This is a genomic window from Streptomyces humidus (assembly GCF_014649655.1).
Taxonomy (GTDB): domain Bacteria; phylum Actinomycetota; class Actinomycetes; order Streptomycetales; family Streptomycetaceae; genus Streptomyces; species Streptomyces humidus.
Genome location: NZ_BMTL01000012.1, coordinates 1 through 114,718 on the forward strand (window position 1 = coordinate 1; position 114,718 = coordinate 114,718).

General features: G+C 73.4%; 95 protein-coding genes and 2 pseudogenes (1 of these 97 cut by a window edge). 52 read left to right on the forward strand and 45 right to left on the reverse strand.

Annotated elements, in window-relative coordinates; all coding sequences use genetic code 11:
• Positions 1–143: 143 nt before the first annotated feature.
• Entirely contained in the window at positions 144–713 is a 570-nt protein-coding gene (locus tag IE239_RS15785; RefSeq protein WP_190149950.1) for a hypothetical protein, read from the reverse strand.
• Positions 714–1,006: 293 nt separating this feature from the next.
• On the opposite strand from IE239_RS15785, the gene IE239_RS15790 reads away from it, so the two are divergent.
• Positions 1,007–2,035: a PLL family lectin gene (locus IE239_RS15790; RefSeq protein ID WP_190149951.1), complete on the forward strand. Its 1,029-nt coding sequence runs from the start codon at positions 1,007–1,009 to the stop codon at positions 2,033–2,035.
• Positions 2,036–2,077: 42 nt separating this feature from the next.
• Here IE239_RS15790 and IE239_RS15795 read toward each other — a convergent pair whose 3' ends face one another.
• Both IE239_RS15795 and murQ read right to left on the reverse strand, forming a co-directional pair.
• A complete protein-coding gene (locus IE239_RS15795) occupies positions 2,078–3,586 on the reverse strand; it encodes a PTS transporter subunit EIIC (RefSeq protein ID WP_373308105.1) in 1,509 nt (502 codons plus the stop codon).
• Positions 3,587–3,602: 16 nt separating this feature from the next.
• A complete protein-coding gene (gene murQ / locus IE239_RS15800; protein ID WP_190149952.1) occupies positions 3,603–4,538 on the reverse strand; it encodes an N-acetylmuramic acid 6-phosphate etherase in 936 nt (311 codons plus the stop codon).
• A gap of 283 nt (positions 4,539–4,821) precedes the next feature.
• On the opposite strand from murQ, the gene IE239_RS15805 reads away from it, so the two are divergent.
• A complete protein-coding gene (locus IE239_RS15805; RefSeq protein WP_190149953.1) occupies positions 4,822–5,262 on the forward strand; it encodes a DUF8819 family protein in 441 nt (146 codons plus the stop codon).
• Between the two features lie 7 nt (positions 5,263–5,269).
• Positions 5,270–5,578, forward strand: a complete 309-nt coding sequence (locus IE239_RS15810) for a DUF4031 domain-containing protein (RefSeq protein ID WP_190149954.1) — start codon at positions 5,270–5,272, stop codon at positions 5,576–5,578.
• Here IE239_RS15810 and IE239_RS15815 read toward each other — a convergent pair.
• From IE239_RS15815 to IE239_RS15825, 3 genes and pseudogenes are all read right to left on the reverse strand, one after another.
• Positions 5,568–6,449: a hypothetical protein gene (locus tag IE239_RS15815; protein WP_190149955.1), complete on the reverse strand. Its 882-nt coding sequence runs from the start codon at positions 6,447–6,449 to the stop codon at positions 5,568–5,570. The genes IE239_RS15810 and IE239_RS15815 overlap by 11 nt on opposite strands.
• A 113-nt stretch (positions 6,450–6,562) precedes the next feature.
• A pseudogene (locus IE239_RS15820) lies at positions 6,563–7,057 on the reverse strand (GNAT family N-acetyltransferase); the annotation flags it as partial.
• 89 nt (positions 7,058–7,146) lie between these two features.
• Positions 7,147–7,791, reverse strand: a complete 645-nt coding sequence (locus tag IE239_RS15825) for an HD domain-containing protein (RefSeq protein WP_190149957.1) — start codon at positions 7,789–7,791, stop codon at positions 7,147–7,149.
• Positions 7,792–7,879: 88 nt separating this feature from the next.
• On the opposite strand from IE239_RS15825, the gene IE239_RS15830 reads away from it, so the two are divergent.
• Complete coding sequence (locus IE239_RS15830) at positions 7,880–8,590, forward strand: copper homeostasis protein CutC (protein WP_190150117.1); 711 nt, start codon at positions 7,880–7,882, stop codon at positions 8,588–8,590.
• A 49-nt stretch (positions 8,591–8,639) separates the two neighbouring features.
• On the opposite strand, the gene IE239_RS15835 is transcribed toward IE239_RS15830, so the two are convergent.
• Complete coding sequence (locus tag IE239_RS15835) at positions 8,640–10,718, reverse strand: HelD family protein (RefSeq protein WP_190150118.1); 2,079 nt, start codon at positions 10,716–10,718, stop codon at positions 8,640–8,642.
• Between the two features lie 489 nt (positions 10,719–11,207).
• Here IE239_RS15835 and IE239_RS15840 point away from each other — a divergent pair, with 489 nt between their 5' ends.
• Positions 11,208–11,387, forward strand: coding sequence for a hypothetical protein (locus tag IE239_RS15840; protein ID WP_190149958.1), 180 nt, complete (start codon positions 11,208–11,210; stop codon positions 11,385–11,387).
• A 166-nt stretch (positions 11,388–11,553) separates the two neighbouring features.
• Here the strand turns inward: IE239_RS15840 and IE239_RS15845 are convergent, their stop codons facing one another.
• On the reverse strand, positions 11,554–13,200 hold the full coding sequence (locus IE239_RS15845) for a DNA repair helicase XPB (protein ID WP_190149959.1): 1,647 nt from the start codon (positions 13,198–13,200) through the stop codon (positions 11,554–11,556).
• A 185-nt stretch (positions 13,201–13,385) separates the two neighbouring features.
• Between IE239_RS15845 and IE239_RS15850 the strand changes: the two genes are divergently transcribed.
• The gene (locus IE239_RS15850) at positions 13,386–13,940 is read left to right on the forward strand and encodes a hypothetical protein (protein WP_190149960.1); all 555 of its coding nucleotides are present in this window, start codon (positions 13,386–13,388) and stop codon (positions 13,938–13,940) included.
• Between the two features lie 65 nt (positions 13,941–14,005).
• Here IE239_RS15850 and IE239_RS15855 read toward each other — a convergent pair whose 3' ends face one another.
• A complete protein-coding gene (locus tag IE239_RS15855; protein WP_190149961.1) occupies positions 14,006–16,693 on the reverse strand; it encodes a helicase-associated domain-containing protein in 2,688 nt (895 codons plus the stop codon).
• A 181-nt stretch (positions 16,694–16,874) separates the two neighbouring features.
• On the opposite strand from IE239_RS15855, the gene IE239_RS15860 reads away from it, so the two are divergent.
• Both IE239_RS15860 and IE239_RS15865 read left to right on the forward strand, forming a co-directional pair.
• The gene (locus IE239_RS15860; protein ID WP_190149962.1) at positions 16,875–17,894 is read left to right on the forward strand and encodes a hypothetical protein; all 1,020 of its coding nucleotides are present in this window, start codon (positions 16,875–16,877) and stop codon (positions 17,892–17,894) included.
• 99 nt (positions 17,895–17,993) lie between these two features.
• Positions 17,994–18,611, forward strand: a complete 618-nt coding sequence (locus tag IE239_RS15865) for an HAD family hydrolase (RefSeq protein ID WP_190149963.1) — start codon at positions 17,994–17,996, stop codon at positions 18,609–18,611.
• Here IE239_RS15865 and IE239_RS15870 read toward each other — a convergent pair.
• Positions 18,599–18,856 carry a hypothetical protein gene (locus IE239_RS15870; protein ID WP_190149964.1) on the reverse strand — a complete coding sequence of 86 codons (258 nt, stop codon included), beginning with the start codon at positions 18,854–18,856 and terminating at the stop codon, positions 18,599–18,601. The genes IE239_RS15865 and IE239_RS15870 overlap by 13 nt on opposite strands.
• Positions 18,857–19,320: 464 nt before the next feature.
• Between IE239_RS15870 and IE239_RS43110 the strand changes: the two genes are divergently transcribed.
• The gene (locus tag IE239_RS43110; protein ID WP_190149965.1) at positions 19,321–19,704 is read left to right on the forward strand and encodes a cold-shock protein; all 384 of its coding nucleotides are present in this window, start codon (positions 19,321–19,323) and stop codon (positions 19,702–19,704) included.
• Positions 19,705–19,806: 102 nt separating this feature from the next.
• On the opposite strand, the gene IE239_RS15880 is transcribed toward IE239_RS43110, so the two are convergent.
• From IE239_RS15880 to IE239_RS15895, 4 genes are all read right to left on the reverse strand, one after another.
• Positions 19,807–20,661, reverse strand: a complete 855-nt coding sequence (locus IE239_RS15880; RefSeq protein WP_190149966.1) for a 1,4-dihydroxy-6-naphtoate synthase — start codon at positions 20,659–20,661, stop codon at positions 19,807–19,809.
• Positions 20,648–21,418 (reverse strand): futalosine hydrolase, encoded by a 771-nt coding sequence (locus IE239_RS15885; RefSeq protein WP_190149967.1) that lies wholly within the window; start codon positions 21,416–21,418, stop codon positions 20,648–20,650. The genes IE239_RS15880 and IE239_RS15885 overlap by 14 nt, the downstream gene beginning before the upstream one ends.
• Positions 21,388–21,900 carry a DUF2771 domain-containing protein gene (locus IE239_RS15890; RefSeq protein ID WP_190149968.1) on the reverse strand — a complete coding sequence of 171 codons (513 nt, stop codon included), beginning with the start codon at positions 21,898–21,900 and terminating at the stop codon, positions 21,388–21,390. Before IE239_RS15890 ends, IE239_RS15885 begins: the two co-directional genes overlap by 31 nt.
• 61 nt (positions 21,901–21,961) lie before the next feature.
• The gene (locus IE239_RS15895; RefSeq protein WP_190149969.1) at positions 21,962–23,395 is read right to left on the reverse strand and encodes an MFS transporter; all 1,434 of its coding nucleotides are present in this window, start codon (positions 23,393–23,395) and stop codon (positions 21,962–21,964) included.
• A gap of 511 nt (positions 23,396–23,906) precedes the next feature.
• Between IE239_RS15895 and IE239_RS15900 the strand changes: the two genes are divergently transcribed.
• Both IE239_RS15900 and IE239_RS15905 read left to right on the forward strand, forming a co-directional pair.
• On the forward strand, positions 23,907–24,869 hold the full coding sequence (locus IE239_RS15900) for a DUF3027 domain-containing protein (protein WP_190149970.1): 963 nt from the start codon (positions 23,907–23,909) through the stop codon (positions 24,867–24,869).
• Positions 24,870–25,226: 357 nt separating this feature from the next.
• Positions 25,227–28,460 (forward strand): sacsin N-terminal ATP-binding-like domain-containing protein, encoded by a 3,234-nt coding sequence (locus IE239_RS15905; protein ID WP_190149971.1) that lies wholly within the window; start codon positions 25,227–25,229, stop codon positions 28,458–28,460.
• A 109-nt stretch (positions 28,461–28,569) separates the two neighbouring features.
• Here IE239_RS15905 and IE239_RS15910 read toward each other — a convergent pair whose 3' ends face one another.
• Together IE239_RS15910 and IE239_RS15915 are read right to left on the reverse strand one after the other, a co-directional pair.
• Positions 28,570–28,959 (reverse strand): hypothetical protein, encoded by a 390-nt coding sequence (locus IE239_RS15910; protein WP_190149972.1) that lies wholly within the window; start codon positions 28,957–28,959, stop codon positions 28,570–28,572.
• A 241-nt stretch (positions 28,960–29,200) separates the two neighbouring features.
• A complete protein-coding gene (locus tag IE239_RS15915) occupies positions 29,201–29,530 on the reverse strand; it encodes a hypothetical protein (protein WP_190149973.1) in 330 nt (109 codons plus the stop codon).
• A gap of 363 nt (positions 29,531–29,893) precedes the next feature.
• Here IE239_RS15915 and IE239_RS15920 point away from each other — a divergent pair, with 363 nt between their 5' ends.
• Positions 29,894–30,823, forward strand: coding sequence for a hypothetical protein (locus IE239_RS15920; protein ID WP_190149974.1), 930 nt, complete (start codon positions 29,894–29,896; stop codon positions 30,821–30,823).
• Between the two features lie 9 nt (positions 30,824–30,832).
• Here IE239_RS15920 and IE239_RS15925 read toward each other — a convergent pair whose 3' ends face one another.
• On the reverse strand, positions 30,833–32,227 hold the full coding sequence (locus IE239_RS15925) for a M1 family metallopeptidase (RefSeq protein WP_229878111.1): 1,395 nt from the start codon (positions 32,225–32,227) through the stop codon (positions 30,833–30,835).
• A 235-nt stretch (positions 32,228–32,462) separates the two neighbouring features.
• Here IE239_RS15925 and IE239_RS15930 point away from each other — a divergent pair, with 235 nt between their 5' ends.
• Complete coding sequence (locus IE239_RS15930) at positions 32,463–33,263, forward strand: hypothetical protein (RefSeq protein WP_190149976.1); 801 nt, start codon at positions 32,463–32,465, stop codon at positions 33,261–33,263.
• A gap of 53 nt (positions 33,264–33,316) precedes the next feature.
• Here the strand turns inward: IE239_RS15930 and IE239_RS15935 are convergent, their stop codons facing one another.
• A complete protein-coding gene (locus tag IE239_RS15935; protein WP_190149977.1) occupies positions 33,317–35,707 on the reverse strand; it encodes an HAD-IC family P-type ATPase in 2,391 nt (796 codons plus the stop codon).
• Positions 35,708–35,873: 166 nt separating this feature from the next.
• The gene (locus IE239_RS15940) at positions 35,874–36,155 is read right to left on the reverse strand and encodes a DUF2530 domain-containing protein (protein ID WP_190149978.1); all 282 of its coding nucleotides are present in this window, start codon (positions 36,153–36,155) and stop codon (positions 35,874–35,876) included.
• Positions 36,156–36,273: 118 nt separating this feature from the next.
• Here IE239_RS15940 and IE239_RS15945 point away from each other — a divergent pair, with 118 nt between their 5' ends.
• Positions 36,274–37,725 carry an NCS2 family permease gene (locus IE239_RS15945; protein ID WP_190149979.1) on the forward strand — a complete coding sequence of 484 codons (1,452 nt, stop codon included), beginning with the start codon at positions 36,274–36,276 and terminating at the stop codon, positions 37,723–37,725.
• A gap of 62 nt (positions 37,726–37,787) precedes the next feature.
• Here IE239_RS15945 and IE239_RS15950 read toward each other — a convergent pair whose 3' ends face one another.
• Positions 37,788–37,970 carry a ribbon-helix-helix protein, CopG family gene (locus IE239_RS15950; protein WP_190149980.1) on the reverse strand — a complete coding sequence of 61 codons (183 nt, stop codon included), beginning with the start codon at positions 37,968–37,970 and terminating at the stop codon, positions 37,788–37,790.
• Between the two features lie 150 nt (positions 37,971–38,120).
• Here IE239_RS15950 and IE239_RS15955 point away from each other — a divergent pair, with 150 nt between their 5' ends.
• The 3 genes from IE239_RS15955 to thpR all read left to right on the forward strand — a co-directional run bounded on the left by IE239_RS15955 (position 38,121) and on the right by thpR (position 40,646).
• Positions 38,121–38,558 carry a MarR family winged helix-turn-helix transcriptional regulator gene (locus tag IE239_RS15955; RefSeq protein WP_190149981.1) on the forward strand — a complete coding sequence of 146 codons (438 nt, stop codon included), beginning with the start codon at positions 38,121–38,123 and terminating at the stop codon, positions 38,556–38,558.
• A 24-nt stretch (positions 38,559–38,582) separates the two neighbouring features.
• The gene (locus IE239_RS15960; RefSeq protein ID WP_190149982.1) at positions 38,583–39,941 is read left to right on the forward strand and encodes an MFS transporter; all 1,359 of its coding nucleotides are present in this window, start codon (positions 38,583–38,585) and stop codon (positions 39,939–39,941) included.
• Positions 39,942–40,073: 132 nt separating this feature from the next.
• Positions 40,074–40,646 (forward strand): RNA 2',3'-cyclic phosphodiesterase, encoded by a 573-nt coding sequence (gene thpR / locus IE239_RS15965; RefSeq protein WP_190149983.1) that lies wholly within the window; start codon positions 40,074–40,076, stop codon positions 40,644–40,646.
• A gap of 220 nt (positions 40,647–40,866) precedes the next feature.
• Here thpR and IE239_RS15970 read toward each other — a convergent pair whose 3' ends face one another.
• The 3 genes from IE239_RS15970 to IE239_RS15980 form a co-directional block, all read right to left on the reverse strand.
• Entirely contained in the window at positions 40,867–41,859 is a 993-nt protein-coding gene (locus IE239_RS15970) for an aldo/keto reductase (protein ID WP_190149984.1), read from the reverse strand.
• Positions 41,860–41,918: 59 nt separating this feature from the next.
• The gene (locus IE239_RS15975; RefSeq protein WP_190149985.1) at positions 41,919–42,506 is read right to left on the reverse strand and encodes a Uma2 family endonuclease; all 588 of its coding nucleotides are present in this window, start codon (positions 42,504–42,506) and stop codon (positions 41,919–41,921) included.
• A gap of 120 nt (positions 42,507–42,626) precedes the next feature.
• The gene (locus IE239_RS15980) at positions 42,627–43,301 is read right to left on the reverse strand and encodes an SGNH/GDSL hydrolase family protein (RefSeq protein ID WP_190149986.1); all 675 of its coding nucleotides are present in this window, start codon (positions 43,299–43,301) and stop codon (positions 42,627–42,629) included.
• 101 nt (positions 43,302–43,402) lie between these two features.
• On the opposite strand from IE239_RS15980, the gene IE239_RS15985 reads away from it, so the two are divergent.
• A complete protein-coding gene (locus tag IE239_RS15985; RefSeq protein ID WP_190149987.1) occupies positions 43,403–44,419 on the forward strand; it encodes a TolB-like translocation protein in 1,017 nt (338 codons plus the stop codon).
• A gap of 150 nt (positions 44,420–44,569) precedes the next feature.
• Positions 44,570–46,117: a cellulase family glycosylhydrolase gene (locus IE239_RS15990; protein ID WP_190149988.1), complete on the forward strand. Its 1,548-nt coding sequence runs from the start codon at positions 44,570–44,572 to the stop codon at positions 46,115–46,117.
• Positions 46,118–46,365: 248 nt separating this feature from the next.
• Here IE239_RS15990 and serC read toward each other — a convergent pair whose 3' ends face one another.
• Positions 46,366–47,484 carry a phosphoserine transaminase gene (serC, locus tag IE239_RS15995; protein WP_190149989.1) on the reverse strand — a complete coding sequence of 373 codons (1,119 nt, stop codon included), beginning with the start codon at positions 47,482–47,484 and terminating at the stop codon, positions 46,366–46,368.
• Between the two features lie 216 nt (positions 47,485–47,700).
• Here serC and IE239_RS16000 point away from each other — a divergent pair, with 216 nt between their 5' ends.
• From IE239_RS16000 to IE239_RS16045, 10 genes are all read left to right on the forward strand, one after another.
• Entirely contained in the window at positions 47,701–50,853 is a 3,153-nt protein-coding gene (locus IE239_RS16000) for an FAD-binding and (Fe-S)-binding domain-containing protein (RefSeq protein WP_229878112.1), read from the forward strand.
• Positions 50,854–51,010: 157 nt separating this feature from the next.
• Positions 51,011–51,970 carry an EamA family transporter gene (locus IE239_RS16005; protein WP_190149990.1) on the forward strand — a complete coding sequence of 320 codons (960 nt, stop codon included), beginning with the start codon at positions 51,011–51,013 and terminating at the stop codon, positions 51,968–51,970.
• Between the two features lie 436 nt (positions 51,971–52,406).
• Positions 52,407–53,201, forward strand: a complete 795-nt coding sequence (locus IE239_RS16010) for a TIGR03084 family metal-binding protein (RefSeq protein WP_190149991.1) — start codon at positions 52,407–52,409, stop codon at positions 53,199–53,201.
• On the forward strand, positions 53,198–54,898 hold the full coding sequence (locus tag IE239_RS16015; protein ID WP_190149992.1) for an acyclic terpene utilization AtuA family protein: 1,701 nt from the start codon (positions 53,198–53,200) through the stop codon (positions 54,896–54,898). The genes IE239_RS16010 and IE239_RS16015 overlap by 4 nt, the downstream gene beginning before the upstream one ends.
• Complete coding sequence (locus IE239_RS16020; RefSeq protein ID WP_373308106.1) at positions 54,853–56,493, forward strand: acyl-CoA carboxylase subunit beta; 1,641 nt, start codon at positions 54,853–54,855, stop codon at positions 56,491–56,493. The genes IE239_RS16015 and IE239_RS16020 overlap by 46 nt, the downstream gene beginning before the upstream one ends.
• 5 nt (positions 56,494–56,498) lie before the next feature.
• Entirely contained in the window at positions 56,499–58,355 is a 1,857-nt protein-coding gene (locus IE239_RS16025) for an acetyl/propionyl/methylcrotonyl-CoA carboxylase subunit alpha (RefSeq protein WP_190149994.1), read from the forward strand.
• 86 nt (positions 58,356–58,441) lie between these two features.
• Positions 58,442–59,584: an acyl-CoA dehydrogenase family protein gene (locus IE239_RS16030; protein WP_190149995.1), complete on the forward strand. Its 1,143-nt coding sequence runs from the start codon at positions 58,442–58,444 to the stop codon at positions 59,582–59,584.
• Between the two features lie 29 nt (positions 59,585–59,613).
• Positions 59,614–61,182: a 4-coumarate--CoA ligase family protein gene (locus tag IE239_RS16035; RefSeq protein WP_190149996.1), complete on the forward strand. Its 1,569-nt coding sequence runs from the start codon at positions 59,614–59,616 to the stop codon at positions 61,180–61,182.
• Positions 61,179–61,928, forward strand: a complete 750-nt coding sequence (locus IE239_RS16040) for an enoyl-CoA hydratase family protein (protein WP_190149997.1) — start codon at positions 61,179–61,181, stop codon at positions 61,926–61,928. The genes IE239_RS16035 and IE239_RS16040 overlap by 4 nt, the downstream gene beginning before the upstream one ends.
• A complete protein-coding gene (locus IE239_RS16045; protein ID WP_190149998.1) occupies positions 61,916–62,524 on the forward strand; it encodes a TetR/AcrR family transcriptional regulator in 609 nt (202 codons plus the stop codon). The genes IE239_RS16040 and IE239_RS16045 overlap by 13 nt, the downstream gene beginning before the upstream one ends.
• A gap of 344 nt (positions 62,525–62,868) precedes the next feature.
• Here the strand turns inward: IE239_RS16045 and pdxH are convergent, their stop codons facing one another.
• Positions 62,869–63,567 carry a pyridoxamine 5'-phosphate oxidase gene (gene pdxH / locus IE239_RS16050; RefSeq protein ID WP_190149999.1) on the reverse strand — a complete coding sequence of 233 codons (699 nt, stop codon included), beginning with the start codon at positions 63,565–63,567 and terminating at the stop codon, positions 62,869–62,871.
• Between the two features lie 261 nt (positions 63,568–63,828).
• On the opposite strand from pdxH, the gene IE239_RS16055 reads away from it, so the two are divergent.
• Positions 63,829–64,929, forward strand: a complete 1,101-nt coding sequence (locus IE239_RS16055) for a citrate synthase 2 (RefSeq protein WP_190150000.1) — start codon at positions 63,829–63,831, stop codon at positions 64,927–64,929.
• A 24-nt stretch (positions 64,930–64,953) separates the two neighbouring features.
• Here the strand turns inward: IE239_RS16055 and IE239_RS16060 are convergent, their stop codons facing one another.
• Entirely contained in the window at positions 64,954–65,991 is a 1,038-nt protein-coding gene (locus IE239_RS16060; protein WP_190150001.1) for an isopenicillin N synthase family dioxygenase, read from the reverse strand.
• Between the two features lie 971 nt (positions 65,992–66,962).
• Between IE239_RS16060 and IE239_RS16065 the strand changes: the two genes are divergently transcribed.
• Positions 66,963–68,417: a PAS domain-containing protein gene (locus tag IE239_RS16065; RefSeq protein ID WP_190150002.1), complete on the forward strand. Its 1,455-nt coding sequence runs from the start codon at positions 66,963–66,965 to the stop codon at positions 68,415–68,417.
• A 74-nt stretch (positions 68,418–68,491) separates the two neighbouring features.
• Here the strand turns inward: IE239_RS16065 and IE239_RS16070 are convergent, their stop codons facing one another.
• Positions 68,492–69,247, reverse strand: a complete 756-nt coding sequence (locus IE239_RS16070) for an SIS domain-containing protein (RefSeq protein ID WP_190150003.1) — start codon at positions 69,245–69,247, stop codon at positions 68,492–68,494.
• Between the two features lie 284 nt (positions 69,248–69,531).
• Between IE239_RS16070 and IE239_RS16075 the strand changes: the two genes are divergently transcribed.
• Together IE239_RS16075 and IE239_RS16080 are read left to right on the forward strand one after the other, a co-directional pair.
• Positions 69,532–70,224, forward strand: a complete 693-nt coding sequence (locus IE239_RS16075) for an iron-dependent transcriptional repressor DtxR (RefSeq protein WP_190150004.1) — start codon at positions 69,532–69,534, stop codon at positions 70,222–70,224.
• A 494-nt stretch (positions 70,225–70,718) separates the two neighbouring features.
• Positions 70,719–71,624 (forward strand): alpha/beta fold hydrolase, encoded by a 906-nt coding sequence (locus IE239_RS16080; RefSeq protein WP_190150005.1) that lies wholly within the window; start codon positions 70,719–70,721, stop codon positions 71,622–71,624.
• 263 nt (positions 71,625–71,887) lie between these two features.
• On the opposite strand, the gene IE239_RS16085 is transcribed toward IE239_RS16080, so the two are convergent.
• The 3 genes from IE239_RS16085 to IE239_RS16095 are packed head-to-tail and all read right to left on the reverse strand — an operon-like array spanning position 71,888 to position 74,980.
• The gene (locus tag IE239_RS16085) at positions 71,888–73,519 is read right to left on the reverse strand and encodes a transporter (RefSeq protein WP_373308107.1); all 1,632 of its coding nucleotides are present in this window, start codon (positions 73,517–73,519) and stop codon (positions 71,888–71,890) included.
• Positions 73,516–74,283, reverse strand: a complete 768-nt coding sequence (locus tag IE239_RS16090; protein WP_190150006.1) for an ABC transporter ATP-binding protein — start codon at positions 74,281–74,283, stop codon at positions 73,516–73,518. Before IE239_RS16090 ends, IE239_RS16085 begins: the two co-directional genes overlap by 4 nt.
• Before the next feature lie 34 nt (positions 74,284–74,317).
• A complete protein-coding gene (locus IE239_RS16095; protein ID WP_190150120.1) occupies positions 74,318–74,980 on the reverse strand; it encodes a bifunctional DNA primase/polymerase in 663 nt (220 codons plus the stop codon).
• Positions 74,981–75,356: 376 nt separating this feature from the next.
• Between IE239_RS16095 and IE239_RS16100 the strand changes: the two genes are divergently transcribed.
• Both IE239_RS16100 and IE239_RS16105 read left to right on the forward strand, forming a co-directional pair.
• Entirely contained in the window at positions 75,357–76,742 is a 1,386-nt protein-coding gene (locus tag IE239_RS16100) for an NsdA family TPR-like regulatory protein (protein WP_190150007.1), read from the forward strand.
• 210 nt (positions 76,743–76,952) lie between these two features.
• Positions 76,953–78,830: a hypothetical protein gene (locus IE239_RS16105; protein WP_190150008.1), complete on the forward strand. Its 1,878-nt coding sequence runs from the start codon at positions 76,953–76,955 to the stop codon at positions 78,828–78,830.
• Positions 78,831–79,022: 192 nt separating this feature from the next.
• On the opposite strand, the gene IE239_RS16110 is transcribed toward IE239_RS16105, so the two are convergent.
• Positions 79,023–80,384, reverse strand: coding sequence for an ABC transporter substrate-binding protein (locus tag IE239_RS16110; protein WP_190150009.1), 1,362 nt, complete (start codon positions 80,382–80,384; stop codon positions 79,023–79,025).
• Positions 80,385–80,502: 118 nt separating this feature from the next.
• Between IE239_RS16110 and IE239_RS16115 the strand changes: the two genes are divergently transcribed.
• Positions 80,503–81,003 (forward strand): SCO4402 family protein, encoded by a 501-nt coding sequence (locus IE239_RS16115; protein WP_190150010.1) that lies wholly within the window; start codon positions 80,503–80,505, stop codon positions 81,001–81,003.
• Positions 81,004–81,188: 185 nt separating this feature from the next.
• On the forward strand, positions 81,189–82,070 hold the full coding sequence (gene purU, locus IE239_RS16120) for a formyltetrahydrofolate deformylase (protein ID WP_190150011.1): 882 nt from the start codon (positions 81,189–81,191) through the stop codon (positions 82,068–82,070).
• A gap of 148 nt (positions 82,071–82,218) precedes the next feature.
• Here the strand turns inward: purU and IE239_RS16125 are convergent, their stop codons facing one another.
• Together IE239_RS16125 and IE239_RS16130 are read right to left on the reverse strand one after the other, a co-directional pair.
• Positions 82,219–83,691 carry an anti-sigma factor family protein gene (locus IE239_RS16125; protein WP_190150121.1) on the reverse strand — a complete coding sequence of 491 codons (1,473 nt, stop codon included), beginning with the start codon at positions 83,689–83,691 and terminating at the stop codon, positions 82,219–82,221.
• A 158-nt stretch (positions 83,692–83,849) separates the two neighbouring features.
• Positions 83,850–84,441: pseudogene (locus IE239_RS16130) on the reverse strand (RNA polymerase sigma factor).
• Between the two features lie 354 nt (positions 84,442–84,795).
• Between IE239_RS16130 and IE239_RS16135 the strand changes: the two are divergent.
• Positions 84,796–85,176 carry an STAS domain-containing protein gene (locus IE239_RS16135; protein WP_190150012.1) on the forward strand — a complete coding sequence of 127 codons (381 nt, stop codon included), beginning with the start codon at positions 84,796–84,798 and terminating at the stop codon, positions 85,174–85,176.
• Positions 85,177–85,441: 265 nt separating this feature from the next.
• Positions 85,442–85,954, forward strand: coding sequence for an EF-hand domain-containing protein (locus tag IE239_RS16140; RefSeq protein WP_190150013.1), 513 nt, complete (start codon positions 85,442–85,444; stop codon positions 85,952–85,954).
• Here IE239_RS16140 and IE239_RS16145 read toward each other — a convergent pair.
• Positions 85,933–87,492, reverse strand: a complete 1,560-nt coding sequence (locus tag IE239_RS16145; protein ID WP_190150014.1) for a class I adenylate-forming enzyme family protein — start codon at positions 87,490–87,492, stop codon at positions 85,933–85,935. The genes IE239_RS16140 and IE239_RS16145 overlap by 22 nt on opposite strands.
• A 179-nt stretch (positions 87,493–87,671) precedes the next feature.
• On the opposite strand from IE239_RS16145, the gene IE239_RS16150 reads away from it, so the two are divergent.
• The 4 genes from IE239_RS16150 (at position 87,672) to IE239_RS16165 (ending at position 91,994) form a co-directional block, all read left to right on the forward strand.
• Positions 87,672–88,868 (forward strand): amidohydrolase family protein, encoded by a 1,197-nt coding sequence (locus IE239_RS16150; RefSeq protein ID WP_190150015.1) that lies wholly within the window; start codon positions 87,672–87,674, stop codon positions 88,866–88,868.
• A 37-nt stretch (positions 88,869–88,905) separates the two neighbouring features.
• Positions 88,906–90,042 carry an acyl-CoA dehydrogenase family protein gene (locus IE239_RS16155; RefSeq protein WP_190150016.1) on the forward strand — a complete coding sequence of 379 codons (1,137 nt, stop codon included), beginning with the start codon at positions 88,906–88,908 and terminating at the stop codon, positions 90,040–90,042.
• A 10-nt stretch (positions 90,043–90,052) separates the two neighbouring features.
• Complete coding sequence (locus IE239_RS16160; protein WP_190150017.1) at positions 90,053–90,949, forward strand: acyl-CoA dehydrogenase family protein; 897 nt, start codon at positions 90,053–90,055, stop codon at positions 90,947–90,949.
• Positions 90,950–91,481: 532 nt separating this feature from the next.
• On the forward strand, positions 91,482–91,994 hold the full coding sequence (locus tag IE239_RS16165; RefSeq protein WP_190150122.1) for an ATP-binding protein: 513 nt from the start codon (positions 91,482–91,484) through the stop codon (positions 91,992–91,994).
• Between the two features lie 579 nt (positions 91,995–92,573).
• Here IE239_RS16165 and IE239_RS16170 read toward each other — a convergent pair.
• Positions 92,574–93,500, reverse strand: a complete 927-nt coding sequence (locus IE239_RS16170) for a cyclase family protein (RefSeq protein ID WP_190150018.1) — start codon at positions 93,498–93,500, stop codon at positions 92,574–92,576.
• 102 nt (positions 93,501–93,602) lie between these two features.
• Between IE239_RS16170 and IE239_RS16175 the strand changes: the two genes are divergently transcribed.
• The 3 genes from IE239_RS16175 (at position 93,603) to IE239_RS16185 (ending at position 96,856) form a co-directional block, all read left to right on the forward strand.
• Entirely contained in the window at positions 93,603–94,517 is a 915-nt protein-coding gene (locus IE239_RS16175) for an SDR family NAD(P)-dependent oxidoreductase (RefSeq protein ID WP_190150019.1), read from the forward strand.
• A 121-nt stretch (positions 94,518–94,638) separates the two neighbouring features.
• Positions 94,639–95,787, forward strand: a complete 1,149-nt coding sequence (locus tag IE239_RS16180; RefSeq protein ID WP_190150020.1) for an acyl-CoA dehydrogenase family protein — start codon at positions 94,639–94,641, stop codon at positions 95,785–95,787.
• Between the two features lie 19 nt (positions 95,788–95,806).
• Entirely contained in the window at positions 95,807–96,856 is a 1,050-nt protein-coding gene (locus IE239_RS16185; protein ID WP_190150021.1) for a Zn-dependent alcohol dehydrogenase, read from the forward strand.
• Positions 96,857–98,132: 1,276 nt separating this feature from the next.
• On the opposite strand, the gene IE239_RS16195 is transcribed toward IE239_RS16185, so the two are convergent.
• A complete protein-coding gene (locus tag IE239_RS16195) occupies positions 98,133–99,248 on the reverse strand; it encodes a GlxA family transcriptional regulator (protein ID WP_229878113.1) in 1,116 nt (371 codons plus the stop codon).
• Positions 99,249–99,319: 71 nt separating this feature from the next.
• Between IE239_RS16195 and IE239_RS16200 the strand changes: the two genes are divergently transcribed.
• On the forward strand, positions 99,320–100,645 hold the full coding sequence (locus tag IE239_RS16200) for an MFS transporter (RefSeq protein ID WP_190150023.1): 1,326 nt from the start codon (positions 99,320–99,322) through the stop codon (positions 100,643–100,645).
• A gap of 253 nt (positions 100,646–100,898) precedes the next feature.
• Positions 100,899–102,428, forward strand: coding sequence for a multicopper oxidase family protein (locus IE239_RS16205; protein ID WP_190150024.1), 1,530 nt, complete (start codon positions 100,899–100,901; stop codon positions 102,426–102,428).
• Between the two features lie 87 nt (positions 102,429–102,515).
• Here IE239_RS16205 and IE239_RS16210 read toward each other — a convergent pair whose 3' ends face one another.
• From IE239_RS16210 to IE239_RS16230, 5 genes are all read right to left on the reverse strand, one after another.
• Positions 102,516–103,094: a flavin reductase family protein gene (locus tag IE239_RS16210; protein ID WP_190150123.1), complete on the reverse strand. Its 579-nt coding sequence runs from the start codon at positions 103,092–103,094 to the stop codon at positions 102,516–102,518.
• A gap of 66 nt (positions 103,095–103,160) precedes the next feature.
• Complete coding sequence (locus IE239_RS16215) at positions 103,161–103,958, reverse strand: enoyl-CoA hydratase/isomerase family protein (protein ID WP_190150025.1); 798 nt, start codon at positions 103,956–103,958, stop codon at positions 103,161–103,163.
• Between the two features lie 31 nt (positions 103,959–103,989).
• Complete coding sequence (locus IE239_RS16220) at positions 103,990–106,215, reverse strand: acetate--CoA ligase family protein (RefSeq protein WP_190150026.1); 2,226 nt, start codon at positions 106,213–106,215, stop codon at positions 103,990–103,992.
• A gap of 314 nt (positions 106,216–106,529) precedes the next feature.
• Positions 106,530–108,044, reverse strand: a complete 1,515-nt coding sequence (locus tag IE239_RS16225; protein WP_373308108.1) for a flavin monoamine oxidase family protein — start codon at positions 108,042–108,044, stop codon at positions 106,530–106,532.
• Between the two features lie 429 nt (positions 108,045–108,473).
• Complete coding sequence (locus tag IE239_RS16230) at positions 108,474–109,664, reverse strand: flavin-containing monooxygenase (RefSeq protein WP_190150027.1); 1,191 nt, start codon at positions 109,662–109,664, stop codon at positions 108,474–108,476.
• 331 nt (positions 109,665–109,995) lie between these two features.
• Between IE239_RS16230 and IE239_RS16235 the strand changes: the two genes are divergently transcribed.
• The 4 genes from IE239_RS16235 to IE239_RS16250 are packed head-to-tail and all read left to right on the forward strand — an operon-like array spanning position 109,996 to position 112,686.
• Positions 109,996–110,442, forward strand: coding sequence for a DoxX family membrane protein (locus IE239_RS16235; protein WP_190150028.1), 447 nt, complete (start codon positions 109,996–109,998; stop codon positions 110,440–110,442).
• Positions 110,442–110,879 carry a Zn-ribbon domain-containing OB-fold protein gene (locus IE239_RS16240; protein ID WP_190150029.1) on the forward strand — a complete coding sequence of 146 codons (438 nt, stop codon included), beginning with the start codon at positions 110,442–110,444 and terminating at the stop codon, positions 110,877–110,879. The genes IE239_RS16235 and IE239_RS16240 overlap by 1 nt, the downstream gene beginning before the upstream one ends.
• 4 nt (positions 110,880–110,883) lie before the next feature.
• Positions 110,884–111,489 (forward strand): GNAT family N-acetyltransferase, encoded by a 606-nt coding sequence (locus tag IE239_RS16245; RefSeq protein ID WP_190150030.1) that lies wholly within the window; start codon positions 110,884–110,886, stop codon positions 111,487–111,489.
• 51 nt (positions 111,490–111,540) lie between these two features.
• Positions 111,541–112,686, forward strand: a complete 1,146-nt coding sequence (locus IE239_RS16250; protein WP_190150031.1) for a GNAT family N-acetyltransferase — start codon at positions 111,541–111,543, stop codon at positions 112,684–112,686.
• Here IE239_RS16250 and IE239_RS16255 read toward each other — a convergent pair.
• The 4 genes from IE239_RS16255 to IE239_RS16270 form a co-directional block, all read right to left on the reverse strand.
• Positions 112,608–112,907, reverse strand: coding sequence for a hypothetical protein (locus tag IE239_RS16255; protein ID WP_190150032.1), 300 nt, complete (start codon positions 112,905–112,907; stop codon positions 112,608–112,610). The two genes, IE239_RS16250 and IE239_RS16255, sit on opposite strands and share 79 nt — an antisense overlap.
• Before the next feature lie 27 nt (positions 112,908–112,934).
• On the reverse strand, positions 112,935–113,753 hold the full coding sequence (locus tag IE239_RS16260) for a TNT domain-containing protein (protein WP_190150033.1): 819 nt from the start codon (positions 113,751–113,753) through the stop codon (positions 112,935–112,937).
• 177 nt (positions 113,754–113,930) lie between these two features.
• Positions 113,931–114,620, reverse strand: a complete 690-nt coding sequence (locus IE239_RS16265) for a pyridoxine/pyridoxamine 5'-phosphate oxidase (protein ID WP_190150034.1) — start codon at positions 114,618–114,620, stop codon at positions 113,931–113,933.
• A gap of 15 nt (positions 114,621–114,635) precedes the next feature.
• Positions 114,636–114,718, reverse strand: partial view of an expansin EXLX1 family cellulose-binding protein gene (locus tag IE239_RS16270; protein ID WP_190150035.1) — the final stretch only. It continues 931 nt past the right edge of the window; 83 of the gene's 1,014 nt are visible here — the last part of the coding sequence; its start codon lies off the right edge, out of view; the stop codon is at positions 114,636–114,638.

The window sequence follows — 114,718 nt, forward strand, 5'->3', positions numbered from 1 at the left end:
ATCTTCGCCGAAGTCATCCGCCCGCCACCAGCACGAGCATCCCGAACCCTACGCACACCAGGCCCGTGACCAGCAATTTCACGATGCACAGTGCTCAATGGCCCCACACCCGCCCAACCCGGCGAAGGTATGCGGTCAGAGCACTAGAGATTGCCCAGCGGCTCGATGTCGACCTTCACCGGCGTGCCCCAGATGCGCAGGACCTCGTAGTCGGTGAACTCGTGGACGAGACGGTAGGCCATCGCGGGGCGGGAGCCACGGCGCAGCGCGGCGATGTACAGCTCGGCCTCGCGGCGGTCCCGCCGGGGCGTCCCGCACAGCTGCCACTCCTGGCCGCTCCACAGCTCCGCCAGCCAGCGCTGCTGGGGCTGCGGGCGGTCGGCGCGGGCGCCGTACCGGGAAGGGGCGGGGGCGGTGGACGGCCCCTGCGGCGCGGGTCCGTTGAACTCGGCGCGGCGGGCGGTCCGGCGGCGTGTCTCGCACAGCAGGCACAGGTCATGGGCGGCCTTGTCGACCGGACCGTTCGGATGCTCGGCGCAGCGAGTGGCCGGCGCGGTGCCGACGACGCTGTCGTCCAGCAGCTCCAGGGCCCGCCGCAGATCGGCCTTGACCTCGTGCAGCTTGGCGTCGGGCGTGTCGGCGGTCAGGGCCTCGCCGTGCTCCCCGAGCAGTCGGAGGGCACGACCGAGAGCGGTGAGCTGGGCGTGGTTCATGGCACCCAGCGTAGGGCGGCCCGGCCGTACGCGGTCCCTCGCCGTCAGGACGCGGGCGGCGGCAGCCCACCTCGCTGCACGTTCTCAGAACACAACCGGTGCACGCACGCGCAAGTCCGGTGGGTGCCTCGTCCCTAGAGTGCTCCGGGCCCGGGCGGCTGATTCCGGCCGGCGGGCGGCAGCCCGGTCCACGGACCGCCGCGCTGCGCCGACGAGGACGAGAGGGACAGATGATGAGGTCAAGAGGTTTACGGAGCAGGCGAATCGGACGTGGTCTCCTGCCGCGCGCGTGGGTGGCCCTGCTGGCCGGGCTGGCGCTGCTGCTCGGCGTGTCGGCCGGACCCGCCGCGGCCACCGAGGGGTCGTGGATCAACGAGGGCGGTGACGCCAGGTCGCCCGACGCGCTGTCCGCGCAGTGGTTCCACGGAGATCTCTACGAGGTGGCGCGCGGGAACGACAACCAGATCTGGTGGCGGTACCGCAACGGCGCGTGGCAGGTGATGCCGGGGGGCGCCCGCACGTATCACCGTCCCGAGGTCGTCTCGCTGTTCAACATCGGGACCGGCGGCCTGCAGGACTCCCGCCTGGTCGTCTTCCACGTCGGCACCGACGGCGTGGTCTACTACAGCATCCTCCGCGGCGCGGCAGGCAACCTGTGGTCGGACTGGGACAACGTCCCGGGCAATTTCCGCACCACTACCGGCATCACCACGGCGAGCGGCATCAACAACGTCGTGCTCTACACGGTGCGCGACCAACAGGTGTACGTGCAGAACATGGAGCTGTGGAACGGCGCGCCGTCGTTCCCGCTGGACGACTGGGGCACGCAGCACTCCCCGCGGGTGCACGGCATGGTGAGCAGCGTGTCCTCGTATTCCATCAACATCAGTACGAACATCATGAACTTCGAGGTCGCACGGGGGCTGAACGACCACGTCTACGTCTCCCGTTCGCGCACCGACATGAACAGCGTGCGGAACGCGTCCTTCACCGAACTGCCCGGCGGCGGCGAGTGCGAGTCCGTCGCGGTCGGCCGCGCGGGCCCCGCCTCTCCCACGACCAATACCAACGACCCCGGCTACCAGGCGCAGCAGAACCTCGCCATCGGCTGCATCAGCCCCAACGACCACGAACTCTGGGTCAACCGCTCCACCGACGGCGGCCAGAACTTCACGGGCTGGTCCCGCGCCAGCACCGGGGCCGCGGCCACCGCCTCGCCCGAGATCCACGGCGCCCCCGGCGGGGAGGTCTTCGCCGTCCTGTCCTGGGGCGGGAACACCCCCTTCAAGCAGGGCATGATCGTCATGAAGCGGATCATCTGACCCGCACGCACCACGACGTCGGAGTGCCGGCAGCGCCGGATCTCAGGAGCGGTGCGGGTCGCGGACCGGGGTCGCGGCCGCGGCCGCCGCCGCGACCCCGCCGAAGGCGTAGGTCGCGGCGAACCCGACGGCGTACCCCGTCAGCAGCCCGCCCGCGTAGATCGCCGCCGTCTCGCCCGGCCCCCGGTTGCCCGCCAGCAGCGGGAACAGCGCCCAGCCGGACGGCCCGATCGCGGTGGCCCCGACCCGGTCGCCGAGCATCGCGAAGAACCCGACGAAGGCCCCGCCGGCCGCCCCGCCCGCGCACGCGGTGAGGAAGGGGCGGCCGAGCGGCAGCGACACCCCGTAGATCAAGGGCTCGCCGACGCCCAGCAGTCCGGCCGGCAGCGCTGATCTGATCGTCGTGCGCAGGGACGCGTCGTGGCGCAGCCGGACGTACACCGCCAGCGCCGCGCCGACCTGGCCCGCGCCCGCCATCGCCAGGACCGGCAGCAGCACCGTGTAGCCCTGCTGTTCGATGAGGGTGGCGTGGACGGGGATGAGCGCCTGGTGCAGGCCGAGCATCACCAGGGGCAGGAAGAGGCCGCCGAGCACGAGGCCCGCGAACGCGCCCGTCGTCGCCAGCAGCCAGTTCGCCGCCGTGCCGATGGCCGACGACACCGCGCCGGCCGCGTACATCAGGCCGTACAGGGTGCCGAGGCCCGCGACCAGGACCGTCAGGGCCGGGGTGAGGAGGACGTCCAGCGCGTCCGGGAACCGGCCGCGGCACCGCTTCTCCACGTACGTGGCCAGCAGCGCGGCCGCCAGCGCGCCGAGGACCCCGCCCTGGCCGGGGGCGAGGTGCACCCCGAACGCCGTCACCTTCGCGACGCCCGGGTGGACGACGATCGCCGCGACCGCGCCCCCCAGGATCGGTGTCCCGCCGAACTCCTTCGCCGTGTTGAGGCCGACGAAGACGGCGATCAGCGCCATGAAGCCGGAGGCGACGGCGGTCAGGGCGGGCGTGAGGCCCGGCAGCCACCCCGCGTTGAGCAGGAGACCGTTGACGCCGGCGAGGATCCCGCAGCCGACCAGGGCGGGGATCAGCGGGACGAAGACGCCGGCGAGGCGGCGCAGGGCGTTCTTCAGCCCGCTCGCGCCGCTCGCCCCGGCCCGCCGGGCCTGCCGCGACGCGGCCCCGCGGGCGCCGAGGACGTCCGCGAGGGAGGCGGTCCCGGCGGCGGGGGAGGAAGCGCCCGAGCCGTCGATGGAGCCGGGTGCGCCGGAGGGGGAGGCGGGTGCACGGGCGGGGGAGGCGGAGGCGGTCAGCTTCTCGAAGTCGGCCGTCACCCGGGTGACCGCGCCCGGCCCCAGGACCACCTGGCACGAGCCGTCCGCGACGACCAGCCCGAGCACCCCGGGCAGCGCGCGCAGCGCCTCCTCGTCCGCCCGGGACGCATCGGCGAGGCCGAGGCGCAGCCGGGTCATGCAGCAGGCGACCGAGGTGACGTTCGCGGGGCCGCCGACCAGGGACAGGATCGCGGCGGCTGTGGAGGAGGAGTCGATGCGCACCCGTCGAGCGTGCGGCTCAGCCGCCCGCGGCGGCGAGCGCGGCGCGCAGATGTCCCCCGGACTCCTCCAGAAGGCGGGCGGCCGTGGGCCCGTCCACGCCGGCCAGCACGACCAGGATCGCGTTCTTCACCTCGCCGTCGGCGGCCGCGAGGGCCGCCTCGACCGTGCCGTCCGCCGCGCCGGTCGCCAGGGCGACGATCCGCCGGGAGCGGGCGCGCAGCTTGTCGTTGGAGGCGCGGACGTCGACCATCAGGTTCCCGAACGTCTTGCCCAGCCGGATCATCGTGACCGTCGAGATCATGTTCAGCACCAGCTTCTGCGCCGTGCCCGCCTTCAGCCGGGTGGAGCCGGTGAGCAGTTCGGGGCCCACGACCACCTCGATGCCGTGGTCGGCGGCCGCGGCCAGCGCACTGCCCGGGTTGCAGGCCAGTCCGACGGTCAGAGCGCCCCGGGAACGCGCGTACGCCACGGCCCCGACGGCGTACGGGGTGCGGCCGGAGGCGGAGACCCCGATCACGGTGTCGTCGGGTGTGAGGGAGAGGGCGGCGAGGTCCGCCTCGGCGAGTTCCCGCGAGTCCTCGGCGCCCTCGACGGAGGTCACCACGGCCGGCGGCCCGCCGGCGATCACCCCGACGACCTGGCCGGGGGCGGTGCCGAAGGTCGGCGGGCACTCGGAGGCGTCGAGCACGCCGAGCCGCCCGGCGGTCCCGGCGCCGGCGTAGACCAGCCGTCCGCCGCGCGCCATCCGATCGGCCACGGCGTCGATGACGGCGGCGATCGCGGGCAGCTGCGCCGCCACGGCGGCGGGCACGCCCGCGTCTTCGGCGTTCATGAGACGGGCGATGTCCAGGGTGGGCAGTCGGTCGATCTCGGAGAGGTCGGGCCGGAACGCCTCGGTGGTCAGCGTTTCGAGCGCGGCGCGCAGTTCCTGGGGGTCCGGGCTGGAGGTCATCGGGACGGGCTCATTTCCGGTGCGGGGGGGCGTCTGACGTCGGGGCGCGGGGCGGCGCGCCGCGCGGCCCGTCCGCCCGTTCTGCCGCGCGGACGGGACCGCGCGGCCGGGGTCCGTGACCCCGGGCCGCACGGGCGCCCCTACGGTCTACCCGTGCCGACGGGCCGACGCCTCGTACGACGCGGCCGGCAGTCGGCTGTACCGCGGAGGTCACCCCGGTGCGGGTGCTCCGAGGAACGCCTCTTCCCGCCGGGTACCGGTCGGGAGTGCGCACAATGGGGGAATGGACGATCCCGTCAATCCCCTTGACCCCGTCAATCCCGTCAGCCCTGTCCCCCCTGTCGATCCCGTCAATCCCCTGGAGCGGACGCTGCACGCGGCGCGCGCCCGGGTCCTCGCCGATCTGGCCTCGGGCGAGGTCGCCGCGGCGGACGTCGTGTCGATGGTCGAGGACTCCGTGGTGCAGCGGCGCTGGTGGGTCGAGCAGTGGCCCGAGGGCGCGGAGTACGTCGCGGGACTGGTGGCCCAGGACGTGCAGGACGCCCTGCTGGAGAGCCACGGCCGCTGGCCGCTGTGCCCGGTCTGCGGCTCCGGCGACCCGCACGCCCTCGACGTCGAGCCCGAACTCGGCCCGGACCCGCACTGGGTGTGCCACAAGGCGGGCGTGAAGGTCGCGCCCGTGGGCTCGCTGGGAGCGGCCACGGGAGGCGCGTCGACCTCGTGAGCGGCTCATGACCGTCTACATCGACCCGCCGGACTGGCCGGGGCACGGTCGGATGTGGTCCCACCTCGTCAGCGACCTCTCGTACGCCGAACTCCACGCTTTCGCGGACCGGTCGGGCGTCCCGAGGGGCGCCTTCGAGCGCGATCTCCCCCACTCTCGACCTCGCTCGAGCGGGGGGACCCCCATCGACATCCCCTCGCACCGGTACGCCGGGCTGGTCGCGGCCGGCGCTGTCGAGGTGAGCAGCCGGGAGGTGGTGCGGCTGCTGACGGCGGCCGGTCTGCGCCGGCGCAAGGGCGGCGGCGTCAGCGGGTGAACACCGGCTCCATCGTGTGCCACCAGGCGACGAGCGCCGCCCGGTCGGCGCCGCTGATCTGGACGAGCGCGGGCCGGTCGTAGTAGCTGCACAGGAAGACGTACTGGCCGGTGTCCGACAGGAAGCAGACCACGTCGCCCGCGGAGTTCCCGGTGTTGTTCTCCCGCCAGGTGCCGTAGACGCCGGTCTGGGCGTCGCAGTTGCCCGGCTGGAGCCGTCCTGCGTAGGACTGGAAGACGACGTCGCGGTCGTACTTGGTGTCGTACATGACGACGCCGGCCTTGCCGACGCCGGGCACGCCGTAGGCGTCCACCGTGGTGACCGTGCAGAACAGGGCGGCCTCCGCACCCTGCCACTGGGCGTGCGAGCAGCTCTCGCGCGACCACTGGTCGGCGTTGAGCGAGTCGCGCAGCTCGTGCTCGGCGGCGCTCAGGCCGTCTGCCTCACCGGTCCCACCCGATCCGCCTGTCCCGCCGGATCCACCCGCCCCGCCCGATCCGCCTGTCCCGCCCGCGTCGCTTTCGGCGTCGTCGGGGGAGGCGGCGCCGTCGGGCGTCCCACCGGAGTCGGAGATCGCGGTGGCCCCGGAGGCCGAATCCGTCGGCGCGGGGGAGCTGCGGGAAGGTCCAGGATCCGGACCGGGCCCGGGTCCGGTGCTCCAGCTGGAGCCGGAACCCGTGCCGCCGTCCGTCGTGCCTCCGCCTCGGCCGCCGTGGGACGACTGGTACAGCCCCACCAGGGCGAGCAGCGTGCTGACGACCACCCCGATGACGGCCCACCGCACGCTCTGCCGGGCCAGCCGGTGGGCGTCCGGGTCCGGCCGCGGGGGAAGGGGCGGCTCCGGTGGCGTGGACGGGTCGCTGCTGCTCATGACGTTCCCCCGTTTCCCCCGGCGCACGTGACCGGCGCGAGGCGCGGCCATGCCGGAATTATCCGAAGAGTGAGCCGGGCGGCGGGAGGCGAAGCGACGAAGATCGGCCCCGGCTACGTCAGGTGCGGTCGGCCGCGCAGCTCATACGCGTACTCGCCCTCGCCTTCGCCGACCTGGACGAACCCGGCCCGTTCGAGCACGGCCCGGGAAGGGGCGTTGGCGTGTTCTACGACCGCGAACAGGCGTCGTACGTCGTCGCGCGCGAGGGCCCAGCCGGCCAGCGCGCGCAACGCCTCGGTGGCGTAGCCCTGTCCTCGGGCGGCCTCGACGAGGTCGTAGCCGATCTCCGTGCGGCCGTCGTCGTCGGGAGCGGCGTGGAAACCCATGCTGCCGACGGCCAGACCGTCCGTCCGGCGGACGAGGACGTAGAGGCCGAACTCCGGCCGGTGCACCCCGTTCGCGTACGCCCTCGCCGTCATCCCGGCAGCCTCCCGGGTCCCCTCGAACGGTTCGCCGCCGAGCCAGGCGAAGCCCCCGCCGCCGCCCGCCCGCAGCCCGGCCGCCGCGGAGGGGGAGACCCCTTCGAGAGTGAGCCGTCCGGCGGGGATGCGCGCCGCGGGCGGGCGCGGTGCGGGTGTGTGCGCGGCCGGTGTGTCCGGGCCGGGCGGGCGCGGTGCGGGTGTGTGCGGGGTGGCGGTCACGAGGTCAGCAGCTCCAGTTCGCCCCGCAGGTTGTGGCGGGCCGACGTCTCCCACGCCTCGCTCCCGTGAGGGGTACGGAACAGCCGGGGCAGGGCGAGCAGCCGGCGCAGGATCTCGGCGCGTCCGGCGCGGAAGGCGTCGTTCGGGACGAAGTGGTACTCCTCCCGGACGGCGAGGGTGTACGCGGCGTAGCCGGCCGGCGGGGCGGCGAGGATCGCGAGGTCGGCGTCGCACAGGACCTGGCCGTCGAGGTCGTCGTCGGCGGGGTCGTGGCTGACGGTGAGCCGGACCAGCCGGGCGACCTCGGCGGTCCGCTCCGGCGGCGCCCCCGCCTCGGCCAGGGCTCGCTCGGCGAGCCGGGCGGAGCGCTCCTCGTTCTCGGAGCGGTCCGGCAGGTAGACGGCGTCGTGGAACCAGGCCGCCAGCCGGACGACGTCCGGGTCGGCGGCGTGGCCGGCGAGCTCGTCGACGTGGTCGAGGACCGCGGTGAGATGGGTGAGCGTGTGGTAGCGGCGCTGCGGCTCCTGCCAGCGGGCGAGGAGGGCGTCGGCGTAGGGCCCGGGGTCCGGGCCGCCCCCCGGGGTCCGGACGCCCTCCAGGGCGTGGCTGAAACGGGTGCGCAGGACGTCGAGATCGGCCATGCCTCATTGTCACGCCGGCCCGCGTATTCTTGAATTGGACTAGACCTGTAGCCGAAGAGTGTCGATGAACGCCGACGAATGGGGTCCCATGGGCAAGCGTGCAGTTCTGGAGGTGATCGCCCTCGACGTCGAGGACGCGGTCGCCGCCCGGGCCGGAGGCGCGGACCGCCTCGAAGTGGTCGCCGACATGGCCGCCGACGGGCTCACCCCGCCGCTCACCGTGCTCACCGGGATCCGGGCCGCCGTGGACCTCCCCCTGCGGGTGATGGTGCGGCTCTCCGAAGGCTTCGCCGCGGGCGCCGCGAAGGACGTCGACCGCCTTGTGCGGACCGCCGGCGAGCTGCGCGAGGCCGGCGCCGAGGAGTTCGTGCTCGGCTTCCTCGACGCCCAGGGCTCCGTGGACCTGGCCGCGGTGGAGCTGGTCGTCGCCGAACTGGACGGCTGCCCCTGGACGTTCCACCGCGCACTCGACCACGCCGCCGACCGCGAGGCCGTGCGCAAACAACTGGACGGCCTGCCCGGACTGGACACCTGCCTCACGGCCGGCTCCGCCGCCGGCGTCGACGCCGGGCTCCCCACCCTCCTCGCGGAGGCGGCACGCCGTGCCGAGCCCGGCTACGAGCAGCAGCTCCTCGTCGGCGGCGGCCTGCGCCTGGACCACGTGCCGCTCCTGCGCTCCGCCGGCCTCGACGCCTTCCACATCGGCGGCGCGGCCCGCCCCCACGGCTGGACCGGCCCGGTGTCGGAGCGCTCCGTCCGGGAGTGGCGGCGCACGATCGACGACGAACAGCCGGAGTAGCCCGAGCGGACGCACACCGCGGGCGGACCGGGCCGGGCGCGCACGGACGTCAGCCGAGCTCGGGCGGCAGGGCGGACGTGTGGGTCACGGTCAGGCCCGAGACCGCACGGGTCAGGGCCACGTACAGCCGGCGCAGGCCCGTGCGTTCGTCGGGCTCGCCGTCGACCACGGCGCGGGGCTCGTCCAGGACGACGTAGTCGTACTCCAGACCCTTGGCGAGCGAGGCCGGTACCAGGGTGAGGCGGGCCCGGTCCGTCGTCTCCTCGCCGGGGGCCAGGTGGGCGATGCCCGCCGACGTCAGCGCCTGGGCCAGGGCCGGGATCCGGGCGTCGGCCGCGATCAGACCCGTCGAGCCCTCGTGGCGCAGCGACTCCTCGCACGCCGCGACGACCTCGGCGTCCCCGCGGACCGGCCGCAGCTCGAAGAAGCCGGGGTTCTCGCGGACGGAGGCGACGGGGGCCAGACCCGGCGCGATGTGCGGCAGCAGCCGGGAGGCGTACGCGATGACGTCCGTCGGGACGCGGAAACCGGCCGTGAGCTCCTCGATCACCGCGTCCGCCTTGCCCAGGTGGCCGAGGGCCTCCTCCCAGCTCCGGGTCGCCCAGGGGGTGGTGCCCTGCGCCAGATCGCCCAGCACGGTGGCCGAACCCGTCGTGCAGCGCCGGCCCACCGCCCGGTACTGCATCGGGGACAGGTCCTGCGCCTCGTCCAGGACGACATGCCCGAGCGAGTGGGTGCGCTCGACGAGGTCCGCGGCCTCGTCGATCAGCACCGCGTCCGCCGCCGACCACCTGGCCGACTTCACCGACCGCACCGGCTTCGCCCACAGGATCGTCTTCTGCTCCTCCTCGCTCAGCAGGCCCCGCGCGTGCGAGGCGAGGAACTCCGCGTCCGTGAGCAGCCGCAGCACCAGCTTCGCCGGGTCGACCACCGGCCACACCTGCTTCACGGCCGCCTTCACGGCGCTGTTGCGGGCCACGGCGTCCTGCACCCGGTCGTCCGGGGCCTCGCCCGAGCGTTCCATCTGCACCAGCACGGCGTGCGCGATGCGCTGCGGCAGCGCCTCGCGGGCGGCGCCGTAACGGATGTCCCGGTCGAGCAACTCGCCGACCATCTCCTGCAGTTCGTACGCGGGAACCCGCCAGCGCCGGGATCCGCGCACCACGACGACCGGCTCCTCGGGCGCGCCGACGTGCGCGTACAGGGCCCGGCGCAGCACCTGCGCCATCCTCGCGTCGCCCTTGACGACCGCCGCCGCCGCGTCGTCCGCGCCCCGCACCTCCACATGGGCCACCAGGTCGTCCACCGTGCCCTGACGGACCGTCAACTCGCCTAGCGCGGGCAGCACCTGCTCGATGTACTGCAGGAAGGACCGGTTCGGCCCGATGACCAGCGTGCCCGTGCGGGCGAGCCGCTCGCGGTGGGCGTAGAGCAGATAGGCCACCCGGTGCAGGCCGACGGCCGTCTTCCCGGTGCCCGGCCCGCCCTGGACGCACACCGTGCCGCCCAGCCCGCTGCGCACGATCTCGTCCTGCTCGGGCTGGATGGTGGCGACGATGTCGCGCATCGGGCCGACGCGCGGCCGCTCGATCTCCTGCTGGAGCAGTCTGCTGGTGGCCGCGCCCCCCGACGGCTCGGGGTCGGAGAGATGCTCGTCCTCGTACGCCGTGATGTCCCCGCGGGTGTAGCCGAAGCGCCGGCGCAGCCCCACGTCCATCGGGTCCTTCCTGGAGGCCCGGTAGAACGGCTGCGAGACCGGCGCACGCCAGTCGATGACCATCGGGTCGCCGTCCGCGTCGTGGACGTGTCGCCGCCCGATGTAGAAGCGCTCTCCCCCGGCCCCCTCGGCCCGGTCCGCGCCGGGAGCGTGCAGGTAGTCCAGCCGCCCGAAGAACAGCGGGGTGTCGCTGAGGTCGGCGAGCGCCTTGACCCGCTCCCCGATCTGGCGCTCCAGGATCTGCGCGTTGACCCAGTTCGCGGTCACGTCGCGGATGTCGAGGGACTCCACGTCCTCGCGCATCGCGCGCAGGGCGGCCCGCGAGGAGGACAGGTGGGAGCGCTCGCGGGCGAGCGGATCGTCGTCGACGGGGCTGGACGCCGTGGGCGGCGTGGGCGGAGTGGAGGGCATGGACGGCGTGGGCGTCGTGGGCGTCGTGGACAAGGGGGGTGTGCCTCCGGACCGGCTGAGAGGGCTGCGGTGAGGGCCGACCGGTTTCCGTCCGGACGGCGGCGCTCCGGCGAGGGAGGCGGGCAAGAGCGGAGATTCTAGACGAGCGCCGACGGCACCGGCCAACGCTTTTCCGCGCACGAGAAGACCGTGGGCTGCCTCGTACCTGTACGCACACGTACACGTACACGCACCCGTACAGGGACACGTGCACGCGAGAGGGGAACGGGGCCGAGGCCCGGCGGCGCCTTGTCCCGTTCTTTCCGTGGCCGGCACGTCGACCGTCCGGCCTGTGACGGGCCAACTCCGTTCCGGCGCAACGACGTAGACATTTCGGGCGCCGTCGGGGTCGCCTCAGGGACGGCCTCCGTCCGCAGGCGTACGAGGGGGAGCGCGGCTTCGTCCGCCGGACCGATGCCCCCTTTATCCCCCATCTCCCATCATGGAGACATGAGTGCAGCGACCTTCACCCCAGCCCCCGGTCGCCCGTCCGGCGCGACCCCCCTGTCCGATGGGCACCGCCATCGCCTCGGCGACGCCCTGCGCGCGATCAAGGTCTTCGCGGTCGCCGCCTTCGAGGTGGTCATCCTCGGCGAGTACGGCGAGGAAGCCGGCATCCGCCGCAGGTGAGACACCGCGCCCCCGGCCCGGCCCGAGTACCCGCGGGCGCACCGGCTGGGTATCCGAGCCGATGCCCGGCGCCCCCGCCGAGCCCTTCACTCGGTGCATGACGACACCGCACCGTCCGTTCCACGACCGTCCGCTCCACGATGTCCGCTGCACGAGCGCCCGCTTCTCAGGCCTCCTCCGCCAGCAGTTCGTCCGCGTCCATGATCCGGTACGCGTAGCCCTGTTCCGCCAGGAAGCGCTGGCGGTGCGCCGCGAAGTCCTGGTCGAGGGTGTCCCGCGCCACCACCGAGTAGAAGTGGGCCTGGTGGCCGTCCGCCTTGGGACGCAGAACCCGGCCGAGACGCTGCGCCTCCTCCTGGCGCGAGCCGAAGGTGCCCGAGACCTGGATGGCGACCGTCGCCTCCGGCAGGTCGATCGAGAAGTTCGCGACCTTGGACACCACCAGCACGCTGATCTCGCCCTCCCGGAACGCGTCGAACAGCTTCTCGCGCTGCGCGTTGGACGTCTCGCCCTTGATCACGGGGGCGTTCAGGTGCTCGCCCAGTTCGTCGAGCTGATCGATGTACTGGCCGATGACCAGGATCTGCTGACCGGCGAAGCGCCGGACGATCGCCTCCGTCACCTTCCGCTTCGTCGCGGTCGTCGCGCAGAAGCGGTACTTCTCCTCCGCCTCGGCGGTCGCATACGCCAGCCGCTCGGAGTCGGTCAGGTTCACCCGGACCTCCACGCAGTCCGCGGGCGCGATGTACCCCTGCGCCTCGATCTCCTTCCACGGAGCGTCGAACCGCTTCGGCCCGATGAGCGAGAACACGTCCGACTCCCGCCCGTCCTCACGGACCAGGGTCGCCGTCAGACCCAGCCGCCTGCGCGCCTGGAGATCGGCCGTGAACTTGAAGACCGGCGCCGGCAGCAGATGCACCTCGTCGTAGAGGATCAGCCCCCAGTCGCGGGAGTCGAACAGCTCCAGGTGTGGGTAGACGCCCTTGCGGCGGGTCGTCAGCACCTGGTAGGTGGCGATGGTGACGGGGCGGATCTCCTTGCGCGTCCCGCTGTACTCGCCGATCTCCTCCTCGGTCAGCGACGTCCGCTTCACCAGCTCGTGCTTCCACTGCCGGGCGGAGACCGTGTTCGTCACGAGGATCAGCGTCGTCGACTTGGCCTGCGCCATGGCGCCCGCGCCGACCAGCGTCTTCCCGGCTCCGCAGGGCAGGACCACGACCCCGCTCCCGCCGTGCCAGAAGTTCTCCACCGCCTGCTTCTGGTACGGCCGCAGCGCCCAGCCGTTCTCGTCCAGCTCGATCGCGTGGGCCTCGCCGTCGACGTACCCCGCGAGGTCCTCGGCCGGCCAGCCCAGCTTCAGCAGCGTCTGCTTGATCTGGCCGCGCTCGGAAGGGTGCACGAGGACCGTGTCCGGGTCGATCCGGGCGCCGACCAGCGGAGCGACCCGCTTGGAACGCAGGATCTCCTCCAGCACCGGCCGGTCGGTGGTGGTCAGCACCAGCCCGTGCGCCGGGTGCTTGCTGAGCGTGAGCCGGCCGTAGCGGTCCATGGTCTCGGCGATGTCCACCAGCAGCGCGTGCGGCACCGGATAGCGGCTGTACTGCACGAGCGCGTCCACGACCTGCTCGGCGTCGTGCCCGGCCGCCCGCGCGTTCCACAGGCCCAGCGGCGTCAGCCGGTAGGTGTGGATGTGCTCCGGCGCGCGCTCCAGCTCGGCGAACGGAGCGATGGCCCTACGGCATGCGTCGGCCTGCTCGTGATCGACCTCCAGGAGCAGAGTCTTGTCGGACTGGACGATGAGAGGACCGTTCACGTACGCGCACATCCCTTCCGCACGGGCCAAACGTCCAGTGTGCCGCACGAAGTGCCGGGACGACGGGCCGCGGTCGGCTCCGGGCCCCGGAGGACCCCGGTGGCGTCCGGGCAACCCTGTGCGTCCTCCGGGTGTCTGACCGGGGGAGCAGCGCGATGGGCGCGACGCGGTGAGGAGTTCACGGTATGTCGGTCCTGTCGTTCCGCAGGGGCGCGGTCGGCGTCGGAGCAGCCGCGGTTCTGGCGGCCACGGGCACCTGGGTGATGTGGCCGGCGGACGTCGACGAGGAACTGTGGGCCGAGGTGCGACCGGTGATCGAGGCCCGGATCGCGGCGGAGCCGCGGGGCGGCGGGCACGCCGATGCCGTGCCCGCCCGCGACGCGCGCTGGTTCTGCCGGGCGCAGGCGCTCGAACTCGAGGAGCGCGCCGGCCGGGTACGCGCCGGCGTCGACACCCTGTGCGTGGAGTACGGCGTGCGGGACGACACCCTCGTGGCGTGCCGGGCCGGCCGGTACCCGCAGGTGGTGCGGCTGGAACGGGACCGGGCGGCCGACGGCGGTTACCGGGTCGTCGGCCGGGACGAGCCGCCCGACGGCGAGGGGTACGGGCGCTGGACCGAGGCCCACTTCGGTGTCTTCATCAGACCTGCCCTCCGGGACCCGATGTCCTCCGCCGAACTGGAGACCGAGGCCCGCGCCCATTTCGGCCTCCCCGCGGACGCTTCCGTGGTGGAGTGCTGAGCGCGCCGACGGCCGCAGTGCCGGGAAGGTTCGTGACCTTCGTGGGGGAGTGGCGGTCGTCGGTGTCAGTCGTCGGCCAGCTCCGCCACTCCCGTGATCCGGTGCAGCGGGTAGGTGCGCACCTCGTCCGCCGTGTGGTCGTACGCCGTCACGAAGCCGCCCTCCACCCGGACCGGGGCGACGACCCGCTGACTGGCGGCCCCCTCGGCGTTGACGTAGCCGATCCACAATGCCTCCCCGGTCAGGACGGCCGCCTGCATGGTGGCGAGGGTCTCGGCGGAGCTGGTGCGAGGGAGCTGACCGGGGCCGAGCGGGGCGGCGTCCTCGGCAGGCTTGCGCGGGGCCGTGGCGGCCAGGTCGCCGGCCCGGATCGCGCGGATCGCCGCCGTGAGGAGAGTGCCGTCGGGCACCGGCGGACCGTCCGGCACCGGCTCGGGAGCCGAGCGGGGCGGGGTGCGGCGGGCGTGCGCACGGGTGATCAGGACGTCGCCCTCGGCGGACTCCGCGGCGGGCGCGAAACCCATCGCGCGCAGCCCGTCCAGGAGGGCCGCCGGGTCGGCCTGGGCCGCGAGCACCGTGGGCGCCAGCCGTCGTAGTCGCAGGGCCGCGGCCCGCTTGTCGGCGAGGATCTCGTTCAGGACCGACTCGTCGTCGCAGCGGACGTACGCCGAGGCCGCGCCCACCCGCAGATGGCCGTGCCGACGCGCCACGTCGTCGATCAGGTACGCCAGCGGCTGCGGCACCGGTGTACGGGAGTGCTCGGCGAGGAAGGCGTGCAGGTCGGAGGCGCTGCGGCCGGCGTCCAGGGCCCGGCGCACCGAGCCGGGCGTGAAGCGGTAGACGGTCGCGCCGCCCTTGGACTCGACGTCCGCGAGGACGCTCAGCACGTCGGCCAGCGGACGCCTCAGCGGACCGGGGGCGACCGCCGTCAGGTCCGCCTGGAGCAGCACGTGGTCCAGCGGCTCGGGCAGCAGCGGGGCGAGCAGGCGGGCGGCGGCCGCGGTGGCCACGGCCTGCTCGGGGGCCGGCAGAGGGGTCGCGTGGGCGGGGACGACGAAACGGTGGTGGGCCGGCAGCTTGTCGCCCGGACCGGTCGGCGCGGGACCGGTCGGCGCGGGACCGGCCGCGGCCGGTCTCGGGACCGCCGCCGCGCTCGCCCCCAGCAGCGCCCGGCCGTGCGCCGACAGCGCGCCCCTGCCGGTCACGCCCAGCAGCTCGGCCTCGGTCAGCGTCCAGCGCGCGAGCCGGGACCGCAGATCCTCGTCCCTCTGCGGGCCGTGTGAGCCGGGGGAGCTGGGAGAGCCGTGCTGCCCGTGAGCGGCCTGGGAGGCCTGGGATGTCTGGCCGGCCTGGGAACTCTGCGGGCCGTGCGGGCTCGTGACGCCCTGCTGTTGCGGTCCGCGCAACGGGCGCTCCCAGCGCAACCGGGCCAGCACGGCCTCCACGTCCGGCACGGCTCCCTCCGGCAGCCCGGCCAGCAGCGTCAGCACCCGGCGCCGCACCTCCGGCGCGGACGACCGGTCCAGGCCCGGGCCCAGCGCCGACAGCGCCCGCTCCTTGAGGTCCCGGCCGCCGACCACCCCGGACGTCCGGGTCGCCGCCAGCCAGGCCGCCGCAAGCTGCGCCCACCGCTCGGCCGGGGGCCGCTCCAGCCACTCGTCGTACTCCGCGGTCGCCGCGTACCGCTCGTCCGCCTCACCGTCGGAGGCGAGCAGACCGGCCGCGTACGCCAGCTCCACCCAGAACGCGGCCACCGGTTCGGACACGTCCAGCGCGACGGCCGTCCGCTTGAGGTCGCGCACGCTCAGCCCACCGGACCGCAGCACCGCCGGACCGCCCTCGTGCCACTCCTTCAGCAACTCCTCGACCGTCGTCAGCGCCGTGTACGCCTGCCCGGCCGCCGTCGCGTCCACCACCTGGGGACGATGCGTCACCACCGGCTGCACGGCGGGCGGCGACGGCTCCGGCGAGCGGTGGGCGCGGCCCGCCCGCAGATGCAGGGCCACCTCGCGCGGCAGGACGACCGTCCCCGGCGCGGTCGGCAGCAGCAGCCCGCGATCGAGCAGCCACCGCAGATGCGCCGCCGGCTCGGCCGTGACCTGCCCGTACGGCGGCCCCCACACCAGCCGCTCCAGCACGTCGAGCGAACCGGCGGGCGCCTTGGCGAGCAGCGCGGCCATCTTCCGGCGACGCGAGAAGAGCGAGGTGAGCGCCGAGACCGCGGACACCGAGTCGTGCGTGGACGGCAGCCCGGCGTTCGCGACGAACTCCTGGATCCGGCCCGGCGACATCCCCGCCGTCGCCTCCCGCACGCTCGGCCCCAGCCCCGTCGGCGACGGGTGTTGCGGGGACGGCGCGAGCAGCTCCCGGGCGGTCCGCACGAGCCGCAGCCGGTCGTCCGCGCCCCACACCAGCGCCTGTTCGCGCAGGGACGTCAACGCACCGGGGAGCGCGGCGGCGACCGCCGGGTCGCGGGCGTCACCCGCCATCAGACCGAGCAGTTCGTCCCAGGTCGCAGGGTCGCCCGCCACGGCCAGCGCCTCCGCCGTCTGCAGGGCGAACGCGTCGAGCCGCTCGAGCGCGCGCACCACGGAGGCACGGGTGCCGGCCCGGGTGGCGAGCTGGGTGAGGTCCGTGGGGACCGGCGTGATGAGGTCGGGGCGGGCGCGCAGCAGCGCGGCCAGGGAAGCGTCGTCCCGGGCGCGGAGCGCTTCCGCGAGGGACCGGGGGGCCTGTTGGTCCGCGGTGCTCATCTTGCCCACGGTAGCGGTAGACGCCTCCGGGGGCCGCGCCCCCGGACCCCGCCACCGCCCGCCACTGCTCCCTGCCGCCGCCCTTCGACGCTCCCGCGTCGGTCCCCGGCGACCCGCACGATGCCGACGGCGTCGGCGACGAGTACCCGGCGTGCGCAGGCGGAAGCGGTAGCTTCTTCCCGTGGGGATCGAGAGCGACCAAGTCGTCTACGAGTATCTGAGCCGCGTCGGCGACGTTGCGCAGCAGCGGCAGTTGTCGTCGGCCACCCGGATGCGGCTCGTCTCCGAGCTGCGCGACGAGATCGACCGGCGCCGGGCCAGAGCCGCCGTCGACTCTCCCGCCGCCGTCCGCCGCATCATCGACCGTCTCGGCAGCCCCGACGACCTCGTCGCCGCCGCGGCCGGGTCCGGCGGCGGCGCGCCGCAGCCGCCGACGCCCGCCGTGCCCGTGCAGCGCGACCGCGAGGAGGCGCCGCGGCCGCCGAAGGGGATCCGGCGCGGCGTGCCCCGGCCCCGCACCGGCGCGCCGCCCCCCGCCGAGCCCTCCGGCGACGCGCCCACCGACGCGCTGTCGTCGCCGCGCCGCGCCCCCGCGCACGAACCGGGCGACGGTCGCGAGAGGCCCGACTGGTGGCTGTACGAGCCGAATCCGTTCGGCCCCGACGAGGACGGGCACGGGTTCGTCGGCGGAGTGGAGATCCCGGACCTGCTCAAGCCCCCGCCGCGCCGGGACCTCGACAAGGAGGCCGCCGAGAAGGAGGTCGCCGAGACGGTCGCCGGCGGCGACGGGACGGCCGACGACGGGGGCGCCGCCCGCCCGCGCCGCCGGCTCCCCTTCCTCGGGGCGTCCGGCGCGCAGGCCCGGCGCTGGAGCAACCCCCTCCTGCTGATCGCCGCCGGCTGCCTGGTTGTCGGCGCGGTGCTCGGGAACCTGCTCGTGCTGCTGGTGGGCTGGCTGATCGCCTACGCCTCGCGCAGGCTGACCGACCGTGAGACGAAGCTGGCGGTCGTGTGGCTGCCGGGGCTCGCGCTCACGGCGGGGCTCGTCTGGCTGTGGGGGCGCTCCGAGGGCCGCTGGGGCGAGCCCATCGCCCAGGGGCACATGAACGACGCCGTCGCCGAGACCTGGCCGTGGGTGATCCGGGGCGCGGCGGTGGCGTCGGCGCTGTTCCTGGTCTGGCGCTCGCAACGACAGAGATGACGGCGCTCGCAACGGCGGGGGACGTGACGGCGCTCTCGTCATGGCAGAGCTGACGGCGGCGCCGGCGGGCCCGCGCTCCCGACCGGCGACAATGAGGCCATGACCGTCACTTCTTCCCGCACTGTCGGCTTCGACCTGGACATGACCCTCATCGACTCCCGGCCCGGCATCCGCGCCTGCTGGCAGGAGCTGTCGGCGCGGACCGGGACGTACGTCGACGCCGACCTGGTGGTGACCCGGCTGGGGCCGCCCCTGTCGGAGGAGATGGCGCACTGGTTCCCGGCGCGAGAGATACCGGCGATGGCCGACCTCTACCGCGAGCTCTACCCGGAGTTCGCCGTCGCGGGCACGCTCGCGATGCCCGGCGCCCACGAGGCCGTCGAGGCGGTCCGGGCGGCCGGCGGACGGGCGGTCGTCGTCACCGCGAAGTGGGAGCCGAACGCCAGGCTGCACATGGAGCACCTGGGCATGCGCCCCGACGCGGTGATCGGCGACCTGTGGGCGGAGCAGAAGGCGCAGGCCCTGCGCGAGCACGGCGCGTCCGTCTACGTCGGCGACCACGTGGGGGACGTGCGCGGTGCGCGTGCCGCCGGGGCGTTCTCCGTCGCCGTGGCCACGGGGCCGTGCGACGCGGCCGAGCTGACCGAGGCCGGCGCGGACGTCGTCCTCGACGATCTGACGCGGTTCGCGGAGTGGTTCGCGGCCTACGAGGGCTGACTCCCGCCCCGCGCCTGACGGCGGCCCGCGGCGGCCGACTGCAGGACGCCCGCGGCCGCCACCAGGAAGCCGACGCCCATCAGCATGCTCAGTCCGAACATGTACGTCGGAAAAGGCTTCGTGCCGAGCAGCAGCGGGGCGACCGTGACCAGGGTGGCCACGGCGCCGGCGAAGAACACGACGGCCCCGGCACGGATCAGTCGGTCACCGGCGGCGGCGGAATTCGTTCGGGTTTTGTCACGCACCGGTCCAGGGTAGTTCCCGGCTCCGGAGAACGACCGGGGGACGTCTCGTCACCGGCGGACCCGGACGGCTCGACGTCCACCGAGCGGCAAGGGGGTGCGGACGCCACGTCGGCGCCCCACACCTGTCAGGCGTCCCCTGCCGCTCGTGCCGCCACCCCACCGGTGCGCCGGCGGTCTGGTTGCGGTCTGGCCGCGGCCGGGCGAAGGCGTTCACTTCAGCAGAGGCCGGGAGACCTGGACGCCGGTATGCCTGCTTGCCGGTATGGGTGCCATGAAGGATTGCCGTCGGCACGGGATTGCCGAGCTCCTCACTCTTTCCGCCACTTTGAGCCTCTGTCGACACAGCCAGGGGCCCGGTGTCGTTTTAAGGCATGTCTCGCTGGAGAGACCCCCGGTAGGGTTGTCCAAACGGCAGTTCAAGGGCGTCCGGTGTCAGTCCGGCAGCTATCGAGGGAGCGTGTGCTTTGCCGACTGGCAAGGTCAAGTGGTTCAACAATGAGAAGGGCTTCGGCTTTCTCTCCCGCGACGACGGCGGTGACGTCTTCGTGCATTCCTCGGTGCTTCCCGCCGGAGTCGAGGCACTGAAGCCGGGCCAGCGCGTGGAGTTCGGCGTCGTCGCCGGGCAGCGCGGCGACCAGGCGCTCTCCGTCGTCCTTCTCGACCCGACCCCGTCGGTCGCCGCGGCGCAGCGCAGGAAGCCCGACGAACTGGCCTCCATCGTCCAGGACCTGACCACCCTTCTCGAGAACATCACCCCGATGCTGGAGAAGGGCCGTTACCCGGAGAAGACCTCCGGCAAGAAGATCGCCGGCCTGCTGCGCGCGGTCGCCGACCAGCTGGACGTCTGAGCCCGGCGCCGGGTGCCCAAGCCCGGCGTCCGAGCCGGGCGCCTGGTGTCCGAGCCCTACGTCCGAGCCCGGTCGGGCAGGCGGAGGCGGTCGGGCAGCCGGTCACGGGAAGTCGAGCGCACCGGGGCCGAGGGGCGGCAGCAGCTCCTCGGCCGCGGCGCGGGTGAGCAGGCCGCGCACCGCCGCATAGCCGTTCTCGCCCAGGTCCGCCGTGAACTCGTTGACGTACAGACCGATGTGCTGGTCGGCGACGGACGGGTCCATCTCCTGGGCGTGCTCCCTCACGTACGGCCGGGAGATCTCGGGGTCGTCCCAGGCGGCCCGCACGGAGGCGCGGACCGAGTCGGCCAGCCGGGTCAGCGCGGCCGCCCCCAGCGAGCGCTTGGCGATGATCGCGCCGAGCGGGATCGGCAGGCCGGTCGTGGACTCCCAGTGTTCTCCCAGGTCGGCGAGCCTGTGCAGCCCGTAGTTCCGGTAGGTGAAGCGCGCCTCGTGGATGACCAGGCCCGCGTCGACCTTGCCGTCCCGCACGGCAGGCATGATCTCGTGGAACGGCATGACGACGATCTCGCCCACGCCGCCGGGGACCGTGTCAGCCGCCCAGAGGCGGAACAGCAGGTAGGCCGTAGAGCGCTCGCTCGGCACGGCGACCGTGCGGCCGGTGAGGTCGGCCCCCGGCTCGGCGGTGAGGACCAGCGGTCCGCAGCCCCGGCCCAGCGCGCCCCCGCAGGGCAGCAGCGCATACGTGCCGAGGACGTACGGCAGCACGGCGTACGACACCTTCAGCACGTCGAACTCGCCGCGTTCGGCCATGCCGTTGGTGAGGTCGATGTCCGCGAACGTCACGTCGAGCGCGGGCGCGCCCGGCACCCGGCCGTGCGCGAGGGCGTCGAAGACGAAGGTGTCGTTGGGGCAGGGGGAGTACGCGATCCGCAGCGCCGGCTCACTCGTGGTCATGTGCCTTCCAACTCTCCAGGAGGGGTGCGAGCTTCCCGAAGGCCTCGGCGAGTGCGCCGAGCGCCTCGCCGACGCGCCAGGCGGCGCGGTCGCGCGGGCCGACGGGGTTGGAGACCGCGCGGATCTCCAGCACGGCCGTGCCGTGCGCGGCGGCCGCCTCGGCGACGCCGAAGCCCTCCATCGCCTCGGCCAGCGCCCGCGGGTGGCGGGCGCGCAGGGCGGCGGCCCGGGCAGCGGTGCCGGTGACCGTCGACACGGTGAGGACGACGCCGGTGCGGGCGCCGGTGGCGGCCGCGGTCTCCCGTACGAGGGACCCGGGCGGACGGTGGGTGACGGCGCCGAAGCCCAGCTCGGTCACCGGCAGGAAGCCGTCGGCGGTCTCGGCGCCCAGGTCGGCGGCGGTGATCTCGTCGGCGACGACCAGGGAGCCGACGGGCGCGGCGGGCGCGAAGCCGCCGGCGATGCCGGCAGAGACGACGAGGCCGTAGGGGGCGCCCCGCAGCGCGGCTGCCGTGAGGGCGGCGGAGACGGAGGCTGCGGCCAGGGCGGGGCCGACGCCCGCGGCGAGCAGGTCGCATGTCCCGCCGGCGCGGTGCAGCGTCATGCCGGGCGGCGGTACGCCGGGCAGCAGGGACCGCGGCGCGGGCCGTCCGGGCCACGCCTGCGCCACCGCGTCCCGCTCGGCGGGGACCGCGGTGGCAACGAGGACGCGTGTGGGGGACGTGGTCAGTCGTCCTTCTTGAGCTTGAAGGACCACAGGCCGGTCGCGGCCTGGCTCTTCTTCTTGCCGTCGCCCGCCTTGATGGTGACGAGCGTGGAGTTGCCCTGGGCGCCGTACTGGGCGTTGAAGAACACGCTGCCGGGGATGGTCCGGTAGGTCTTGTCGCTGTCCTCGGTGAGCGGCTGACCGTTCATCAGGATGGTCCAGCGCTTGTCGGCCACGTCGGGGTCGACGCCGAAGCGGACGGTCTCGTCCGGGTCGACGCTGATGGACTTGATGTCCTTGTCGCCGAGGCACTTGGTGAGGGCCGCGGAGTCCAGGGGCTTGCCCTCTCCGCCGCAGGTCGCCTCGGAGCTGACCGAGTCGCGGCCGACGGTGATCGTGGACAGGGGGGTCGGCTTGTCGCAGGCCGACAGGACGAGCAGTCCGGCACAAACGGCGCCGGCGGCGGCGACGGCGCGGCGGCGTCGCACAACGCCGAGGACATCAGCGGCTCCGCCGCGGGGCATCGTGGTCATGGCCGAAGGCTATCGGGCACGTCGGGTGGTCTCTTTACGCGGGGTGCGGCGCGGCTGTGTGTTACGCCACGCGGGGCTTCGAGCCGCTCCCGTGCCGCACCGAGGCGAGCAGCCCGCGGACGGTGGTCAGCCAGCCGAGCGCGACCACGCCGGCGGCCACCGACAGCCCCAGCGAGCCGTTGAGCGGCATGACGATGCCGACCGCGCCGCCGAACACCCAGCACACCTGGAGCAGGGTCTCGGAGCGGGCGAACGCCGAGGTGCGCACGAGTTCCGGCACGTCGCGCTGGATCAGGGCGTCCAGGGACAGCTTGGCGAGGGCCTGGGAGAACCCGGCGACGGCGGCCAGACCGGCCACCAGGAGCGCGCCGAAGAAGACGGCGGTCACGAGCACCGCGCCCAGCACGACGGCGACGACGGTCACGATGATCAGCTCGGGGGCCCTGGAGCGCAGCCAGGCCCCGACGGCCGTCCCGAGCGCGTTGCCGAGGCCCGCCGAGACGGCGACCATGCCGAGCGACACGGCCGCGCTCTGCCCGGTGAGCGGGTGCTCGCGCAGCAGGAACGCGAGGAAGAAGGTCAGGAACCCGGACAGCCAGCGCAGGGACGCGTTGGCGCCGAGGGCGTGGGTGACGGCGATGCCGACCGTCCGCAGGCCGGGACGCTTGACGGGGTGGCGGTGGGGGCCGTGCAGGTGCTGTTCGTCGGCGGCGAGGAGAGCCACGTCCTCGCCCTTGGCGGAGTCGACCTTGCCGGGCAGGGAGAACGACAGGAACGTCCCGGCCACGAAGATCAGAAAGGCGCCGTACAGCGGGTAGCGCGGGCCGAGGGCCTGGAGCCCGGCGCCGATGGGCGCGGCGACGCCGGTGGCGAGCAGGCCGCCGAGGGTGACCCGCGAGTTGGCCTTGACCAGGGAGAACCCGGGCGGCAGCAGCCGTGGCACGACGGCGCTTCTGACGACCCCGTACGCCTTGGAGGAGACCAGCACGCCCAGCGCGGCCGGGTACAGCTCGATGCTGCCGGTGGCGACGGCCCCGGACAGCACCAGCGCGAGCAGGGCCCGGGCGAGCATCGCCCCGGCCATGGCGGCGCGGCGGCCGTGCGGGAGCCGGTCGAGCAGGGGGCCGATCACGGGGGCGAGGACGGTGAAGGGAGCCATGGTGATGGCGAGGTAGAGCGCGACGCGGCCGCGGGCCTCGTCGGTGGGCACCGAGAAGAAGACGGTGGAGGCGAGCGCGACGGTGATCATGACGTCGCCGGCGCCGTTCACTCCGTGCAGCTCGATCAGTTTGCCGAGACCGGACTCGCCGGCGCCGTGCGCGTGCGTGACCTTCCTGATGCCGCGGGCGGCGGCGGCGAACGGGAGGTTCAGGGCGCGGCCGACAGCGCGGACGGACCCCCTCATCCGGCCCGAACCGCTCACCTGGCTTCTCCCCTTGTTCCCCTTCGTCGCACCGGTGCCGGTGGCGCCCTGGGGTGTCTTTGCGGCTGCCACCCCGTCATAGTGCCCCGGAAACGCCGTGCATAGCGCGGTTACCGCGCGTATGGACGTGTGATCGTCGGCGCACGGGACCGGTCCGGCAACGGTTGCGACGCGATTCCGCGGCGACCCGCAGACGACCGGGAGGGGCGGAACGGATGCGGGACCGATGCGAAACGGATGCGGAACGGACACGGAACGGATGCGGGAGGGGCGTGCCGGGGCGGTGGCCGGGCGGTGGAAAGAGGGTGCCTGGAGGGGCGCGGGGAGGGCGCGGTCGGTTTCGAAGTAGGAGAAACGTCCCGTCGGTGTAGGCCGAGCGCTCGGGAGCGGGTAGCGTGCGTAGCGCGCCGTGGCGATCGTTCTCGGCCGCGCGCCTCCCGGACATCCCGCAGAATGGATGACAGCAGGTGCGCCCGAGCGCGTTCGGGCGCGGACGTCGACGCGGTCCAGTGGTCCGCTCCGTCCGCACCCGCCGCCTTCAGGCAGGCGCACCGAGAGACGGCGTAGGAGAGAAGCGATACCTGTGAGCGCAGCGACCACGCGAAGCCGCACCCCCGACCGCCTGTGCGCCGAGGCAGTCGACCTCGCACGCGCCGCAGCCGAGGAGGCGGCAGCCCCCGGCGTGGTCGGCGAGCACGCGGGCGTCCTCGCCGAGGGCGACCGTGTGGTCACCCACTACTTCGAGTGCAAGGAACCGGGCTACCGGGGCTGGCGCTGGGCGGCGACGGTGGCGCGGGCGTCCCGCGCGAAGATCGTCACCCTGGACGAAGTGGTCCTGCTGCCCGGCCCGGACGCCGTGCTCGCCCCGGAGTGGGTCCCGTGGAGCGAGCGGCTGCGCCCCGGCGACATGGGGCCGGGCGACCTGCTCCCCACGGACGCGGAGGATCTCCGCCTGGAGCCGGGCTACACCGGCGAGGACGACCCGCGCCTGCAGCCGGGGTACTTCGACGTGGACGAGCCGACGCCCAATTCGCCCCTCTCCGAGGAGCTGGCCGAGCTGGCGGAGGCGGAGGACGCGGAGGTGACGGCGGCCCCGCCCGCGGCCCTCCCCGCGGCCCCGCGCCGGGGCACGATCGCGGCCGTCGCGGAGGAACTGGGCCTGCGCCGGGCCCGGGTCCTGTCCCGCTACGGCCTGCACACCGCAGCCGACCGCTGGGAAGAGGGCTTCGGCGCCAAGACGCCCATGGCGCAGGCGGCTCCCGCCTCCTGTGTGAGCTGCGGTTTCCTCACCCCCATCGGCGGTTCGCTGGGCCAGGCCTTCGGCGTCTGCGCCAACGAGTTCTCCCCCGCCGACGGCCGGGTGGTCTCCCTGGCCTACGGCTGCGGCGGTCACTCGGAGGCGGCGGTGATGCCCAAGCCGCCGCGGCCCGCCCTGCCGGTGATCGACGAGACCCGGGTCGACCCGTTCCCGCTGCGTCCCGCCCCGGACTCGGGCTCGGTCCCGGCTGTCTCCGACGAGGACACGGCGGAGCTGGGCCACTCCTAGCACCGGGTGCCCGGGCGTCCCGCGCTTCCCTGGCGTCCCGGGTCTGCCCGGCTTCCCGGCCTTCGGGTCTCAGCTCCCGGGCTTCCCGGCTTGCAGGCTTGCGGGCTTGCGGTCCTTCGGGTCGCCCGGCCGCGCGCTCCTTCGTCTTCGTGCGGAGGCCGGGGGCGGGGCCGGGGCACGCGGCTCGGGGCGCGGGTCGGCCGGTGTGGAACGCGTTCCCGCGGGCTGTGCGAGGTGGGCGGGCCGTGCGGGGTGCGTGAGGTGGGGGAGGCGTGCGGGGCGTGGGGTGAGGCGGGGGCGGCGGGGGCGCAGAACATCTCGCGGTACCGTCGACACCCGTCGACGAGGAGAGCCAACGTGAGCAAGTTCGTGCGGCCGGCGCCCGAGGGCGCGGATCCCTTCGGCACGGCGCGCCTGCGCCGCGGGGTCCTGGACGCCTGGGCGACCAGCCCGGCCCGCTTCCGGGAGGACGCCAACGCCGAGGAGGACCTGGTCCTCGGCGGGTACCGGGACCGGCTCGTCGTGGAGCTCGCGCAGAACGCCGCCGACGCGGCAGCCAGGGGCGGGGTGCCGGGCCGGCTGCGGCTCACGCTGCGGGACGGCGTCCTGGTCGCGGCGAACACCGGCGCACCGCTGGACGCGGCCGGCGTGGAGTCCCTGGCCACGCTCCGCGCCTCCGCCAAGCGCGAGGCACAGCAGTCGGGCGTCGCCGTCGGGCGGTTCGGCGTCGGGTTCGCCGCCGTGCTCGCCGTCACCGACGAGCCGGCCGTCGTCGGTCGCCACGGCGGCGTCCGCTGGGACCTGGCCGAGGCCCGCGCGCTCGCCTCCGATACCGCCCGGCACAGCCCCGGCCTCGGGGACGAGGTCCGGCGGCGCGACGGTCATGTGCCCCTTCTGCGGCTCCCGTTCGCCGCCCAGGGCACGGCCCCCGACCCGTACGACACGGCCGTCATCCTCCCGCTGCGCGACGCCGCCGCGGCCGACCTCGCCGAGCGCCTCCTCGTCGCCGTCGACGACGCCCTTCTCCTCGCCCTGCCGGGGCTGGAGGAGGTCGTGATCGAGATCGGCGACGGCGCAGCCCGCACCCTGCGGCGTTCCGTCGAGGGCGTCCACACCGTCGTCTCCGACACCGGGCAGGGCACGACCCGCTGGCGGACCGCCTCCGCCCACGGCGAGCTCGCCCCGGACCTGCTCGCCGACCGCCCCGTGGAGGAGCGGCTGCGGCCCCACTGGTCGGTCACCTGGGCCGTGCCCGTCGACGACGACGGCGCTCCCGTCCGGCCGCGCACCGCGCCCGTCGTCCACGCGCCCACGCCCAGCGACGAGCCCCTCGGCGTCCCCGCCCTGCTCATCGCGTCCTTCCCGCTCGACACCACCCGCCGCCACGCGGCCCCCGGCCCGCTGACCGACCATCTGGTGCGCCGCGCCGCGGACGTGTACGCCGAACTCCTCGCCGGCTGGCGGCCGGTGGGCGCCGGCATCATCGACCTGGTGCCTGGTCCGCTGGGCAAGGGGGAGCTGGACGGGGCGCTGCGCCGGGCCGTCCTGGAGCTGCTGCCGCGCACCGCCTTCCTGCCGCCCGCCGTCCCGCCCGTGCCGGACGAGGCGCGGGAGGGCGACGGCGGCGGCGATGACGGGAGCGACGTCGCGGTCATGCTGCCCGAAGCGCTCCGCCCCCGTGACGCCGAGGTCGTCGAGGGCGCGGGCGCCGACACGGTGCGGGTGCTGGCGGAGGTGCTGCCCACGCTGCTGCCGGCCGGGCTGGAGCGGCGCGTCGAGCTGCGCACGCTGGGCGTGACGCGGATTCCGCTCGCGGACGTCGTCGACCGGCTGGCCGGTCTGGAGAAGGACCCGCAGTGGTGGTACCGGCTCTACGACAGCCTGGCCGGAGTCGACCCGGACCGGCTCACCGGGCTGCCCGTTCCCCTGGCCGGAGGGGCGTCTTCCCAGGCGTCCTCCCCGACGTCCTCCCAGGCGTTCGGCACGGGGGGAGCGCGGACCGCCGTCGGACCGCGCCAGGTGCTGCTGCCCACCCCGGACGCGGCCGTCCTCCACCCGGACGTCCTCGCCCGGCTCGGTCTCAAGGTCGCCCACCCGGACGCCGCGCACCCCCTGCTGGAGAAGCTCGGCGCCCTGCCCGCCACCCCGCGCGCGATCCTCACCACCCCGCAGGTGCGGGCGGCCGTCGCGGCCTCCCTGGACGACGACGGCGGGGCCTGGGACGACGAGGGCGCGCTGGACGCCGAGGAACTCGCCGACACCGTGCTCGCACTGGTCCGCGACGCGCGTCTGGAGCCCGGCGACGAGCCCTGGCTGGGCGCCCTCGCGCTGCCGGACGAGGACGGCGAACCGGTCCCCGCCGGCGAACTGGTCCTGCCGGGCAGCCCCTTCGCCTCGGTCATCCGCGAGGACGAACTCGCCTGCGTCGACGTCGAGTTCGCGGACAAGTGGGGCGAACAGCCGCTCGCCGCCTGTGGCGTGCTCGCCGGCTTCGCGCTCGTACGGGCCACGGACGTCGTCCTCGACCCGGACGAACTGGAGCCGCGCGAGGGCGACTTCGCCGAACCCGACGACCCAGGGCTGCTGGACGCGGTGGACGTGTGGTGCGAGGACGTCCTCGACCGGTTCCCCGACAGCCCCGTGCCTCCCGTGGCCACCGAGCTGGTGGCCGTGCGCGACCTCGACCTCGTCGACGAGGACCGCTGGCCGCAGGCACTCGCCATGCTCGCCCGGCCGCCGTTGCGCGACGCGCTCACCCAGCCCGTGCGCGTCCTCCTGCCCGACGGCACCCACGAGGTCGTACGGCCCTACACCGCCTGGTGGCTGCGCGGAAACCCGGTCCTCGACGGCCGCCGCCCGGCCGGCCTCCTCGCGGCCGGCGGCGACCCGCTGCTGCACGGCCTCTACGACGAGGCCGACGCCACCGGCTTCGACGACGAGCAGGTGCTGCGCGCCCTCGGCGTGCGGACCTCGGTGGCGGCCCTGCTCGACGAGCCCGGCGGCGCGGCGGAACTGCTGGACCGCCTCGCCGACCCGGAGCGCACCGTCGGCGCGGCCCAGCTGCACGGCCTGTACGGGGCGCTGGCCGAGCTGGATCCCGAGCAGGTGACCCTGCCGGACGAGCTGCGGGCCGTCGTCGACGGACGCGTCGAGGTCGTGGACGCCGCCGACGCGGTGGTCGTCGACTCCCCCGACCTGCTCCCCTTCACCGAGGGCGTCCCGCTGCTCCCGGTACGGCCCTCCCGCGCGGCCGAACTCGCCGAGCTGTTCCAGGTGCGGCGGCTGAGCGAGTCCGTGACCGGCGAGGTCGACTCCGAGGGCGTCGAGCACGACGTCCCGGAGCCGGTGCGCGCCCTGCTCGGCCCGCGCACGCCGGCCACCTACGTCGAGCACGAGGAACTCGTCGTCGACGGCGTGGAGATCGACTGGCGCCTGACCGGCGACGGCGTCCTGCACGCGGCCACCCTGGAGGGCGTCGCGGCCGGCCTCGCCTGGGCAGCCCGCCAGTGGCCCCGCCGCTTCGAGGTGGCGGCCCTCCTGGAGGACCCGTCCAGGACGCCAGAACTGGCGAGGGACCGCTGGTTCGACTGACCCCGAGGGGGCCGCCCGGTCCGACGAAAGCGTGGCACCGAAAGGGCCGTCCCACCGGCGAGCGTCCGGTGAGGCGGCCCTTCGCGGACTGCATGACGATGTTCTGCGCCTACTCCAGGATGTGCGCGTACATCGCGCGGTGCCGTGCGTACATGCGGCCCAGCTCCCACGGGTCGCCCCGGACGTCCAAGAAGTCCAGGACGAGTGAGAACAGGTGCTGCACGGCCTGTTCGTGCTGCTCCGGGGTCAGGTGATCCGGATCCTTCCAATTTCCGACGTCCAGGTCGGGGAAGAGGTCCAGGAGGACGAGCTTGTGCCAGTAGAAGCTGCTGCACTCGCCCCTGCGGACGACCAGCCACTGGTTGAAGCCCCGCAGCATGCCACCAGAGCTGCCGACGTCCATCCCCGTGAGGAACATGGCCGTCGCGTAGTAGGTGCCGTTCAGGCCGCGCCCCTCCGGGTTGTCCCGCAGAGCCTCGATGGCTGTCCTGTCGTTCATCCCTCTCCTGGAACCCGAAGTCGATGAGGTGGTGCCTGGTCCATTGGGCCTTGTAGTCGGCGATGCTGTCACCGCCCCGCCCGGTCCAGGCGTCGTAGACCCGGCCGTTGTGGACCACCACCACGTGGAACCACCAGCCCGCGTCCAGGACGCCAGAACTGGCGAGGGACCGCTGGTTCGACTGAGACGGACGGCCGTTCCACCGCCTGGTAAGCCGGTGGAACGGCCGTCCCCCTGCCCGCTACCGGCCAGCCGGCTGCCGCTCCACCAGGAACGCGATCAAGAGGTCGAACAGGTGGTCGACCGCCGACTGCTGCTGGCTCTCCGTCAGCGATGCCCAGTGCCGGGGCCCGGTCCCGGGAAAGGCGTCCTCGATGACGAGCAGCATCCACGTGAAGCTGCTCTCCTCACCCTTGCGGGCGAGCAGCCACTCGCGGAACCCGTCCAGCAACCTCCCGGAGGTGCCCAGGTCGAGCCCGGTGAGAAACATGGCCGTGGGGTAGTACGAGCCGTTCAGGCCGAACATCCCGGTCCGGTCCCGGACCATCTCGATCAGTTCTCTGTCGCTCATGTCTCTGTCACTCATGTCTCTGCCGGTCATGGTCCGCCTCAGAATCCGAAGTCGATGTCCTCTTTGCAGAGCCACTCGTCCTTGTACTCGGCGAGGGTCTCACCGGCTTTCGCCGTGAAGCCGTCGTAGACGCGACCGGTGAACACCACGACGAGTGGATGCCGTCCGGTTTCCGTGGGTCGGATCGGCCGGTATCCAACTGCCTCCGCCGTCCCGTGGAGAAAACCCTGCCGCCTGCACAACCGTCCCTGCGCTTCGGTCATCTGAGCAGCTGACCCAGGAATCTTCGCCATCCGTCGGGCCCGGACGTGATGCGAGCCGTGCGAACGGGAGCGTCCGGACCCTTTCCTTCAGGGGGAATGCATGCGCACACGCGCCACCGTGGTCGCCGTCGTCGGCGCCATGGCTCTGTCCGCCGTCGCCGTTCCGGCCGCGCAGGCCGCGGGGGGCGGCCCGCGCCACGCTGTGGACACGTCGAAGGCCCTGCACGCGGCCCTCGCCGGCAAGACCGCCTTCACCGGTGCGAGCCCCGCCCGCAGCGGTGTTCCGTACCCGCTGGGCGTCACGTTCGGCAGCGTCAAGGTCAACAAGGGCCTGCCCATCGCGGCCGGCACCGGTGGCCGGGTCAGCGCGCCGGTCACGTTCAAGATCACGCACGGCGCCGGCGTCGACCTCAGCGCGGAGGACGTCCAGCTGGACCTGGTCCTCTACCGCGGGGCGTCGTTCGCCCACCCGGTCAGAACCCTGATCGGTGACTACGCTCCGTCCTGCACCGACACCACCGCCACGGTGGCCTCCTGCAAGGGCACCATCGACATCTTGCCGTCCGAGATGCTGGACAACGTCGACGCCACGGCATGGAAGGCGGCCGGGTACGTCGTCGACTGGAACGACGTCGACCCGGCTTCCGACGACGTCGACTGGACCAAGGTCGGATACACCGAGAGCGACGCACTGGCCACCGTCAGGCTCCAGCGCCTCTCCAGGCTGACGGTCGACGCCGCTCCCGAGCCGGTGAAGAAGGGCAGGACCCTCACCGTCACGGGCAAGCTGTCGCGCGCCAACTGGGACACGGACAAGTACGCCGGTTACGCGGGCCGGCCGGTGAAGCTGCAGTTCCGTAAGAAGGGCAGCAGCACGTACAGCACCGTCAAGTCCGTCAAGACCAGCGGTACCGGCACCCTGAGGACCACGGTCACCGCGTCCGTGGACGGTTACTACCGTTTCGTGTTCGCGGGCACCCCCACCACCCCGGCGGTCAGCGCCGCGGGGGACTTCGTCGACGTGAAGTGATGTGACCGGTCACCGGATGCGGTGGGCTTCCCAGAAGGGGCCGAGGTCGACGTCCGTCAGGGACTGGGCGGCCTCTTCGAAGTCCTCGGTGGTGGAGACGCCGTACCAGTGGTCACGGGCGTACTGCTTGAGCAGGCGGGCCATCGTGGCGGCGCCGAGCGTGCGTTCCAGGTCGGCGAGGGCGCAGGGCCCGGCCGTGTAGACGAGGTGGTACTGACCGCGGTGCTGCGACCAGTAGGCCATCGAGGCGGTCAGCGTCGCGCTGTCGTCGGGCCAGTAGACGTCCGACCAGCAGCCGCGCGTGTCCCAGCCCTGGAAGCGGGCGTTGGCGTACTGGGCGAAGCTCTCGTCCAGCCACGGCGAGGAGTACTCGTCGTTGCCGACGATCCCGTACCACCACTGGTGTGCCACCTCGTGGACGACGGCGCCGCCCTCCTCGGTGATGCCGAGGAGGACGAGGCCGGGGTACTCCATGCCGCCGCCGAACTCCGGGGTCATCACGACGTCGAGCTCGCCGTACGGATAGCGGCCGAACTCGCCGCCGAACCGGTCGATCGAGGCGACGGCGTCCGTGCGGGTCAGCCGCACGCCCGCGTCGGGGGTGCCGGCCGCCCAGAACGACCTGACGAGCACGCCCCCGGGCGTGGTCTCGGTCGCCGAGCGGAACGGGCCCGCGGCCCACGCGAAGTCCCGCACCCGGTCGGAGACGCTGAGCGTGACGGTGCGGCCGGGGCCGCCGGGCAGGGAGCGGGTGCGGCCGGTCGCCGGCACCTTCAGGGCCGACGGGTGGTCCAGGCGGACCCGGAAGTCGCTCGCCAGGGCGTAGAAGCTCTCACCGAGCGCCACGTAGGGGTCGAGGTGCCACCCCTTCGCGTCGTGCACGGCGAGGACCGGCAGCGCGTTGCCGAGGAAGCGGTACGCGCCCTCGCGGCCGAAGCGGGCGTTGCGGTCGGGCACGGTGAGGGAGACGTCGAAGGCGATGGACGTCCGCGCACCGCGCGCGAGCGGCTCGGACAGCGTGATGCGCAGGGCCGTGCAGCCCACGGTCAGGGGCCCAGGCGTACCGCCGGCGACGTGCGACACGACGACGTGCGACACGACGACGGGGGAGGGCGGTGCGCCGGGCGTGCCGCACGCGTCCTCGCCGTTGCCCCACAGTCGCAGGTACACCTCGCGCAGGGGTTCGGGGGAGGCGTTGCGGAACGACACCCGCTGCCGTCCGGCCCAGTGCCCGCCGTCGGCGTCCGCGCGCAAGGTCACGTCGTAGCGGGCGCGATCGGGCGTCGCCGCGGTCGTGGGCCCCGCTGACGGGCCGGACGCCGCCCCGGCATCGCTCACCCCGGTGCCGAGCGCCGCCAGCACGGCGAGCAGCACGAGGGACACGAACAGACGAGGACGGGGCACGGACGACCACGCTGCTGACGGTGACATGCCAGCCGATACTGTCACAACAGGCCCTGCTGGCAACGGACTTGAGCGGAATCCGACGTCGAGGTTGTCCCGCAGCCGGCGTGGGCCGGCGGCCAGAGCAGTGACTTCATCTTTACTTTCCGCCGTACAACTCACCGGATGCGTCGGCGATCTGACCTGATGGGTCAACAGACCCCGAGATCACTTCTCTCCATCTGGGGAAACGCACATGCGCATACGCGCTCTCCTCGTCGCCACCACCGGCGCCGTCGCTCTCTCCGCCCTCGCCGTTCCGGCCGCGCAGGCCGCTCCGGCGGGCCCCGCCGTCACCTTCTCCGGCGTCCAGGTCAACGGCGGCAAGAACGTCGTCGTCGGCCCGACCACGAAGGTCACGGTCCCGGCGAGCTACACCGTCACCAAGGCCGCCGGTCTGAACGCGAACTCCTTCGTCACCTTCCCCGTCCTTTACCGGGGCACCACTCTCAACGAGTCGACCCCGGATGACCACGTCTGGATCGGCGACGAGCCCGGCACCTGCACGGCGTCCTCGCCGACGGTCCTGAAGTGCACGGCCACCCTCCAGTTCCGTCCGAAGAGCACCGAGTTCGCCGACCTGACCAACGCCGTGGCAGGTACGTGGAAGATCGGCGCCGCCGCCATCAACGCCGACGGGCTCACCACGAAGACCAACGCGGGCACCATCCAGGTGCAGCGCCAGGCGAAGCTGACGGTCGACGCCGCCCCCGAGCCGGTGAAGAAGGGCAAGGTCATCACCGTCACGGGCGCGCTGACCCGCGCGAACTGGGACACCAACCGGTACGCCGGTTACTCGGGCCAGTCGGTGAAGCTGCAGTTCCGCAAGAAGGGCAGCAGCACGTACAGCACCGTCAAGACCGTCAAGTCCAGCGCCACCGGCGGTCTGAAGACCACGGTCACGGCGTCCGTGGACGGTTACTACCGTTTCGTGTTCGCCGGCACCTCCACCACCCCGGCGGTCAGCGCCGCGGGCGACTTCGTCGACGTCAAGTGACGTCGGACATCTGAGAGCGGCCGGTCCGGGATTCCGGACCGGCCGATCAGCGGTCAGTCCGGGAAGCGGCGGTCCACCCAGCGCCAGGTGAACTCCAGGGCGACCGCCGCCACCGCCGCGACGCCCACCGCGGTCCACGGCATCGTCGGCCCGACCAGTTTCAGCGCGAAGAAGTGCTGCAGCGACGGGACCGCCAGCACGAGCAGGAACGCCGCGCCCATCGAGGCCACCAGCAGCACCCGCCACCAGGTGTAAGGGCGGGCGACGATCGCCAGCACCCACATCGACGCCAGGAACAGCGTGAGCGTGGCCGCGCTCGTCTCGGCCTCCAGCGAGCCCGCGCCGGTGTAGTGGTGCCGGGCCAGCAGGTACGTGACGAACGTCGCGACGCCCGCGATCACCCCGCCCGGGACCGAGTACCGCATCACCCGCAGCACGAAGTGCGGGCGGGCCCGCTCGGTGTTGGGGGCGAGGGCGAGGAAGAAGGCCGGGATGCCGATCGTGAGCGTGGACAGCATGGTCAGGTGCCTCGGCAGGAAGGGGTACTCCACCTGCCAGAACACCACCAGCAGGGCCAGCAGCACCGAGTAGACCGTCTTCACCAGGAAGAGGGTCGCCACCCGGGTGATGTTGCCGATGACCCGTCGGCCCTCCGCCACCACCGACGGCAGGGTCGCGAAGCTGTTGTCCAGCAGCACGATCTGCGCGACCGCCCGGGTGGCCTCGGAGCCCGATCCCATCGCCACGCCGATGTCCGCGTCCTTCAGCGCGAGGACGTCGTTGACGCCGTCACCGGTCATCGCGACGGTGTGCCCGCGCGACTGGAGCGCCCCCACCATGTCCCGCTTCTGCTGCGGAGTGACCCGGCCGAACACCGTGCCCTCGTCCAGCGCCCGCCCCATGGCGTCCCGGTCCGCGGGCAGCCGGCGGGCGTCCACGGCGGCGCCGTCCAGCCCGAGCTTCGCGGCCACCGCCCCCACCGACACGGCGTTGTCGCCGGAGACGACCTTGGCCTGGACGTTCTGCTCGGCGAAGTAGCGCAGCGTGTCGCCCGCGTCGGGCCGCAGCCGCTGCTCGAGCACCACCAGCGCGACGGGCCGGGCTCCGCGGGCGGGCTCGGGGTCGTCGAGTCCGTGTGCGGCGCGGGCCAGCAGCAGCACGCGCAGCCCCTGCTCGTTGAGCCGCTCGGTCTCGGCGAGGGCGGGATCGTCGTCGTCCAGGAGCACGTCGGGCGCCCCCAGCAGCCAGGTGCTGCTGCCGCCCTCGCTCCCGCCGTCGTCCGCGTCGGCGCTCTCGTTGAAGGCGGCGCCGCTGTACTTGCGGGCCGAGGAGAACGGCAGGGACCCGGTGCGGCGCCAGCCTCCGGCGTGCGGAAAGGCGTCGATGACAGCCTGGAGGGAGGCGTTCGGCCGCGGGTCGGACTCCCCGAGCGCCCCGAGCACCTGGCGTACGTAGCCCTCGTCGGCGCCGTCGAGGGTGCGCAGCCCGGTGACGTCCATGCCGCCCTCGGTGAGGGTGCCGGTCTTGTCCAGGCAGACGGTGTCGACGCGGGCGAGGCCCTCGATGGCCGGGAGTTCCTGCACCAGGCACTGTCGGCGGCCGAGCCGGACCACGCCGATCGCGAAGGCGATGGAGGTGAGCAGGACGAGCCCCTCGGGGACCATCGGGACGATGCCGCCGATGGTGCGGGCGACGGAGTCCCGGAAGCCGTTGTTCTTCACGAACAACTGCGTGACGACGAGGCCGATCGCCGCCGGGATCATCATCCACGTGACGTACTTGAGGATCGTCGAGATGCCGGAGCGCAGCTCGGAGTGGACGAGGGTGAAGCGGGAGGCCTCCTCGGCGAGCTGGGCGGCGTAGGCTTCGCGGCCGACCTTCGTGGCGCGGAAGGCGCCGCCGCCGGCCACCACGAAGCTGCCCGACATGACCTGGTCGCCCGCCCGTTTGGCGACCGGGTCCGCCTCGCCGGTGAGCAGCGACTCGTCGATCTCCAGCCCGTCGGCCTCGACGCACCCCCCGTCCACGACGATCTTGTCGCCGGGCCCGATCTCGATGACGTCGTCCAGGACGAGCGCGGAGGTGGAGACCCGGACCGTCGTGCCGTCGCGGCGGACGGTGGGACGGGCCTCGCCGATGACCGCGAGGGAGTCCAGGGTCTTCTTCGCCCGCCACTCCTGGACGATGCCGATGCCGGTGTTGGCGAGGATCACGAAGCCGAACAGGCTGTCCTGGATGGGGGCGACGGCGAGTGTGACCAGCCACAGGACGCCGATGATCGCGTTGAACCGCGTGAAGACGTTGGCCCGGACGATCTCGCCGACGGAACGGCTGCTGCGCGCGGGCACGTCGTTGACCTGACCGCGTGCGACGCGGTCCGCGACCTCGGCGGCCGTCAGACCGGTCGCCGTCGGCGCGAGGGCGGGGGCGTCGGTGTCGGCCATGGCATCGACGGTACGTGCGGTTCGGGAGCTTCACCCCCTGAAGCTCCCGAAGATCCGACCTGGGGAGGACAGGGATCGTGCGGCGGTCGTGCGGCGGTCGTGCCGCGGTAGTGCGGGGGTCGTACGGCCGGACGGGCCGGGGCTGCTCCGCGCCGACGGGCCGGGGCTACTCCGCGGCCGCCGTCGCCTCGGTCTCCGCCGTGGCCGCGGCCGCCCGCTTGATCGCCGCGTCGCGTCTGCGGACGTACCAGATGCCGATCAGACCGAGGCCGGCGCCGGCGAGGCAGGTCCACACCCACCAGGCCCGGCCGTGGTCGTCGAACCAGCCGTAGAAGGGGAGCTGGACGAGGAAGAGGACGAACCAGAGGATGGTGCCGCCGGTGATGGTGGCGACGACGGGGCCTTCCAGGGGCTCCGGCGCCTCGTGCTGGGGTGTCCACTTCGCCATGGTGGACAGCTTACGAGATGGTCACGTCTACGCGCGGAGATGGCTGTTCCTCGCGCTATATGTTCATACTGAAACGGTTTGCCGTTGACCGCTTCTCTTCGTAGGAACCGCCAAATACATGCCCACCTCGGCCCCCGCCCAGACCCCCGCCCCTGACGAGCCGGGAGCCAGGCCCGCCCACGGCGCCCTCGATCGCTACTTCAAGATCTCCGAGCGTGGCAGCACGCTGTCCAGGGAGATCCGCGGAGGTTTCGCCACATTCTTCGCGATGGCGTACATCATCGTGCTGAACCCGATCATCCTCAGCAGTGCGAAGGACATGTACGGGCACCAGCTGGACAACGGACAGCTGGTCACGGCGACGTGCGTGACGGCGGCGTTCACCACGCTCCTCATGGGCGTGATCGGCAACGTGCCCATCGCGCTGGCCGCCGGCCTCGGTGTGAACTCGGTGGTCGCGCTCCAGCTCGCGCCCCGGATGTCCTGGCCGGACGCCATGGGCATGGTGGTGCTCGCCGGTCTCGTGGTCATGATCCTGGTCGCCACCGGTCTGCGTGAGCGCGTGATGAACGCGGTCCCCTACGGGCTGCGCAAGGCGATCAGCATCGGCATCGGCCTGTTCATCATGCTGATCGGGCTCGTCGACTCCGGCTTCGTCAGCCGCATCCCGGACGCCGCCCACACCACCGTCCCGCTCCAGCTCGGCGCAGACGGCCATCTGAACGGCTGGCCGGTGCTCGTCTTCATCCTGGGCGCGCTGCTCACGCTGGCCCTGATCACCCGCAAGGTGCCCGGCGCGATCCTGATCTCGATCGTCGCGATGACGGCCCTGTCGCTGATCGTCAACGCGGTCGTCACCGTCCCCTCCTGGGGTCTGACCACGCCCCAGTGGCCCGGCAACCCCGTCGAGGCCCCGGACTTCGGGCTCATCGGGCAGGTCAGCCTGTTCGGCGGCTTCGGCGAGGTCGGCGTGCTGACCGGCGTCCTGTTCGTCTTCACGGTGCTGCTGTCGTGCTTCTTCGACGCGATGGGCACGATCATGGGCGTCAGCGACGAGGCCAAGCTGACCGACGCCAAGGGCGAGATGCCCGGCATCAACAAGGTCCTCTTCGTCGACGGCCTCGCGGTCGCCGCGGGCGGCGCAGGCTCCTCCTCCGCCACCACCGCCTTCGTGGAGTCCACGGCCGGCGTCGGCGAGGGCGCCCGCACCGGCTTCGCGAACCTCGTCACCGGCGGGCTCTTCGCCGTTGCGCTGTTCCTGACCCCGGTCGCCACGATGGTCCCGTCCCAGGCCGCCACCCCGGCGCTGCTCGCGGTGGGCTTCCTGATCCTGTCCGGCTCGGTCAAGGAGATCGACTGGGCCGACCCCACCATCGCCATGCCGGCCTTCGTGACCATGGTGATGATGCCGTTCACCTACTCGATCACCAACGGCATCGGGATGGGCTTCATCACCTTCGTCCTGCTGCGTCTCGCGGCCGGCCGCGGCCGGGAGGTCCCGGCGCCGATGTATGTCGTCTCCGCCGTGTTCGTCTTCTACTACCTGATGCCGGCCCTCGGCCTCACCTGAGCCTCGGCGTGACGTGGACCTCGGCGTGACGTGGACCTCGGTGCGACCCTGAGCCCTCGGGCTCAGGTGAGCCCGTAGAACTTGCCGGTCTCGTCGACCGCGGTCTTGAACCGCTCGTCGAAGTCATCCCGGATGAGCGTCTGGACGACATAGTCCTGGACGCTCATTCCTCTTTTGGCGGCATGCTGCCGGAGTCGCTCGAGCAGCTCCCCGTCCATCCGCAGGCTGAGCACACTGGTCCCCATGGGACGAGGGTCGCGGGCGTGTAGCGCAGTCCGGTCGCTTTCCGCTGCCGAATCACCCGTTCGAGTGATGGCCGGGTTCCGTGTCCAGGGTCACGGGAATCCCGGCGCGCCCCAGCTTGTTTAGCCAGAGTAATGAGTTACTCTAAAGAGATGTCTGACCTCACCCATGGCGACGACGCTGCCGCCGTGAACTCCCTCCGCTCAGGCGTGATGCGGCTGTCCCGCCGGCTCAAACACCAGCGGGTCGACGAGTCGCTGAGCCCGACCGAGATGTCGGTGCTCGGCACCCTCTCCCTCTGCGGCAGCGCCACACCCGGCGAACTCGCCCGCAAGGAGCACGTGCAGCCTCCCTCGATGACCCGCATCGTGGCGCTGCTGGAGGCCAAGGGTCTGGTCCGGCTGGAGCCGCACCCCGACGACCGCCGCCAGAAGGTCGTCACCAGGACCGAGCAGGCCGAGGCCATGCTCGCGGAGAGCCGCGCCAAGCGGAACGCCTTCCTGGCCGCCCTGGTCGACGGCCTCGACGAGGACGAGTGGGCGAAACTGCGCGCCGCCGCCCCCGTGCTGGAGAAGCTCGCACACCTGTAGTCCGTTCCCGAGGAGGCGAACCTGTTGAGTACGGGACCCGGAGCAGACTCCGCACCCGCACCGGCCATCCACGACACCCCGACCGCCCCCGCACCCGCCCGCAGGGCCTCGATGTTCAGCTCCCTGCGCGTCAGGAACTACCGCCTGTTCTTCATCGGCCAGGTCGTCTCGAACATCGGCACCTGGATGCAGCGCATCGCGCAGGACTGGCTGGTGCTCGGCCTCACCGGCTCCGCCACCGCCGTCGGCGTCACGACGGCCCTGCAGTTCCTGCCGATGCTGCTCTTCGGCCTCTACGGCGGCGTCCTCGTCGACCGGCTGCCCAAGCGCCGCACGCTGCTGTTCACCCAGTCGGCGATGGCCCTCACCGGCATCGCGCTCGCCGTCCTCAGCCTCTCCGGCCACGTCCAGGTCTGGCACGTCTACGTCGCCGCCTTCGCCGTGGGCCTCGCGACCGTGCTGGACAACCCGGCGCGGCAGACGTTCGTCTCCGAGATGGTCGGCCCCGAGCAGCTCCAGAACGCGGTCAGCCTCAACTCGGCGAACTTCCAGTCGGCCCGGCTGATCGGCCCCGCCGTGGCCGGCGTGATGATCACCGGCGTCGGAACCGGCTGGGCGTTCCTCTTCAACGGACTGTCCTTCGTCGCCCCCCTCGCCGGTCTGCTGCTGATGCGCTCGCGCGAGCTGCACGTCGTCGAGCGCGCCCCGCGCGGCAGGGGGCAGCTGCGGGAGGGCCTCCACTACGTCGCCGGCCGCCCGGACCTGATCTGGACGATCGTCCTGGTCGGGTTCGTCAGCACCTTCGGGTTCAACTTCCCCGTCTACCTCTCGGCCTTCGCCGACGACGTCTTCCACGCGGGCGCGGGCTCCTACAGCCTCTTCAACACGCTGATGGCGGTGGGCTCCCTGGCGGGCGCCCTGCTCGCGGCCCGGCGCGGCACGGCCCGGATGCGGGTGCTGGTCGCGGGGGCGGTGGCTTTCGGCGCCATGGAGATCGCGGCCTCCGCCGTCCCCTCCCTGTGGCTGTTCGCCCTGCTCATGGCCCCGATCGGCATGTTCGGCATGACGGTCAACGTCACCGCCAACAGCAGCGTGCAGCTGAGCACCGACCCGGCCATGCGGGGCCGGGTGATGGCCCTCTACATGATGGTGTTCATGGGCGGCGCTCCGGTGGGCGCGCCGATCGCCGGCTGGGTCACCGACGTGTACGGCGTCCGGGCGGGGCTGGCGTCGGGCGGTGCGATCTCGGCCGCCGCGGCTGTCACCGTCGGCCTCGTCCTGGCCCGCACGGGCAACCTCCGCCTGTCGGTCGGCTGGCACCACGGCCACCCGCGCGTGCGGTTCGTCCCCCGCGAGGACCGGGAGCTCGCCACCGTCGCATGACCCGGCGGGACGTCCCAGGAGCAGCGGACGTCATGCGGCTTCGCCCCGACGGTGTGCGCCTGCGTCGGGGTGAAGCCGCATGACGTCCGTCACGGCGGGTGTCCGGCTGCCGGGGCCGGGAAGACCGGGGCCATGAGACTCTTCGCCGCCGTGCTCCCCCCGGACGACATCGCCGACGAACTCGCCGAGCGGACAGCCGGGTTGCGCGCGCTGCCGGGCGCGGACGCGCTGCGCTGGACGGACCGGTCCGGCTGGCACTTCACCCTCGCCTTCTACGGCGAGACCGACGACGGCCTCCTCCCCGAGCTGACGGCGCGGCTGGAGCGGGCCGCGCGCCGCGGTGCGCCCTTCCCGCTGGCGCTGCGCGGCGGGGGGCAGTTCGGGCACGGGCGGACGCTGTGGGCCGGCGCGGCCGGCGACGTCCCGGCGCTGCGGCTGCTGGCCGACCGGGCGGAGGCGGCAGGCCGGAAGGCGGGCGTGGAGATGGGCGAGCACCGCCGCTACAAGGCGCACCTGACGCTGGCCCGCAGTCGCGACGCCGTGGACGTGCGGCCGTACGTCGAGGCGCTGGAGGCCTTCGAGGGCCGCGCCTGGACGGTGGGGGAGCTGGTGCTGGTCCGCAGCGACCTGCCGAGATCCGGGGCGCCGGGCGAGCAGCCCCGGTACGTGCCGGTCGGGCGCTGGCCGCTCGGCGGGGCCGGATAGTCTCGACGTGTGGACCCGAAGACCCGGAACCGGATCATGGCCGGTGCCCTTGTGCTGATGTTCGTGGTGGTGGCGGTGGCGGCGGCGGTCGGCAGATAGCGCAGGCTGTCGGACCAGGCTGTCGGACCGACCTCCGCCGCGGCGCCTGCCCTGGTGGGCGGACGGTGCCTGTCGCGGCGCTTGCCCTGGTGGCGGGCGGCTCCGTGTCAGGGGCTCGCCGCTACCAGGCGAAGGCCTCCGGGGCGGGCCCCGGGCCGGGGAAGACCTCGTCCAGACCGGCGAGCAGCTCCTCGCCCAGCTCCAGCTCGACCGCGCGCAGCGCCGACTCGAGCTGCTCGGTCGTGCGCGGGCCGACGATGGGGCCGGTCACGCCGGGCCGGGTGAGCAGCCAGGCCAGGGCGGCCTCGCCGGGCTCGACCCCGTGCTTGTCGAGGAGGTCCTCGTAGGCCTGGATCCGGGCCCGGGTCTTGGGGTCGGCGAGGGCGTCGGCGGCCCGTCCGGAGGCGCGGCGGCCGCCCTCGGCCTGCTTCCTGATGACCCCGCCGAGCAGCCCGCCGTGCAGCGGCGACCAGGGGATGACCCCGAGGCCGTAGTCCTGCGCGGCCGGGATGACCTCCATCTCAGCGCGCCGTTCGGCCAGGTTGTACAGGCACTGCTCGCTGACGAGCCCGAGGGCGCCGCCGCGGCGGGCGGCGGTCTCGTTGGCCTGGGCGATCTTGTAGCCGGGGAAGTTGGACGATCCGGCGTAGAGGATCTTGCCCTGCTGGACCAGTACGTCGATGGCCTGCCAGATCTCCTCGAAGGGAGTGCTGCGGTCGATGTGGTGGAACTGGTAGAGGTCGATGTGGTCGGTGCCGAGCCGCTTCAGGCTCGCGTCGACGGCCCGCCGGATGTTCAGCGCGGAGAGCTTGTCGTGGTTGGGCCAGGCGTCCCCGTCGGCGGCCATGTTGCCGTACACCTTCGTGGCGAGGACCACCTGGTCGCGACGCCCGCCGCCCTTGGCGAACCAGCTGCCGATGATCTCCTCGGTGCGGCCCTTGTTCACACCCCAGCCGTACACGTTGGCCGTGTCGAGAAAGTTGATGCCCGCACCGAGCGCCGCGTCCATGATCGCGTGGCTGTCGGTCTCGTCGGTCTGCGGGCCGAAGTTCATGGTGCCGAGGACGAGGCGGCTGACCTTGAGTCCGGTACGTCCGAGCTGCGTGTACTTCATGGAGCACAAGCCAACGGCTTGGAGTGCGCTCGATGCAAGGGGGGGGCGGGGGCGGCCGGTCAGTCGCGGGGGAACTCGTCGGTCTTGAGGGTGAGACCGACCACCGTGCCGGTGAGGTCGACGTCGTAGCCGAAGTCGACCTTCGTCTCGGTGACGTACTCGCCGTTCTTGGGCTGTGTGTAGACGTGGCACCGGCGCTGGTAGGGATCGGCGATCAGGTAGACCGGAACCTCGGCGGTCGCGTAGGCGGTCATCTTGGGGCCGTAGTCGTTGGCGGCGGTGCCCTTGGAGATCACCTCGGCGACGAACTCGACGTCCTCGTGGCTCCAGCGGCCGTCCTGCGACTTGGCGGCGCTCTCGGCCATCACCGTCACGTCGGTCGCGAACCCGTTCAGGTGCCCCGGGTAGTCGATGCGCACGTCGGACTTCACGCGCTTGCGCGGATACTTGGTCCGCAGCTGCTCGTAGATGTCCGCGATGATCTCCCAGTGGGTGTCCCGCTGCGGCGACATGTAGACGGTCCCCTCGACGATCTCGACCTTGTATCCCTCGGGGACGGGCATCGTCTCGAGCCGCTCGAACATCTCGTCGAGCGTGATCGTGTTGTCGCTCTCGGCCATCGTGATCCTGTCTTCGAGGACGGTCATCTTGGCGCTCCTCCCCGGCCGCACCCGCTCGTCGAGTGCCACCGCGCGGTACAACGATACGGACGGCGACGGGACACGGGGCAGCGCGCATATGTCAGAGGCAAGCGCGGTGGGCGGTCCTCAGCCGGCGTACTCCCCGCCCAGCTCCCATCCCTGGTGCATCGCCTCCGCGAAGGCCTCCGCCAGCCGGTGTTCGCCGCTCGCGTTGGGGTGGGTGCCGTCGTAGGTGTCGGTGTCGATGTCCCACGCCGGGGGGATCGAGGCCAGGAGGACGGGCGAGCTGCGTTCGTCCAGGTCGGCGGCCGCCTTCGCGAGCAGCTCGTTGAAGCGGGCGACCTGGGCGGCGAAGGGCTCGTCGTTCGCCGCCCTGATGTTGTGGATGACCGGGAGCCACACCATGGCGATCCGGGGGTTCGCCGCGCGGGCCTCGGCGACGAAGGCGCGCGCGTTCGCCGCCGTCTGCTCCGCGTTCGTGTAGAAGCCGAGGTCGATCAGGCCCAGGGAGACCAGCAGGACGTCCGCCCGCGTGGTGCGCACCGCCTCGCGGATCAGCGGGGTCATCTGCTGCCAGCCCTCGCCCCAGCCCGCCAGGTGGCCGCGGGGGAAGTCGGGGTCGGCGTAGGCGTACGACGTGGGAGCCTCGGCCGTCTTGTCGTAGAGCGTCTCGCGGGGGCCGACCAGGGTGAACGGGCCGCCGTACGTAGCGCACAGGTGGCGCCACAGGCGGTAGCGCCAGGTGTGCTCGCCCGAGCTGCCGATCGTCATCGAGTCGCCTACGGGCATGAACCTGAGCATCCGCTCATGATGGGGGATCCGGAGCGGATCACCGTGGCCGGGAGCGTGTGAGACCGGCCACGGACCGCTGAACCGCCGTGCGGGATGGCAGGCTTGGGGGCATGCGCCGACCTTTCGCCGTCCGAGCCGGAGCCCTGCTGGGCGGAGTCCTCTTCTCGGGGGCCTTCGCCCAGCTCACCGGACCCGCCGCGATCCCCGCGTCCGCGGCCGACGGCGACAAGGGGTTCACCATCGAGGACCCGCGCATCACCGAGTCCAGCGGCCTCGCCGCCTCGCGCCTGCACCCCGGCGTCTACTGGACCCACAACGACTCCGACGACGGCCCCTACCTGTACGCCGTCGACAGCGCGACGGGGAAGACGGTCGCCCGGATCGCCCTCGCCGGGGTGGGGACCCCGCGCGACGTCGAGGCGATCTCCATCGGCCCGGGCAACGAGATCTGGGTCGGCGACATCGGCGACAACCTGGGCGGCACCTGGAAGTACGTGTGGATATACCGGCTGCCCGAGCCGAAGAAGCTCGTCGACCAGACCGTGAAGGCCACGCAGTACGTCGTGAAGTACTCCGACGGCCCCCGCGACGCCGAGTCGCTCCTGGTGCACCCCAGGACCGGGCGCGTCTACATCATCGACAAGAAGGAGGACGGCGGGCACCTCTACGAGGGCCCGGCGAAGCTCTCCGTCTCCGGGGCGAACGTCTTCCGGCCGATCGCCGCCGTCGACCTGTGGGCCACCGACGCCGCCTTCTCCCCGGACGGCTCCCGGATCGCCGTCCGCGGCTACTTCGGAGGCATCTCCTACGCCTGGAACGGCGGGAAGATCGAACGGGAGGGCCGGCTCGACGTGCCGCTGCAACGGCAGGGCGAGTCCGTCAGCTACTCGGCCGACGGCACCAGGATCATGTACGGCTCCGAGGGGGCCGGGAGTTCCGTGGCGGCCGAGGACGCGCCCGAGGGGGCCTCGTCCGGGTCCAAGTCACCTTCCGGGGGCGGGAGTTCCAGTGCCTCCGGTGACGACGGCGGGAGCGCGGCGACGGGTGGCGTCAAGGTCGGCGCGCTCGCCGTCGTCGCGGTGTGCGCCGTCTTCTTCGGTCTCCGCCGGCTGCGGCGGCGCGGCTGAGCGGGACCGTCCGCGGGCGCCCCCCGCACGGGAGCCGCCGCTGCCGTACTCCTTGACGTGGCCATGGTAGGTCAGTTACCTGGGGGGTACGCGGTGAGTGGGAGCGCTCCCATTCGTTCCGGGGCCGCGTCTCCGAGAGGAAGCAGCGAGATGTTCCGCAGCTTGCGAAGAGTGCTGTGCGCTGTCGCCGCCGCGCTCCTGATACCCCTGGGCGCCAGCGCGCAGGCGGCCCACGCGGCCGACGCGGCCCATGCGGCCGGCGCCGTCGCGGCCGGCGCCGGCGCCGGTTACTGGCACACCAGCGGCCGGCAGATCCTCGACGCCGCCGGGCAGCCGGTCCGGATCGCCGGGATCAACTGGTTCGGCTTCGAGACCTCCAACCAAGTCGTGCACGGCCTCTGGTCCCGCGACTACAAGAGCATGATCGACCAGATGAAGTCGCTGGGCTACAACACGCTCCGCATCCCGTACAGCGACGACATCTTCAAGTCCGGGGCCGTCCCCAACAGCATCGACTTCTCCAGCGGCAAGAACGCCGACCTCCAGGGTCTCAACTCCCTCCAGGTCCTGGACAAGCTCGTCGCGTACGCCGGCCAGGACGGTCTGAAGGTCATCCTCGACCGGCACCGCCCGGACTCGGGCGGGCAGTCGGCGCTCTGGTACACGGCCGCCGTCCCCGAGTCGACCTGGATCGCCAACCTCAAGGCGATCACCTCCCGTTACCTGGGGCAGGACGCCGTCGTCGGCATCGACCTCCACAACGAGCCGCACGATCCCGCCTGTTGGGGGTGCGGGGACACGGCGACGGACTGGCGGCTCGCCGCGCAGCGCGCCGGCAACGCGGTCCTGTCCGTCAACCCGAGCCTGCTGATCTTCGTCGAGGGCGTGCAGACCTTCAACGGCGTCTCCGGCTGGTGGGGCGGCAACCTGATGGGCGTCGGCCAGTACCCGGTGCAGCTGAGTGTGGCGAACCGGGTCGTGTACTCGGCCCACGACTACGCGACGAGCGTCGCCCAGCAGAGCTGGTTCAGCGACCCGTCGTTCCCCGCCAACATGCCGGGGATCTGGGACAAGTACTGGGGCTACATCTTCAAGCAGAACATCGCCCCCGTGTGGGTGGGCGAGTTCGGCACGACGCTGCAGTCCACGGTGGACCAGAAGTGGCTGGCGGCCCTGGTGAGCTACCTGCGGCCGACCTCGACGTACGGCGCGGACTCCTTCCACTGGACCTTCTGGTCCTGGAACCCCAACTCCGGTGACACCGGCGGGATCCTGAAGGACGACTGGCAGTCCGTCGACACGGTGAAGGACGGGTACCTGGCGAGCGTCAAGGCGCCGGGCTTCCCGAGCGGCGGCGGTGGCGGCGGAGGCGGCGGCGGTGGTGGCGGCGGTGGCACGGCCGCCTGCTCCGCCACCTACACCGTCGGCAGCGACTGGGGCGGCGGCTTCAACGCCGAGGTGAAGGTGACCAACACCGGGACGACCGCGCTCGGTTCGTGGAAGGTGAGCTGGACCTGGAGCGGCTCGCAGCAGATCACGAACATGTGGAACGCCTCGTACACCCAGAGCGGGGCCACCGTGACCGCGGTGAACGCGGCCCACAACGGCACGGTCCCGGCCGGCGGTTCGACGACCTTCGGCCTCGGGGGCGCGCCCGGCGGCGGGGCGGCGCCCAGCGTGAGCTGCACGGCGACGTGAGCCGGCCGGCGGCGTGCGCCGCGCGGCCGCGTGCGGTTCCCGCCCGGGTGCGGGGCACTCGTCGCGGGTGCGGGCGGGGCACGGCCGGTCGGGTGCGGGACACGGCTGCATGAGGAAGGGCGCCCGGTGTCGCCGGGCGCCCTTCGTCTTCGTGCCGGTACTCGTCTTCGTAGTCGTACTCGCACTCGTGATCGCGCTCTCGTCCGCACCCGTGCGAGTGCCCGTTCCGGTACCCGTACGGGAGGCGGCTACAGGTTCTCGATCACGTAGTCGACGCACTTCGTGAGCGCCTCGACGTCCGCCGGGTCGATCGCCGGGAACATCGCGACGCGCAGCTGGTTGCGGCCGAGCTTGCGGTAGGGCTCGGTGTCGACGACGCCGTTGGCGCGAAGCACCTTGGCGACGGCGGCCGCGTCCACGTCGTCGGTGAAGTCGATCGTGCCGATGACCTGGGAGCGCTTGGCCGGGTCGGCGACGAACGGGTTCGCGTACTTGACGTCCTCGGCCCAGCCGTAGAGCGTGCGCGCGGAGGTGGCGGTGCGGCGCACCGACCAGTCCAGACCGCCCTGGCCGTTGATCCACTCGAGCTGCTGGTCGAGCAGGAAGAGGGTGGCGAGGGCCGGGGTGTTGTACGTCTGGTTCTTGCGGGAGTTGTCGATCGCCGTCGGCAGGCTGAAGAACTCCGGGACGTGCCGGCCGGACGCGTGGATCCGCTCGGCGCGCTCGATCGCGGCCGGGGAGAACACGCCGATCCACAGACCGCCGTCGGAGGCGAAGGACTTCTGCGGGGCGAAGTAGTAGACGTCGGTCTCGGCGATGTCCACCGGGAGGCCGCCGGCGCCGGAGGTCGCGTCGACCAGGACCAGCGCGCCCTCGTCGGCGCCCTGGACCCGCTTGATCGGGGCGGCTACGCCGGTGGAGGTCTCGTTGTGGGTGAACGCGTAGACGTCGACGCCCGCCTCGGCCGCCGGCTCGGGGTGCGTGCCGGGGTCGGAGGAGATCACGGTGGGCTCGGCCAGCCAGGGGGCGAGCTTGGCGGCCTTGGCGAACTTGGAGCTGAACTCGCCGAACGTGAGGTGCTGCGACCTGTTCTCGATCAGACCGTGGGTCGCGATGTCCCAGAACGCGGTGGAGCCGCCGTTGCCGAGGACGACCTCGTAGCCCTCGGGGAGGGAGAACAGCTCGGAGATGCCCTCGCGCACCTTGCCGACCAGGTTCTTCACCGGGGCCTGGCGGTGGGAGGTGCCGAGCAGGGACGTGCCGGTGGCGGCCAGGGCGTCCAGCGCCTCCACCCGCACCTTGGAGGGGCCAGCGCCGAATCGACCGTCGGCGGGCTTGATGTCAGCAGGAATCCGGATCTCAGCCACGGAAGCGAGGTTAGCCGGTGGGGGAAACACGGGCGAAACCTCGTCCGTCCGGTGAGACGGGTTCGTGTCGCCGTCCGGGGCGGGGGCCTGGGGGGTTGTGGGTGCGGTCGGGTGGTGTGGGGGGTGGGGTCTCGGGGGTCGTGGGTGCGGCCGGGGGTGGCCGGGGTGGGGGGCCGGCGGGCTGTGGGCGCGGTCGCGTGCTGGTTTGCTGAAGCCATGACGGATCTCGAGGCCGCTCTGCGCAAGGTCGTCCGGGGCGAGGTCGCGTTCGACGCGACCTCCCGCGCGCTCACCACGATGGACGCGTCCAACTACCGCCGGGTCCCGCTCGGGGTCGTCGCCCCGCGCGACGAGGACGACGTGACGGCCGTGCTGGAGGTGTGCCGCGAGCACGGGACGCCGGTGGTCGCGCGGGGCGGCGGGACGTCGGTCGCCGGACAGGCCACGGGGATCGGGGTGGTGCTGGACTTCACCCGGCACATGAACCGGCTGGTCTCGCTCGACCCGGACACGCGGACCGCGGTCGTGCAGCCGGGGCTGGTGCTCGACCGGCTCCAGGAGGCGGCCGCCCCGCACGGGCTGCGCTTCGGACCCGACCCCTCCACCCACAGCCGGTGCACGCTCGGCGGGATGATCGGCAACAACTCCTGCGGCTCCCACTCGGTGGCCTGGGGCACGACCGCGGACAGCGTGCGCGAGCTGCGGGTCGTCACCGCGCGCGGGCGGCTGCTGCGGCCGGGGCAGGGCTGGGCGGGGGCGCCGGACGGGCTGCGCGCCCTGGTGGACGGACAGCTCGCCCTGCTGCGGACCGGTTGGCCCGAGCTGCCCCGCCGTATCTCGGGGTACGCGCTGGACGCGCTGCTGCCGGAGAACGGCGCGGACGTCGCCCGCTCCTTCTGCGGCGGCGAAGGCACCCTGGGCGTGCTGACGGAGGCCGTCGTACGGCTCGTCGAGGCGCCACGCGCGCGTGCGCTCGCGGTGCTCGGCTACGCGGACGAGGGCGCCGCCGCCGACGCGGCGGCCGGGCTGCTGCCGTTCGGGCCGCTCACCGTGGAGGGCATGGCGGCCGACCTGGTGCCGCCGGGGACGGCCGGGCTGCCGCGCGGCGGCGCCTGGCTGTTCGTCGAGACGGGCGGCGCGTCGCCGGACGAGGCACGCGCGCGTGCGCGGACGATCGTGCGCGCGGCGGACGTCGTGGACGCCCGGGTGGTGACGGACCCGGCGGCGCAGCGGATGCTGTGGGGGATCCGGGAGGACGCGAGCGGCACGGCGACCCGGATCCCGGGGGACCTCTCCCAGCCCCCCGGGGATATCTCCCAGCCCTCCGGGGGCCGCTCGCGGCTGCCCGGGGGTCCTTCGCCGCTGTCCGGGGTCGCGGGGGCTTCCGAGGCCTGGCCCGGCTGGGAGGACTGCGCGGTGCCGCCGGCCCGGCTCGGCGCGTACCTGCGCGACTTCCGGGGGCTGCTCGCGCAGCACGGTCTGCGCGGCGCCCCCTACGGGCACTTCGGGGACGGCTGCATCCACGTCCGCATCGACTTCGACCTGCTGACGCCGGCCGGCATCGGCCGCTTCCGCCGCTTCTCCGAGGAGGTGGCCGATCTGGTCGTGGCGCACGGCGGCTCGCTCTCCGGCGAACACGGAGACGGGCAGGCCAGGGCCGAGCTGCTGCCGCGGATGTACGGGCCGGACATGGTCGCGCTGTTCGAACGGGCGAAGGACGTCTGGGACCCGGACGGCCTGCTCAACCCGGGGATGCTGGTGCGGCCCGCGCCCCTCGACTCCGGCCTGCGCTTCTCCGTCCTCCCACGCGAGCCGGTGGACGTGGTCTTCGGGTACCCGTCCGACGGGGGCGACTTCTCGGCGGCCGTGCGGCGGTGCGTGGGAGTCGCCAAGTGCCGTACGACGACGGCGTCCGGGGCGGGGGTGATGTGCCCGTCGTTCCGTGTCACGGGCCGGGAGGAGCACTCCACGCGCGGGCGGGCCCGTCTGCTGCACGAGATGCTGGCCGGTGAGCTGGTGACCGACGGCTGGCGCTCCACGGAGGTCCGCGACGCCCTGGACCTGTGCCTGTCCTGCAAGGGCTGCCGCTCCGACTGCCCGGTCGAGGTCGACATGGCCACCTACAAGGCGGAGTTCCTGCACCACCACTACCAGGGGCGACGGCGTCCCGCCGCGCACTACAGCATGGGCCGGCTGCCGGTGTGGCTGCGCTGGGCGAGCCGGTTGCGGGCGGCCGCCGTCGTCAACGCGCTCGCCGCGGTCGGCCCGTTGGCGGGCGTCGTCAAGCGGCTGGGCGGGATCGCGGCGGAACGCGACCTCCCGCGACTGGCCCGGCAGACGTTCACCGATTGGTGGCGCACCCGTGACGCGGCCCTCCGGCTCCCCGCCGACCCTGCGGCCGGGCTTCCCGCCGACCCTGCGGTCGGGCTCGCCTCCGAAGCGGCGGCCGGGCCCGCCTCCGACTCCGCCGCCCGGTCCGCCTCCGGGGGCGCGGCGGGCGGTGAGCTGGTGGTGCTGTGGCCCGACACCTTCACCGAGCACCTCTCGCCGTTCGTGGGCCGGGCGGCCGTCCGGGTGCTGGAGGCGGCGGGACTGCGGGTGACGCTGCCGCCGACCCTGCGGACGCGGGGCCGTCCGGTGGGCGACGGCCGGTCGCGGAGCGCGGTCGCGCTGCTCACGGCGCGCCGGGGGCGGGTCTGCTGCGGGCTGACGTACGTCTCCACCGGCCAGCTCGACCACGCGCGCGGGGTGCTGCGCCGCACACTCGACCTGATGGAGCCGGTGCTGGAGACGGCCGCCCCGGTCGTCGTCCTGGAGCCGAGCTGTGCGGCGGCCCTGCGCACCGACCTGCCGGAGCTGCTGCACGACGACCCGCGCGCGGGTCGTCTCGCCGCCCGCGTCCTCACCTTCGCGGAGGCCCTGGAGCGGTACGCCCCCGCCTGGATGCCGCCCCGGCTGGACCGTCCGGTGGTCGGCCAGACCCACTGTCACCAGCACGCGGTGCTGGGCGACGCGGCCGAGCGGCGGCTGCGCGAGGCCGCGGGACTCACCGGTGAACTGAGCGGCGGGTGCTGCGGCCTGGCCGGTGACTTCGGCTTCGGGAGAGGCCGCTTCCAGGTGTCGGCGGCCTGCGCGGAGGAGCAGCTCCTGCCGGCCGTGCGGGACGCCCCGCAGGGTGCTGTGGTCCTGGCGGACGGATTCTCCTGCCGCACGCAGCTGGAACAGCTGGCGGGGGTGCGGGGGAGCCACCTCGCGGAGGTGCTGGCGGCGGGTCTGGAGGCAGGGCCGGCGGCGGGTCCGGCGGACGACCCGGCGGACGACCCGTCGGGCGACCCGTCGGGGGACTCGGCGGACCGGGCGCGGACCTGACATCCGCACGGGCAGCGGGACGCGTACCTGCCCGCCCCCGACGTCTCACAGCCCGAGACAGTGGCATAACGGGTTCACACACCTGACCTGGTCCACTACCCTGGACTCGACAGTGCAGCGTGATGTACGCACCCCGCGCCGAGCCCCAGGACCGCCCGTGACTGCCCCCGGCACCGCCGCCACCCCCCAGCTCTCCTCCGCCGCCCCGGCCGTGGGTGCCGCCGACGCCCCCGGCCGACTGGGTGCCCTCGGCCCGGTGGGCCTGGTGCTCGCCGGCGGGATCTCGGTGCAGTTCGGCGGCGCGCTGGCGGTGACGCTGATGCCCAGGGCGGGCGCGCTGGGCGTGGTGGCGCTGCGGCTGCTGGTCGCGGCGGTGGTCCTGCTCGTGTTCTGCCGGCCGCGGCTGCGCGGCCACTCCCGTGCCGACTGGGGCACGGTCGTGGTCTTCGGCGGCACGCTGGCCGCGATGAACGGCCTGTTCTACCAGGCGCTGGACCGCATCCCGCTGGGCGCGGCGGTGACGCTGGAGGTCCTCGGTCCCCTCACGCTGTCGGTCGTCGTCTCGCGCCGGGCCCTGAACCTGGTGTGGGCGGGCCTGGCCCTGGTGGGCGTCTTCCTGCTCAGCGGGGGTGGCGGCCACGGCGGAGGGTTCGGCGGCGATCTCGACCTGGCGGGCGTCGCGTTCGCGCTGGGGGCGGGCGTGATGTGGGCGGCCTACATCGTCTTCAGCGCCCGCACCGGCCGCCGTTTCCCGAAGGCGGACGGGCTGGCCCTGGCGATGGCGGTGGGCGCGCTGCTCTTCCTTCCCCTGGGTCTCGTCGAGTCGGGCGCGAAACTGGCCGACCCGGTCACGCTGGGCCTGGGCGCAGCGGTCGCCCTGCTCTCCTCCGTCCTGCCGTACACCCTCGAACTCCTCGCCCTGCGCCGCCTGCCCGCCTCCACCTTCGCGGTCCTGATGAGCCTGGAACCGGCCGTCGCCGCCACGGCGGGCTTCCTCGTCCTCGACCAGGCCCTGACCGCGATCCAGGCGGCCGCGATCGCTCTGGTCGTCGCCGCGAGCATGGGCGCGGTCCGCACGCAGGTGGGTCGCCCGAAGACGGCGGTCCCCGAGGTGTGAGCGGGCCCTCCGGGGCTCCGAGGCCTGCCCGCTCGCCGCTCCGAGGCGTGCCTGCCGGTCGCTCCGAGGCATGCCTGTGGGGTGGCGTCGAGGCGGGCCTGCGGGGTGGCGTCCTGGCGTGCCTGCCGGGGGTTGTGGCGGGCTCGCGGAAGGTCCGAGGCATGCCCGGCGGCGGCCTGACGTGAGCCGCCGCCCTCCCCGGGGCGTCACCGCCCGCCCGCCCGCTCCCGCTCCCGCTCCCGCTTCCCGCCCGCTCCCGCTTCCCGCCGGCCCGTCCCCACTCCCGCCCCCCCCCGTTGCCCCGCGCCGGTCCGTCCCCGCTCCGGCCCCCGCCCCCATCCCCACCCCCCCCCGTGCGGCCCGGCGGAAACGGGCATCGCGTCAATTCATGCAAGCATGCTTGATTGTTTCCTCGCTCGCTGCCATGCTCCACCCCATGGCCGACCCGACCCCCGTGCTCGACGACCTCCGCGCCGAAAGCGACGAACTCGACCGGCTGACAGCCGAGTTGGGACCGGAGCAATGGAGGCTTCCCACCCCCGCCCCCGGCTGGACCGTCGCCCACCAGATCGCGCATCTCGCCTGGACCGACCACTCCTCCGTGCTGGCCGTGACCGACCAGGACGCGTTCGCCCGTGAGGTCGAGAAGGCGCTGGCCGCGCCCGGAGACTTCGTCGACAACGGCGCCGAGGAGGGTGCGGCGAAACCGCCCGCCCAGCTCCTCGCCGACTGGCGGGCCGGACGCCGGGCACTGGACGAGGCCCTGCGGGCGGCCCCGGCGGGAGCGCGTTTCCCCTGGTACGGACCGCCCATGGCCGTCGCCTCGATGGCCACCGCCCGGCTCATGGAGACCTGGGCGCACGGCCTGGACGTGGCGGAGGCGCTGGGCACGGTCCCCGTGCCCACCGATCGGCTCCGGCACATCGTCCGTCTCGGCGTGCGCACCCGTGACTTCGCCTTCGGCGTGCACGGACTGCCCACGCCGTTCGAGGAGTTCCGCGTCGAACTGCGCAGCCCCTCCGGCGAGTCGTGGACCTACGGCCCGGAGGACGCCACGGACCGCGTCACCGGCCCCGCTCTCGACTTCTGCCTGCTGGTCACCCAGCGCGCCCACCGCGCCGACCTCGCCCTGCGCGCCGAGGGCGCCGACGCCGACCGCTGGCTGGACGTCGCCCAGGCCTTCGCCGGGCCGCCCGGCGCCGGCCGCCCGCCGAAGGGAGTCGCGTCGTGAGCGTGCTCCGCGTCGGCAACGCCTCCGGCTTCTACGGCGACCGCTTCGACGCCCTGCGCGAGATGCTCACCGGCGGCGAACTCGACGTCCTCACCGGCGACTACCTCGCCGAGCTGACCATGCTCATCCTCGGGCGCGACCGGCTCAAGGACCCCGCCGCCGGGTACGCCCGCACCTTCCTGCGCCAGCTGGAGGAGTCCCTCGGCCTCGCCCACGAGCGGGGCGTGCGGATCGTCACCAACGCGGGCGGCCTCAATCCGGCCGGACTCGCCGACGCCGTACGGCAGTTGGCGGACCGGCTCGGCATCCCGGTCCGCGTCGCGCACGTCGAGGGCGACGACCTTGGGCCCCGGTACCCCGGCAGCCTCACCGCCCACGCCTACCTCGGCGGCTTCGGCATCGCCGCGTGTCTGCGCGAGGGCGCGGACGTCGTCGTCGCCGGACGGGTCACCGACGCGGCCCTCGTGACCGGTCCCGCCGTCGCCCGCTTCGGCTGGGAGCCGGCGCAGTACGACCGGCTCGCGGGCGCGGTCGTCGCCGGTCACGTCCTGGAGTGCGGGACGCAGGCCACCGGCGGCAACTACGCCTTCTTCGCCGAGGGCGGCGGCCCTCTCGGGGGCGGCCGCGACCTGCGACGGCCCGGCTTCCCCCTCGCCGAGATCCACGAGGACGGCAGCTGCGTCATCACCAAGCACCCCGGGACGGGCGGCTTCGTCGACGTCGGCACGGTGACCGCGCAGCTCCTGTACGAGACCGCCGGCGCCCGGTACGCCGGGCCCGACGTCACCGCCCGCCTGGACACGGTGCGGCTCGCCCAGGACGGCCCCGACCGGGTGCGGATCCACGGCGTGCGCGGCGAGGCCCCGCCCCCGGACCTCAAGGTCGGCCGCACCCGTCTCGGCGGCTTCCGCAACGAGATCGTCTTCGTGCTCACCGGTCTCGACATCGAGGCCAAGGCCGCGCTCGTGCAGGAGCAGATGGCGGACGCGTTCGCCAAGTCCCGCCCTGCCGAGGTCCGCTGGGAGCTGGTCCGCACCGACCGGCCGGACGCCGACACCGAGGAGACGGCGAGCGCGCTGCTGCGGCTCGTCGTCCGTGATCCTGAACAGGCTCTCGTGGGGCGTGCGTTGAGCGGGGCGGCGATCGAACTGGCCCTCGCCGGCTATCCCGGCTTCCATGTGCTCGCCCCGCCCGGGAAGGGGGCCCCGTACGGGGTGTTCGAGGCCGCGTACGTGCCGCAGGAGGACGTCGAGCACGTCGCCGTACTCGACGACGGACGTCGTATCCCGGTCCCGCCGCCCGCCGGCACCCGCCCGCTCGAACCGACGGCGGCGCCGGACCTGCCGGAGCCGCTGCCCCCGGGACCGGTGCGCCGCGCGCCTCTCGGGCTCGTCGCCGGCGCCCGCAGCGGCGACAAGGGCTCCGACGCCAACGTGGGGGTGTGGGCCCGCACCGACGAGTCCTGGCGCTGGCTCGCCCACGAGCTGACCGTCGAGCGGTTCCGGCAGCTCCTCCCGGAGACCCGGACGCTGGCCGTCACCCGCCACGTCCTGCCCCGCCTGCGCGCCGTGAACTTCGTCGTCGAGGGCCTCCTCGGCGCCGGCGTCGCCGCCCAGCACCGCTTCGACCCGCAGGCGAAAGCGCTCGGCGAATGGCTGCGCTCCCGCTGCCTGGACATCCCGGAGGCCTTGCTTTGACGGTCATCACGTCCGCCCTGGACGTCCACGGCCCCGACTACCGCGCACACCGCGAGGCCATGCTCGCCAAGCTCGCCGGCCTCGACGCCGAGCACGCGAAGGCGCTGGCGGGGGGCGGGGAGAAGTACTTCTCCCGGCACCGCGCCCGCGGCAAGCTCCTCGCCCGTGAGCGCATCGAGCTGCTCCTCGACCCCGACACCCCGTTCCTCGAACTGTCGCCGCTGGCCGCCTGGGGCAGCGATTACACGGTGGGCGCGTCCCTGGTCACCGGCATCGGCGTCGTCGAGGGCGTCGAGTGCCTGATCACCGCGAACGACCCGACCGTGCGCGGGGGCGCCAGCAACCCCTGGTCGCTGAAGAAAGCCCTGCGCGCCGACGACATCGCCCTGGCCAACCGGCTGCCCTTCATCAGCCTGGTGGAGTCCGGCGGGGCCGACCTGCCCTCGCAGAAGGAGATCTTCATCCCGGGCGGGGCCGTCTTCCGCGACCTGACCCGGCTCTCCGCCGCGGGCGTCCCGACCGTCGCCGTGGTGTTCGGCAACTCGACCGCGGGAGGCGCGTACATCCCCGGCATGTCCGACCACGTGATCATGGTCAAGGAACGGGCGAAGGTGTTCCTGGGCGGCCCGCCGCTTGTGAAGATGGCCACCGGCGAGGAGAGCGACGACGAGTCGCTGGGCGGTGCGGAGATGCACGCGCGCGTGTCGGGTCTCGCCGACCACTTCGCCGTCGACGAACACGACGCCCTGCGCCAGGCGCGCCGCGTGGTGGCCCGTCTCAACCACCGCAAGGCGTACCCGGATCCCGGCCCGGCCGTCCCTCCGAAGTATGACGAGGAGGAGCTCCTGGGCATCGTCCCCGGCGACCTGCGCACCCCCTTCGACCCGCGCGAGGTGATCGCCCGGATCGTCGACGGCTCCGACTTCGACGAGTTCAAGCCCCTGTACGGGACGAGCCTCGTCACCGGCTGGGCCGCCCTGCACGGCTACCCCGTCGGGATCCTGGCCAACGCCCAGGGCGTGCTCTTCAGCGCGGAGTCCCAGAAGGCCGCCCAGTTCATCCAGCTCGCCAACCAGCGCGACATCCCGCTGCTCTTCCTGCACAACACCACCGGCTACATGGTCGGCAAGGAGTACGAGCAGGGCGGCATCATCAAGCACGGCGCGATGATGATCAACGCGGTCTCCAACTCGAGGGTCCCGCATCTGTCCGTGCTCATGGGCGCGTCGTACGGCGCCGGCCACTACGGCATGTGCGGGCGCGCCTACGACCCCCGGTTCCTCTTCGCCTGGCCGAGCGCCAAGTCGGCCGTGATGGGTCCGCAGCAGCTCGCCGGGGTCCTGTCCATCGTCGCCCGGCAGTCGGCGGCCGCGAAGGGCCGGCTCTACGACGACGACGCCGACGCCGCCCTGCGCGCCATGGTGGAGCAGCAGATCGAGTCCGAGTCGCTGCCGATGTTCCTCTCGGGCCGGCTCTACGACGACGGCGTCATCGACCCGCGCGACACCCGCACCGTGCTCGGCCTGTGCCTGTCGGCCGTCCACACGGCCCCGTACGAGGGCGCCCGCGGCGGCTTCGGCGTCTTCCGGATGTGAGGGACATGATTACTTCCGTTCTGGTGGCCAATCGCGGCGAGATCGCCTGCCGTGTCTTCCGGACCTGCCGCGAGGCGGGCATTCGCACCGTCGCCGTGCACTCGGACGCCGACGCCGGCGCGCTCCACACGCGGGTGGCCGACGCGGCCGTGCGGCTGCCCGGCTCCACGCCCGCGGAGTCCTATCTGCGCGGCGACCTCGTGGTGAAGGCCGCCGTCGCGGCGGGCGCGGACGCCGTGCACCCCGGCTACGGATTCCTCTCCGAGAACGCCGGTTTCGCACGTGCCGTCCTGGACGCGGGCCTGGTCTGGATCGGGCCGCCGCCCGAGGCGATCGAGGCGATGGCGTCCAAGACCCGCGCCAAGCGGCTCATGGGCCTCGCGCCCCTGGCCCCGGACGAGGTGACGGAGGCCGAGCTGCCGGTGCTGGTGAAGGCGGCCGCGGGCGGCGGAGGGCGCGGGATGCGCGTCGTGCGCCGTCTGGAGGAGCTGGGCGCCGCCCTGGACGGCGCCCGCGCCGAGGCCGCGAGCGCCTTCGGCGACGGCGAGGTGTTCGTCGAGCCGTACGTCGAGAACGGCCGCCACGTCGAGGTCCAGATCCTCGCCGACACGCACGGCACGGTGTGGGCTCTGGGCACCCGGGACTGCTCGCTGCAGCGACGGCACCAGAAGGTCGTCGAGGAGGCGCCCGCGCCCGGACTGCCGGACGACGTCGCCGAGCGGCTGCGCACCCTGGCCGTGCGCGCCGCGCGCGCCGTGGACTACGTCGGCGCGGGCACCGTCGAGTTCCTCGTCGCCGACGGCCGGGCGCACTTCCTGGAGATGAACACCCGCCTCCAGGTCGAGCACCCCGTCACCGAGGCGGTCTTCGGCCTCGACCTGGTGGCAGAGCAGCTGAGGATCGCCGAGGGCGCGGCCCTGCCCGCCGAGCCGCCGCCCGCGCGCGGTCACGCCGTCGAGGCCCGCCTCTACGCCGAGGACCCGGCGGCCGACTGGACCCCGCAGACCGGTGTCCTGCACCGGCTGGCCGTCCCGGACGGCGTCCGCCTGGACACCGGCTTCGCCGACGGCGACGAGATCGGCGTCCACTACGACCCCATGCTCGCCAAGGTCGTCGCCCACGCCCCCACGCGCGCAGAGGCGATCCGCAGACTCGCGGGCGCGCTGGAGCGGTCGGCGGTCCACGGCCCGGTCACCAACCGCGAACTCCTCGTGCGCTCCCTGCGCCACGAGGAGTTCGCCTCGGCCCGCATGGACACCGGTTTCTACGGCCGTCACCTCGCCGAGCTGACCGAGCCGGCCCCCGACCCGTACGCCCCGCTCGCGGCGGCTCTCGCCGAGGCGGCGGACACCGTCGCGCGCCGGGGCGTCGGCGGCTGGCGCAACCTGCCGTCCCAGCCGCAGACGAAGCGGTACGCGGTCGCGGGCCAGGAGACCGAGGTGCGCTACCGGCACACCCGCACCGGCCTCGCGGCCGAGGGCGTCCAGGTGGTGTCGGCCGCCGCCGACCTGGTCGTCCTGGAGATCGACGGCGTACGGCGCCGCTTCGAGGTGGCCCGCCACGGCGACCGCGTCCACGTCGGCGCCGACGCCCTGACCGTCCTGCCCCGCTTCCCCGACCCGCAGGCCCAGCACGCGCCGGGCTCCCTGCTGGCGCCGATGCCGGGCACGGTCGTCAAGCTCGCGGACGGCCTCGTCACCGGATCGGGTGTCCGGGCCGGTGAACCGCTCCTCTGGCTCGAAGCGATGAAGATGCAACACGTCATCGCGGCCCCGGCGGACGGGACGGTGACGGCGTTGCACGTGACGCAGGGACAGCAAGTAGAGGTCGGCACGCTCCTGGCAGTGGTGGAGAGCGGCTGACGAGCAGGGAGCGCGACCGCATCGAGACGCGGTTCCACCGCGTGAGCGGGACCAGCCACGACGAGCCGGCAGACGAAGGAGCCACCGTGACCACCCTCATCGAGTCCGACGAGCACAAGGCACTGCGAGCAGCGGTGTCGGCGTTCGCGAAGAGCCGCCCCCACGACGTCGACCACCGCGCCCTGTGGCAGGAGGCCGCCAAGCTCGGCTACATCGGCGTCAACCTGCCGGAGGCGTACGGCGGCGGAGGCGGCGGGATCACCGAACTGTCCCTGATCTGCGAAGAGCTGGGAGCCGCCGGCAACCCGCTGCTGATGATGATCGTCTCCCCGGCGATCTGTGGCACGGTCATCGCCCGCTTCGGCACGGACGCCCAGAAGCAGGAATGGCTGCCCGCGATGGCCGACGGCAGCCGCCTCATGGCGTTCGGCATCACCGAGCCCGACGCCGGCTCCAACAGCCACCGCATCACCACCACCGCCCGCCGCGACGGTGCGAGCGGCGACTGGCTGCTGACCGGCCGCAAGGTCTTCGTCTCCGGCGTCGACATCGCCGACGCCACCCTCATCGTCAGCCGCACCGAGGACGCCCGCACCGGCCGCCTCAAGCCCTGCCTGTTCATCGTCCCGAGGGACGCGCCCGGCTTCACCCGCCGCGCCATCGACATGGAACTGCACAGTGTGGAGCGGCAGTTCGAGCTGGTCCTGGACGACGTCCGGCTCCCCGCCGAGGCGCTCGTCGGTGGGGGAGAGGACGCGGGCCTGCTGCAACTGTTCGCCGGCCTCAACCCCGAGCGCGTCATGACGGCGGCCTTCGCGATCGGGATGGGCCGCCACGCCCTCGGGCGAGCCGTCGAGTACGCGCGCGAACGCACCGTCTGGAAGACGCCGATCGGCGCTCACCAGGCCATCGCGCACCCCCTCGCGCAGGCCCACATCGAGCTCGAACTGGCCCGGCTGATGACGCAGAAGGCGGCCCGCCTGTACGACGCGGGGGACGACGTCGGCGCGGGCGAGGCCGCCAACATGGCGAAGTACGCGGCCGGGGAGGCCTGTGTGAAGGCGGTCGACCAGGCCGTGCACACCCTCGGCGGCAACGGCCTCACGCGCGAGTTCGGGCTCGCCCGGCTGATAACGGCCTCCCGCGTGGCCCGCATCGCCCCGGTGAGCCGGGAGATGATTCTCAACTACGTCTCCCACCAGACCCTGGGTCTGCCCAAGTCGTACTAGGCCGCACCTTCGCCGTGCCAGGAGGAACCGTGTTCCGCAGCCCGTACGAAGACGTCCCACCGGTCGACCTGCCCATCCACGACGCCGTGCTGGGCGGCGCCGCCGAGTTCGGCGAGCTTCCCGCGCTCGTCGACGGCACGGACGGCACCACCCTCACCTACGACCAGGTGGACCGCTTCCACCGCCGGGTCGCGGCCGCGCTCGCCGAGGCGGGGGTCCGCAAGGGCGATGTGCTGGCCCTGCACAGTCCCAACACCATCGCGTTCCCCCTCGCCTTCTACGCGGCGACGCGCGCGGGCGCCACGGTCACCACCGTCCACCCGCTCGCCACCGCCGAGGAGTTCGCCAAACAGCTCGGCGACAGCGCCGCCCGCTGGATCGTCACCGTGTCCCCCCTGCTGCCGGCCGCCCGGCGAGCGGCCGAACTCGCGGGCGGCGTCGAGGAGATCCTCGTCTGCGACAGCGCAACCGGACACCGCTCGCTGACCGACATGCTCGCCTCGGACGCCCCCGAGCCCCGGGTGGACATCGACCCGGCGCAGGACGTGGCGGCCCTGCCGTACTCCTCCGGCACCACCGGCGTCCCCAAGGGCGTGATGCTCACCCACCGCCAGATCGCCACCAACCTCGACCAGCTCCGGTCGGTGGCTTCCACCGGCCCCGGCGAACGCATCCTCGCCGTGCTGCCCTTCTTCCACATCTACGGCCTGACCGCCCTGATGAACGCGCCGCTGCGGCAGGGCGCCACGGTCGTCGTCCTGCCTCGCTTCGACCTGGAGACGTTCCTCGCGGCCGTCCAGAACCACCGCATCACCGCCCTGTACGTGGCCCCGCCGATCGTCCTCGCCCTCGCCAGGCATCCGGCCGTCGATCAGTACGACCTGTCGTCCCTGCGCTACGTCCTCAGCGCGGCCGCGCCGCTGGACGCGGGCCTCGCCGAGGCCTGCGCGAAACGCCTGAACCTGCCGCCCGTCGGCCAGGCCTACGGCATGACGGAACTGTCCCCGGGCACCCACGTCGTCCCCCTGGACGCGCTGCGCGAGGCCCCCGCGGGCACCGTCGGCAGGCTCATCGCCGGCACCGAGATGCGGATCGTCGCCCTCGACGACCCCGACCGTGACCTCGACGTCGGCGAGGCGGGCGAGATCCTGATCCGCGGCCCCCAGGTCATGAAGGGCTATCTCGGCCGCCCCGACGCCACCGCCGCCATGATCGACGCCGACGGCTGGCTGCACACCGGCGACGTCGGGCGGGTCGACGCCGACGGCTGGCTGTTCGTCGTCGACCGCGTCAAGGAACTCATCAAGTACAAGGGCTTCCAGGTCGCCCCGGCCGAACTGGAGGCGCTGCTGCTCACCCACCCCGGCATAGCGGACGCCGCCGTCGTCGGCGTCTACAACGACGACGGCAACGAGGTCCCCCACGCCTACGTGGTCCGCCAGGCCACCGCGCCCGCCCTGTCCGAAGGAGAGGTCGCCATGTTCGTCGCCGAACGCGTCGCCCCCTACAAACGCGTCCGCCACGTCACCTTCGTCGACGCGGTACCGCGCGCCGCGTCCGGCAAGATCCTGCGCCGCCTGCTGCGGGAGGGCGCGTGACGACGGCGGACACCTCCCCGGTCGGACGCGCCCGCGAGCGGGGCGTCCAGACGCTCAGCCTCGACTCGCCCGCCACCCGCAACGCCCTGTCCTCGGCGCTCGTCACACGGCTGGCCGCATCGCTCGCCGAGTGCGCCGAGGACACCGACGTGCGCGCCGTCGTCCTCACCCACACCGGCGGCACGTTCTGCGCGGGCGCCGACCTGCGCGACCCGCCCGACCCCGACGCGTTCGTGGCGCTGCTGCGGCAGATCGTCGAGCTGCCCAAGCCGGTCGTCGCCCGCGTCGCCGGCCACGTCCGTGCGGGCGGCCTGGGCCTGCTGGCCGCCTGCGACATCACGGCCGCCGCCACCGGCTCGACCTTCGCCTTCACCGAGGTGCGCATCGGGGTGGCCCCGGCCGTGATCTCGCTGCCGCTGCTCCCGCGCACCGACCCGCGCGCCCTCGCCCGCTACTACCTCACCGGCGAGCGCTTCGACGCCTCCGAGGCGGCCCGGACCGGCCTGCTCACCGAGCACGGCGACGACGTCGACGCCGTGCTCGCGCCCGTCCTGGAGGGCCTGCGCAGATCCGCCCCCCAGGGCTTGGCGGAGACGAAACGGCTGCTCACAGCTAGGGTGCTGGAGACATTCGACCGGGACGCCGCCGATCTCACCGCGCTCTCGGCGCGGCTGTTCTCCACCGCGCAGGCCCGCGAGGGGATGACGGCCTTCCTCGAACGACGGGATCCCGCATGGGTGCTGTGAGCGCAGTCGACCGCGACCGCCTCCCCAAGCAGGACCGCAGCCGGGCCACCCGGCAGCGGCTCCTGGAAGCCGCCGTGTCCTGTCTCGCCGAGCACGGCTGGGCGGGCTCCACGGTCTCCGTCGTCGCCGAACGCGCAGGCGTCTCCCGCGGCGCCGCCCAGCACCACTTCCCCACCCGCGAGGACCTGTTCACCGCGGCCGTCGAATACGTCGCCGAGGAGCGCTCCCGCGCGCTGCGCGCCCTGTTCCCCCAGGGCGCGGGGGGCGACCGCACCGCGGTCGTCGCCGCCCTCGTGGACCTCTACACCGGACCCATGTTCCGAGCCGCCCTCCACCTGTGGGTCGCCGCCTCCAACGAGGAGCAGCTGCGCCCCCGGGTGACGGAACTGGAGGCCCGCGTCGGCCGCGAGACCCACCGGATCGCCGTGGAACTGCTGGGCGCCGACGAGTCCGTGCCCGGGGTCCGCGAGAGCGTCCAGGGCCTGCTCGACATGGCCCGCGGCCTCGGCCTCGCCAACCTCCTCACCGATGACGGGGCCCGCCGTGAACGCGTGGTGGCGCAGTGGGCCGGCCTCTTGGACGAGAAGCTGCGCTGAGGGACGCCGCCGACGAGGAGCCCACCCCCCGAGCCTCCCGGACGGCTCCCGGCTCAAGGACGCCCCGGGGCTGCCGGACCGCTCAGGGCTGCCGGACCGTTTGGGGCCACTTGACGGCTCGGCCCTCCCGGACGGCTCGGCCCTCCTGGACCGCTCCCGGCTCGTGGACCGCTCGAGGACACGGGTCGGTTCAGGCTCCAGGGCCGCTCGGGAGCCGCGGGCCGCGCAGGGATCCGTACCGCTCGGCAGCTGAACCGGTCCGGGCCGGCGGCTGAACGGTCCGGGCCGGCGGCTGAACGGGCCGGGCCGGCGGCTGAACGGGCCGGCGGGCCATGGCCGGCCGCTCAGGGGCTGAGCCGCTCCACCCGCCAGCTCCCGTCGGGCTCCGCCACGTACCGCAACCGGTCGTGCAGCCGGTTCAGACGGCCCTGCCAGAACTCCACCGACTGCGGCGCGACCCGGAAACCGCCCCAGTGCGGCGGCACCGGCACCTGCTCGCCCTCCGGGTAGCGGGCCGCCAGCTCGGCGTACGAGGCGTCGAGGTCGGCCCGCGTGGCGATCACCGAGGACTGGGCGCTGGCCCACGCGCCGAGCTGCGAGCCGTGCGGCCGGGCGCGGAAGTAGGCGGCCGTCTCGTCGCGCCCGGTGCGCCGGGCCACGCCCCGCACGACGACCTGGCGGGCCATCGGATGCCAGGGGAAGAGCAGCGAGACGTACGGGTTCTCGGCGAGGTCGCGCGCCTTGCGGGACTCGTAGTTGGTGTAGAAGACGAAGCCCTGCTCGTCGAAGTGCTTCAGCAGCACCGTGCGTGAGCTGGGCCGGCCCTCGGCGTCCGCGGTGGCGACGACCATGGCGTTCGGCTCGAAGAGATGGGCCTCCACGGCCGCGTCCTGGAACCAGCGGGCGAACTGCTCCACGGGCGTGGCGGCCAGACCGGCCTCGGAGAGCCCCTCGGCCCGGTACTGCTTGCGCATGGCGGCCGGGTCGGGGAAGGACCCGGGCAAGACGGCGTCTGCGTCGGTCACCCGGCCATCTTGCCGCATGGCACGCCGGCGCGGTTCACCCGCCCGGGACGGCACATCGGGTGGCACTGAGTGCCGCAACCACTCCCCAAAGGTGGCACTCGGGGATATGGTGCAGATGCCGTCCCCGCAGGGTGGCCGCCCGCCCCACGGGGCATCAGTGTGATGACCGACCGCCCAGGACCGCGAGTCCTTCCGAGGACCGCGGAACCACCGGCGTCGTCCGTCCCGCGCCCGCTGTCGCCCGCCCGTCCCGTCGTCCACAACACGAGGAGCCGCCCGATGTCCGACTTCGTACCCGGACTCGAAGGAGTCGTCGCGTTCGAGACGGAGATCGCCGAACCCGACAAGGAGGGCGGCGCCCTGCGGTACCGGGGCGTCGACATCGAGGACCTGGTCGGCCACGTCTCCTTCGGCAACGTCTGGGGCCTGCTCGTCGACGGAGCCTTCAACCCCGGCCTGCCGCCCGCCGAGCCGTTCCCGATCCCCGTCCACTCCGGCGACATCCGCGTCGACGTGCAGTCCGCGCTCGCCATGCTCGCGCCCGTCTGGGGCCTCAGGCCCCTCCTCGACATCGATGCCGAGCAGGCCCGCGCGGACCTCGCCCGCGCCGCCGTCATGGCCCTCTCCTACGTCGCCCAGTCCGCGCGCGGTCAGGGCACCCCGATGGTCCCCCAGCGGGAGATCGACAAAGCCCGGTCCGTCGTCGAGCGGTTCATGATCCGCTGGCGCGGCGAGCCCGACCCCAAGCACGTGAAGGCGGTCGACGCCTACTGGACGTCCGCGGCCGAGCACGGCATGAACGCCTCCACGTTCACCGCGCGGGTCATCGCCTCCACCGGCGCCGACGTCGCCGCCGCCCTCTCCGGCGCGGTGGGCGCCATGTCGGGCCCCCTGCACGGCGGCGCCCCGTCCCGGGTCCTCGGCATGATCGAGGAGATCGAGCGCACCGGCGACGCGGACGCCTACGTCCGGCAGGCCCTCGACAAGGGCGAGCGCCTCATGGGCTTCGGCCACCGCGTCTACCGGGCCGAGGACCCCCGCGCGCGCGTGCTGCGCCGCACCGCCCGCGAGCTGGGCGCCCCGCGCTTCGAGGTGGCCGAGGCTCTGGAGAAGGCGGCCCTCGCCGAACTCCACGCCCGCCGCCCGGACCGGGTCCTGGCGACGAACGTCGAGTTCTGGGCGGCCATCGTGCTCGACTTCGCCGAGGTCCCCGCCCACATGTTCACGTCGATGTTCACCTGCGCCCGCACGGCCGGCTGGTCGGCGCACATCCTCGAGCAGAAGCGCACCGGACGCCTGGTCCGCCCGTCGGCCCGCTACGTCGGCCCCGGCTCCCGCGACCCGCGCGACATCGAGGGCTACGACGACATCGCCGACTGAGCCCGGGCCGGGCCCGGGGGACCGTCACGCGGGGCTGAGCAGCTCCGCGTGATGCCGCTCGGCCACCAGCGGGTGGGCGCGCAGCTTGCCCTTCAGCTCGTTGAAGCCGTACTCGGCGAAGAGCGGGTTGGCCGGATCGTCGCTCACGCCGGGGGCGGCGGACGCGTGCGGGAACGGCAGCGGCTCCACGCGCGCGTCCAGGCGGGGGTTGTAGAAGAACGGCACGGAGAACCGCTCGACGGCGCTCGGCGGTGACACCACCCGGTGGTTGGTGGCGACGAGGTACCCGTCGGTCGCCACCTCCAGCAGCTCGCCCAGGTTGACGACGAACGCGCCCGGCAGCGGCGGGACGTCGTGGAACGCGCCGTCCTCCCGCTGCACCTGGAGGCCGCCCACCCCGTCCTGGAGCAGCAGCGTCAGGAAGCCGTAGTCCTTGTGGGCGCCGACCCCCTGGCCGGCGCCGTCCCCGGCGCTGCCCGGGTACCGCACGAGCTTCAGGTGCGGGTGCGCCCGCTCCCCGAACACCGGGTCGTAGAAACCGGCGGGCGCGCCGATCGAGGCGAGCAGCTCGTGCAGCAGCTTCCCGGCGACGGCGCTCAGCCGATCGATCCACGCGAGCGCGGCCGTGCGCAGCTCGGGCAGCCCGGCGGGCCACTGGTTGGGTCCCTGGAGCCACCAGTAGGCGGGCTCGTCCGGTCCGGGCGCCCGCGCGGGCCGCTCGGCCCCTATGTCGAGCTGGTCGCGCCAGTCCCGCCGGCCGCCGGTCCGCTCGTCGCCGGTCCGGGTGTAGCCGCGGAAGTGCGGCGAGTTCACGTTGTCGAGAGCGAGCCGCTCGGCCTCGGGCAGCGCGAAGAAGGCGCGCATGGCGGACAGCAGCGCTTCCGTCTCCCGCTCGCCGACTCCGTGCCCGACCAGCTGGAAGAACCCCACGTCATGGGCGGCGCCGTGCAGCTGGGCGTGGAGCAGCGCCCGTTCCCGGGGGCCGCGGTCGGCTGCCGAGAGATCGATGACCGGCAGCTGCCGGTGGGACGGGTTCGTCGCGAGGGGTGTCACGTTCGTCATGGTGCGTCCGTGGGTGTGCGGGGGCCCGCGGCCGGCGTCGGGTGGGACGGCGCACGGGTGCCAGGTGGGCGGAGGGAGGGGGAGCGCGTGAGCGCGGGCGGCGTGGACCGCGGGGGGCCGGAGGCTCAGACGGAGCGTCGACAGCCCGTGCTCGTGACGCGGACGTAGTCCACGTGGCGGCGTCGAACGAGCGAAAGCATGCGCTCAGGGTACTGCCTGGCAGAAAATCCGTACGTGGCGTGGATCACGCACCGCAAATGCTGCGGAGAAGGTCCAGGAAGTCCAGGAGGGGCCGAGGACCGGTGGACCCGAGGATCGGTGGACCGGTGGATCGGGTGCCGGGGGCGGGGGAGCGCGGGGCGGAAAAGCAGGCGACCCGCGAGTCTGGTCCTCCTCAGGAGGGCCGGCCGGACGTACCGGCGACTCGCGGGTCGGGTGACTGCGTTGAATTGGCCGGTTGCGTGCAAGTCACACACGCCGGTCCGGCACCGCACTCAGTGGGCGACGGGCCATCAGCCCGCAGCCACCTCCGACGTCCGGTGTGCATACATGCTTCGGACCACCTCCTTTCATTCGGTACGCACACCTTAAGAACCCGTCCCCGGTCGCTCAAGGGGTTTTTCCGAGACGTCGCGAAAGCCCCGGAAGTCGCCACGACGCCCGCGGCGCCCGGGTCCCGAGGCTGCCGCGACCATGGCCGATCGACGCGCACGGGTTGACGCACGCGCGCGGGCGAGGTTCGCTGGAACTGTGGATGATCTTCGTTGTCGCCCTCGGCCGTCATCGTGGAGGGCTCGGCGCCCCGGTGGCGCTCGACGGCGGAACGGCGGAACGGTCCGGCCCGCGGCTCCCTTCCCGCCACGGGCGAGGCGCAGCACGGCGATTCCGCTGCCATCTTGCGGGAACCGTATGTGGGCTGCGTCACGTTCGAGTTGAATGAGGGCAAGTGAGCGAACCTGCAGGGGGTCCAGGTGAGTGCTTCCCGGCGTAGTGGGACCACCGACGAACTCGGGCCGGACGAGCCCGAGCGGCCCGGGCGGGGCGACGACGGCCCGAAGACCCCGGGCGGCGCGCAGCCCCCCGTCGGCCCGGACGGCGCAGACCTGCTCGCCGCGCTGCTCGACGGCATGGACGCGGCGCTGTGCGCCTTCGACGGCGACGGAGTCGTCACCCACTGGAACCGTGAGGCCGAGCGCATCCTCGGCTGGAGCGCGCAGGAGGCCGTCGGCCGCCGCGGCTTCGCCGGCTGGGCCGTGCGCGAGGCCGACGCGGCGGACATCGAGGGGCGGCTGATGGCGGCCATGCACGCCCCGGGCCGCCAGGTGCACGAGTTCGCGCTGCTCACCAAGGACGGCGGCCGGGTGCTCGTGCGCACCCAGTCGGCCGCCGTGCCCGGCCCGGACGGCAAGCCCACCGGGCTGTACTGCGCCTTCAGCGAGGTGCACGCCCAGATCGACCTGGAGCGTTCCATCGCGCTCAGTGAGGCCCTGTTCGACGACGCCTCCTGGGGGGTCGTCCTGGTCGACGCCGACCTGCGCCCCGCCGTCGTCAACGCGCACGCCGCCCGCGCGCTCGGCACCAGCCGCACGGCCCTTCTGGGCCGCCCGCTGGGAGAACTCCTCACCCGGGGCGCGGAGGAGCTGGAGAACGCGCTGACGCACGTCCTCGCCGAGGGCGCCCCGCCGGCCCCCGCCGAGCTGTGGGTGGGGGTGCGCACCCCGGACGGCGAGAAGCGGCGCTGCTGGCGCAGCGGCTTCCTGCGGCTGGCCTCGCCGCTCGCGGAGGAACCGGTGCCGCTCGGCGTCGGCTGGATCTTCCAGGACGTCACGGCGGCCAAGCAGGGCGAGCAGGAGGCCTCGCTGCTGCGGTTCCGCGCCAACCAGCTGCACCGGGCCGGCCGGGCCGCCGCCGAGTGCGAGGACCCCACCGAGGCGGCGACGGTCCATCTCGACTTCGCGCTCGCCGGTTTCGCCGACCACGCGCTGGTCGACCGGGTGATGGGCGACGCGGAGGGGGCCGGGCCGCCGCGCCTGATGCGGGTCGCGGCCACCCCCTCGGGCGGCCCCGGCCCGAGCACGCTCACCGGACACGCGGGCCTGCCGCTGCGCTATCCCGACGGGCACCCGGCGCTGCAGTGCGTCGCGCGGGCCGGTTCCGTGCGGGCGGGTTCCGGCTCGGTGCCGGCCGACGAGGCGCGGGCGTGGGCGCGGACGCGGCAGTGGCCCGAGGACACGGTGCACGCGCTGTGCGCGGTGCTGCGCAGCCGCGGCCGCACCCTGGGCGTGGTGACGTTCCTGCGCGGCGGCGGCCGTACCCCCTTCGAGCGCTCCGACGCGAACTACGCCGAGGACGTCGCCGTGCGCATCTCCTCGGCGCTGGACCTCGCGGACCTGACGGCGCAGACGGCCGAGCGGGGCGAGGACTGACCGGCGCGACCGGCCCGCGCGGCTGACGCACGCAACTGACCCGCGGGCCGCACCCGCGCGCGGGTGGGCGGCGTTCAGTGCCGGTAGAAGATGCGGTCCCGGTACTCCTCCATGATCCGGCCGTTCCAGTCGTGGCCGCCGTCGACGTTGCCCGAGCGCAGCAGCGGGGGCTCGATGCCGCGCTCGGCGAGGGCTCCGGCCGCGGTGGCCATGACGGCCTGCAGAAGGGCCGACGTCACGACCGTGGAGGCGGGAGCGAAGGGCGCGGGGACGGTGTCGAGGGTGAGCTCGGCGTCGCCGACCGCGATCTTCGAGTCGAGGACGACGTCGCAGTGGTCCTTGAGGAAGGTCCCGGTGGCGTGCCGGGATGTGGTCCGCGTCGCGTACGCCACGGAGGTCACGCCGATGACCTGCACGCCCAGGGAGCGGGCGTGCAAGGCCATCTCCACGGGCAGGGCGTTGCGGCCGGAGAGCGAGACGACGACGAGGGCGTCGCCCGCGCGCAGCGGCGAGGTGTCGAGGACGGCGCTCGCCAGGCCGTCGACGCGTTCGAGGGCCGAGCCGAGGGTGGCGGGCACGACGTCGACGCCGACGACGCCGGGCACGGCGAGCAGGTTCATGAGGGCGAGGCCGCCCGCCCGGTAGACGACGTCCTGCGCGGCGAGCGAGGAGTGGCCGGCGCCGAAGGCGAAGAGGCGGCCGCCGGCGGCCACGGTGTCGGCGAGGAGCGTGCCGGCGGCGTCGACGGCCTCGGCCTCCTCGTTCCGGACCCGTTGCAGCAGGGCGACGGCGGCGTCGAAGAACTGGGCGGCGAGCTTGCGGTCGCTCATCCGAGGGGCCCCTTTGCCGGGTCGGTGGAGGTGTCGCTGTCCGTGTCGCGGATCACCGTGCGGTCTGGACCAGTGCGCTGTCAATACGGCCGGAGCCGGGGGGACGGCCGGGGGAAGGCCGGGACGCGGGACGCTCCGGGGACGGCCGCGGGGACCCGGCCGTCGCCTCCCCGTCCGGACGGCGAGGCACGCTTGTCAGTGGTATCCGGCAGAATTGAGTGCAGGGCCAGCGCACGCGCCGTAGAGCGGTCGAGCTTTTCGGCAGAGCTAATCGAGGGGCACGAATGTCCGGACTGATCGACACCACGGAGATGTATCTCCGCACCATCCTCGAGCTGGAAGAGGAAGGTGTGGTCCCGATGCGTGCCCGGATCGCCGAGCGGCTCGACCAGAGCGGCCCGACGGTCAGCCAGACGGTTGCGCGCATGGAGCGCGACGGTCTGGTCGCGGTGGCCAGCGACCGCCACCTCGAGCTCACCGACGAGGGCCGCCGGCTGGCCACGCGCGTGATGCGCAAGCACCGCCTCGCCGAGTGCCTGCTCGTCGACGTGATCGGCCTGGAGTGGGAGCAGGTCCACGCGGAGGCGTGCCGCTGGGAGCACGTGATGAGCGAGGCCGTGGAGCGCCGGGTGCTGGAGCTGCTGCGGCACCCGACCGAGTCGCCGTACGGCAACCCCATCCCGGGCCTGGAGGAGCTGGGCGAGAAGGACGGCGCGGACCCGTTCCTGGACGAGGGCATGGTCTCGCTGGCCGATCTCGCCCCGGGCCCGGAGGGCAAGACGGTCGTCGTGCGCCGTATCGGCGAGCCGATCCAGACGGACGCGCAGCTGATGTACACGCTGCGCCGCGCGGGGGTGCAGCCCGGCTCGGTCGTGAGCGTGACGGAGTCGCCGGGCGGTGTGCTGGTGGGAAGCGGCGGCGAGGCCGCGGAGCTGGCGTCGGACGTCGCGTCGCACGTGTTCGTCGCGAAGAGGTAGGCCCGTCCCGGCTGCCGTCCGCCGTCGTCGCCGCGCCGGGCAGGCTGCAACTCCTGGGGCCGACGGGGAAGTTGCGGCGCTTCGTCGAACCCGTCGAATCGGAGATTGCCTGTGCCGAATCGCAGCGCTCCGGCGCTTGTCGTGCCAGGCTGTCGCGTGAGGCATATGACCTGAGGGGGCGGGATGATGTGCCGCGGAGCAGTGAAGGGCCCCGGCGCCTTGCGGCGCCGGGGCCTGTCCTCCCCTGTGCTGACCCGGAGCCCCGAGCTCTCAGGGTCATTCCCCTCGGACCGTTTTCCCCGAGCGGTCCGCCTCCCGCTGAAGATCTCCCCTCGGTGGAGCGGATCATTCCTTGAGAATGGTCACTCGAACGAGGGGTGTTGTGCGCGGAGAGTGCAATTCTCGAAAGAGCATTCGATAGCCTGCGGGTGATCGAAGGCGGTACGGAGCATCGGCAGCGCAGCGGTACGACGGCTAGGGGGGTGCCAGGACCTATGGCGCGACGCATCGACGTGACCGGGGCGGGCGGCGTACGTCTGGCGGCCTGGGAGTTCGGGGACCCGCCCAAGGGGATCCCGGCGCAGTCCTCCGGGGGACGGCCGCGGCCCGCGGAGCCCGAGCGGACCTCCGGGGTCCTGTTACTGCACGGCCTGATGGGGCGTGCCTCGCACTGGGCGTCCACCGCCCGCTGGCTCTCCGAGCGGCACCGGGCGGTCGCTCTCGACCAGCGCGGCCACGGGCAGAGCGAGAAGCCGCCGCAGGCCGCGTTCACCCGCGAGGCCTACGTGGAGGACGCGGAGGCGGCCCTCGAACAGCTCGGGCTCGCCCCGGCCGTCGTCATCGGGCACGCCATGGGAGCGCTCACCGCCTGGCAGCTCGCGGCCAAACGCCCCGACCTGGTGCGCGCCCTGGTCGTCTGCGACATGCGGGCCTCGGCGCTGGGAGCGGCCTCGCAGCGCGAGTGGGCCGACTGGTTCGCGTCCTGGCCCCTCCCCTTCGCCACCCTCGCAGACGTCCGCAAGTGGTTCGGCGAGGACGACCCCTGGGTGGAGCGGCCGAACCCCTCCCGGGGCGAGTTCTATGCCGAGGCGATGCACGAGTCGCCGGACGGCTGGCGTCCCGTCTTCGAGCCCGAGCAGATGCTCACCTCCCGTGAGACCTGGGTCTACGACGCCCACTGGGAGGAGCTCACCCAGGTCCGGTGCCCGGCCTTGGTCGTACGGGGCCTGGACGGCGAGCTGGGCCGCGCCGAGGCCCAGGAGATGGTCCGCGTCCTGCCGCGCGGCGAGTACGCCGAGGTCGCCGACGCCGGGCACCTCGTCCACTACGACCAGCCCGAGGGATGGCGCACGGCGATCGAGCCCTTCCTGGACGCGGTGCTCAGCCCCGACGCCCCCTGATCTCGAGAGCCCCGATCTTGCCGACGGGCCGGGCCCTGAGCGGGCCGGGCCGGGCCGTGAGTGGGCCGGGCCCTGAGCGGGCTCATGCCCGAATGGGCGGTGGGCCCGAGCGGGGCCTGAGCCTGAGCGGGGCCTGAGCCCCAACGGGCTCATGCCCGAACGGACCCGAGCCCCGACGGGCGGTGGGCCCGAGCGGGGTCCGAGCCCGAACGGGGCCGAGCTCGGACGGGCGGTGAGTCCGGGTGGGGCGCTCTTCGCGAGCGTCAGCCCTTGCTCACGGCCGACAGGATCTCCGGCAGGCGCGACGCCGTGCGTGGCGCGGCCAGCCGCAGCCCCAGCAGCGTGACGCCCGCGCCGTACACCGCGCCCCCGGGCAGCAGCAGCCATGTCCACGCGTCCCCGCCCTCGCTGACGTTGAGCCAGATCGTCACCGCGATGACGGGCGCGCAGAGCAGCGCCGCCGAGACCATGCCGCCGAAGACCGCGATCCAGGCGAGACCGGCCTGCCCCGGGGCGACGTTCTTGTAGCCCTCCTGCGGGATCGAGTAGGGAAAGCGCGCCGAGGTCCACGCCCCCGTGGCGAGCATCGCGCCGAGCAGCGCGAGGGACAGCCCCAGCACCTCGGGCAGTTTCGCCCAGTCGCCGAGCAACGCGGTCGTCAGCACGGTCACCGCCGTCGCGTACGGCAAGGTGATCAACAGCAGGGCCAGCGCCCGGGCGCGCAGCTCGTCGTAGGCGTCCCGGGTCGACGAGATCGTCATGGCGACCATCCAGAACGCGGAGGTGTCCTGCCCGAACTGGTTGTACATCTGGATGCCGAGCATCCCGGCGGCGAAGCAGGCGAAGTAGATCGAGCCGGTGCCCTGCAGCGCGTTGAACACGGGCACGATGAGGCCGATGGCCAGCGACGTCACCCAGGCCGCCTTGGTCTTCGGGTCGCGCCACACATAGCGCAGGCTGCGTTCCATCACCGTGCCGGTGCGCCCGCCCGGCAGCAGCCGTGCCGGCCCCGCCCGGCCCCGCCGCTTCTGCGCGGCGGGCTCGGCGGCCTGCAGCGTCGAGCCGTCGGGCGAGGTCATCAGCCGCGTCATGCTCCGCGCCCACGCCGTCACCAGCAGGGCCAGTGCCGCGGCGCTGACGGCGAGCTGCGCGGCGGCGACGCCGTAGTCGCCCTCGCTCACCGAGTGCACCGCGCCGACCGCCGAAGCGGGCGGCAGCCAGCGCAGCACGGCCGCCGTCGGATCGAGCTCCCCCAGACCGGACGAGCCGAGCCGCTGCACCCCGAAGTTGACGAACTGCACCCCGACCGCGATGACCAGTCCGCTCAGCACCGCCAGATCGCGGCCCTTGCGGCTGGTCAGCAGCCGGATGTTGGCGGCGGCCACGGCCCGCGCCAGCGCCACGCACACCAGCAGCCCGAGCGCCACGGCGAGAACCCCCACCGTCCAGGCCGCCGCTCCGTGCGCCACCGCCACCACCGACCCGGCCAGCACGAGCAGCGTGAGCAGCGGTCCGATGCCCACCAGCGAGGCCACCAGCAGCGCCCGCACCAGCGGCAGGGGCCGCAGCGGCAGCATCACCAGCCGGGTCGGGTCGAGCGTCTCGTCGCCGCCGGGGAAGAACAGGGGCATCACGGCCCAGCCCACGGCGAACACCGCGACCAGCAGCACCACCAGCGACACCGCGTGCGCGTGCCCCCGCAGGGCGACCAGCCCGAGCAGCAGCAGCGCGGCGAACACCAGGGTGAGGACGGCGGAGGCGACGTAGGCGGCCCGCCGCCCGCTCGACTGCCGCAGCCCGTTGCGCAGCAGCGACAGCTTGAGCCGGACGACGGTGGCGACGAGGTCCGGCGCGGGGGCGGCCGTGGTGGAGGCCGGGGCGGCGGGGGCGCTCAACGGCCTGCCCCGCCCAGCCAGTCGAGGTCGGAGCCGGTGTCCCGGCCCTGCGCCCCGACGAGTTCGAGGAACGCCCGCTGCAACGAGGGCGCGGCCCCCCGCACCTCCTCCAGCGTGCCGTGCGCCCGGATGCGCCCCGCCGCCATCACCGCCACCCAGTCGCACAGCGACTCGACGAGCTCCATCACATGGGAGGAGAAGACGACCGTCGCCCCGGATGCCGTGTACCGCTCCAGCACTCCGCGGATGATCTGCGCGGACACCGGATCCACGCCCTCGAACGGCTCGTCGAGGAAGAGCACTTCGGGGTTGTGCAGCAGCGCGGCCGCGAGCCCGATCTTCTTGCGCATGCCGGTCGAGTAGTCGACGACGAGCTTGTGCTGGGCGCCGGCCAGGTCGAGGACGTCGAGCAGCTGCGTGGCCCGCTTGTCGACCTCGGCGCCGGGCAGCCCCCGCAACCGCCCGCTGTAGGACAGCAGTTCACGCCCGGACAGCCGTTCGAACAGTCGCAGTCCCTCAGGGAGGACCCCGATCCGGGCCTTCACCTCGACGGGATCTCGCCACACGTCGTGCCCGACGACCTCGACGGACCCCTGGTCCGGCCGCAGCAGCCCGGTCACCATCGACAGGGTGGTGGTCTTCCCGGCTCCGTTCGGCCCGACCAGCCCGATGAACTTCCCCGAGGGCAGATCGAGATCGATCCCGGCGACGGCGACCTGCTGACCGAACCGCTTCCAGAGGTTGCGCACGCGTACGGACGTCATGCACGAACCCTACGCATGCGGCGGGGAGCGCGCCTTACCGGTCTCGTCCGCACGCGTAGGCGAGCGGCGAGATCAACTCCTCGGCGTCCGGCAGCCACCGGTTCGCGGCGGTCGGCCGGCAGGCCCACTGCACGGCCCCCCGGGACCCGTACCGGGTGGGCGGCGCGGCGACGTACGTGCCCTCGCCGAGCGTCACGAGATCGAGCGCGCCCAGCGACCAGCCCAGCCTGCGCACCAGGTCCGGCACCTTCGCCGACGCGCCCGGCAGCACGAAGAACTGCATCCGCCGGTCCGGCGTCAGGGTGGCCGGACCGAGTGTCAGCTCCATCCGCTCCATCCGGGCCAGCGCGAGGAACCCGGCCGTCTCCGGCACGGAGATCGCGTCGAACGTGCGCCCGGTGGGCAGCAGGATCGAGGCGGTCGGCTGGTTCTGCCACATCCGGCGCGCGACCGTCGCACTGCCGGTGGCCTGTGTCGCCCAGTCCGACCGGGAGGGATGTGCTCCCGGGGCGGCACACGCCCGGTCGCCGCAGGAGCAGAGCTGCACCCCGTCGACGGTCTCGAGCCATGTGCCCGGGCACACGTCCCAATGACGTTCCTCGGCGTAGCGAACAGCGGTCTCGAGCAGCGATTCCCCGCGCTGCTTCGGGATTTGAGTGGCGTCGGCGCCCGCGATGGTCTCTTCCACGATGAACACAACTCTAGCGCTCACCGGGGGTTACGCCTGCCCGAATGCGCGGGGGAGGAGCATCGATTCGGCGTTCGGGGCGCATGGGTGCATGTGCGGGGGCGCGTGGAAGGAACGGGCGTGGGAGCGGGTAACCAGGTAGCGGGGGTCGGGGCTTCCCCGGGTGACCCGGCGATTCTCCGCATTGATCGGCGTTGAAGACCGTTGAAGAGCATTGAACCGCATTGCTCGGCATTCACCGGCAATCCTCACATGTCTCGCATTTTCGGTCGGTCCGTGGGGCATTGATCTGCTCGGCCGGAACTTTTCGGTGGAAGACACGTCAACTCGGTGTGTGGGCGGGCACCCGTCGCCCCGTTCACCGCAGCCACAGGGGGTTGTGCCCATGGCCGCAAGGCCGCTAGTCGCGCGGCAGCCGAACGAACGGCTGCAGGCGCTCATCCAGGAGGCGGGGTGCTCGAACGCCGGGCTCGCCCGCCGCGTCAACATGTGCGGCGCCGAGCACGGTCTCGACCTGCGCTACGACAAGACGTCCGTGGCGCGTTGGCTGCGCGGACAGCAGCCGCGGGGGCGCGCGCCGGCGGTCATCGCTGAGGCGCTGGGCCGCAAGCTCGGCCGGACGGTCACGATCGACGAGATCGGCATGGCCAACGGCAAGAACCTCGCCTCGGGCGTGGGCCTGCAGTTCTCTCCGACGGTGCTGGGGGCCATCGAGCAGGTCTGCGAGCTGTGGCGCAGCGACGTGGGCCGGCGCGACTTCCTCTCCGGCTCGTCCGTGGCCGCATCGGCGCTGGTCGAGCCGAGCCGCGACTGGCTGATCTCCTCACCCGACGCCCAGGTGGCGCGGTCGGCGGGTCCCCGGGTGGGCCTGTCCGACGTGGCGGCCGTCAAGGCGATGACGCAGGCGCTGGTCGACCTGGACCACCAGTACGGCAGCGGGCATGTGCGCCCCGTCGTCGTGCACTACCTCAACAGTGTCGTCTCGGGCCTGCTCGTCGGCTCCTACCGGGAGGCGGTGGGACGTGAACTCTTCGCGGCCGTCGCCCGCTTGACGGAACTCGCCGGGTACATGGCAGTCGACACCGGCCAACCGGGCCTCGCCCAGCGCTACTACATCCAGGCGCTGCGGCTGGCCCACGCGGCAGGCGACCGCGGGTACGGCGGGTACGTCCTCGCCGCCTCCATGAGCCACCTCGCCGCCCAGCTCGGGAACCCGCGCGAGATCGCCCAGTTGGCGCGGGCGGCGCAGGAGGGCGCGCGCGGGCGGGTGACCCCGCGCGCCGAGGCGATGTTCCTCGCCGCGGAGGCGCGCGGGCACGCCCTGCTGGGCGATGTCCGGGGCGCGCAGGCGGCCTCCGGGCGGGCGGTGTCGGCGCTGGAGGCGGCCGATCCGGCCGCCGGGGACGACCCGGCGTGGATCGCGCACTTCGACGAGGCCTATCTGGCCGACGAGTTGGCGCACTGTCATCGCGACCTGGGCCAGTCCGAGGCGGCGGCGCGCTGCGCCGAGGAGTCGCTGGCCGGACATCCGCCGGGCCGCGCCCGTCGGCGCGCGATCGGATACGTCCTGCTGGCCACCGCGCAGGTGCAGCAGCGCGAGATCGAGCAGGCCTGCAACACCGGTATGAAAGCGGTCGAGTTGCTCGGGACGCTCCGCTCCAACCGGGGCGCGGAGTACCTGGAGGATCTCCAGCAGCGGCTGGAGCCGTTCCGGGAGGAGTCGGTGGTGCGGGAGTTCGGGGCGCGGCTGGAGTTGCAGACCGCGGCGTGAAGGGGCGGGGCGCCGCTGCGTGAACGTGCGGGGGACGACGTCCGTCCGCACGGCGGCGACGGAACAGCGCACGGCGCTCCGGATCTGTTGCGGACGTCACTGCCCGGCCCCGAAGCGGGAGGTCACGTGCTGAGCTGCGTGGCACGGGGTTCAGGGGACCCGGTAGCGTGAGCCGACGATTCCGAAGGTCCCCCATTCGTAGGAGTCCCGGTGACGCAGAGTGGACAGGGCGAGGAGCCCTCGGCGCAGCCCGCGCGCGAAGGCATCGTGCTGCCCTCCGACGGTGGGGAACCCCTGCTGCCGGGAATGACGCCGAGCGTGCCGGCCCGGCCGGGCCGGCACCCCGGCCCGCAGCAGGGCGAGCGCTCCGGCGGGTACGGCGCCCAGCAGTACGGACAGCCGGACCCCGGACGCCAGGAGTACGGGCAGCAGGGCCAACAGGGCCAACAGGGTCTGTCAGGCCAACAGGACTACGGGCAGCAGCAGTACGGGCAAGCGGCCTACGGACAGCCCGGACAGCCCGATCACGGCCAGGACTTCGGGCAGCAGCAGCCGTCCGGCGGGCAGACCTGGGGGCAGGCCTGGGGCCCCGAGGGGCGGACGTCCGCGCCGCAGCAGTCGGCCCAGGGCTGGCCGCTCGCCGCGGACCAGCCGGACCCGGCGCACCGGCAGGGCGGGACGACGCACGGGCAGGGCCAGCAGGGGCAGGGCGGGCAGGACCCCTGGAGCGCCTCGCAGGAACCCTGGTACGGCGGCTCCCGGGCGGGCGCCGGCCCGCTCCCGCCGGAGGGCGCACCGGCCCAGGGCGGGGCTGCGTACGGCCAGGGCGCGCCCCTGCCGTCGGCCGTGGCCCCGGCGGCTGTGCCCGACGAGGGCGCGACGCAGTACATACCGCCGGTGCCCGCAGACGAGGGGGCCACCCAGTACATACCGCCGGTGCCCGCCGACGAGGGTGCGACGCAGTACATACCGCCCGTCCCGGCCGACGAGGGCGCGACGCAGTACATACCGCCGGTCGCTCCCGGCGCCATGCCGCCCGAGAGCCCGGCCGAGTCGACCCGTTTCCTGGGCCGCGCCCCGCACAACGCTCCGGGGCCGATGCCCGGCACGGGCGCCTTCCCCGGGGCTCAGCCGGGCGCGCACCCCGACTCCGAGGCCACCCAGTACATCCCGCCCGTGCCGGGCCAGGGCGGCGGGGAGGGGCAGCCGCCCGCCGGGTTCGAGAATCTCTTCCGCGGCGGCCCGGGCGGCGACGGCCACGCCGGGTCCACGCAGCAGCTTCCGCGTTTCGAGGAGCCGGACGTTCCCGGGCACGGCGCCCGGCAGGGGTACGGGGCCGGGCCCGCAGCGCGGTCCCCGCAGCCCGCCTACGCTCAGCCCGCCCACACGCCGCCCGGCGGCCCGGCGACGGGCGGGAGACGCGGGGCCTACGACGACGGTGACGGGCGCGACGGCCGTCGCCGCTCGCGGGTGCCGCTGTTCGCGGTGATCGGCGTGGCGCTGGCGGTCGTCGGAGTCGGCGCGGGCGCGATGCTCGCGGGCGGCGGCGGTGACAAGTCCGGCGACGACAAGACCGTCGCCGCGTCGGCCCCGGTCTCCGGGGGATCGGCGTCGACCTCCACCGATGCGGCGCGGCAGCAGGCCGTCGAACTGGACAAGCTGCTGGCCGACAGCGGCAGCAGCCGGGCCAGCGTGATCAGCGCGGTGGCCGACGTGAAGGCGTGCGACAACCTCTCGCAGGCCGCCGCCGATCTGCGCGACGCGGCCGAGCAGCGGACCGGTCTGGTCACGAAGCTGTCCGCGCTGAAGGTCGACCGGCTGCCGGACCACGCGGCGCTGACCGCCGCTCTCACCAAGGCGTGGCAGGCTTCCGCGTCGGCCGACGACCACTACGCCGCCTGGGCGGGGCAGGTCGAGGGCGACAAGAAGAAGTACTGCAAGAAGGGCTCGGCCCGCACCACCGGCGAGGCCCAGGCCGGCAACCGGGCGAGCGGCACCGCCAGCGCCCAGAAGAGCCAGGCCGCGAAGCTCTGGAACGAGATCGCGAAGAAGTACGGCCTCACGCAACGCGGCCCCACCCAGCTGTAGCCACGACTCGTCCTCCCGAGCCCGGCCCCGGGAGGACCGGCTCGCCCGGCCCGGGGTCCGTCCGCCTGCCCGGGGTCCGTGCGTCGGGCGGGCCCTGTCCGTCGGCCGGCGCTGTCCGTCGGTCGGGCCTGTCGGTCGTCCCGGGTCTGCCCGCCGGCCCGGCCCCGTCGCTCGGCCCGGGCCGGGCAGCCGTCAGCTCACGTCTGCGTTCTGCAGGGTCTTCGTCGTGTCGACGAAGCCCTTCTTGGCGGCCACCAGTCGTCCCTGCCGCACGGTCTGCAGGGTGACCTCGGCGTTGACCAGGCGCGGGAAGCCGATGGAGGCGAGACGGTCGGAGAACTGCCAGCGGAGCGTCGGAGTCAGGCCCCCCGTGGTGATCCGCAGGCCGTCGTCGAGGGCGCCGCGCACGGTGCCGGCGGTCACGTCGCCGCCGGCCAGCGACTCCACGGCCTGCCGGAACACGGTGTAGGCGATCCAGGTGGTCTGCACGCCGGTGTCGGCCGGGTCGATCCTGGTGTCGGAGAAGGCCGCCTCGCTGATCACCTTCTTCATGGGCGCCCAGGCGGGGTCGCTCACCTCGGGGTACCAGCCGGTGACGTACGCCCCCTCGAAGGGTCCGGCGCCGGCGCCGGCAGCGTCGATCACCGACTGGTCGACGCTGCCGAGGACGGTGGCGGTGCGCACCTCGGGATGGTCCGCCCGGGTGCGGCGGAACGAGTCCATGAAGGTGCTGGTGCGGTCCCCGAGCGCGGTGACCACACAGCCCTTCCCCGCCCCGTTGCCCTGTCCGCCGGCCGCGCTCTTCGTGCCGGTCCCGCCGTCGGTCGCGTGCGCGAGGGCGGTCTCGGCCTGCGTCGCGTACTCGGTGGCGTCCTCCGGGGCCGGCTGGTCGGCCGCCTCGGCGTGCCCGCCCGCCGTCAGTCCGGCGTCGAGCATCGTGGGCAGTGCGTCGCCGGCGATGGTGTCGGGGCGGACCAGCGAGACGGGACCGCAGCTCGTGGCCAGCTCCTTGCCGAGGCCGGCCAGCAGCGAGGGCTGACCGCCGTTGACCGGATAGGACAGCGGGCTGGTGAACTCGGCGTTCGTGACGCCGTAGCCGCCGATGTAGGGGATGCCGGCGCCTTCCAGGTGCGGGAAGAAGGCGTCGGAGTGCTGGCTGTAGGAGCCGACGACGGCGACCGCGTGCTCCTTGACGGCCCGCCGGGCGCACTTCGCGGCGGCCACCGTGTCGTTGTGGTCGTTGCAGGTCAGGACCTGGATCTTGCGGCCGTTCAGGCCTCCGGCCGCGTTGACCCAGCGGGCGTAGGCGCGAGCGAAGGCGGGCATGCCGGGCTCGTTGGTCGCGGACGTCCCCTCGGGCGCCCACGTCATCACGACGATCGGGTCGCCCCCGGAACCCCCCGTGGTACCGGGGACGGCCCCGCATCCGACGGCGAGCGACGCGCAGGCGGCCACCGCGCCCGCCGAGAGGGCGGCGGCTCGGACGGACCTGGTGAAGCGGAAGGAACGGGGGAGGAAGGTGCTTCGCGTGGACGTGCGTCGCCTGCCGGTCATGAACACGCACGATTCCGTCACCTCACCAACCCAGGAGTGACCCTCGGTCGACCAGCGGTGACGGGAAGGTGAATTGCCGGGGTCCGTGAAGCCCCTGGGGCGGGGAAACGTACGATCGGTGACCGTGCAAGGTTCGGAGAACTCTTCCCGTCGCGGCCGTCGCTCGTTCACCATGGGCGGCATGCCACTCAACGACATGCCGTGGTGGCGCTGGCGCAGCAATGTGCGCTCCGCGCTGCACATGCTCTCCGATCCGGCGTTCCAGCAGAACGTCTGGCTGGCCGGCGTCGAGGGGTACGGGGACGTCACCGACGCCGTGTACCGTCTGGTCGAGGACACCTGGCTCGACAACTGGTCCGCCGAGAAATACGTCGGGACGATCTTCCGCGACTCGCAGGAGGCGGCCCTGGTCGACACCGCCGTGCTGCGCGTGCTGCGGATCATGCACCAGGTCGGGCCGGACGCCCCGGTCTCCGCGTACGTCGACCACCAGGCGTGGCCGGACGCGGTGCGGGCGGCGCGGGACGCGCATGTGCGCATGGCGGCGAGCGACGGCGACGACCCCGACGCGCCGCCGCGGACCCTGGAGGTCCTGCGGATCATGACGCGGGCGGCCTAGAAGGCTGCCCGGGGCGCGGACCGGGATCGACGCCGGGCGCCCGGGCGGGATCGACGCCGGACCTGTGACTCACGCCAGGGCGGGCCCCGGGATCCACGCCGGGACGGCGGACCGGGACCGGGTATCCCGTTCCGTCCTGCGGGACGACTGCCCACGGGCCTGGGCGGTATGCGACCCTGTCCGGCATGAACGCGCAGTCCGGAGCCGCGGCGAACCTCGCCGACCAGTACGTCCTCACCCTCTCCTGCCCCGACAAGCAGGGCATCGTGCACGCCGTGTCGAGTTACCTCTTCATGACCGGCTGCAACATCGAGGACAGTCAGCAGTTCGGCGACCACGACACGGGGCTGTTCTTCCTGCGCGTCCACTTCTCCGCCGAGCCCCCGGTGACCGTGGACAAGCTGCGGGCGAGCTTCGCCGCGATCGGCGACTCGTTCCACATGGACTGGCAGATCAACCGGGCCGACGACAGGATGCGCGTCGTCCTCATGGTGAGCAGGTTCGGGCACTGCCTGAACGACCTGCTGTTCCGCGCCAGCATCGGCGCGCTGCCGGTGGAGATCGCGGCCGTGGTGTCCAACCACACCGACTTCGCCGAGCTCGTGGGCTCTTACAACATCCCCTTCCACCACATCCCGGTGACGAAGGAGAACAAGGCGCAGGCCGAGGCCCAGCTGCTGGAGCTGGTCCGGGAGCAGGGCGTCGAACTGGTCGTGCTCGCCCGCTACATGCAGGTCCTCTCCGACGACCTGTGCAAGCAGCTCAGCGGCCGGATCATCAACATCCACCACTCCTTCCTGCCGAGCTTCAAGGGTGCGAAGCCGTACCACCAGGCGCACGCGCGGGGTGTGAAGCTGATCGGCGCGACGGCGCACTACGTGACCGCCGACCTCGACGAGGGGCCGATCATCGAGCAGGAGGTCGAGCGGGTGGGGCACGGCGTCACGCCGGACCAACTCGTCGCCATCGGGCGGGACGTGGAGTGCCAGGCGCTGGCCAGGGCCGTCAAGTGGCATGCGGAGCGCCGCATCCTGCTCAACGGCCGGCGGACGGTCGTCTTCGCCTAGGAGTTCGGCTCGGCCCTTCCTCCCGCGGAGGCCGCGGATCCGGAGGCCGCGGAGGCCGCCGATCCGTACGCCGCGAAGACCGTGAAGGCCGCGGATCCGGCGGAGGCGGGAAGAGCGCGGTCGGCCCGTGCGATGTCCCGCGCCGCCCCTACATCCGGCTCAGGCTCGCCGCCGCGAAGAGCACGTCCCGGATCGCCTCGCGGTCGCCGACCTGTCCCGCGGCCGCCTCCTCGGGCGACACATGGCCCGCCGCCAGCCGGCAGAACTCCACGTCGTCCAGCGCCACATGGGCCACCTCGTGGTCGGCGGAGCCCACCGCGCCCGGTGAGTCCAGGGGGATCAGCCACTGGCCGCCGCCGGAACCCTCGATCTCCAGCCGCAGGCTGCGGCCGGGGCGGCCGGCGCTCACCAGGTGGCGGGTGTGGTGCGCGGGTGCGGCGAGCCCGGCGCGGCGGCGCGCCGCGAGCGTCTCCGGCAGCATCCGGGCGGCCAGGTCGATCATGCCGTGCAGATGGCCGGGGGCGGGCGGCGCGTAGGGGTAGTCGACCGCCTCGGCGATGTCCTCGGCGTGCACCCAGCACTCGAAGGCGCGGTCCAGCATGGCGTCCCGCAGGGGCAGTGCGAAGCCGCCGTACGACACCGGCATGGCGCCGTGCCGCTCTCCGTCGGTGAAGGACACCGTGCGCACCAGGGCGTGGCTCTGTTCGCGCCAGGGGCCGCGCACGGAGCGGGTCGGCGGACGGCGCGTCCCGGCCCAGAAGGCCTCGGTGCGATGCGCCGGGGTGCCGAGCGCGTGGGGCGGTCCGTCCGCCGCGCTCGCCCCGTCCGGTCCGTCCGGTCCGTCCGGTCCGTCCGCGCGGTCGCCCTTCCCGTCCGCGTCGCGCGTCCCGCCCGCCTCCAGCGGGTCGTCGAGTCCCAGGGCCAGGGCTACGAGCCCGTCCACCGCGAGCAGATGGGCGATGACCCCGGCGACCGTGGTCCGGCGGCTCGTGGCCTCCTTGCCGCCGAACCAGCGCAGCCGCACGGGGGCGTGCCACTCGGCGTCCCCGAAGTCCTGGAGCAGGGCGTCCAGTCGCGCGGTCTCGGCGTCGTACGACTGAGCCCAGGTCGGCACCGGGATGCGGGGCGGGCGGCGGGTCAGGCAGCCGTCGAGGACGCGGGTGCGCAGACCGGGGTCCAGGTCGAGGCTCTCCGGGCGCTGCAGCAGGCCGACCGCCTCGCGCAGTCGCCGTGCCTCGTCGGCGCAGGCGCCGCAGTCTCCGAGGTGCTCCTCCACGGCGGCCGTCTCCTCGGCGGAGCAGGCCGCCAACGCCCATGCGCCCAGCAGGGACTTGAGCACCGGGTGCTCCAGCCGGAGCGGCGGCGGAAGGACCGGCTCCGGCAGCGCGGGCAGCGGCAGCCCGCTGTCCTCCACGGACGCGCGGGGCAGCGGGATGCGGGGCGCCCGGCCGGGGCCGGGGGAGGCGGGAGCGCCCCGGCCGCCGTCACCGCCCCCGGCGCCGGAGCCGTCCGGTTCACCCGGCACGCGGACCTCACCCGGTCCACCCGGTCCGTCAGGCCCGTCCTGTCCACCCGGTCCGTCCGGTCCGCCGGACCCGCTTGTGTCGTCCGGCCCGTTCATCCCGGTGGGCACCATGTCCTTGCCGTGCGTCTGCGCTTGATTTTGTTCCTGGTCCTGGTCCTGGTCCCGCGCCCGCTCCTGGTCCCGCTTCCGCTCGCGTGAGCGGCCGTCCGCCTCGCCTTCGCCGCCGTCGTACGACGGCCAGGGGCTCGCGTCGTTCACGCGGCACCCCCGTATCCGGGCGGGGCTCCGGGGGCCGCGGTGTCGTGGGCCGTGGAGAGCAGCTGGAGGCCCAGACGGAGCCGGCGGCGGGCCTCGTCCTCGGTGACGCCGAGGTCGGCCGCGGTCTGGCGGTAGTCGCGGCGCTGGAAGTAGGCCAGTTCCAGGGCGGCGCGCAGGGGCGCGGGCATGGCCTGGACGATGTAGTCGGCGCGGGCGGCGACGGACGCGTGCCGCACCCGGCGCTCCAGTTCCTCGGTCGCCTCCGCCGAACCGTGGCCGGCCTCGGCCAGCGCGGCGGTCTCGGTGGCGCGCAGCCGCTGCACGGCGAGACGGTGGGTCAACGCGGCGACCCAGGTGCGCAGCGGGCCCTGCTGGGGGTCGTAGGCGTCGGGGTGCTCCCAGACGTGGGCGAAGACCTCGTGGGTGATCCTGTCGGCCGCCCGTTCGTCTCCGAGCACACGATGGGCGAGACCGTGCACGAGCGAAGCGAACCGGTCGTAGAGCTCGCCGAGGGCGGCCGCTCTCACCGCGCGCGAGCCGCTGCTGCATCCTGCGGTCCCAGCGGGGCGGTGCGTCCTTCTTCGCCATGCGGCCCCCTCACCCGTGTCCGTCCCTGTGGCCGTGAGTCCTTCGGCGGTGCGTGTGTCCAGCGTGCGTTCGGCGTCTCCTCGAATGTAGTCGGCACGTACGACAATGCACGCCCCTTTGTTTCAATGTGCGCCCCCTGTCCGCGAGGAGGTGGTATGGGCGATGCCTGCCCGACAGACAAGGATCAAACCGGACCGGATATGACAGAAACAAGCCTCTTTCCGTTGGTTTCTGTTTTCGGCTCGGAGTTTCGGGGCACGGCCGCTGGGCAGCCGCGCTGCAAGGAAGCGAAAGGAAGCGAAAGGAAGCGAAGGGACAGCTTCCGTTCACAGTCGGCCGAAGCGAACGAAGGGCGTGGTGGTGGCCTTCACGGTGACCTGCGGCGAGCACGGCGGATGGGCCGTGCTCCAGGTGTCGGGCGAGCTGGACCTGATGACGTCGCCCGTGCTGCGGCAACGGGTGCACGACGAGGTGGCCGAGGGCCGCCACAGTCTCGTCCTGGACCTCTCCGACGTGTACTTCTGCGACTCCAGCGGCGTCGGGGTCCTGATCGCGTCCCGCCGGCTGATCCGCTCCTGCCGGGGACGGCTGCGTCTGATCCTCCCCGCGCACGGCGCTGCCGACGGCTCCCACGTCAACCGGGTTCTGGGCGCGCTGGGCGTGCGCCGCCTCTTCGACGTCTACGGCGATCTCGCCGGCGCCGTGGACGACGGGACCGAGCCCCTCTCGGCGTGAGCCGCGCTGTCGCACCACCACACGCTTGTCCCGAAATTCCCCCGGTCTTGGCACAGGCGACGCCTTCCTGTCACCCGGACGTCCCCGGCGTCGTACGCTCCCTGCCGGAAGCACTCTCGGCCGTACGCCGGGAAGCACCCTCGGACGTACCCCCGGGGAGCCCCCGGACCGGCCGGGAAGCGCCGCCTCGCAGCACTTCCGGCGCGCTCCCGGCAGCAACGCAACACACCTCACCACGTGACGACGTAAGGCGGCCCGAGTAGACATGGTCAGCAGTGAGTACGAGCGCAGGATCGCCGGCCGGTTCGCCACCTTCGACCAGGACGGCAACGGCTCCATCGACCGGGAGGACTTCGCCGCCGCGGCCAAGGCGGTGCTCGCGGAGTTCGGGACCGCGGCCCGCTCCGACAAGGGGCAGGCCCTCTACGCGGGCGCCGAGGCGTTCTGGCAGGGCATGGCCGGGATCGCCGACCGGGACGGTGACCAGCGCATCAGCCGGGACGAGTTCGTGAACAGCGCGGTCAAGCGCCTGCGCGACAACCCGGAGCGGTTCGCCGAGATCGCCCGGCCCTTCCTGCACGCCGCCCTGGACGTCGCGGACGCCGACGGCGACGGCCGGGCCACGGTCGAGGACACCGTGCGGGTGCTGCGCGCCCTCGGGGCGCCCGACGAGGTCGCCCGCGGGGCCGCCGCGGTCCTCGACGCCGACGCGGACGGCAAGGTCGGCGAGGCGGAGATCGTCCCCGCCTTCGCGCGCTACTTCACCGTTCCCGAGTAGCCCTCGGGAACGGGCGGCCGGGCGGGCCGCGCGTAGCGTTCGCGGAGCTTGTACTTGAGGACCTTGCGCAGGGTGTCGTTGCGCGGCAGGGCCTCCACCACCTCCAGCCGCTCGGGCAGCTTGTGGACCGACAGGCCGCCCGCGCGCAGATACGCGGTCACCGCCGCCAGGGTCAGCGGCTCCGCGGCCGCCGGCGCCCGTTCCACCACGGCGCACACCAGTTCGCCGCGCTCCGCGTCGGGCAGGCCGATCACCGCCACGTCCCCGACGGCCGGGTGAGCGGCGAGCAGGTCCTCGATCTCCTTCGCGGACACGTTCTCGCCCTTGCGGATGATCACGTCCTTCAGCCGTCCGGTGAGGACCAGATGGCCGCTGCCGGTCACGTGCCCCAGGTCGCCGGTGCGCAGGAACCCGTCCGCGTCGAACGCCTCGGCGGTCTGGGCGGGATCCAGGTACCCCTGGCACACGGCCTCCCCGCGCAGGCGTATCTCCCCGTCCGCCACCCTTATCTCCATGCCCGCCGGAGGCCGCCCCTCGGTCGTCGCGAGGTTCTCCGCGGTGTCGTCGGGCGACCCCATGGTGATCATGGGCACCTCGGTCATCCCGTACCCGTGGGTGAGCTGCACGCCCATCTCGCGGACGACGGCGTGGTACACCTCGGGCGGCTTGGGCGCCCCGCCGCCCGCGAGCAGCCGCAGCGTGGGGATCACGGGGACGCCGGGCCGCTTGCGCTGCTCGGTGAGGAACATCGAGTAGAACGCCGTCGAGCCGCCCGCCACGGTCACGCCGTGCCGGCGGTACTCCTCCAGCGCTTCCGGCAGCGCGAAGTGCTCGAACATCACCGCCGGGAACCCGTACAGCAGCAGCATGACGGTGTAGTCGGGCCCGGCGATGTGGGCGTACGGGAACGCCATCGAGCCGACGTCGTCCGGGGTCAGCCGCAGCGCGTGGGCGAGGCAGGAGCCGCCCGCGATCAGCGAACGGTCGGTGTGCAGCACGCCCTTGGGATCGGAGGTGGTTCCCGAGGTCCAGTAGATCCAGCGCACCGAGCCGCCCTCGGCGGGCGGCGGCGGAAGGACGGCCGGATCCCCGTCCGGGAGGTCGTCGTACGCCTCGAAGACGCCCTTCGCGCCCAGCCGGCGGGCCATCTCGGCGTGGTCGAAGCCCCGCCAGACGCCCGGCACCGCGAAGAACTCCGCCTTCGACTCGCGCAGCGCGAAGCCCACCTCGCGGTCGCGGTAGAACGGGATGACGGGGGACTGCACGGCCCCCAGCCGGGCCAGGGCGAAGGACAGGACGGCGGTCTCCAGGCGGGTGGGCAGCTGCCAGGCGACGACCGTGCCGGGGCGCACGCCCATGCCGTGCAGCCCGGCCGCCGTCCGCTCCGCCCGTTCGCGCAGCCCGCCGAAGGTCAGGGCGCGCTCGTCCTGGAGGAGGACCGGGCGGTCGGGGGTGAGGTCGGCGCGGCGGACCAGCAGCTCCCAGAGCGTGCGGGAGTCGCTCAGCTCGTGGGCGGTGGCGGTGGCGGTCTCGTTCACGTCGGCCCCCTGACCTAGCTGACGGATAGTCAGATTTTCGGCAGAGCGTAGAGCCGGTCGCCTTGTCGGTCCAGGGGTCGCGGACTAGCCTGCTGGGGGACCGGTATCTGACGGTCCATCAGATAGCGCTGCGGACAGCGCGTCGGACGACCGGCGCACCGCCAGGCGGAGGGGAAGCCATGAGCACCGAACTGCCGCGCATCGTCAGCGTCGACGATCATGTGATCGAGCCCGCGCACCTCTTCGCGACCTGGCTGCCGCGCAAGTACCGGGACCGGGGGCCGCAGCCCCTCACCGCCGGGATCGGCGAGCTCGCCTACGTCGCCGGGAAGTACCGGATCACCATGGACCCGGACGGCCAGCCCACCGACTGGTGGATCTACGAGGACCTGAAGTTCCCGTACAAGCGCAACATCGCCGCCGTGGGCTTCGACCGCGACGAGATGACGCTGGAGGGGATCACGCGGGAGGAGATGCGCCGCGGGTGCTGGGACCCGAAGGCCCGGCTGGCGGACATGGACCTCAACCACGTCGAGGCCTCCCTGTGCTTCCCCTCCTTCCCCCGCTTCTGCGGCCAGACCTTCGCCGAGGCGCACGACAAGGAGGTCGCGCTCGCCTGTGTGCGCGCCTACAACGACTGGATGGTCGAGGAGTGGTGCGGCGGCAGCGGCGGCCGGCTCATCCCGCTGTGCCTGATCCCGCTCTGGGACGTCGCGCTGGCGGTGGCGGAGATCCGCCGCAACGCGGCCCGCGGGGTGCGCGCGGTGACCTTCTCCGAGATCCCCAGCCACCTGGGGCTGCCCTCGATCCACTCGGGCTACTGGGACCCCTTCTTCGCCGTGTGCGAGGAGACCGGCACGGTCGTCAACATGCACATCGGCTCGTCGTCGCAGATGCCCGCCGCCTCGCCCGACGCGCCCCCGGCCGTCCAGGCCTCGCTGTCGTTCAACAACGCGATGGCCTCGATGATGGACTACCTCTTCAGCGGCGTCCTGGTGCGTTTCCCGCGTCTCAAGCTGGCCTACTCGGAGGGGCAGATGGGCTGGATCCCCTACGCACTGGAGCGCGCCGACGACGTCTGGGAGGAGCACCGCGCGTGGGGCGGCGTGCGGGACCTCGTCCCCGAGCCGCCGTCCACGTACTACTACCGGCAGATCTTCTGCTGCTTCTTCCGCGACAAGCACGGTGTCGCGTCGCTGGACGCGGTCGGACGCGACAACGCGACCTTCGAGACCGACTACCCGCACGTCGACTCGACCTTCCCGCACACCAAGGAGATCGCCCTCGACCACGTCAAGGGCCTCGACGACGAGACGGTCTACAAGCTGATGCGGGGCAACGCGATCCGCATGCTCGGCCTGGACCTCGACAAGTAGCCGGCACGGCGGCCACGGGAGAGGAGGCACGACGACCATGGACCTGTCGGACGGCCCCGAGGACGCGGAGTTCCGGGCCCGGCTGCGCGAGTGGCTCGCCAGGACGCTGCCCACCCTGCCGCCGAAGCCCTCCCCGGACGACTGGCCCGGCCGCCGCGCCTACGACCTCGGCTGGCAGCGGACCCTGTACGAGGCCGGGTACGCCGACGTGCACTGGGAGGCTTCGCCCGGCGTCCGGCTGATCTTCCTCGAGGAGACGGAGAAGGCGGGCGCGCCCTACGTGGGGGCCGGGTTCGTCGGGCTGCTGCACGCGGGGCCGACGATCGCCGCCGAGGGGACGGCCGAACAGCGGGCCCGCTGGCTGCCGCCCGTGCTGCGCGGCGAGGAGGTCTGGTGCCAGGGCTTCAGCGAGCCCGGCGCCGGCTCCGACCTCGCGGCGCTGCGCACGCGCGCGTGGCGCGACGGCGACGAGTACGTGGTGAGCGGATCCAAGATCTGGACCTCCCACGCGGAAGTCGCCGACTGGTGCGAACTGCTCGTCCGCACGGACCCGGAGGCCCCGAAGCACCGGGGCATCACCTGGCTCGCCATGCCCATGGACGCCCCCGGCGTCACCGTCCGGCCGCTGCGCACCCTCGCCGGTTCCACCGAGTTCGCGGAGGTCTTCCTCGACGAGGTGCGGGTGCCGGTCGCCAACCGGGTGGGCGCGGAGAACGACGGCTGGCGCGTGACGATGGTGACGCTGTCCTTCGAGCGCGGCACCGCCTTCGTGGGCGAGGTCGTCGCCTGCCGGCGCGTGCTGGGCGAACTGGCCGCGCGGGCCCACCGCGACGGGCGCTGGGACGATCCGGCCCTGCGCCGGCGGCTGGGCCGCCTCAACGCCGAGTTCCGGGCGCTGTGGCGGCTGACGCAGTGGAACGTGAGCGAGGCGGAGGCCGCCCGCGGCGGGGTGCCCGGCGTCGGGGGCTCCGTGTTCAAGCTGAGGTACTCGCAGGCCCGCCAGGAGCTGTACGACACCGCCGCCGAGGTGCTGGGCGACACGGCCCTGGACCTGGCCCACCCCTGGGTCCAGGGCCGGCTCTCCTCGCTCTCGTACACCATCGCGGCCGGCACCTCGCAGATCCAGCGTGACATCGTGGCCGAACGGATCCTGGGACTGCCGAAGGGGAGGTGAGCCGTCCGCCATGCGTTTCCGACCGACGGACGATCAGCGCGCGCTGCGGGACGGCGTGCGCGGCCTGCTGGCACGCCGGTTCGACCGGGAGGCGCTGCGGGCCGCCGTGGACCGGCCGGGGCATCTGGACCGGGCGCTGTGGCGCGAGCTGGGGGCCGCCGGGTTCTTCGCGCTGCGGCTGCCCGAGGCGGACGGCGGTGTGGGACTCGGGCTGCCCGAGGCGGTGTTGGCGTTCGAGGAGGCGGGCCGGGTCCTGCTCCCGGGGCCGCTGCTGGCCACGCACCTCGCGGCGGGGCGGGTGCCCGGCGCGGCCGAGGGGGAGACGGTCGTCGCTGCCGTCGACGGCGGGCTGGTCGAGTGGCTCGACCGGGCGGACGTCGTGCGCGGCGACGCCGACGGGGCCGTGCCGCTGGACTGCGTGGACCCGCTCACCCCGCTGCACTCGGTCCCCGCGCGCGGGGCCGCCGATCCCGTCGCGGTCCTCCTCACCGCAGCGGAGCAGCTCGGCACTGCCACGCGCGCGTGCGAGCTGGCCGTGCAACACGCCCGGGCGCGTGAGCAGTTCGGCCGGCCCATCGGGGCCTTCCAGGCGGTCAAGCATCTGTGCGCGGAACTGCTGGTGCGGGTCGAGACGGCCCGTGCCGCGGTCTACGCGGCCGCCGTCACCGCCGACCCGGCGGACATCGCGGCCGCCCGGCTCCTCGCCGACGAGGCCGCCGTGCGCGGCGCGCGCGACTGTCTTCAGGTGCACGGCGGCATGGGCTTCACCTGGGAGGCGGACGTCCATCTGCTGCTGAAGCGCGCCTGGGTGCGCACCCGTCGTGCGGGCGGCGGCACGGAGGGTGAGGAGCTGCTCGCGCGGGACCTGCTGTCCGGGACGGACCGTCAGCGGGACTGCCTGCGGTGAAGGTACGGCCGACGGGCGGACGGCCGTGCGGATGTCGCGGATCGTGGCACAACGGAATCACGGAGCGTTGATACCGGGTTGTGTCCGATGCGTGACCCGTCACGGCCCGGAGTCGGCGGGTCGCTCCGGTACCTTCTGTGGGATGCGAGTGGTTCCGAGCATGAGCCATGCCGGCGGTGCCCCTGGGGCGGCGCCGGATCCGGCGGTGCGCGCCGCCGCTCGCAGGGCGGACGGGCTTCTCGCCCCCGCCTGTTCGACTCCCCGCAACGAGCGTCGCACAGTATGCCGCACGGGTACTCCTTCGCGATGGAATATGCCCGAAGCGCTTGTTGGGGTGACTGAATGTCAACCAAGCTGTCTCGTAAGGGATTCACGTTCCGTCACCCTGCCTCTGGCTGTTGTTCTGGCCATGCAGAAAATGGCTACGATCGTGGCCCCCGTCGTCATGGTGCTCACGCGGCTCGCGTGGCTCGCGTGGCGCACGGCCATGTGTCCGCCGGTTCGGATGGTGTGAGCGGTGCAGGTGCTTCAAGTGCAGCTGGAGATCCGGCCCGACCCCGCTGAGGTGGGGCGCGCCCGCAGGTGGGCGCGCTCGCGTCTCGCGGGGTCGGGGATAGCGGACGAGGAGTCGCTCGCCGAGACGCTGATCCTTCTCGTCTCCGAGCTGGTCACCAATGCCGTGGTGCACACCGGTTGTCCGGCGGTGCTGCGGCTCTCCCTGCCGGGCGCGGCGGGCGGGCCGTCCGTCGTCCGCCTGGAGGTGGCCGACGCCAGCGACCGCGCCCCGGTGCCCCGATGCGCCGGTGACGAGGCGACCGGCGGCCGCGGTCTGGCCCTCGTCGACGGGCTCGCGGACCGCTGGGGCTGGAGCGTCGAGGGCGCGGGCAAGCGCATCTGGTGCGAACTCGACCGCTGTGCCGCGCCGGGCCGGGCGGAGACCGACCGGGGCGGCGTCGCCGAGTGCCCGGCGGCGGCCGAACGCACGGTCGCGGGGCGGGCGAAGCCCGCGCCGGCCTACGGAGGCCGCGCCTACGAGGTGGTGTGACGGGCCGTCGGGGCACGCTCCCGGCCCGCGCCCGTGGCGGCGCGCGGTCGTGAGTCGCCCGGCGGGGTGCGGCGCACGGATGCGGAGAGCGCCGTCGGTTCTCGGCCCTCAGGGGCCGGTGCGCCCGTCTGTGCTTCCGTGCGCGCCCACTGCGAATCGGACGTGAGCGACAAATCGCCGTTCGGGTGTTGACGTGAGGTGTCCGTTTGATCACGCTTGTGGGCAGCGATTCGCCGCGAGGGGACGACGAGGGCTTCGGTGACGGAGGCCCTTGCCGAGTGCGGGTCGCGATTCGGCGCCGACGGCTTCCTCAGGGCCGAGGGAAGTCGGGGGGGTGCGCCGGAGTCGGATGGCGGTGCGCGGTGCCGTGCTCGGGGCGGGCAGCCGCGCGCCGCCGGCCGACGTCCCCAAGGCCCCGTTGCCCAGGAGCCCGCTGCCCGGGGGCCCTTGCCCCCTTCCCTCTTCCTTCCCTCTTCGCCCCCTGCCGCCGAGTTCTTCCGGCCTCCTCCCCGCCCCCCTCCTCGCGCCCTCCCCCCGCCCTCCTTGCGGGGCCGCTCTTCGCGGTTGCCCGTCGAGGGCTCAGAGGACGGCCACGGGGGACACCGGAGTTCCCGTGCCGCCGACGAACGGCTCGGGCATCGCCGACAGCAGGAAGGCGTAACGGCCGGTTTCTCCACAGGCTGTGGACAACTTTTCGAGATTCCAGTTCTGGCCCTGCAGCATCCCCATCTCCACCAGGTGGAGCGCGTGCACGGGCAGCCACAGGTCCTCGATCTCCGGCGGGAAGATCTCGAACGTCAGCGTGTCGTCGGCGACGGCGGCCACGTCGCGCGCGTGGAACCACTCCGGCGTGCGGATGGACAGCCCCGGGGACGGATAGCCGTAACCGTGCTTGTCGCCGCTCAGATAGACCTGGACCTGCCCGGTCCGCACGAGCACCACGTCGCCGGCGCGCACGCGCGTGCCCGCCAGCTCCTCCGCCGCTTCCAGGTCCTCCGGGGTGACCGCGTGGTCGCCCGCCAGCCGGTCGGCCCCGCGCGCGCGTGCCACGTCGAGCAGCACCCCGCGCGAGACGACGTGCCGCGCCTTGTCGATGCCGCCGAACTCGGCTCCCCCGTGCGCGGTGACGGTGGCGGCCGGACGGCCGTTGTAGAGCTTCCCCGAGTGCGACACATGGCTCAGCGCGTCCCAGTGGGTGCCGGCCTGGAGGCCCATCGTCACGATGTCGTCGCTGCACGCCACCGTGCCCGGACCGAAGACCTCCTGGTTGATCTGCACCATGGCGTGCAGCGGGTTGACCCGGCCCGGGATCAGGCCGGTCTGCACGCCGTCCTCCCGCAGCGGCAGCGCCAGCGGGACGCGGCGGCCGGTGCGGATCTCGGCGGCCGCGGCGCGCACGACGTCGTCGGTGATCAGGTTCAGCGTGCCGATCTCGTCGTCGGCCCCCCAGCGCCCCCAGTTGTTCACGCGTGCGGCGATGTCACGGAACTCGGCCGGCAGTGTCATTACGTGCCTCCCCGGGGCTTGTCCCCGACTGTCCGACAGGTCAATCTGGTCCTCGCATCCTGAATCTAACGGTCCGTCAGAAACTCTGGGAGGGGGCTGGGCATGGCGAACTTCCTGGCCGGCAAGACCGTCGCCGTCACGGGCGCGGGACGAGGCATCGGACGGGCGGTCGCGCTCGCCGCGGCGGCGCAGGGCGCACGGGTCGTCGTCAACGACTACGGCGTCGGCGTGGACGGGGCCGAGCCCACCAGCGCGATCGCCGAGGCCGTCGTCAAGGAGATCGAGGCGGCTGGCGGCGAGGCGGTCGCCGTCGCCGACGACATCTCGACGATGGCGGGCGGTCAGCGGGTCGTGGACACGGCCCTGGAGACGTACGGACGGCTCGACGGGGTCGTGTGCGTGGCCGGGATCCTGCGCGAGCGGATGCTGTTCAACATGTCCGAGGAGGAGTGGGACCCGGTCGTCGCCACCCACCTCAAGGGAACGTTCACGGTGTTCCGGGCCGCGTCGGCGGTGATGCGCGGGCAACGCTCCGGCACGCTGATCGGCTTCACCAGCGGCAACCACCAGGGCTCGGTGTCCCAGGCCAACTACAGCGCGGCCAAGGGCGGGATCATCTCCCTCGTGCGCAGCGCCGCGCTGGGCCTGCACAAGTACGGGGTGACGGCCAACGCGGTGGCCCCGGTGGCCCGGACGCGGATGTCGGCCGGCGTGCCCATGGAGCTCGCGGAGATCGGCGAGCCGGAGGACGTGGCCGCGTTCGTGGTCTACCTGCTGTCCGACCGGGCCCGGGAGGCCGGGGTCACCGGACAGGTGTACACGGTCGCCGGGCCGAAGATCGCGGTGTGGGCGCAGCCGCGGGAACTGCGGGCGGCGTACGCGGAAGGAGGTCCCTGGACGCCGGAGCGGATCGCCGAGGCGCTGCCCGGGACGGTCGGGGTGGATCCGATGCCGATGCTCACGCGGCTGGAGGAGATGGCCCGGGCCGCGCGGGACGGGGCGCGTCCCAACAGGTGATCCGGTGCGCCGTCGGCGCGCAGGCGGTCCGTGGCCGGCCGCGCCCGGTCGGCGCAGCCGCACGTCGATGCGGCCCCGCGCCCCCAGGGGGTGCCGGCCGCCCTTGCTCAAGGAGGGGAACGTGGATTTCGGATTCACGCCGGCGGACGACTCGTTCCGCGCCGAAGTGCGGGACTGGCTCGCGGCACACGTCCCGCACGCCGCCGACCGGCGCTCGTGGGAGCGCACCCTCGGGGCCGACGGGTGGATCGGGCTCGGGTGGCCGCGGGGCGGGTTCGGAAACCGGACCGGGACCCTCACCCAGCAGGTCGCCTGGGCCGAGGAGTACGCGCGGTCGGGTGCGCCGGGCCGGTCCGGGCACATCGGGGAGAACCTGCTCGCGCCCACCCTCCTCGCGCACGGCTCGCACGAGCAGCAGGCGCGCTTCCTGCCGCCGATCGCGGCCGGCGACGAGCTGTGGTGCCAGGGGTACAGCGAACCCGGCGCCGGGTCCGACCTCGCCGGGATCCGCACGCGGGCCGAACCCGCCGCCGACGGACGGTCCTACCGCGTCACCGGGCAGAAGATCTGGACGTCCCTCGCCCATGAGGCGGACTGGTGCTTCGTGCTCGCGCGCACCGACCCGGAGTCGAGGCGCCACCACGGGCTCACCTTCCTCCTCCTGCCCATGGACCAGCCGGGGCGCGTCGAGGTGCGGCCGATCCGTCAGCTCACCGGCACGAGCGACTTCAACGAGGTCTTCTTCGACGGGGCCCACGCGCGCGCCGAGCACGTCGTCGGCGCGGAGGGCGACGGCTGGCGGGTCGCCATGAGCCTCCTGGGCTTCGAGCGCGGGGTGTCGACGCTCGCCCAGCAGATCGGCTTCGCGGCGGAGCTGGCACGGGTGGTGCGCACGGCGGTGGAGAACGGCGCGGCCGACGACCCCGTCGTGCGGGAGCGGCTGGTGCGGCTGTGGGCGGAGCTGCGCACCATGCGGTGGAACGCGCTGCGCACGCTGGGGGGTTCGGGCGGGCCGGGCGCGCCCAGCGTGGCGAAGCTGCTGTGGGCGGGATGGCACCAGCGGCTGGGCGAGGCGGCGGTGCAGGTGCGGGGGGCGGCGGCGGGCGTCGGCCCGGCCGACTGGTCGCCCGCCTCGCCGTACGAACTCGACGACGCACAGCACCTGTTCCTGTTCTCGCGGGCCGACACGATCTACGGCGGCTCGGACCAGATCCAGCGCACGATCATCGCCGAGCGCGTGCTCGGCCTGCCCAGGCAACCCAAGGGATGAGACGGAGGGGAGCAGTGTGATGCGAGGCGTGGTGTTCGACGGGAAGCGGACCGAGGTCGTCGACGATCTGGAGGTGCGCGAGCCGGGGCCGGGCGAGGTGCTCGTCGCGATCTCGGCGGCCGGGCTGTGCCACAGCGACCTGTCGGTCGTCGACGGGACCATCCCCTTCCCGGCGCCCGTCGTCCTCGGGCACGAGGGCGCGGGCGTGGTGGAGACGGTCGGCGCGGGCGTCTCCCACGTCGTGCCGGGCGACCACGTCGCCCTGTCCACGCTCGCCAACTGCGGCGCCTGCGCCGACTGCGACCGGGGCCGGCCGACGATGTGCCGGCAGGCCATCGGACGGCCGCGGAAGCCGTTCACGCGCGCGGGACGGCCGCTGTTCCAGTTCGCGGCGAACTCCGCCTTCGCCGAGCGGACGGTGGTCAAGGCGGTGCAGGCGGTCCGCATCCCGGACGACGTCCCGCTGACGTCCGCCGCGCTGATCGGCTGCGGGGTGCTGACCGGGGTCGGAGCCGTCCTCAACCGCGCGCGGGTGGGCCACGGGGAGAGCGTCGTCGTCATCGGGACGGGCGGGATCGGGCTCAACGTGCTCCAGGGCGCGCGGATCGCGGGCGCGTCGCGGATCGTCGCCGTCGACGCGAACCCCGCGAAGGAGGCGGCGGCGCGGCTGTTCGGGGCCACGCACTTCCTGACGTCGGCGGACGGCGTGCGCGAGGTGCTGCCCACGGGCGCGGACCACGTCTTCGAGTGCGTGGGCCGGGTCGAGCTGATCCGCACGGCCGTCGACCTGCTCGACCGGCACGGCCAGGCGGTGCTGCTGGGGGTGCCGCCGGCGACCGCCGAGGCGTCCTTCCTCGTCTCCTCCCTGTTCCTGGACAAGTCGATCCTGGGCTGCCGCTACGGCGCCTCCCGGCCGCAGCGGGACGTCGCCCTGTACGCGCAGCTGTACCGCGAGGGCCGGCTGCTGCTCGACGAACTCGTCACGCGGACCTACCCGGTGGAGGACTTCGAGAAGGCCGCGGCGGACGCGGAGGCGGGGCGGGTGGCGCGGGCGGTGCTGACGTTCTGACAAGCCGGCGCGGCTCGTTCCCCCGGGTTGTCCACAGGCTGCGGAAAACCTCTGGGGCGATGTCGGCGCCGCCCCCTACCGTCGGGGCATGAGCTACCGCGACGTCGCCTCCCGGCAGGTCCTGTGGTGGGCCTGCACCGCCGTCGGCGCCCGGATGCCGGTCGCGATGGCCCCGCTGGCCCTGGTGTTCCTGATGCGCGAGCGTCCCGGCGGCTACTCGCTGGGGGCGGTCCTCGCGGCGGCCTTCGTGATCGGTGAGATCGTGGGCGCCCCCGTGCTCGGGCTGCGGCTGCGCCACGACCGTGCCCGCGCGCACCTGGCCGGCGGCCTGGCCTGCGGCGCCGTCGGATTCACGGGTCTGGGGGCGCTGCCGGGCGCGCATCCGGCGGTCCTGTGCGGGTTCGCGGTCGTGGCCGGGGCCGCCCCGGCCGCCGCCACCGGCGGTCTGCGCACCCTGCTCACCGCGCTGGTCCCGGAGCGGGCGACGGCGCAGGCGCTGTCGGTGGAGTCGATGCTGACGGCCGGGGTGTGGGCGCTCTCCCCGGCCGCGGTCGCCGGTCTGGCCCTCGGCGTCGCGCCGCGCGTCCCGCTGCTGCTGGCCGCCGCGCTGATGGCGTCGTCGGTCGCGGGCCTGTGGCTGCTGCCGTCCGCCTGGGGCGGGGACGGCGCGGACGGCGCGGACGGCGCGGACGGCGGGCGGCCCACGGCCCGATCGCTGCTGCGGCTGCTGACCGGAGCCTGGCCGGTGTACGTCACGGGCGCGGCCGGTCTGGCCCTGCTCGGGCTCGCCGAACTCGTGCTCCCGGCCCTGCTCGAACAACGCGGCGTCGGCGTCGGCTGGTCCGGCCCGCTGCTGACCGGGATGGCGGTGGGCGGCGGGGTCGGCGGCTTCGTCCACGGCCTGCGCGCCTGGCCGGGCCGGCTGCGCACCCGCAGCGTGGTCCTGATGGCCGGGGTGGCGCTGTGCGTGACGACGGCCGCGCTGTCGCCGGGCACGGCGGGGATCGCCGCGGCGCTGGTCGTGGGAGGCGCGCTCCAGTCGGCGGCGATGCTCACCCGCAACCTGTCCCTGCGCGAGGCCCTGCCGCCGCATGCCCTGGCGGCCGGATACTCGGTCATGTACGCGGCCGCGAGCGCGGGGTACGCGGCGACGGGGTCGCTGGCCGGCGCGCTGCTCCGGACGGTCGCGCCGTCCACGGCGGTCCTGGCCGGGGTGGGGCTGACCCTGGTGCTCACCGCGGTCGGCTGGTGGGGCGAGGTCCGGGCCGCCGGGGCGTCACCCCAGGACGCCGGCCGGGCTCCGACCGTCCTGCCCGGCGACGTCCGCGCCGCCGCCTCCGGCTCCGTTCCCGGTCCTGTTTCCGGCTCCGTTTCCGGCGTTCCGGCCGTCGCCGGTCCGGAAGGTGCGGCGATACGCGGTGGGGGTGACCCCGAGAGCGGCCTGTAGGTGCTGGCGCATCGACTGGGCGGTGCCGAAACCGGCGTTCCGGGCGACCTGGTCGACGGACAGGTCGCTGGACTCCAGCAGGTGCCGGGCCCGTTCGACGCGCTGCTGGGTGAGCCACTGACCCGGGCTGACCCCGGCCTCTTCGCGGAAGCGGCGGGTGAACGTGCGCACCGACATGGCTTCCTGTCCGGCCATGTCGCGCAGCTGGATCGGCTCGTGCAGGCGGCCCAGCGCCCACGCGCGGGCGGCGGTCGTGGTCGCCTGCTGCGGGTCGGGCACCGGGCGTTCGATGTACTGCGCCTGGCCGCCGTCGCGGTGCGGGGGCACGACGGTGCGGCGGGCGACGTCGTTGGCGACGGCGGTGCCGTGGTCGCGGCGCACCATGTGCAGGCACAGGTCGATCCCGGCGGCGACGCCGGCCGAGGTGAGTACGTCGCCGTCGTCGATGAACAGCACGTCCGGATCGACGTCGATCTGTGGGAAGAGCCGCTGGAGACGTTCGGCGTCGGCCCAGTGCGTGGTGGCGGGCCGGCCGTCGAGGTAGCCGGCGGCGGCCAGGACGTACACGCCGGTGCAGATGGAGGCGAGGCGGGCGCCGGGCCGGACGAGGGCGAGGGCGGCGGCGAGCTCGTCGGTCAGGACGCCCTCCTCGAAGACCGGGCCGAGCTCGTAGGAAGCCGGGACGATCACGGTGTCGGCGGTGGCCAGGGCCTCGGGGCCGTTCGCGACGTGGATGGCGAAGTCGGCGTCCGTCTCGACGGGGCCCGGCGGCCGCACGGAGCAGGTGACGACCTCGTACAGGCGTCGCCCCTCGGTGTCCCTGGGGCGGCCGAAGATGCGGTGCGGGATGCCCAGTTCGAAGGGGAGCAGACCGTCCAGGGCGAGGACGACGACGCGGTGGGGGCGGAAGGGGCGCTCGTCGTGAGGCGTGTCACCGTGCGGCATGGCCCGATCCTAGCGAACGCTGTCCTCCGAGCCACTCGTTCCGCGCGCATGGGTGCCCGAAGCTCGATGACGTGACCCAGACAACCGAGACGCCCGCGGCGGCAGGGCGGCGGAACCAGGACGGCAGGCCCCGCGTCCGCGTCCACCGTGCCTGGTTCGTGGCCGCCGTCACCTTCGTGACGATCATCGGCGCGGCGGCCTTCCGCTCGCTGCCCGGACTGCTCATCGACCCCTTGCACGACGAGTTCGGCTGGTCGCGTGGCACGATCGGGGCGGCCGTCTCGGTCAACCTGGCGCTGTACGGCCTGACCGCGCCGTTCGCGGCGGCGCTGATGGACCGCTTCGGCATCCGCCGGGTGGTCGCCGTGGCGCTGACCGTGATCTCCGTCGGCTCGCTGCTGACGGTGTGGATGACGGCCGCCTGGCAGCTGATGCTGTACTGGGGCCTGCTGGTGGGCCTCGGCTCGGGCTCGATGGCGCTCGCGTTCGCCGCGACGGTCACCAACCGGTGGTTCACCGAGCGGCGAGGCCTGGTCAGCGGCATCCTGACCGCGGCCTCCGCCTCCGGCCAGCTGATCTTCCTGCCGGTGCTGTCGTGGACGGTCACGCGGTACGACTGGCGCCCGGCCGCGGTGACGGTCGCGCTGGCCGCGCTCGCCGTCGTCCCCTTCGTCTGGCTGCTGCTGCGGGACCATCCGGCAGACGTCGGCCAGAAGCCCTACGGCGCGACGGAGTTCGTGCCCAAGCCGGCGCCGGTGCAGGGCGCCGCCCGACGCACCCTGCGGGTGCTGGCCTCGGCCGCGCGCACGGGCCCCTTCTGGCTGCTGGCAGGCACCTTCGCGATCTGCGGCGCCTCGACGAACGGCCTGGTGCAGACCCACTTCGTGCCGGCCGCCCACGACCACGGCATGCCGGTCACGGCGGCGGCCTCGCTGCTCGCCGTCGTCGGCGTGTTCGACGTGGTCGGCACCATCGCCTCCGGCTGGTTCACCGACCGCTTCGAGGCGCGCCGGCTGCTGGCGGTGTACTACGCGCTGCGCGGCGTCTCCCTGCTGTTCCTGCCCATGCTGCTGGCCCCCTCGGTCCACCCCCCGATGATCTTCTTCATCGTCTTCTACGGCCTGGACTGGGTGGCCACCGTCCCGCCCACCCTCGCCCTGTGCCGCGAGCACTACGGCGAGGACAGCGCCATCGTCTTCGGCTGGGTCCTGGCCTCGCACCAGGTGGGTGCGGCTGTGGTGGCGTTCCTGGGCGGCGCGGCCCGCGACGCGTTCGGCTCGTACGACGTGGTCTGGTACGGCTCGGGCGCCCTGTGCGCCGCCGCCGCACTGATGGCGCTGGTGATCCGGCGCCGGCCGACGGTCCCGGCGGCGGTCCCGGCGCCTGCCGCGGCGTGAAGGAGGCGGCGGGCCGGGCATGCCGGCCGCGTGCGCGGTGGGTCGGGCCGGGCATGCCGGCCGCGTGCGCGGTGGGGGACGGCTGCCCGTGCAGTCTCGGCAGGGGGAGCGGGGACGGCTGTCTGCGCGGTCTCAGCGGGGGAGCGGGGCGGGGGTGCGCAACCCGCCGGTGATTACTCCACGTACCGGGCGACTACCTTCCGTAATGTGAGGCTGTCCGGATTGCTCTGCCCGCTGCCTGTGGAGGCGCCTCATGACAGCCCTGTCCCGTCGTGGCGTACTGAAAAGCCTGCCTCTCGCCGCCGGGGCGGTCGTGGCCGCGGGGGCGGCGAGCCCGCCCGCGGCGGCGCGCCAGGCGGCCGACCCGCTCTTTCCGGAGCCGGAGACACGCAGCTCGTCGCCCGACACGGGACGGCTGAGGACCCAGCTGACCGTCCGGTTCACCGACCTGGAGATCCCTGACGTCGGCCGGGTGTCCACACGCACCTACGAGGGGACCGTCCCCGGCCCGACCCTGCGCGTGCATCCCGGGGACTCCCTGGAGATCACGCACGTCAACGCGCTGCCGGCGAACGGCGACGCGGCGCATCGGGACATGAACGTCCCGCATCACTTCAACAGCTTCAACCTGCACACCCACGGCATGCACGTGGACCCCACAGGCGAGTCGGACAACGTCTTCCGCGCCTTCGAGCCCGCCGCCGCCCCGGGGGATGTCACCACCCACCGCAGCCGCGTCGACGTGCCCGCGGACCACCCGGCCGGCACGTTCTGGTACCACCCCCACCTCCACGGATCGACCGCGACCCAGCTCCTGGGCGGCATGGCGGGCGTGCTCGTCGTCGAGGGGGACGTCGACGAGGTGCCCGAGATCGCCGCCGCCCGGGAGGTCGTCCTGTGCATCAGCGAACTCAAGGTGTCCGGCGGCAGGGTGCCGGACCTGACCTCGCAGGGCGTCTACGACGACATCGTCTCGACCTTCCTGGTCAACGGCGTGAAGAACCCCGTGCTGACCATCGCGCCGGGAGAGGTCCAGCGCTGGCGGATCGTCAACGCCGGGGCGCTCACGACGCACTTCCTGAGCCTGGCCGGGCAGGAGATGCACCAGATCGCCTGTGACGGCGTCACCTTCATGAAGCCCGTAGCGACCACCGGACTGGCGCTGCCCATGGGCGGACGCGCCGATGTGCTGGTCCGCGGCGGCGAGCCGGGCACCTACCGGCTGACCGGCGGCGGCCCCTCCCGTCAACTGCTCACGCTCGTGGTCACCGGGGCCGCCCGTTCGATGTCACTGCCGGCCGCCCTGCCCGGCCGGCCCACCGAGCTGCCCGAGCCCACCCGCACCCGGAGTCTGACCTTCCGCAGCTACGAGAACGTCTTCTCCGGCGCTTTCCCGAACGCCTACCGCATCCTGGGTGACGGGGAGACCCCGCCCGCCGACCTCCGGAGCGGACGGAACGACACCGCCTGGGGCCGCTTGTCGTCCGATCGCGTCAACCAGCGGGTGAGACTCGGCGAGGTCGAGGAGTGGACGGTCGTCAACGACTCCCACATCCACAGCCATCACCCCTTCCACCTGCACACCAACCACTTCCTCCTGACGGCCGTGGACAACCGGCCGCTGGCCACGCCGGTCTGGCACGACACCGTCGCCGTCCCGCCGAACGGCTCGGTCACCTTCCGGCTGCGCGCCGAGGACTTCACCGGCCGCGCCATGCTGCACTGCCACCAGCTTCAGCACAGCGACGAAGGCATGATGCAGATCGTCGACTACGTGAACTGAGCGGCGGATCGGTGAAGACGGACCCCGAAAGCCGACCCGGAAAGCCGACCCCGAAAGTTGCCCCGGAAAGCCGAGACCGTCCGTCGGTCAGAGGAACCGGCCCCTGTGGAACAGAAGGGGCGGTTCGTCCGCGCTCTCGCCCGTTCCCAGGGCGTTCACCCGGCCCACTACGACCAGGTGGTCGCCGCCGGTGTGGACGGCGTGGATCGCGCAGTCGATCCAGGCGAGCGCGCCGGCCAGGCGCGGGGCGCCCGAGACCGGGGCCGGGTCGTGGTCGACGCCCGCGAACTTGTCCGTGCCGCTCGCCGCGAAGGCGCGGCACAGCGACGCCTGCCGGGCGCTGAGCACGTTGACGCAGAAGACGCCCGCTCGGGCGATGCGCGGCCAGGTCGTGGACGTGCGGCCGACCATGAAGGCGACCAGGGGCGGTTCGAGGGAGAGCGAGGAGAAGGACTGGCAGGCGAAGCCGGCGGGACCCTCCGGCGTCGGCGCCGTCACGACGGTCACCCCGGACGCGAAGCTCCCGAGCACCCGCCGGAACTCGCCCGGATCGACGGGCGCCCGCTCGTCCTCGCGCACGCAGCGCAGTTCGGGGCGCGGCAGCGGCTCGACCGGGCCCGCCCTGAGATAACGGACGGCGGCGGCCGCCATTCCCGCATGTCCCATCATGCCCTCATTGAAGCTGACGGCTCGTCAGATGGGAAGGGGTGCGGGCGCACGGACGGCCGGCCGTCACCGCCCCCGGAAGTCCGTCGCCCGGCGCTCCACGAAACTCGTCACGCCTTCCTGGGCGTCCCTCGTCGTCATGTTGATCTCCTGGGCGGCGGCCTCGGCGGCGAAGGCCGTGGCGCGGTCGGACTCCATTGAGGCGTTGACGAGTTGCTTGGTGAGGGCGAGGGCGCGGGTGGGACCGGCGGCCAGGCGGGCCGCCCACTCGCGGGCCGTCTTGTCCAGCTCGCCGTCCGGGACGACCCGGTTGACCAGGCCCAGCCGTTCCGCGTCCGGCGCGGTGAGCGCGTCGCCGAAGAACATCAGCTCCTTGGCGCGCTGCGGGCCGACGAGACGGGGCAGAAGATAGGCGCCGCCGCCGTCGGGGACGAGGCCGCGGCGGACGAACACCTCGATGAAGCGCGCCGATTCGGCCGCCAGGACCAGGTCGCAGGCGAGCGCGAGGTGCGCGCCCAGGCCGGCCGCCGTGCCGTTCACCGCGGCGATCACCGGCTTCTCGCAGTCGAGGACGGCGGCGACCAGGCGCTGGGCGCCGAGGCGGAGGGTGCGGGCGACGTCCCCGGCGATCCGCTCGCCGCGCGCGCCGCCGCCCCGCAGATCCGCCCCCGCGCAGAAGCCGCGGCCGGCGCCGGTCAGGATCACCGCCCGCACGCCCGGGTCCGCCGAGGCCTCGCCGAGGAGCGCGATCAGGCGGTCGCGCCCCTCGGGGGTGAGGGCGTTGAGGGCCTCGGGGCGGTCGAGGGTCAGATGGGTGACATGGCGGTCGGTCCGCCGGCGTATCGACGGCTCCGGCACGGTCATGCTCCGTTCCCCCGGTCGCGGGAGGCGGCCCTCACCGGCACACCGCCAGCGCGTCCAGGGCCACCGCTCCCTGGCCCCGGGGCAGGACCACGAGCGGGTTGATGTCGAGTTCGGCCAGGTCGTCGCCGAGTTCCAGGGCCATGCGCTGCACCCGCAGGACGACCTCGACGAGCGCGTCGACGTCGGCCGGGGGGCGGCCGCGGACGCCGTCCAGCAGCGCCCTCCCGCGCAGCTCGGCCAGCATGTCGCGGGCCTGGTCCTCGCCGAAGGGCGGCACGCGCACGGCGGCGTCCCGCAGGACCTCCACCAGGACCCCGCCCAGCCCGACCGTGACCGTGGGGCCGAACAGGTCGTCGTGGGTGACGCCCACCACCGTCTCCACGCCCCGCTCGACCATCTGGCACACCAGGACGCCGTCCAGCGCGACGCCCTCGTAGCGGGCGATGTCGGTCAGCTCGCGGTAGGCGTCCCGGACCTGGCTCGCCGAGGTCAGGCCGATCTTCACCAGGCCCAGTTCGGTCTTGTGGGCGATCTGCGCGCCGGACGCCTTCATCACCACCGGGTAGCCGACCAGGCCCGCCGCCCGCACGGCCGCCGCCGCGCTGGTCACCAGCTGCTCGCGCGGCACCCTGATGCCGTACGCCCGCAGCAGCTGCTTCGCCGCGTGCTCGCTGAGCTGCTGTCCCGGCCGCATCAGCAGCTGCGCCTTGCGGAAGGACGGGGAGAGGGTGCGCGGGGCCTGGTCGAAGGGGGAGCGGTAGCCGGTCACGAAACGGTGGTGCTCGAGATGGGCGCGGACGGCCGAGATGCAGTTGGCCAGGGTGCGGAAGGTGACCACCCGGGAGGAGCCCAGCAGCACCTCGCGGTAGGCGGGTTCGGTGCCCACCGGGGAGCCCCAGACCACGCACACCAGCTTGTCCGTCCGTTCCGCCGCGTCCACCAGGTCCTGGACCAGGCGGTCGCTGAGGGGAGGGAAGGGCCCGGTGACGGGACAGATCAGGACGCCCACCGCGGGGTCGTCGAGGATCGCGTCGATGATCTTCCGGCCGCGCTCGTCGCCGACCGGGTGGCCGCCGTTGTCCACCGGGTTGGCCACGTTCAGGTACGCGGGGATCCACTGGTGCAGTTCGGCCTGTTTCGCGCTCGACAGGGCCGGCAGGTCCAGGCCCGCCGCCGTGGCCAGGTCGGCCGCGTGGGCGCCGGTGCCGCCCGAGATGGAGTAGATCACCACGCCGGAGGCCCGCGGCGGCCGGGCCCGCGCCAGCAGGGTCGCCGTGTCCTGGAGTTCGTCCAGGCCGTCGACGCGGATCACGCCGTACTGCCGCATCGCCGCGTCGACGACGTCGTCCGCGCCGGTCAGCTTGCCGGTGTGGGAGGCGGCGGTACGGGCGCCGGCCTCGGTGCGGCCCACCTTGACCGCGACCACCGGCACCCCGCGCCGCGCGGCCCGGTCGGCGGCCAGCAGGAAGGACCGGCCGTCCTTGAGGCCTTCGACGTAGCAGGCGATGGCGCCGACCTCCGGACGCTCGGCGAAGTAGGAGAGGAAGTCCGCGGTCTCCAGGTCGGCTTCGTTGCCGGTGGGCGCCCAGTGCGAGAGGCGCACGCCGAGCTCCTGGAGGGCGAAGACCGGACGGCCCTGGTGACCGGACTGGGTGATCAGGGCGATCGCCGGTCCGGTGAGGTCGCCGCGGAACCGCTCGAAGGCGTTGAGGTTGGTGTTGGGGCCGAGCAGCCGTATGCCGGAACGTTCCACCGCCGCCGCCAGGCGCTCCTGCGCGGCCGCGCCCTGTTCGCCGGTCTCCGCGAAGCCCGAGGCGAAGACGACCGCGAACTTCACCTTCGTCTCCGCCAGTTGTTCGATCACCGGCAGCGGGTCGGCGACCAGCAGTACCGCCAGGTCGACCTGCTCGGGCAGGTCGGCGACGGACGCGGCGCAGGGCAGCCCGAACACGCTCGCGCGGGTGGGGTGCACGGGATGCAGACGCGCCCCCACCCGCTCCGCCCAGCTCACCAGCTGCCGGGTGACACCGGTGTTCGGGCGTCCTTCGGCGTCCGAGGCGCCGACGACCGCGACCGACCCGGGCCGGAAGAACCGGTCCAGATCGGGCACGTCCGCGTACAGCGGACGGCCGCTGACGTCGAGGTCGTCCGCCTGGGCCGGCCGGCCGTGGACGGCGGGTCCGGGCTCTTCGCCGCACGCGATGACCCGGGCCCGGCGGGAGTCGGTGGTGAGGGTGCCGTGGGTTGATCCAAGCATCGGTCCGCCCGCTCCTGTGTGACTGCCGTGAGTGACCACCAAGTAACTGACGCTCTGTCAGGTTACAGAACTGACGGCCCGTCAGGAATGGTCGTGCACGTGGAAAGCGCGTGCGTGGGGAGACCGCGTGCGTGCGGAGACCCCGGCGTGGGGTGACCGCGTGCACGCGTGGGCCACGTGCTCGCATGGCCCACGTGCACGCATGGCCCACGTGCACGCATGGCCTACGTGCACGCATGGCCTACGTGCTCGCAGGAGGCCCCGTGCCCCCCGGAGGGGCTTGCGCGCTGTGGGCGGCGGACCGCGCCCGCCGTCTACAGCGCGGCCAGCACCTCCGCCGCCACCCGCTCGCCCGAGCGCACCGCTCCGTCCATGAAGCCCATCCAGTGGACGGAGGTCTCCGTGCCGGCCCAGTGGATCCCGCCGACGGGCCGGCGCAGCGCCTGGCCGTACCGGGTCAGGACGCCGGGCGCGGCGATGGAGACGGGGCCGCCGCGGGTGTAGGCCTCGTTGTTCCAGCGTTGCAGGACGAAGGACGTGGGGGAGGCCGCTTTCGGGCCGAAGTACGTGACGTAGTCCTTGAGCACGGCCGCCCGGACCTCCGCCTCGCTCGCCGCGTCGTACGCCCGTGCCTCGTCGGCCTCGATGAAGCCCATCAGCGCGCCGTAGGAGGCGTCGGGCGGGGAGTTGTCGAAGGTGGAGCTGACCACGCCGGTGTCGCTGACGACCTGGCCGTTGAGTCCGTCGGCCCGCCAGAAGGGCGTGTCGTAGATCGCGATCGCCTTGCCTACCGACGCCATCGGCAGGCGCTGGGTGAGCTGGTCGCGGGCGGCGGGCAGCAGCGGGTCGTACGTGATGCGGGCCGCGAGCGGCGGGGGCACGGCGACGACGACCTTCCGGGCGGTGACGGTGACGCCGTCGGCCGTCACGACGTACTTCGCGCCGGAGCGGGCGATCGTGCGGACGGGGGCGTTCAGCACCACCCGGTCGCCGAGCGTGGCGGCGAGCCTGACCGGCACCTGCTGGGATCCGCCGACGAAGCGCTGCTCCTGGGCGCCGCCCGCGGTGTCGGTGAGGCGTTCCAGGGTGCCGGGGGCCGACTCGTCGCCGGCGGCGGCGATGTAGAAGAGCACGAACAGCAGCGACAGCTCGCGCGGCTCGGCCGAGAAGATCGAGGTGCAGGCCACGTCCAGCAGGAACTTGGCGGACGGGATCACGGCGTTGGCGCGCAGCCAGGTCTCGAAGGTCTGCCGGTCCCACTCCTCGGCCTTCGGGGCGGTCCAGGGCGCGTCGACCGGGACCGTCTTGGCCATGTCGTCCAGCGAGGCCTGCACGATCGCCGCGTTGGCGAGGCCGGCCGCGTCGACCGGGGGGACCGAGCCGAGCAGGCCGTCGGTGGCGTACGGGGTCTTCTTGCCGTCCTTGTAGAGCAGGTTCTTGCCGGCGTTGTAGGTGGGGAAGGTGGCGACGCCCAGGGAGTCGGCGAGCGCCTTGATGCGGGTCTGGGTGGGGCCGATGAACTCGCCGCCGCCCTCGGTGACCCCGCCGTTCGCGAGCGGGAGGTTGACGACCCGGCCGCCCACCCGGTCGCGGGCCTCCAGGACGGCGACCGTGCGGCCGGCGGCGACCAGGTCGCGGGCCGCGGTGAGACCGGCCAGCCCGGCGCCGACGATCGCGACGTCCACCTCCCGGGTGGCCGCGGCGGCCGGACCCGCGGCGGTCGCGCCGAGCGCGGTGGCGCCGGCGGCCACCGCGGCCGTGCGGCCGAGCAGGGAGCGGCGGGACATCCTGGGGGCGGGCTGTGCGGTGGGCTGTCTTTCGCTTGCCACGTGCGTCCTCCGTCGGGCTTCGGGAGCGAGAGGTGGGTGGAGCCGAAAAGGTGAACAGGGCTCACATTCTGGCTCCGCACGGGGGTGCGCGACAACGCTCTCGTCACACTTGACACAGGTGTAACGAGCAGCGGAATCAAAGGAGTTACCGCGAGTTACATCCGGCGGCGCCTGACGTCGGGGCTGACGCCAGTGGTTGACGCCAGGGGCTGAAGTCCGAGGCTGACGCCTGCCGGCCGCGCGGGCCGCGTGCTGACTGCCGTCATCGCGCGCAGCGCGCCGCGCACCGTCACCGCCCGTCACCTGCCGGAACCGCTGGCCGCGTGTCGACTGTCCGGCCGACTGCCGGCCGACCGCCTACCGCCGATCGGACCGCCTACCGCCTACCGCCCACCGCCTACCGGCAGACCGATGGCCTACCGCTGGCCGTCACCGCCGGGCGCGGCGGACGGCCTTGGCTATCTTCTCCGCGTCGATCGACAGCTCGCGGAGCGTGCCGCTGATGGGGGTGGTGAATCCGGTGAAGTAGAGGCCGGGCGCCTCCTCGCAGGTGCGGGCGCCGTGCGCGACGGGTCTGCCCCGTTCGTCGAGCACGCCGAGGTGGCCGACCAGGGGCTCCAGGGCGCGGACGTATCCGGTGGCCGCGACGACCGCGTCCGGGGAGATCCGGGTCCCGTCGGCGAGCACCACCTTGCCGCCGTCCTCGAAGCCCTCCACGGCGGCCACGACCTCCACCCGGCCCTTGCGCACGGCCTCGATCAGGCCGACGTCCTGCACCGGGATCGCGCCCTGCCTGGCCCGGGTGTAGAGGCCGGTGTCGGGGCGCGGCAGCCCGTGCGCGGACAGGTCGGGGATGCTCGCCCTGGCCATCACCCGGCAGATCCGGTCGACGAGGGCGACGGGCAGACGGCGCACCAGGATGCCGCTGTACTGCGCGGCCCAGCCGGCGGTCGAGCGGCGCACCAGGTGCGGGACGGTGCGCACCGCCAGCCGCACCCGCCCGGCCCCGTGCTCCACGAGGTCGACGGCGATCTCCGCGCCGGTGTTGCCGACGCCCACGACGAGGACGTCCCGGCCGGCGTAGGGCGCGCCGTCGCGGTAGGCGCCCGCGTGGGTCAGCTCACCGGTGAACTCCTCGCGGCCGGGCCAGTCCGGCAGGTACGGGGTGTGGTTGTAGCCGGTGGCGACGACGACGGCCGAGCCTACGAGCTCACGGCCGCCGGTGGCGCGCAGCAGCCAACCGGCGCCGTCGGCGGTGCGCTCGACGCGGGAGACCTCGACGCCGGTGACGATCTCCAGCTCGTGGACCTCGGCGTACTTCTCCAGATACCGCACCACGTCGTCGCGGGCCGCCCAGCGCCCGAACCGGCGCGGCATCTTCAGCCCCGGCAGGGCGGACAGCCGTCGCGTGGTGTGCAGGTGCAGCCGGTCGTAGTGCCGCCGCCAGGACGCCCCGACCGCGTCGGCCCGCTCCACGACGACCGCCCGTATGCCCAGGGCGCGCAGCGCGTACGCGGTGGCGAGACCGCCGGGGCCGCCGCCGATCACGTAGACGGGACGGTCGGCCGGGTTCGCGGCGGTGATCGCCTGGGGGGCCGGGCGCGGTGCGGAGTCTTCCATGAGCGCGAGCGTAATCACGTGGACCGTTGATGGGTCTCGGTCAAGACCGGAATTGGTTGCGGATCGATCACGTGTGGGGGAGAAGCGGGTGGAACCGGTGACGTAGACCACGTCGTCGTGAAGGACCGGCGAGCGGAGAGAGGCGGGAAGTGAGGGACGAGGTTGAGGGATGACGGGTGAGAGATGAGGGAGCGGAAGGGGGGAAGGCGAGCGTGGTCGTGCGGCCGGACCGAGCCGGACGGCTCCGGGCGGGGCATGGCGGGCGTGTGGGGTTGCTCGGTGGGAGCGCGCGGGGTTCCGGGGAGTCGTGATCTGACGTACCGTCAGATTCATGGATGCGATCTGGCTCGACGGGGCCGAGTGGCTGGCGGTGCTGCGGATCGGACTCGGACTGTGGTGGCTGGAGAGCTGGCGCCACAAGGACAAGAAGGCCTGGTTCGAGGGCTCCGGCATCGCCTGGGCGGCGGACGTGGCGGCGAAGCACCGCTGGAACACGGTCCGTTCGGGTTTCGCCGCGGTGGTGCAGCCGCGCCCGCGCGTCATGGCCTATGTGGTGGTGTACGCGGAGCTGGCGCTCGGGCTCGGGCTGATCACCGGCTTCCTCACTCCGGTCGCGCTGGCCGGCGGCCTGCTCCTCAACCTCCTCTACCTCGTCCTCATGATCCACGACTGGGCCGAGCAGGGGCAGAACTCGATGATGGCGCTGATCTCGGCGGTGGCGCTGGGCGGGATGGCCTGGCAGACGTGGTCCCTGGACAGCGCGCTGGGATGGTTCTGATGGCCGCCGCCCGGTACGACCTCCCCGAGGCCGACGTCTTCACCCGCACGTACTGGGACGCCGCCGCCGAGGGCCGGCTGCTGATCCGGCGCTGCGGAGCCTGCGCGCGGGCCCACCACTACCCCCGCGAGTTCTGCCCGCACTGCTGGAGCGAGGACGTGGCCTGGGAGGACGCGAGCGGCCTGGCCACCCTCTACACCTGGTCCGTCGTCCACCGCAACGACCTGCCGCCCTTCGGGGAGCGCACGCCGTACGTCGCGGCGATCGTCGATCTGGCCGAGGGGCCGCGGATGCCGACCGAGCTGGTGGGGGACGCCGAGCCGCGCATCGGAATGGCGTTGGCGGTCGCCTTCCGGGACGGGATCCCGGTGTTCCGGGCGGCGGCCGCCGACCCGGCCACGCCCTTGCCCCCGCCGGTCCGGACAGGTGTTCAATGATCTGATGACCGAGACCCATGAGCCCTTCTCCGCGCCCCACACGATTCCCGTGCTCGACGGCCACGGCCTCCGGCTCCGCGCCTGGGACCCCGGGTCCGCCGCCGACGTGGAGGCATGGCTGCGCGGGCACCTCGACCCGGAGTTCCGGCGCTGGAACACCCCGCTGCGGACGATCGCCGACATCGCCGGCGCCCGGGCCTCGATGGAGGGCAAGAACGCGGACGCCGCCGCCGGGCACGCCCTGCCGTTCTGCGTCACGGACGCGGGCGACGGGACGATCCTCGGGCAGGTCTCCGTACACATGATCGACCGCGTGCTGAGCTTCGCCCGGGTCGGCTACTGGGTCCTGCCGGAGGCGCGCGGCCGGCACGTCGCCACCGCCGCCCTGCTGCTCGCGGCCCGCTGGTCGTTCACCGAAGTCGGCCTGCACCGGCTGGAGTTGGGCCATGCGATCGGTCACGGCGCCTCCTGCCGGATCGCCGAGCGCTGTGGGTTCCGGTACGAGGGGACCCTGCGCGGGGCGATGTGGGAGGCGGACCGCCGTGACGCCTTCCGGGACGCCCACCTGCACGCACGCCTGGCGACGGACCCGGAGCCGGAGTTCCCGTGAGGGCGCGGTAATCCGCAGGCGGCGCAAGGGGCCCGCACGCGACGATGGAGCATGCGCTCTGACAGCCCTGACAGCCCTGACAGCCCCAGCACCCTTGACAGCCCTGAGTTCCCCGGCACGCCTGGCGACCCTGCCAACCCCGGCAGTCCCGGCAGTTCCGGCAGTCCTGACGACTGGCATCTCACCTGTGATCTCGACGCGTTCCTCGAGCGGGCCGGCGAGTTCCTGGCCTCCCGTCCGGCCTCGCACACGGTCCCGCTCACCGTCGTCGACTCGCTGCGGCGCAGAGGCCCGCACGTGTACGGCGACGAGGACCCCGTCTTCGGCGTGCTGGGCGGGGACGTTCCCGGTGGCGAGGACGGCGGTGACGGCGGTGATGCCGGCGGCGACGACGGCGGCGAGGGCGTCGGGGGAAGCATGGCCGGGCGGGTCGGCGGGGTGCGCGGGGTGTTCTTCCGCACGCCGCCGCACGGGATCTACCTCACGTCCCTGACGGAGGAGGACGCCGACGCCCTCGCCGTGAAGCTGGCCGCCGCCGGTCACCGGTTCCCCGGCGTCTCCGCCGACCGCGACACCGCGGCCGCGTTCGCCCGGGCGTGGCAACGGCGGACGGACGCCGAGCCCCGCCTGACCGTCCGGCAACGCCTGTACCGGCTCGAGGAGTTGACGCCCCCCGAGCCGGCCCCGGCAGGCCGGGCGCGCGTGGCCGCCGCAGCCGACCGAGACCTGCTCGCCCGTTGGTACGAGGAGTTCTCGGAGCAGGTCGGCGCACACCCCGCCCAGGACGGCGGAGCCTGGGCCGACTCCCGTATCGCCCACGCCGGGATCACGCTCTGGGAGACACCCGACGGAACCCCCGTCGCCATGGCCGGCGCCACCCCGGAGGTGGCCGGCCAGATCAGGGTGGCCCCCGTCTACACCCCGGCCGAGCTGCGCGGACGCGGCTACGCGGGCGCGGCGACGGCCGAGATGAGCCGCGCGGCACTGGCCTCGGGCGCGGCGGAGGTCCTCCTCTTCACGGACCTGTCGAACCCGACGAGCAACGGCCTCTACCAGCGCATCGGTTACCGCCCGGTGGCGGACTTCGCGGTGTACGAGTTCGAGGACGGGCCCGGACCTCATGGGCCCAGCAGCCGCTCCCTCTCCTCGGGTGTGAGCGGCACGGAAGGCGGTCCGGGGTCGGTCAGCCGCGCGTAGAGATCGCGGCAGGCCCGGTCCTCGTCGGGAAAGTGCTCCATGGCGGTGCGTACGCCGCGCTGTCGTACGCCCACGACCCAGCCTGTCGCGTCCTCCTCCAGATAGAGACGGTCCTCCGGCCGGGGCGTGCCGGGGGCAGGACCGGGGCAGCCGGCGATCTCGTACAGCCCGGCGGGGACGCCCGCCGCATGCAGTGCCTCACACAGCTCCCGACGGTCCATGCCCCGGCCCTCCTTCCGTCTCCCGCGTCAGTTGGCGCGCTCCAGGTTGCCGCTGTTGAGCAGGGAGCTCACCGTGGCGCCCGTCTTCACATGCGGACAGTAGGCGGCCGTCGGCGCGACCGAGGTCACGTACTGCACGCCCTGGCCCGGCTGTTCGAAGCCGGGGGCGGCCGGACCCGCGCAGACCACCGTCGCCTTCTTCACCCGGTACAGGTGGTAGTTGTACGGGAAGCGCGGGTCCTGCGTGTCGAGGGCGGACGGCGGAATGGACCGCTCCCCGTACTTGGCCCCGGCCGGTGAGAGGAACTTGCCGAACTCGTTGCCGAAGCGGTCCACCAGCTGGCCGACCGGGAGCGTGTACTCGGCGGCGATGGGCGCGCCCATGGTGTCGTGGTCGAAGCCGTCGTCCGGGAGGAGCGAGTACTTCCAGTCGCCCTGGCCGTGGTCCGCGCTGGGATCCCACCACTTGTTCAGGAACTCCACCGGCGTCAGGGTGCCGAACCGGTCGTAGCCGGCGAGGATCCGGCCGAGCACGCCCCTTTGGGGCAGCCTGACCGGTCCGAACCGCCAGTCGTTGCACACGTAGGGCGTGTGCGCGTACGGGTAGGGCGACGGGACCAGGCCGAGGCAGCGCGTCCGCTCGCGCTCCGGTCTCGGCGCGTCGGCCGCCGGTCGCTCCTGGTCTCTGCCGTCCACCCGTCCGGCGGGGATCGGGTGCTGCGCCACGGGCCGGGGGACCGCCCTGGCCTGTGTGTCCGCGGCCACGGCCGAGGGGGTGCCGAGCAGCACGGAACCGGCGAGCCCTGCCGACGCGACAAGGGCCGCACTCCATTGACGGAACGTCACTGATGCCTCCACGGGATTCGTTCCGGGGAACCGGAAAGTCATGAACCATCACAGAGGGTCATCGAGGGGTCGGCAAACGAGACGGGGCCGAACGGCGCAGCGGCGTCGGCGGGTGGGAACGGGCGCGGTGCCGGGCGTGGACCGGGCGGGCCGGACCGCCCGGCCGCCCTGAGCCGGTCAGGGCCACAGCAGCCGCTGTGACCAGCCCTCCCCGTCCGGCTCCCGGCGGTACGCCAGCCGCACGTGCCGCCGGCGCTCGTCACCCTGGAAGAACTCCACCTCGTCCGGGCGCAGTCGGTACAGCGTCCAGGTCGGGGACTTCGCCGCCGGGTTCCGGCGGGCGTGCTCCCAGGCGGCTTCCGAGGCGTGTGCCAGTTCCTGCGGCGAGGCCAGGGTCTCGCTCTGGCGGCCGGTCAGCGCGGCGGCGAGGGCGCCGGTCGAGCGGGCGTGCAGGTCGGCCTGGGCCTCGTCGGAGGGGGCGGACGCGACCGGGCCGCGCACCCGGACCTGGCGGCCGAGCACGGGCCAGTAGAAGGTGAGCGCCGCGTACGGGCGGGCGGCGAGCTGGCGGCCCTTGCGGCTGGTGGCGTGGGACGCGAAGGACCAGCCGTCCGCGTCCGCGCCGTGCAGCACCACGATGCGGGCGTCGGGCAGCCCGTCCTCGCCGACGGTGGCGAGGGCCGTGGTGTGCGGCTCCCGCTCACCCGCCGCGACCGCCCGCGCGAACCACTGCGTGAAGAGGGGCAGCGGGTCGGCGGGCGCCGACGCCGGGTCGAAGGGCGGCAGTTCCGTCACCTCCGGGTCCCACACCCGCAGCGTTCTGAGCAGTTCATGCAGTTCATGCAGTTCCTGCGGATCCTTGGCCATGCACCGAGTATCGGGTCAGTGGCGGGCGAACTGGACCCCGGTCGGCTGCACCACGTTCGCCCGTACGGCGATCCCCTCGACGGTGAGCCGCTCCCCGT

Bases quoted from the DNA above. Each gene is read 5' to 3' on its own strand.
- thpR (WP_190149983.1), top strand. From the start codon at position 40,074: ATGAGACTCTTCGCCGCCGTGCTCCCCCCGGACGACATCGCCGACGAA.
- IE239_RS15785 (WP_190149950.1), bottom strand. From the start codon at position 713: ATGAACCACGCCCAGCTCACCGCTCTCGGTCGTGCCCTCCGACTGCTC.
- IE239_RS16205 (WP_190150024.1), top strand. From the start codon at position 100,899: ATGACAGCCCTGTCCCGTCGTGGCGTACTGAAAAGCCTGCCTCTCGCC.
- IE239_RS15825 (WP_190149957.1), bottom strand. From the start codon at position 7,791: ATGGCCGATCTCGACGTCCTGCGCACCCGTTTCAGCCACGCCCTGGAG.
- IE239_RS16160 (WP_190150017.1), top strand. From the start codon at position 90,053: ATGCGTTTCCGACCGACGGACGATCAGCGCGCGCTGCGGGACGGCGTG.
- IE239_RS16140 (WP_190150013.1), top strand. From the start codon at position 85,442: ATGGTCAGCAGTGAGTACGAGCGCAGGATCGCCGGCCGGTTCGCCACC.
- IE239_RS16265 (WP_190150034.1), bottom strand. From the start codon at position 114,620: ATGGCCAAGGATCCGCAGGAACTGCATGAACTGCATGAACTGCTCAGA.
- IE239_RS15920 (WP_190149974.1), top strand. From the start codon at position 29,894: ATGCGCACACGCGCCACCGTGGTCGCCGTCGTCGGCGCCATGGCTCTG.
- IE239_RS15880 (WP_190149966.1), bottom strand. From the start codon at position 20,661: ATGACCACGAGTGAGCCGGCGCTGCGGATCGCGTACTCCCCCTGCCCC.
- IE239_RS15915 (WP_190149973.1), bottom strand. From the start codon at position 29,530: ATGAGCGACAGAGAACTGATCGAGATGGTCCGGGACCGGACCGGGATG.
- IE239_RS16240 (WP_190150029.1), top strand. From the start codon at position 110,442: ATGGCCGCCGCCCGGTACGACCTCCCCGAGGCCGACGTCTTCACCCGC.
- IE239_RS15865 (WP_190149963.1), top strand. From the start codon at position 17,994: ATGACCGTCACTTCTTCCCGCACTGTCGGCTTCGACCTGGACATGACC.
- IE239_RS16075 (WP_190150004.1), top strand. From the start codon at position 69,532: ATGTCCGGACTGATCGACACCACGGAGATGTATCTCCGCACCATCCTC.
- IE239_RS16230 (WP_190150027.1), bottom strand. From the start codon at position 109,664: ATGGAAGACTCCGCACCGCGCCCGGCCCCCCAGGCGATCACCGCCGCG.
- IE239_RS16025 (WP_190149994.1), top strand. From the start codon at position 56,499: ATGATTACTTCCGTTCTGGTGGCCAATCGCGGCGAGATCGCCTGCCGT.
- IE239_RS15840 (WP_190149958.1), top strand. From the start codon at position 11,208: ATGAGTGCAGCGACCTTCACCCCAGCCCCCGGTCGCCCGTCCGGCGCG.
- IE239_RS15955 (WP_190149981.1), top strand. From the start codon at position 38,121: ATGTCTGACCTCACCCATGGCGACGACGCTGCCGCCGTGAACTCCCTC.
- IE239_RS15940 (WP_190149978.1), bottom strand. From the start codon at position 36,155: ATGGCGAAGTGGACACCCCAGCACGAGGCGCCGGAGCCCCTGGAAGGC.
- IE239_RS16195 (WP_229878113.1), bottom strand. From the start codon at position 99,248: ATGCCGCACGGTGACACGCCTCACGACGAGCGCCCCTTCCGCCCCCAC.
- IE239_RS16210 (WP_190150123.1), bottom strand. From the start codon at position 103,094: ATGGGACATGCGGGAATGGCGGCCGCCGCCGTCCGTTATCTCAGGGCG.
- IE239_RS15935 (WP_190149977.1), bottom strand. From the start codon at position 35,707: ATGGCCGACACCGACGCCCCCGCCCTCGCGCCGACGGCGACCGGTCTG.
- IE239_RS16000 (WP_229878112.1), top strand. From the start codon at position 47,701: ATGACGGATCTCGAGGCCGCTCTGCGCAAGGTCGTCCGGGGCGAGGTC.
- IE239_RS15980 (WP_190149986.1), bottom strand. From the start codon at position 43,301: ATGCTCAGGTTCATGCCCGTAGGCGACTCGATGACGATCGGCAGCTCG.
- IE239_RS16110 (WP_190150009.1), bottom strand. From the start codon at position 80,384: ATGACCGGCAGGCGACGCACGTCCACGCGAAGCACCTTCCTCCCCCGT.
- IE239_RS15970 (WP_190149984.1), bottom strand. From the start codon at position 41,859: ATGAAGTACACGCAGCTCGGACGTACCGGACTCAAGGTCAGCCGCCTC.
- IE239_RS16125 (WP_190150121.1), bottom strand. From the start codon at position 83,691: ATGAACGGGCCGGACGACACAAGCGGGTCCGGCGGACCGGACGGACCG.
- IE239_RS16060 (WP_190150001.1), bottom strand. From the start codon at position 65,991: ATGACGAACGTGACACCCCTCGCGACGAACCCGTCCCACCGGCAGCTG.
- IE239_RS15990 (WP_190149988.1), top strand. From the start codon at position 44,570: ATGTTCCGCAGCTTGCGAAGAGTGCTGTGCGCTGTCGCCGCCGCGCTC.
- IE239_RS16175 (WP_190150019.1), top strand. From the start codon at position 93,603: ATGGCGAACTTCCTGGCCGGCAAGACCGTCGCCGTCACGGGCGCGGGA.
- IE239_RS15890 (WP_190149968.1), bottom strand. From the start codon at position 21,900: ATGACCACGATGCCCCGCGGCGGAGCCGCTGATGTCCTCGGCGTTGTG.
- IE239_RS16250 (WP_190150031.1), top strand. From the start codon at position 111,541: ATGCGCTCTGACAGCCCTGACAGCCCTGACAGCCCCAGCACCCTTGAC.
- purU (WP_190150011.1), top strand. From the start codon at position 81,189: ATGAACGCGCAGTCCGGAGCCGCGGCGAACCTCGCCGACCAGTACGTC.
- IE239_RS16010 (WP_190149991.1), top strand. From the start codon at position 52,407: ATGGCCGACCCGACCCCCGTGCTCGACGACCTCCGCGCCGAAAGCGAC.
- IE239_RS15815 (WP_190149955.1), bottom strand. From the start codon at position 6,449: ATGAGCAGCAGCGACCCGTCCACGCCACCGGAGCCGCCCCTTCCCCCG.
- IE239_RS15975 (WP_190149985.1), bottom strand. From the start codon at position 42,506: ATGACCGTCCTCGAAGACAGGATCACGATGGCCGAGAGCGACAACACG.
- IE239_RS16090 (WP_190150006.1), bottom strand. From the start codon at position 74,283: ATGACGTCCGTACGCGTGCGCAACCTCTGGAAGCGGTTCGGTCAGCAG.
- IE239_RS16170 (WP_190150018.1), bottom strand. From the start codon at position 93,500: ATGACACTGCCGGCCGAGTTCCGTGACATCGCCGCACGCGTGAACAAC.
- IE239_RS15910 (WP_190149972.1), bottom strand. From the start codon at position 28,959: ATGAACGACAGGACAGCCATCGAGGCTCTGCGGGACAACCCGGAGGGG.
- IE239_RS16150 (WP_190150015.1), top strand. From the start codon at position 87,672: ATGAGCACCGAACTGCCGCGCATCGTCAGCGTCGACGATCATGTGATC.
- IE239_RS15930 (WP_190149976.1), top strand. From the start codon at position 32,463: ATGCGCATACGCGCTCTCCTCGTCGCCACCACCGGCGCCGTCGCTCTC.
- IE239_RS16215 (WP_190150025.1), bottom strand. From the start codon at position 103,958: ATGACCGTGCCGGAGCCGTCGATACGCCGGCGGACCGACCGCCATGTC.
- IE239_RS16185 (WP_190150021.1), top strand. From the start codon at position 95,807: ATGCGAGGCGTGGTGTTCGACGGGAAGCGGACCGAGGTCGTCGACGAT.
- IE239_RS15985 (WP_190149987.1), top strand. From the start codon at position 43,403: ATGCGCCGACCTTTCGCCGTCCGAGCCGGAGCCCTGCTGGGCGGAGTC.
- IE239_RS16070 (WP_190150003.1), bottom strand. From the start codon at position 69,247: ATGAGCGACCGCAAGCTCGCCGCCCAGTTCTTCGACGCCGCCGTCGCC.
- IE239_RS16245 (WP_190150030.1), top strand. From the start codon at position 110,884: ATGACCGAGACCCATGAGCCCTTCTCCGCGCCCCACACGATTCCCGTG.
- IE239_RS16100 (WP_190150007.1), top strand. From the start codon at position 75,357: ATGGCCGCAAGGCCGCTAGTCGCGCGGCAGCCGAACGAACGGCTGCAG.
- IE239_RS15855 (WP_190149961.1), bottom strand. From the start codon at position 16,693: ATGAGCACCGCGGACCAACAGGCCCCCCGGTCCCTCGCGGAAGCGCTC.
- IE239_RS16055 (WP_190150000.1), top strand. From the start codon at position 63,829: ATGTCCGACTTCGTACCCGGACTCGAAGGAGTCGTCGCGTTCGAGACG.
- IE239_RS16045 (WP_190149998.1), top strand. From the start codon at position 61,916: ATGGGTGCTGTGAGCGCAGTCGACCGCGACCGCCTCCCCAAGCAGGAC.
- IE239_RS15810 (WP_190149954.1), top strand. From the start codon at position 5,270: ATGACCGTCTACATCGACCCGCCGGACTGGCCGGGGCACGGTCGGATG.
- IE239_RS16080 (WP_190150005.1), top strand. From the start codon at position 70,719: ATGGCGCGACGCATCGACGTGACCGGGGCGGGCGGCGTACGTCTGGCG.
- murQ (WP_190149952.1), bottom strand. From the start codon at position 4,538: ATGACCTCCAGCCCGGACCCCCAGGAACTGCGCGCCGCGCTCGAAACG.
- IE239_RS16020 (WP_373308106.1), top strand. From the start codon at position 54,853: ATGGCTGCGCTCCCGCTGCCTGGACATCCCGGAGGCCTTGCTTTGACG.
- pdxH (WP_190149999.1), bottom strand. From the start codon at position 63,567: ATGCGGCAAGATGGCCGGGTGACCGACGCAGACGCCGTCTTGCCCGGG.
- IE239_RS15850 (WP_190149960.1), top strand. From the start codon at position 13,386: ATGTCGGTCCTGTCGTTCCGCAGGGGCGCGGTCGGCGTCGGAGCAGCC.
- IE239_RS16235 (WP_190150028.1), top strand. From the start codon at position 109,996: ATGGATGCGATCTGGCTCGACGGGGCCGAGTGGCTGGCGGTGCTGCGG.
- IE239_RS15945 (WP_190149979.1), top strand. From the start codon at position 36,274: ATGCCCACCTCGGCCCCCGCCCAGACCCCCGCCCCTGACGAGCCGGGA.
- IE239_RS15805 (WP_190149953.1), top strand. From the start codon at position 4,822: ATGGACGATCCCGTCAATCCCCTTGACCCCGTCAATCCCGTCAGCCCT.
- IE239_RS15950 (WP_190149980.1), bottom strand. From the start codon at position 37,970: ATGGGGACCAGTGTGCTCAGCCTGCGGATGGACGGGGAGCTGCTCGAG.
- IE239_RS16220 (WP_190150026.1), bottom strand. From the start codon at position 106,215: ATGCTTGGATCAACCCACGGCACCCTCACCACCGACTCCCGCCGGGCC.
- IE239_RS16255 (WP_190150032.1), bottom strand. From the start codon at position 112,907: ATGGACCGTCGGGAGCTGTGTGAGGCACTGCATGCGGCGGGCGTCCCC.
- IE239_RS15835 (WP_190150118.1), bottom strand. From the start codon at position 10,718: ATGCCCTCCACTCCGCCCACGCCGCCCACGGCGTCCAGCCCCGTCGAC.
- IE239_RS15830 (WP_190150117.1), top strand. From the start codon at position 7,880: ATGGGCAAGCGTGCAGTTCTGGAGGTGATCGCCCTCGACGTCGAGGAC.
- IE239_RS16155 (WP_190150016.1), top strand. From the start codon at position 88,906: ATGGACCTGTCGGACGGCCCCGAGGACGCGGAGTTCCGGGCCCGGCTG.